At 68.5% G+C, this 110,340-nt stretch carries 108 protein-coding genes and 1 other RNA gene (2 of these 109 cut by a window edge); 70 read left to right on the top strand and 39 right to left on the bottom strand.

Going from position 1 to position 110,340, the window contains the following annotated elements:
• The 16 genes from ACSQ9A_RS24520 to ACSQ9A_RS24445 form a co-directional block, all read left to right on the top strand.
• On the top strand, positions 1–82 hold the end of the coding sequence (locus ACSQ9A_RS24520) for a GntR family transcriptional regulator (protein ID WP_093104163.1). The gene continues 701 nt to the left of window position 1, outside the view; 82 of the gene's 783 nt are visible here — the last part of the coding sequence; its start codon lies off the left edge, out of view; its stop codon occupies positions 80–82.
• A 15-nt stretch (positions 83–97) separates the two neighbouring features.
• Positions 98–1,300 carry an ABC transporter substrate-binding protein gene (locus tag ACSQ9A_RS24515; protein WP_436293706.1) on the top strand — a complete coding sequence of 401 codons (1,203 nt, stop codon included), beginning with the start codon at positions 98–100 and terminating at the stop codon, positions 1,298–1,300.
• Positions 1,301–1,391: 91 nt separating this feature from the next.
• Positions 1,392–2,264 carry a branched-chain amino acid ABC transporter permease gene (locus ACSQ9A_RS24510; protein WP_436305539.1) on the top strand — a complete coding sequence of 291 codons (873 nt, stop codon included), beginning with the start codon at positions 1,392–1,394 and terminating at the stop codon, positions 2,262–2,264.
• Complete coding sequence (locus ACSQ9A_RS24505; protein ID WP_436305538.1) at positions 2,261–3,241, top strand: branched-chain amino acid ABC transporter permease; 981 nt, start codon at positions 2,261–2,263, stop codon at positions 3,239–3,241. Before ACSQ9A_RS24510 ends, ACSQ9A_RS24505 begins: the two co-directional genes overlap by 4 nt.
• Complete coding sequence (locus ACSQ9A_RS24500) at positions 3,234–3,989, top strand: ABC transporter ATP-binding protein (RefSeq protein ID WP_436305537.1); 756 nt, start codon at positions 3,234–3,236, stop codon at positions 3,987–3,989. Before ACSQ9A_RS24505 ends, ACSQ9A_RS24500 begins: the two co-directional genes overlap by 8 nt.
• Positions 3,986–4,696: an ABC transporter ATP-binding protein gene (locus tag ACSQ9A_RS24495; RefSeq protein WP_436305536.1), complete on the top strand. Its 711-nt coding sequence runs from the start codon at positions 3,986–3,988 to the stop codon at positions 4,694–4,696. The genes ACSQ9A_RS24500 and ACSQ9A_RS24495 overlap by 4 nt, the downstream gene beginning before the upstream one ends.
• Positions 4,697–4,721: 25 nt before the next feature.
• On the top strand, positions 4,722–5,678 hold the full coding sequence (locus ACSQ9A_RS24490) for a tripartite tricarboxylate transporter substrate binding protein (RefSeq protein WP_093103857.1): 957 nt from the start codon (positions 4,722–4,724) through the stop codon (positions 5,676–5,678).
• On the top strand, positions 5,675–6,952 hold the full coding sequence (locus ACSQ9A_RS24485; protein WP_436305535.1) for a 3-isopropylmalate dehydratase large subunit: 1,278 nt from the start codon (positions 5,675–5,677) through the stop codon (positions 6,950–6,952). The genes ACSQ9A_RS24490 and ACSQ9A_RS24485 overlap by 4 nt, the downstream gene beginning before the upstream one ends.
• Positions 6,949–7,446, top strand: a complete 498-nt coding sequence (locus ACSQ9A_RS24480) for a 3-isopropylmalate dehydratase (RefSeq protein WP_436305534.1) — start codon at positions 6,949–6,951, stop codon at positions 7,444–7,446. The genes ACSQ9A_RS24485 and ACSQ9A_RS24480 overlap by 4 nt, the downstream gene beginning before the upstream one ends.
• Positions 7,436–8,809: an MmgE/PrpD family protein gene (locus ACSQ9A_RS24475; protein WP_436305533.1), complete on the top strand. Its 1,374-nt coding sequence runs from the start codon at positions 7,436–7,438 to the stop codon at positions 8,807–8,809. The genes ACSQ9A_RS24480 and ACSQ9A_RS24475 overlap by 11 nt, the downstream gene beginning before the upstream one ends.
• The gene (locus tag ACSQ9A_RS24470; RefSeq protein ID WP_436305532.1) at positions 8,806–9,774 is read left to right on the top strand and encodes a tripartite tricarboxylate transporter substrate binding protein; all 969 of its coding nucleotides are present in this window, start codon (positions 8,806–8,808) and stop codon (positions 9,772–9,774) included. The genes ACSQ9A_RS24475 and ACSQ9A_RS24470 overlap by 4 nt, the downstream gene beginning before the upstream one ends.
• A gap of 2 nt (positions 9,775–9,776) precedes the next feature.
• Positions 9,777–11,462, top strand: a complete 1,686-nt coding sequence (locus tag ACSQ9A_RS24465) for a hydantoinase B/oxoprolinase family protein (RefSeq protein WP_436305531.1) — start codon at positions 9,777–9,779, stop codon at positions 11,460–11,462.
• A complete protein-coding gene (locus ACSQ9A_RS24460) occupies positions 11,459–13,534 on the top strand; it encodes a hydantoinase/oxoprolinase family protein (RefSeq protein WP_436305530.1) in 2,076 nt (691 codons plus the stop codon). Before ACSQ9A_RS24465 ends, ACSQ9A_RS24460 begins: the two co-directional genes overlap by 4 nt.
• Positions 13,524–14,138, top strand: coding sequence for a cysteine hydrolase family protein (locus ACSQ9A_RS24455; protein WP_436305529.1), 615 nt, complete (start codon positions 13,524–13,526; stop codon positions 14,136–14,138). Before ACSQ9A_RS24460 ends, ACSQ9A_RS24455 begins: the two co-directional genes overlap by 11 nt.
• Positions 14,135–15,550: an FAD-dependent oxidoreductase gene (locus ACSQ9A_RS24450; protein WP_436305528.1), complete on the top strand. Its 1,416-nt coding sequence runs from the start codon at positions 14,135–14,137 to the stop codon at positions 15,548–15,550. The genes ACSQ9A_RS24455 and ACSQ9A_RS24450 overlap by 4 nt, the downstream gene beginning before the upstream one ends.
• Complete coding sequence (locus tag ACSQ9A_RS24445; RefSeq protein WP_436305527.1) at positions 15,540–16,406, top strand: isocitrate lyase/PEP mutase family protein; 867 nt, start codon at positions 15,540–15,542, stop codon at positions 16,404–16,406. The genes ACSQ9A_RS24450 and ACSQ9A_RS24445 overlap by 11 nt, the downstream gene beginning before the upstream one ends.
• 29 nt (positions 16,407–16,435) lie before the next feature.
• Here ACSQ9A_RS24445 and ACSQ9A_RS24440 read toward each other — a convergent pair whose 3' ends face one another.
• The gene (locus ACSQ9A_RS24440) at positions 16,436–17,800 is read right to left on the bottom strand and encodes an NAD(P)/FAD-dependent oxidoreductase (RefSeq protein WP_436305526.1); all 1,365 of its coding nucleotides are present in this window, start codon (positions 17,798–17,800) and stop codon (positions 16,436–16,438) included.
• Positions 17,801–17,971: 171 nt separating this feature from the next.
• Here ACSQ9A_RS24440 and ACSQ9A_RS24435 point away from each other — a divergent pair, with 171 nt between their 5' ends.
• Genes ACSQ9A_RS24435 through ACSQ9A_RS24390 form a run of 10 tightly spaced genes read left to right on the top strand, consistent with a single transcriptional unit; the run spans position 17,972 to position 28,545 of the window.
• Positions 17,972–18,655 (top strand): TetR/AcrR family transcriptional regulator, encoded by a 684-nt coding sequence (locus tag ACSQ9A_RS24435; RefSeq protein ID WP_436305525.1) that lies wholly within the window; start codon positions 17,972–17,974, stop codon positions 18,653–18,655.
• A 52-nt stretch (positions 18,656–18,707) separates the two neighbouring features.
• The gene (locus ACSQ9A_RS24430) at positions 18,708–20,504 is read left to right on the top strand and encodes an acyl-CoA dehydrogenase C-terminal domain-containing protein (RefSeq protein ID WP_436293693.1); all 1,797 of its coding nucleotides are present in this window, start codon (positions 18,708–18,710) and stop codon (positions 20,502–20,504) included.
• 5 nt (positions 20,505–20,509) lie between these two features.
• Positions 20,510–20,941, top strand: coding sequence for a DUF2147 domain-containing protein (locus ACSQ9A_RS24425; protein ID WP_436305524.1), 432 nt, complete (start codon positions 20,510–20,512; stop codon positions 20,939–20,941).
• A 23-nt stretch (positions 20,942–20,964) separates the two neighbouring features.
• Complete coding sequence (locus ACSQ9A_RS24420) at positions 20,965–23,364, top strand: 3-hydroxyacyl-CoA dehydrogenase/enoyl-CoA hydratase family protein (RefSeq protein ID WP_436305523.1); 2,400 nt, start codon at positions 20,965–20,967, stop codon at positions 23,362–23,364.
• A gap of 25 nt (positions 23,365–23,389) precedes the next feature.
• The gene (locus tag ACSQ9A_RS24415; RefSeq protein ID WP_436305522.1) at positions 23,390–24,586 is read left to right on the top strand and encodes an acetyl-CoA C-acyltransferase; all 1,197 of its coding nucleotides are present in this window, start codon (positions 23,390–23,392) and stop codon (positions 24,584–24,586) included.
• Between the two features lie 44 nt (positions 24,587–24,630).
• Positions 24,631–25,536: an alpha/beta hydrolase family protein gene (locus ACSQ9A_RS24410; RefSeq protein WP_436305521.1), complete on the top strand. Its 906-nt coding sequence runs from the start codon at positions 24,631–24,633 to the stop codon at positions 25,534–25,536.
• A 31-nt stretch (positions 25,537–25,567) separates the two neighbouring features.
• The gene (locus ACSQ9A_RS24405; protein WP_170855526.1) at positions 25,568–26,398 is read left to right on the top strand and encodes an acyl-CoA thioesterase; all 831 of its coding nucleotides are present in this window, start codon (positions 25,568–25,570) and stop codon (positions 26,396–26,398) included.
• Between the two features lie 4 nt (positions 26,399–26,402).
• Positions 26,403–27,131: an SDR family oxidoreductase gene (locus ACSQ9A_RS24400; RefSeq protein ID WP_436305520.1), complete on the top strand. Its 729-nt coding sequence runs from the start codon at positions 26,403–26,405 to the stop codon at positions 27,129–27,131.
• Between the two features lie 10 nt (positions 27,132–27,141).
• Positions 27,142–27,741 (top strand): 2-hydroxychromene-2-carboxylate isomerase, encoded by a 600-nt coding sequence (locus ACSQ9A_RS24395; RefSeq protein ID WP_436305519.1) that lies wholly within the window; start codon positions 27,142–27,144, stop codon positions 27,739–27,741.
• A gap of 39 nt (positions 27,742–27,780) precedes the next feature.
• Positions 27,781–28,545, top strand: coding sequence for an enoyl-CoA hydratase (locus tag ACSQ9A_RS24390; RefSeq protein WP_436305518.1), 765 nt, complete (start codon positions 27,781–27,783; stop codon positions 28,543–28,545).
• 74 nt (positions 28,546–28,619) lie between these two features.
• On the opposite strand, the gene ACSQ9A_RS24385 is transcribed toward ACSQ9A_RS24390, so the two are convergent.
• The gene (locus ACSQ9A_RS24385) at positions 28,620–29,042 is read right to left on the bottom strand and encodes an acyl-CoA thioesterase (RefSeq protein ID WP_436305517.1); all 423 of its coding nucleotides are present in this window, start codon (positions 29,040–29,042) and stop codon (positions 28,620–28,622) included.
• A gap of 41 nt (positions 29,043–29,083) precedes the next feature.
• On the opposite strand from ACSQ9A_RS24385, the gene ACSQ9A_RS24380 reads away from it, so the two are divergent.
• From ACSQ9A_RS24380 to ACSQ9A_RS24345, 8 genes are all read left to right on the top strand, one after another.
• Positions 29,084–30,916, top strand: coding sequence for an ABCB family ABC transporter ATP-binding protein/permease (locus ACSQ9A_RS24380; RefSeq protein WP_436306355.1), 1,833 nt, complete (start codon positions 29,084–29,086; stop codon positions 30,914–30,916).
• Positions 30,917–30,948: 32 nt separating this feature from the next.
• A complete protein-coding gene (locus ACSQ9A_RS24375; RefSeq protein ID WP_436305516.1) occupies positions 30,949–31,887 on the top strand; it encodes a 2-hydroxyacid dehydrogenase in 939 nt (312 codons plus the stop codon).
• Positions 31,888–31,898: 11 nt separating this feature from the next.
• A complete protein-coding gene (locus ACSQ9A_RS24370) occupies positions 31,899–32,879 on the top strand; it encodes a LysR substrate-binding domain-containing protein (protein ID WP_093103894.1) in 981 nt (326 codons plus the stop codon).
• A gap of 360 nt (positions 32,880–33,239) precedes the next feature.
• Positions 33,240–34,139, top strand: coding sequence for an amino acid ABC transporter substrate-binding protein (locus ACSQ9A_RS24365; RefSeq protein ID WP_436305515.1), 900 nt, complete (start codon positions 33,240–33,242; stop codon positions 34,137–34,139).
• Positions 34,140–34,232: 93 nt separating this feature from the next.
• Positions 34,233–34,967, top strand: a complete 735-nt coding sequence (locus ACSQ9A_RS24360) for an amino acid ABC transporter permease (RefSeq protein ID WP_436293686.1) — start codon at positions 34,233–34,235, stop codon at positions 34,965–34,967.
• A 1-nt stretch (position 34,968) separates the two neighbouring features.
• Positions 34,969–35,658 carry an amino acid ABC transporter permease gene (locus ACSQ9A_RS24355; protein ID WP_436305514.1) on the top strand — a complete coding sequence of 230 codons (690 nt, stop codon included), beginning with the start codon at positions 34,969–34,971 and terminating at the stop codon, positions 35,656–35,658.
• A gap of 24 nt (positions 35,659–35,682) precedes the next feature.
• Positions 35,683–36,420 (top strand): amino acid ABC transporter ATP-binding protein, encoded by a 738-nt coding sequence (locus ACSQ9A_RS24350; protein WP_093104165.1) that lies wholly within the window; start codon positions 35,683–35,685, stop codon positions 36,418–36,420.
• A 484-nt stretch (positions 36,421–36,904) separates the two neighbouring features.
• Positions 36,905–37,282, top strand: a complete 378-nt coding sequence (locus ACSQ9A_RS24345; RefSeq protein WP_436306354.1) for an IS1/IS1595 family N-terminal zinc-binding domain-containing protein — start codon at positions 36,905–36,907, stop codon at positions 37,280–37,282.
• A 90-nt stretch (positions 37,283–37,372) separates the two neighbouring features.
• Here the strand turns inward: ACSQ9A_RS24345 and ACSQ9A_RS24340 are convergent, their stop codons facing one another.
• Together ACSQ9A_RS24340 and ACSQ9A_RS24335 are read right to left on the bottom strand one after the other, a co-directional pair.
• Positions 37,373–38,932, bottom strand: coding sequence for a Fic family protein (locus ACSQ9A_RS24340; RefSeq protein WP_436305513.1), 1,560 nt, complete (start codon positions 38,930–38,932; stop codon positions 37,373–37,375).
• Positions 38,933–39,451: 519 nt separating this feature from the next.
• A complete protein-coding gene (locus ACSQ9A_RS24335; RefSeq protein WP_436305512.1) occupies positions 39,452–40,441 on the bottom strand; it encodes a helix-turn-helix domain-containing protein in 990 nt (329 codons plus the stop codon).
• Positions 40,442–40,689: 248 nt separating this feature from the next.
• Here ACSQ9A_RS24335 and ACSQ9A_RS24330 point away from each other — a divergent pair, with 248 nt between their 5' ends.
• Entirely contained in the window at positions 40,690–41,256 is a 567-nt protein-coding gene (locus tag ACSQ9A_RS24330; RefSeq protein WP_436305511.1) for a hypothetical protein, read from the top strand.
• A 15-nt stretch (positions 41,257–41,271) separates the two neighbouring features.
• On the top strand, positions 41,272–41,673 hold the full coding sequence (locus ACSQ9A_RS24325; RefSeq protein WP_436297252.1) for a nuclear transport factor 2 family protein: 402 nt from the start codon (positions 41,272–41,274) through the stop codon (positions 41,671–41,673).
• Between the two features lie 263 nt (positions 41,674–41,936).
• Here ACSQ9A_RS24325 and ACSQ9A_RS24320 read toward each other — a convergent pair whose 3' ends face one another.
• From ACSQ9A_RS24320 to ACSQ9A_RS24280, 9 genes are all read right to left on the bottom strand, one after another.
• Entirely contained in the window at positions 41,937–42,971 is a 1,035-nt protein-coding gene (locus ACSQ9A_RS24320) for a DctP family TRAP transporter solute-binding subunit (RefSeq protein ID WP_093103901.1), read from the bottom strand.
• 23 nt (positions 42,972–42,994) lie between these two features.
• Entirely contained in the window at positions 42,995–44,293 is a 1,299-nt protein-coding gene (locus ACSQ9A_RS24315; protein ID WP_093103903.1) for a TRAP transporter large permease, read from the bottom strand.
• Positions 44,290–44,850: a TRAP transporter small permease gene (locus ACSQ9A_RS24310; protein ID WP_093103904.1), complete on the bottom strand. Its 561-nt coding sequence runs from the start codon at positions 44,848–44,850 to the stop codon at positions 44,290–44,292. The genes ACSQ9A_RS24315 and ACSQ9A_RS24310 overlap by 4 nt, the downstream gene beginning before the upstream one ends.
• Before the next feature lie 101 nt (positions 44,851–44,951).
• A complete protein-coding gene (locus ACSQ9A_RS24305; protein WP_436305510.1) occupies positions 44,952–45,947 on the bottom strand; it encodes a Bug family tripartite tricarboxylate transporter substrate binding protein in 996 nt (331 codons plus the stop codon).
• A gap of 39 nt (positions 45,948–45,986) precedes the next feature.
• Positions 45,987–47,900: an acyl-CoA synthetase gene (locus ACSQ9A_RS24300; RefSeq protein WP_436305509.1), complete on the bottom strand. Its 1,914-nt coding sequence runs from the start codon at positions 47,898–47,900 to the stop codon at positions 45,987–45,989.
• Positions 47,897–49,036, bottom strand: a complete 1,140-nt coding sequence (locus ACSQ9A_RS24295; protein WP_436305508.1) for an acyl-CoA dehydrogenase family protein — start codon at positions 49,034–49,036, stop codon at positions 47,897–47,899. Before ACSQ9A_RS24295 ends, ACSQ9A_RS24300 begins: the two co-directional genes overlap by 4 nt.
• Before the next feature lie 10 nt (positions 49,037–49,046).
• The gene (locus ACSQ9A_RS24290) at positions 49,047–50,255 is read right to left on the bottom strand and encodes an acyl-CoA dehydrogenase family protein (protein WP_436305506.1); all 1,209 of its coding nucleotides are present in this window, start codon (positions 50,253–50,255) and stop codon (positions 49,047–49,049) included.
• Positions 50,256–50,266: 11 nt separating this feature from the next.
• Complete coding sequence (locus ACSQ9A_RS24285) at positions 50,267–51,457, bottom strand: acetyl-CoA C-acyltransferase (RefSeq protein ID WP_436305505.1); 1,191 nt, start codon at positions 51,455–51,457, stop codon at positions 50,267–50,269.
• A gap of 22 nt (positions 51,458–51,479) precedes the next feature.
• Entirely contained in the window at positions 51,480–53,609 is a 2,130-nt protein-coding gene (locus ACSQ9A_RS24280) for a 3-hydroxyacyl-CoA dehydrogenase NAD-binding domain-containing protein (protein WP_436305504.1), read from the bottom strand.
• A gap of 111 nt (positions 53,610–53,720) precedes the next feature.
• Between ACSQ9A_RS24280 and ACSQ9A_RS24275 the strand changes: the two genes are divergently transcribed.
• The gene (locus ACSQ9A_RS24275; protein ID WP_093103915.1) at positions 53,721–54,629 is read left to right on the top strand and encodes a LysR family transcriptional regulator; all 909 of its coding nucleotides are present in this window, start codon (positions 53,721–53,723) and stop codon (positions 54,627–54,629) included.
• 12 nt (positions 54,630–54,641) lie between these two features.
• On the opposite strand, the gene ACSQ9A_RS24270 is transcribed toward ACSQ9A_RS24275, so the two are convergent.
• The 3 genes from ACSQ9A_RS24270 to ACSQ9A_RS24260 are packed head-to-tail and all read right to left on the bottom strand — an operon-like array spanning position 54,642 to position 58,017.
• A complete protein-coding gene (locus tag ACSQ9A_RS24270) occupies positions 54,642–55,661 on the bottom strand; it encodes an alpha/beta fold hydrolase (protein ID WP_093103916.1) in 1,020 nt (339 codons plus the stop codon).
• Complete coding sequence (locus ACSQ9A_RS24265; protein ID WP_436305503.1) at positions 55,658–57,100, bottom strand: amidohydrolase; 1,443 nt, start codon at positions 57,098–57,100, stop codon at positions 55,658–55,660. The genes ACSQ9A_RS24270 and ACSQ9A_RS24265 overlap by 4 nt, the downstream gene beginning before the upstream one ends.
• Positions 57,097–58,017: a Bug family tripartite tricarboxylate transporter substrate binding protein gene (locus ACSQ9A_RS24260; protein WP_436305502.1), complete on the bottom strand. Its 921-nt coding sequence runs from the start codon at positions 58,015–58,017 to the stop codon at positions 57,097–57,099. The genes ACSQ9A_RS24265 and ACSQ9A_RS24260 overlap by 4 nt, the downstream gene beginning before the upstream one ends.
• A 213-nt stretch (positions 58,018–58,230) precedes the next feature.
• Between ACSQ9A_RS24260 and ACSQ9A_RS24255 the strand changes: the two genes are divergently transcribed.
• Positions 58,231–59,298, top strand: a complete 1,068-nt coding sequence (locus ACSQ9A_RS24255; RefSeq protein WP_436305501.1) for a LysR substrate-binding domain-containing protein — start codon at positions 58,231–58,233, stop codon at positions 59,296–59,298.
• Between the two features lie 17 nt (positions 59,299–59,315).
• Here ACSQ9A_RS24255 and ACSQ9A_RS24250 read toward each other — a convergent pair whose 3' ends face one another.
• The 3 genes from ACSQ9A_RS24250 to ACSQ9A_RS24240 form a co-directional block, all read right to left on the bottom strand.
• Complete coding sequence (locus ACSQ9A_RS24250; RefSeq protein ID WP_436305500.1) at positions 59,316–59,963, bottom strand: dihydrofolate reductase family protein; 648 nt, start codon at positions 59,961–59,963, stop codon at positions 59,316–59,318.
• A gap of 81 nt (positions 59,964–60,044) precedes the next feature.
• On the bottom strand, positions 60,045–61,016 hold the full coding sequence (locus ACSQ9A_RS24245; RefSeq protein WP_436305499.1) for an intradiol ring-cleavage dioxygenase: 972 nt from the start codon (positions 61,014–61,016) through the stop codon (positions 60,045–60,047).
• 94 nt (positions 61,017–61,110) lie between these two features.
• Positions 61,111–61,842: a response regulator gene (locus ACSQ9A_RS24240; protein WP_436305498.1), complete on the bottom strand. Its 732-nt coding sequence runs from the start codon at positions 61,840–61,842 to the stop codon at positions 61,111–61,113.
• A gap of 165 nt (positions 61,843–62,007) precedes the next feature.
• Here ACSQ9A_RS24240 and ACSQ9A_RS24235 point away from each other — a divergent pair, with 165 nt between their 5' ends.
• From ACSQ9A_RS24235 to ACSQ9A_RS24225, 3 genes are all read left to right on the top strand, one after another.
• Positions 62,008–64,140 carry an ATP-binding protein gene (locus ACSQ9A_RS24235; RefSeq protein WP_436305497.1) on the top strand — a complete coding sequence of 711 codons (2,133 nt, stop codon included), beginning with the start codon at positions 62,008–62,010 and terminating at the stop codon, positions 64,138–64,140.
• A gap of 137 nt (positions 64,141–64,277) precedes the next feature.
• A complete protein-coding gene (locus ACSQ9A_RS24230) occupies positions 64,278–65,483 on the top strand; it encodes a Zn-dependent hydrolase (protein WP_436306353.1) in 1,206 nt (401 codons plus the stop codon).
• On the top strand, positions 65,483–65,974 hold the full coding sequence (locus ACSQ9A_RS24225) for an ureidoglycolate lyase (RefSeq protein ID WP_436305496.1): 492 nt from the start codon (positions 65,483–65,485) through the stop codon (positions 65,972–65,974). The genes ACSQ9A_RS24230 and ACSQ9A_RS24225 overlap by 1 nt, the downstream gene beginning before the upstream one ends.
• On the opposite strand, the gene ACSQ9A_RS24220 is transcribed toward ACSQ9A_RS24225, so the two are convergent.
• A complete protein-coding gene (locus ACSQ9A_RS24220; RefSeq protein WP_436305495.1) occupies positions 65,961–66,389 on the bottom strand; it encodes an SRPBCC family protein in 429 nt (142 codons plus the stop codon). The two genes, ACSQ9A_RS24225 and ACSQ9A_RS24220, sit on opposite strands and share 14 nt — an antisense overlap.
• Before the next feature lie 47 nt (positions 66,390–66,436).
• Positions 66,437–66,874, bottom strand: a complete 438-nt coding sequence (locus ACSQ9A_RS24215; RefSeq protein WP_436305494.1) for a GFA family protein — start codon at positions 66,872–66,874, stop codon at positions 66,437–66,439.
• Positions 66,875–66,934: 60 nt separating this feature from the next.
• Between ACSQ9A_RS24215 and ACSQ9A_RS24210 the strand changes: the two genes are divergently transcribed.
• Entirely contained in the window at positions 66,935–67,759 is an 825-nt protein-coding gene (locus tag ACSQ9A_RS24210) for an isocitrate lyase/PEP mutase family protein (protein WP_436305493.1), read from the top strand.
• Here ACSQ9A_RS24210 and ACSQ9A_RS24205 read toward each other — a convergent pair.
• The 9 genes from ACSQ9A_RS24205 to ACSQ9A_RS24165 all read right to left on the bottom strand — a co-directional run bounded on the left by ACSQ9A_RS24205 (position 67,756) and on the right by ACSQ9A_RS24165 (position 76,847).
• Positions 67,756–67,965, bottom strand: a complete 210-nt coding sequence (locus ACSQ9A_RS24205) for a hypothetical protein (protein ID WP_093103933.1) — start codon at positions 67,963–67,965, stop codon at positions 67,756–67,758. The genes ACSQ9A_RS24210 and ACSQ9A_RS24205 overlap by 4 nt on opposite strands.
• A gap of 123 nt (positions 67,966–68,088) precedes the next feature.
• Positions 68,089–69,267, bottom strand: coding sequence for an amidase (locus ACSQ9A_RS24200; protein ID WP_436305492.1), 1,179 nt, complete (start codon positions 69,265–69,267; stop codon positions 68,089–68,091).
• Between the two features lie 20 nt (positions 69,268–69,287).
• Complete coding sequence (locus ACSQ9A_RS24195) at positions 69,288–70,277, bottom strand: ABC transporter ATP-binding protein (RefSeq protein WP_436293716.1); 990 nt, start codon at positions 70,275–70,277, stop codon at positions 69,288–69,290.
• 47 nt (positions 70,278–70,324) lie between these two features.
• On the bottom strand, positions 70,325–71,362 hold the full coding sequence (locus ACSQ9A_RS24190; RefSeq protein WP_093103938.1) for an ABC transporter ATP-binding protein: 1,038 nt from the start codon (positions 71,360–71,362) through the stop codon (positions 70,325–70,327).
• Between the two features lie 4 nt (positions 71,363–71,366).
• On the bottom strand, positions 71,367–72,266 hold the full coding sequence (locus ACSQ9A_RS24185; RefSeq protein ID WP_436305491.1) for an ABC transporter permease: 900 nt from the start codon (positions 72,264–72,266) through the stop codon (positions 71,367–71,369).
• A 13-nt stretch (positions 72,267–72,279) separates the two neighbouring features.
• The gene (locus ACSQ9A_RS24180; RefSeq protein ID WP_436293667.1) at positions 72,280–73,233 is read right to left on the bottom strand and encodes an ABC transporter permease; all 954 of its coding nucleotides are present in this window, start codon (positions 73,231–73,233) and stop codon (positions 72,280–72,282) included.
• A 99-nt stretch (positions 73,234–73,332) separates the two neighbouring features.
• Positions 73,333–75,000, bottom strand: coding sequence for an ABC transporter substrate-binding protein (locus tag ACSQ9A_RS24175; protein ID WP_436305490.1), 1,668 nt, complete (start codon positions 74,998–75,000; stop codon positions 73,333–73,335).
• 73 nt (positions 75,001–75,073) lie between these two features.
• The gene (cnbZ, locus tag ACSQ9A_RS24170) at positions 75,074–75,847 is read right to left on the bottom strand and encodes a 2-amino-5-chloromuconate deaminase CnbZ (RefSeq protein ID WP_436305489.1); all 774 of its coding nucleotides are present in this window, start codon (positions 75,845–75,847) and stop codon (positions 75,074–75,076) included.
• Entirely contained in the window at positions 75,831–76,847 is a 1,017-nt protein-coding gene (locus tag ACSQ9A_RS24165; protein WP_436305488.1) for a LysR family transcriptional regulator, read from the bottom strand. Before ACSQ9A_RS24165 ends, cnbZ begins: the two co-directional genes overlap by 17 nt.
• Positions 76,848–76,927: 80 nt before the next feature.
• On the opposite strand from ACSQ9A_RS24165, the gene pyrC reads away from it, so the two are divergent.
• The 4 genes from pyrC to htpX all read left to right on the top strand — a co-directional run bounded on the left by pyrC (position 76,928) and on the right by htpX (position 80,537).
• Positions 76,928–77,968 carry a dihydroorotase gene (gene pyrC / locus ACSQ9A_RS24160; protein ID WP_436305487.1) on the top strand — a complete coding sequence of 347 codons (1,041 nt, stop codon included), beginning with the start codon at positions 76,928–76,930 and terminating at the stop codon, positions 77,966–77,968.
• A complete protein-coding gene (locus ACSQ9A_RS24155) occupies positions 77,965–78,708 on the top strand; it encodes an NYN domain-containing protein (protein WP_436293663.1) in 744 nt (247 codons plus the stop codon). The genes pyrC and ACSQ9A_RS24155 overlap by 4 nt, the downstream gene beginning before the upstream one ends.
• The gene (locus ACSQ9A_RS24150; RefSeq protein WP_436305486.1) at positions 78,705–79,481 is read left to right on the top strand and encodes a DUF3025 domain-containing protein; all 777 of its coding nucleotides are present in this window, start codon (positions 78,705–78,707) and stop codon (positions 79,479–79,481) included. The genes ACSQ9A_RS24155 and ACSQ9A_RS24150 overlap by 4 nt, the downstream gene beginning before the upstream one ends.
• 183 nt (positions 79,482–79,664) lie before the next feature.
• Positions 79,665–80,537 (top strand): protease HtpX, encoded by an 873-nt coding sequence (htpX, locus tag ACSQ9A_RS24145; RefSeq protein ID WP_436305485.1) that lies wholly within the window; start codon positions 79,665–79,667, stop codon positions 80,535–80,537.
• A 131-nt stretch (positions 80,538–80,668) separates the two neighbouring features.
• On the opposite strand, the gene ACSQ9A_RS24140 is transcribed toward htpX, so the two are convergent.
• Positions 80,669–82,294 (bottom strand): NAD(P)/FAD-dependent oxidoreductase, encoded by a 1,626-nt coding sequence (locus ACSQ9A_RS24140; RefSeq protein WP_436305484.1) that lies wholly within the window; start codon positions 82,292–82,294, stop codon positions 80,669–80,671.
• On the opposite strand from ACSQ9A_RS24140, the gene ACSQ9A_RS24135 reads away from it, so the two are divergent.
• The 3 genes from ACSQ9A_RS24135 to ACSQ9A_RS24125 all read left to right on the top strand — a co-directional run bounded on the left by ACSQ9A_RS24135 (position 82,256) and on the right by ACSQ9A_RS24125 (position 83,419).
• Positions 82,256–82,645 carry a ribbon-helix-helix protein, CopG family gene (locus tag ACSQ9A_RS24135; protein WP_436305483.1) on the top strand — a complete coding sequence of 130 codons (390 nt, stop codon included), beginning with the start codon at positions 82,256–82,258 and terminating at the stop codon, positions 82,643–82,645. The genes ACSQ9A_RS24140 and ACSQ9A_RS24135 overlap by 39 nt on opposite strands.
• A complete protein-coding gene (locus ACSQ9A_RS24130; protein ID WP_436305482.1) occupies positions 82,620–83,042 on the top strand; it encodes a type II toxin-antitoxin system VapC family toxin in 423 nt (140 codons plus the stop codon). Before ACSQ9A_RS24135 ends, ACSQ9A_RS24130 begins: the two co-directional genes overlap by 26 nt.
• Positions 83,043–83,161: 119 nt before the next feature.
• On the top strand, positions 83,162–83,419 hold the full coding sequence (locus tag ACSQ9A_RS24125) for a hypothetical protein (protein WP_436305481.1): 258 nt from the start codon (positions 83,162–83,164) through the stop codon (positions 83,417–83,419).
• Between the two features lie 18 nt (positions 83,420–83,437).
• On the opposite strand, the gene cysK is transcribed toward ACSQ9A_RS24125, so the two are convergent.
• The gene (gene cysK / locus ACSQ9A_RS24120) at positions 83,438–84,358 is read right to left on the bottom strand and encodes a cysteine synthase A (RefSeq protein ID WP_436305480.1); all 921 of its coding nucleotides are present in this window, start codon (positions 84,356–84,358) and stop codon (positions 83,438–83,440) included.
• A gap of 58 nt (positions 84,359–84,416) precedes the next feature.
• Between cysK and rnpB the strand changes: the two genes are divergently transcribed.
• Positions 84,417–84,745: RNase P RNA component class A (gene rnpB, locus ACSQ9A_RS24115), an RNA gene on the top strand.
• Here the strand turns inward: rnpB and ACSQ9A_RS24110 are convergent.
• From ACSQ9A_RS24110 to ACSQ9A_RS24100, 3 genes are read right to left on the bottom strand one after another with little or no spacing between them, the layout of a single operon-like run.
• Positions 84,740–85,381 (bottom strand): Pr6Pr family membrane protein, encoded by a 642-nt coding sequence (locus tag ACSQ9A_RS24110; protein WP_436305479.1) that lies wholly within the window; start codon positions 85,379–85,381, stop codon positions 84,740–84,742. The two genes, rnpB and ACSQ9A_RS24110, sit on opposite strands and share 6 nt — an antisense overlap.
• Positions 85,381–86,091, bottom strand: a complete 711-nt coding sequence (locus tag ACSQ9A_RS24105; protein WP_436305478.1) for an RNA pseudouridine synthase — start codon at positions 86,089–86,091, stop codon at positions 85,381–85,383. Before ACSQ9A_RS24105 ends, ACSQ9A_RS24110 begins: the two co-directional genes overlap by 1 nt.
• Positions 86,088–87,755 carry an MBL fold metallo-hydrolase gene (locus tag ACSQ9A_RS24100; RefSeq protein ID WP_436305477.1) on the bottom strand — a complete coding sequence of 556 codons (1,668 nt, stop codon included), beginning with the start codon at positions 87,753–87,755 and terminating at the stop codon, positions 86,088–86,090. Before ACSQ9A_RS24100 ends, ACSQ9A_RS24105 begins: the two co-directional genes overlap by 4 nt.
• Before the next feature lie 114 nt (positions 87,756–87,869).
• Here ACSQ9A_RS24100 and ACSQ9A_RS24095 point away from each other — a divergent pair, with 114 nt between their 5' ends.
• Positions 87,870–88,877 carry a Bug family tripartite tricarboxylate transporter substrate binding protein gene (locus tag ACSQ9A_RS24095; protein WP_436305476.1) on the top strand — a complete coding sequence of 336 codons (1,008 nt, stop codon included), beginning with the start codon at positions 87,870–87,872 and terminating at the stop codon, positions 88,875–88,877.
• A gap of 272 nt (positions 88,878–89,149) precedes the next feature.
• Here the strand turns inward: ACSQ9A_RS24095 and ACSQ9A_RS24090 are convergent, their stop codons facing one another.
• Positions 89,150–89,641 (bottom strand): tetratricopeptide repeat protein, encoded by a 492-nt coding sequence (locus ACSQ9A_RS24090; protein WP_436305475.1) that lies wholly within the window; start codon positions 89,639–89,641, stop codon positions 89,150–89,152.
• 164 nt (positions 89,642–89,805) lie between these two features.
• On the opposite strand from ACSQ9A_RS24090, the gene ACSQ9A_RS24085 reads away from it, so the two are divergent.
• The 9 genes from ACSQ9A_RS24085 (at position 89,806) to ACSQ9A_RS24045 (ending at position 99,454) form a co-directional block, all read left to right on the top strand.
• Positions 89,806–91,053 (top strand): 3-methyl-2-oxobutanoate dehydrogenase (2-methylpropanoyl-transferring) subunit alpha, encoded by a 1,248-nt coding sequence (locus ACSQ9A_RS24085; RefSeq protein WP_436305474.1) that lies wholly within the window; start codon positions 89,806–89,808, stop codon positions 91,051–91,053.
• Positions 91,050–92,063, top strand: coding sequence for an alpha-ketoacid dehydrogenase subunit beta (locus tag ACSQ9A_RS24080; RefSeq protein ID WP_436305473.1), 1,014 nt, complete (start codon positions 91,050–91,052; stop codon positions 92,061–92,063). Before ACSQ9A_RS24085 ends, ACSQ9A_RS24080 begins: the two co-directional genes overlap by 4 nt.
• Positions 92,064–93,305, top strand: a complete 1,242-nt coding sequence (locus ACSQ9A_RS24075) for a dihydrolipoamide acetyltransferase family protein (RefSeq protein ID WP_436305472.1) — start codon at positions 92,064–92,066, stop codon at positions 93,303–93,305.
• Positions 93,306–93,379: 74 nt separating this feature from the next.
• Complete coding sequence (locus ACSQ9A_RS24070; protein WP_436293649.1) at positions 93,380–94,726, top strand: NfeD family protein; 1,347 nt, start codon at positions 93,380–93,382, stop codon at positions 94,724–94,726.
• A gap of 2 nt (positions 94,727–94,728) precedes the next feature.
• On the top strand, positions 94,729–95,508 hold the full coding sequence (locus ACSQ9A_RS24065) for a slipin family protein (RefSeq protein WP_093104171.1): 780 nt from the start codon (positions 94,729–94,731) through the stop codon (positions 95,506–95,508).
• A gap of 134 nt (positions 95,509–95,642) precedes the next feature.
• On the top strand, positions 95,643–96,617 hold the full coding sequence (corA, locus tag ACSQ9A_RS24060) for a magnesium/cobalt transporter CorA (protein ID WP_436305470.1): 975 nt from the start codon (positions 95,643–95,645) through the stop codon (positions 96,615–96,617).
• Entirely contained in the window at positions 96,614–97,816 is a 1,203-nt protein-coding gene (locus tag ACSQ9A_RS24055; RefSeq protein WP_436305469.1) for an amidohydrolase family protein, read from the top strand. The genes corA and ACSQ9A_RS24055 overlap by 4 nt, the downstream gene beginning before the upstream one ends.
• A 14-nt stretch (positions 97,817–97,830) precedes the next feature.
• Entirely contained in the window at positions 97,831–98,322 is a 492-nt protein-coding gene (locus ACSQ9A_RS24050) for a nucleoside deaminase (RefSeq protein ID WP_093103976.1), read from the top strand.
• A 103-nt stretch (positions 98,323–98,425) separates the two neighbouring features.
• Positions 98,426–99,454: a Bug family tripartite tricarboxylate transporter substrate binding protein gene (locus tag ACSQ9A_RS24045; RefSeq protein ID WP_093103977.1), complete on the top strand. Its 1,029-nt coding sequence runs from the start codon at positions 98,426–98,428 to the stop codon at positions 99,452–99,454.
• Between the two features lie 161 nt (positions 99,455–99,615).
• On the opposite strand, the gene ACSQ9A_RS24040 is transcribed toward ACSQ9A_RS24045, so the two are convergent.
• Positions 99,616–100,470: a class I SAM-dependent methyltransferase gene (locus tag ACSQ9A_RS24040; RefSeq protein WP_436305468.1), complete on the bottom strand. Its 855-nt coding sequence runs from the start codon at positions 100,468–100,470 to the stop codon at positions 99,616–99,618.
• 75 nt (positions 100,471–100,545) lie between these two features.
• Between ACSQ9A_RS24040 and ACSQ9A_RS24035 the strand changes: the two genes are divergently transcribed.
• From ACSQ9A_RS24035 to ACSQ9A_RS24015, 5 genes are all read left to right on the top strand, one after another.
• Positions 100,546–100,989, top strand: a complete 444-nt coding sequence (locus ACSQ9A_RS24035) for a helix-turn-helix domain-containing protein (protein ID WP_093103981.1) — start codon at positions 100,546–100,548, stop codon at positions 100,987–100,989.
• Between the two features lie 141 nt (positions 100,990–101,130).
• Complete coding sequence (locus ACSQ9A_RS24030; protein ID WP_093103982.1) at positions 101,131–102,096, top strand: tripartite tricarboxylate transporter substrate binding protein; 966 nt, start codon at positions 101,131–101,133, stop codon at positions 102,094–102,096.
• A gap of 2 nt (positions 102,097–102,098) precedes the next feature.
• A complete protein-coding gene (locus tag ACSQ9A_RS24025; protein ID WP_436305467.1) occupies positions 102,099–102,971 on the top strand; it encodes an isocitrate lyase/PEP mutase family protein in 873 nt (290 codons plus the stop codon).
• Positions 102,946–103,776 carry an amidohydrolase family protein gene (locus ACSQ9A_RS24020; RefSeq protein ID WP_436305466.1) on the top strand — a complete coding sequence of 277 codons (831 nt, stop codon included), beginning with the start codon at positions 102,946–102,948 and terminating at the stop codon, positions 103,774–103,776. The genes ACSQ9A_RS24025 and ACSQ9A_RS24020 overlap by 26 nt, the downstream gene beginning before the upstream one ends.
• 49 nt (positions 103,777–103,825) lie before the next feature.
• Entirely contained in the window at positions 103,826–104,812 is a 987-nt protein-coding gene (locus ACSQ9A_RS24015; protein WP_436305465.1) for a tripartite tricarboxylate transporter substrate binding protein, read from the top strand.
• Here ACSQ9A_RS24015 and ACSQ9A_RS24010 read toward each other — a convergent pair.
• Entirely contained in the window at positions 104,800–105,696 is an 897-nt protein-coding gene (locus ACSQ9A_RS24010; protein ID WP_436305464.1) for a LysR family transcriptional regulator, read from the bottom strand. The two genes, ACSQ9A_RS24015 and ACSQ9A_RS24010, sit on opposite strands and share 13 nt — an antisense overlap.
• Positions 105,696–107,234, bottom strand: a complete 1,539-nt coding sequence (locus ACSQ9A_RS24005; protein WP_436305463.1) for a SidA/IucD/PvdA family monooxygenase — start codon at positions 107,232–107,234, stop codon at positions 105,696–105,698. Before ACSQ9A_RS24005 ends, ACSQ9A_RS24010 begins: the two co-directional genes overlap by 1 nt.
• Before the next feature lie 21 nt (positions 107,235–107,255).
• Between ACSQ9A_RS24005 and ACSQ9A_RS24000 the strand changes: the two genes are divergently transcribed.
• The 5 genes in view from ACSQ9A_RS24000 to ACSQ9A_RS23980 are tightly spaced (at most 7 nt apart) and all read left to right on the top strand, a layout consistent with a single transcriptional unit that may run on beyond the window.
• Entirely contained in the window at positions 107,256–107,891 is a 636-nt protein-coding gene (locus ACSQ9A_RS24000) for a 2-hydroxychromene-2-carboxylate isomerase (protein WP_436305462.1), read from the top strand.
• A 7-nt stretch (positions 107,892–107,898) separates the two neighbouring features.
• Positions 107,899–108,765 (top strand): diaminopimelate epimerase, encoded by an 867-nt coding sequence (gene dapF / locus ACSQ9A_RS23995; protein ID WP_093103990.1) that lies wholly within the window; start codon positions 107,899–107,901, stop codon positions 108,763–108,765.
• The gene (locus tag ACSQ9A_RS23990) at positions 108,762–109,451 is read left to right on the top strand and encodes a DUF484 family protein (RefSeq protein ID WP_093103992.1); all 690 of its coding nucleotides are present in this window, start codon (positions 108,762–108,764) and stop codon (positions 109,449–109,451) included. Before dapF ends, ACSQ9A_RS23990 begins: the two co-directional genes overlap by 4 nt.
• A complete protein-coding gene (locus ACSQ9A_RS23985; protein WP_436305461.1) occupies positions 109,448–110,065 on the top strand; it encodes a YdcF family protein in 618 nt (205 codons plus the stop codon). Before ACSQ9A_RS23990 ends, ACSQ9A_RS23985 begins: the two co-directional genes overlap by 4 nt.
• On the top strand, positions 110,049–110,340 hold the 5' portion of the coding sequence (locus ACSQ9A_RS23980; RefSeq protein ID WP_436305460.1) for a tyrosine recombinase XerC. The gene runs 725 nt beyond the window's last position; 292 of the gene's 1,017 nt are visible here — the first part of the coding sequence; the start codon lies at positions 110,049–110,051; its stop codon lies off the right edge, out of view. Before ACSQ9A_RS23985 ends, ACSQ9A_RS23980 begins: the two co-directional genes overlap by 17 nt.

The following is a 110,340-nucleotide window of genomic DNA, read 5'->3' as shown; positions in this document are numbered from 1 at the left end:
CTACGAGATGCAGTTGTCCCGCGTGGGCAGTATCGACGCCAAGGTGTGGGTCAGCAAGGATGTGTCAGCCCAGTTCAACTGAAAGAGGAAAAGCCCCATGTCGAATCGTCGCCGCTTCATGTCGCAATCCGCCGCCGTGGCTTCCGCCATCGCATTCCCGCTCGTGGCCGGCGCGCAGCCGAAGACCGTCAAGGTCGGCGTGCTGCATCCGGTGACCGGCGCGCTCGCCTATTCGGGCCAGCAATGCCGCCTGGGCGCACAGCTCGCGATCGAGGACATCAACAAGGCCGGCGGCATCAAGTCGCTCGGCGGCGCGCAGATCGAGGCCCTGCTCGGCGATGCGCAGTCGCAGCCGCAGGCCGGCACGGCGGAGGTCGAGAAGATGAACGAGGCAGGCGTCTCGGCCATCGTCGGCGCCTATGCCTCGGCCATCTGCCTCGCGACCACGCAGGCCGCGGCCAAGTACAACCTGCCGCACGTGGTGGATGTGGGCGTGGCCGACCAGATCGTCGAGCGCGGCCTGAAGAACACCTTTCGCTTCGGCCCCGGCTACAAGAAGTCGACCGAGGTCGCGATGGCCAATCTGCTGGTGCTCAACAAGGCCGCGGGCAATCCGGCCAAGACGGTGATGATCATCCACGAGGAGTCGCTGTTCGGCGCCGGCACGGCGGCGCTGCTGTCGCGCGAGCTGCCGGGCTATGGCTTCGACGTGAAGGAAGTGGTGAAGCACGCGAATCCGACGCGCGACTTCAACAACATCGTGCTGCGCATGAAGTCGGTCAACCCGGACATCGTGATCCCGGCCAACTACTACAACGAGTACGCGCTCCTGGTGCGCACCATGCAGCAGCAGAAGGTCAGTCCCAAGGCGATCTTCTCGGTGCTGGGCGGCGCGGCATCGAGCTACAAGTTCGTGAAGGAGTTTCCGGACGCGGCCAACGGCATCATCGACTGCAATCACTGGTTCAACCCGAAGGACAAGCGCTCGCAGGAACTGAAGAAGCGGGTCGAGGCCAAGGGCCAGTTCTTCAGCTACGAGGTGTTCATGACCTACACCGCGATGTGGCTGCTGGCCGATGCGCTGGAGCGTGCCAGGTCGGCCGAGCGCGCTGCCATCATCGATGCGCTGGAGAAGAGCACCTTCTCGAATCACATCATGCCGTATGGCCCGACGAAATTCACGAACGGCCAGAACGAGGGCGCGCAGCCGCTGATGACGCAGGTGGTGAAGAACGACATCAAGGTGATCATTCCGCGCGACTACCGCGAGGTGGATCCCGTGTTCCCGCTCAAGGCATGAGCACCATCTCTTGTTCCCTCCCCTCCCGGGAGAGGGCTAGGTTGGGGGCTGCGGGCCTGTCCATCGGCGTGCATCTTCGAGACGCCTGACCATGCTCGACTTCGGCATTCTCTTTCCCTCCGTCCTCAACGGCCTCACCACCGGCGCGGTCTATGCGCTGATCGCGCTCGGCCTCACGCTGATCTACGGCGTGCTGCACATCATCAACTTCGCGCACGGTGCCTGCCTGATGCTGGCGCTGTACGCGGTGTACTTCCTCAAGGAGCGCTGGGGCGTCGACCCCTACCTGGCGCTGCCGATCGTCGTGCCGGGCATGTTCGCGCTCGGCTACGCGCTGCAGCGCATCGTGATCAACCGCGCGGGCCACGGCAAGGACGAGAACATCCTGCTCGCCACGCTGGGCATCGCGATCGTGATGGAGAACCTCGCGCTGATCTTCTTCAAGTCCGACACGCGCAACATCGACACCGCCTATTCGCTCAGCACGGTGGCCATCGGGCCCGCGATGATCGCGGTGCCCAAGTTGGTGGCCTTCGCGGGCGCGCTGGTGGTGTCGGCACTGCTGTTCTGGATCATGGGCCGTACCGACCTGGGCCGCGCGATCCGCGCGGTGGCCAAGGAAAGGGAAGGCGCCAAGCTCATGGGCATCGACGTCGACCATGTCTACGCGATGAGCTTCGGCATCGGCCTGGCCTGCCTGGGCGCGGCCGCGTGCTTCCTGCTGCCGGCCTACTACGTCAACCCGCAGGTGGGCAGCGGCTTCGTGCTGGTGGCCTTCACCGTCGTCGTGCTCGGCGGCATGGGCAGCTTCGTCGGCGCGCTCGTCGGCGGCTTCCTGGTCGGGGTGGTGGAGTCGCTGGGCGGGCTCTACCTCGGCGAGTCGCTGGGGCAGATCGGCATCTTCGCGATCTTCATCGGCGTCGTGCTGTTCCGGCCCGAAGGCATGTTCGGAGCGAGGGCATGAGCGCAGGCAACCGGCAACTCGCCCTCATTGCGCTGTTCGCGGTGCTCGTGGCCTGCGTGCCGCTGGTCACGGCGTCCGGCACCACGCTCAACTTCGTGATGATGGCGCTCTATGCCACGCTCATTGCGCAGGCCTGGAACATCCTCGGCGGCTTTGGCGGGCAGTTCTCCTTCGGCCATGCGCTCTTCTTCGGCACCGGCGCCTACATCCAGGCCATCGCGCAGCTGCAGGGCGGCATCAACGCCTGGGTCGCGCTGCCGCTCGCGGTGGCGGGCGCGGCGCTGGTGGGACTCTTCGTCGGCGCGCTGAGCTTTCGCTACGGACTCAAGGGTTCCTACTTCGCGCTGGTCACGCTGGCTTTCGCGGAGGCGTTCCGCATCCTCGCGCTGTCGGTGCCTTTCACCGGCGGCGGCGTGGGCTTGATGGTGCCGCTGCGCGAGTCCGCCGCCAACCTGCAGTTCGCCTCGCGCAGCGGCTACCTGTGGCTGGTGCTGGGCTTCGTCACGGCCGCGCTCATCGTCACCTGGTGGCTGCGCAACAGCCGCTTCGGCGCCTGCCTGCAGGCGGTGCGCGACAACGAGGATGCGGCGCGCGCAGTGGGCGTGAACCCCTTCAACGTCAAGCTCGCGGCCATCGGCATCTCGGGCGCCTTCATGGGCGCGGCCGGCGCGTTCTACGTGCAGGTGTTCCAGTACATCGACCCCGGCATCGCCTACGGCCCCGCGACCTCGGTCGAGGCGCTGGTCGCGGCCATCGTCGGCGGCATGGGCACGCTGTGGGGGCCGGTGCTGGGCGCGCTCGTGCTGCACGTGCTGTCGGACCTTACGCGCAACCTGTTCGGCGAGCTCCCGGGCATCAACATGGTGATCTACGGCGTGGTGCTGGTGCTGATCGTGATCTTCGTGCCGCGCGGCATCGCGGGCATCGGCCTGTCGGCACGGCAGCTCTGGGCCGGGAAGGGAGGCCGCCGTGGCTGAAGCGCTGCTGTCCCTCGCCGGCATCTCGCGTTCCTTCGGCGGCCTCGCGGCGGTGCAGGACGTGAGCCTCGCGGTGGAAGAAGGGCGCCTGTGCGCGCTGATCGGCCCCAACGGCGCCGGCAAGACCACGCTGTTCGCGCTGATGTCGGGCTTCCTCAAGCCCGACAGCGGCACGGTGCGCTTCGCGGGTCAGGACATCACGGGCCGCGAGCCGCATCGCAATGCGCTCCTGGGAATGACGCGCACCTTCCAGATCGTCAAGCCTTTCGCGGCCCAGACGGTGCGCGAGAACATCGCGGTCGGCGCGCACCTGCACGAGCGCAGCCGCGGCATCGCGCTGGCGCGCGCGGAGGCGGTGGCGCAGCAAGTGGGCCTTGCGCGACAGATCGACAAACCGGCCTCCGACCTCACCGTGGCCGGCCGCAAGCGGCTGGAGCTGGCACGCGCGCTCGCCACGCAGCCGCGCCTGCTGCTGCTCGACGAGGTGCTGGCCGGCCTCAATCCGCGGGAGATCGCCGAGATGATGCCGGTGGTGCGTGGCATTGCCGCGAGCGGCGTGACGGTGCTGATGATCGAGCACGTGATGCAGGCCGTGATGCACCTGGCCGAGCATGTCTGGGTTCTGGCGCAGGGCCGCCTGATTGCCGAGGGCAGCCCGGCCGAGGTCACGTCGAACGACAAGGTGGTCGAGGCCTACCTGGGCCACGGCACGGCGGCGCGGCTGCGCGCCGCGGGAGCGGCGGCATGACGGTCCTGCTCGACATCAAGGAGTTGCGCGGCGGCTACGGCCGCGTCGAAGTGCTGCGCGGGGTCGACCTGCAGGTAAATGCCGGCGAGATGGTCGCGCTCTTGGGCAGCAACGGCGCCGGCAAGTCCACGCTCAACAAGATGGTCTGCGGCCTCTGCCCGGCCTGGGCCGGCACGGTGCGCTTCGACGGGCAGGACCTGAGCGGCGCCCACTACCGCGAGGTGGTGCGCGCCGGGCTGATCCAGGTGCCCGAGGGTCGCAAGGTGTTCCCCAACCTCAGCGTGCTGGAGAACCTCGAGCTCGGTTCCTTCACGCGCGCCCGCGAACGCCGCGCGCTCAACCTGGAGCGCGTGTTCGCGATCTTCCCGCGCCTGAAGGAGCGCCTGCGCCAGCACGCCGGCACGATGAGCGGCGGCGAGCAGCAGATGCTCGCGATCGGCCGCGGCCTCATGGCCGAGCCGGTGCTGCTGATCCTCGACGAGCCCTCGCTGGGCCTGTCGCCGCTGCTGGTGGAGGAGATGTTCTCGCTCATTCGCCAACTGCGCGACGACGGCCTTGCGGTGCTGCTGGTCGAGCAGAACGTGGGCCAGTCGCTGGAGATCGCGGATCGTGCGTACGTGCTGGAGAACGGCAGCGTGCGCTTCTCGGGCTTGCCGAAGGACTTGCTGGCAAGTGATGACTTGCGGCGCGCTTACCTGGGCCTTTGATCCGGCCGCGCCAGAAGGAGACAACATGAAACGTCGTGACATCCTCATTGCACCCATGGCGGCGGCATTCGCCGGCGGCGTGCGCGCCCAGATCGGCGGCGCGCCGGTGCGCATCCTGGTCGGCGCGCCGGCCGGCGGCTCCACCGACACGCTGGCGCGCACGCTGGCGGCCAGCATGGGGCCGGTGCTCGGCCGCACGGTGATCGTCGAGAACCGGCCGGGTGCCGGCGGCAACATCGCGGCGGACGCGGTGGCCAAGGCGGCGCCGGACGGCAGCACGCTCCTGATGAGCTTCACCAGCCATGCGATCAATGCCACGCTCTACCCGTCGCTGCCCTTCGATCCGGTGAAGGACTTCACGGCGCTGACCTGCGTCGCGACCGCGCCTTCCATCCTGGTCGCGCATCCATCGGTGCCGGCCAACAACGTGCGCGAACTGATCGCGCTGGCCAAGAGCAAGCCGGGGCAGCTCAACTTCGCGATCGGCGGCATTGGCTCCTCGCTGCACATGGCGGGCGACGCCTTCAAGATGCAGTCGGGCGCCTTCATCGTGAACATCCCCTACCGCGGCACCGCGCCGGCCGTGCAGGACGTGCTCGCGGGCCAGGTGCAGCTGATGTTCGCGGCGGTCGGCAACGTGCAGGCGCATATCAAGGCCGGCAAGCTGAAGGCGCTGGGCGTGACGAGCGCGAAGCGCCTGCCCGCCTTCCCCGAGGTGCCTGCGATCGCCGAGGTGCTGCCGGGCTACGAGTCGAGCGCCTGGTTCGGGCTCTTCGGGCCGGGCAACATGCCGGCCGACGTCGCGCGCCGCACCAGCGATGCGGCGCGGCAGGCGATTGCGCAACCCGAGATGCGCAAGCGCCTGGAGACCGAGGGCGCGATCCCGGTCGGCAACGCGCCCGAGCAGTTCTCGGCTTTCGTGCAGAGCGAGATCACGCGCTGGGCCAAGGTGGTCAAGTTCTCCGGAGCGAGGCCGGAATGAGCGCCGCTGCACGCGCGCCGCAGACGCTGGCGCAGAAGCTCATTGCCCGCGCCTGCGGGCGCGCGCAGGTGGCGGTGGGCGAGGTCGTGACCTGCGCGGTCGATCTCGCGATGTTCCACGACTCATCGGGCCCGCGCCGGTTGCAGCCGATGCTCGAGGAACTGGGCGCACAGGTCTGGGACAAGTCGCGCATCGTGCTGGTGATGGACCATTACGTGCCCGAGCGCGACGAGGACTCGCGCCGCATCGTGCGCATCGCGCGCGACTGGGCGCGCGACCAGAAGCTGCCGCATGTCTACGACAGCCAGGGCATCTGCCACGTGGTGGTGCCGCAGCACGGGCACATCCGCCCCGGCATGCTGTGCGTGGGCGGCGATTCGCATTCGCCCACCGGCGGCGCGTTCGGTGCCTACATGTTCGGCGTCGGCAGCACCGAGATGCTCGGCGTGGTGGTCACCGGTGAGATCTGGCTGCGCGTGCCCGAGACCATCCGCATGTGGTGGGATGGCGCGCTGCCTGCCGGCGTGACGGCCAAGGACATGATGCTCTCCATGATCGGCCGCTTCGGCATGAACGGCGGGCGCTACCAGGCGGTCGAGTTCTGCGGCCCGGCCGTGACCGCGCTGTCGATGCAGGAACGCATGACGCTGTCGAACATGAGCGCCGAGCTCGGCGCGCAGGCCGGGCTGATCGCGCCGGACGCGACCACCGCCGCCTACCTCGCCGAGGCCGGCGCGCCGCCGGTGGACATCGCGCCGTGGTTCACTGATGAAGGTGCCACGTTCGAGCAGCACCGCTTCGACGCCGCCGCGCTGGAGCCGCAGGTCGCGGCGCCGCACAGCCCGGCCAATGCCCACGGCGTGAGCCGCGATGCCGGCACGCCGGTCGACGTGGCCTACATCGGCGCCTGCACCGGCGCCAAGCTCGACGACCTGCGCGCCGCCGCGCAGGTGCTGCGCGGTCACAAGGTGGCGGCCGGGGTGCGCCTGATCGTCGCGCCGGCCAGCCTGCAGGACCAGGAGCAGGCGCGCGAAGAGGGCGTGCTGCAGGTGCTGATGGACGCCGGCGCCGAACTCTTCCCGACCGCCTGCGGCGCGTGCTCCGGCTATGGCGATCCGATGGGCGACGACATCACCGTGATCTCGACCACCGCGCGCAACTTCAAGGGGCGCATGGGTTCGGCGACGGCGCAGGTGTACCTCGGTTCGCCCTATACCGTGGCCGCTTCGGCGCTGCGCGGGTGCGTCACGGACCCGCGGGAGATCCTGCAATGACTCACCGCGTGTGGTGCCTGGGCGCTGATATCGACACCGACGCGCTGGCCCCCGGCCATGCGATGAAGCACGGCATCGAGACCATCGCGCAGCATTGCCTCGAAGCCGTGCGCCCCGAGTTCGCGCGCGAGGTGCGGCGCGGCGACGTGATCGTGGCCGGCCCGAACTTCGGCATCGGCTCTTCGCGCGAGCAGGCCGCGGCGGTGCTGGTGCAGCTGGGCGTGGCGGCGGTGATCGCACCCTCGTACAGCGGGCTTTACTTCCGCAACGCCTTCAACGTGGGGCTGCTGCTGCTCACTTGCGCGGAAGCCGAATCGCTGAAGGAAGGCGAGAGGGTAGAGCTCGATGTAGAGACGCCGGCTGTGCGCACCGCCGAGGGCCGCACGCTGGCCTGCGAGCCGGTGCCGGCTTTCCTCATGGACATGGCGCGCGCGGGCGGCTTGTTGAAGCAGCTGCGCCTGCGTCTCGCCACCGGGGACGCGCATGCGCGCTGAAGAAGGCGACCTGCGCCGCTGGGACGCGCATCTCGCGGTGCTGCATGCCACCGTGGCGCGGCACGCGGCGCGCTCGGCAGAGCCCGAAGCCGCGCAGCAGGCGCGGCGCCTGCTCGTCGACACCGTCGGCTGCGCGATCGCAGGCCGCCATGCAAGAGAGGTGCGGCAGCTCGAAGCGGCGGTGGCCGATTGCGAACCCGGCGGCTTCGCGCTGCCCGACGGTCCCTCGATGAGCGTGCACGCCGCGGCCCAGGTGCTGGCCATGGCCGCCACCTGGGACGAAGCCTGCGAAGGCCACGCGCTCGCGCACGGCCGGCCCGGCGTGCCGCTGGTGGCGGCGCTGCTGCCGCTGGCGCTGCAGCGAGATACGACGCTCGACGCCTTCGTCGATGCCTTCGTGCTCGGCTACGAGGTCGGCGCACGCTGCGGCGCCTGGCTGCGCATTCGCCCGGGCATGCATGTCGATGCCAACTGGCCGGCGCTCGGCGTCGCCGCCGGCGTGGCGCGGCTCATCGGATTGCCCGCGGCGGGCATCGTGCAGGCGATCGGCATCGCCGCCTGCCAGCTCGCGACCAGCCTCTACCTGCCCGTGACCCAGGGCCGCACGGCGCGCAACACCTACCTCGGGCACAGCGCCTCGCTCGGCCTGCAAGCGGCCTTCGCGAGCGCGGCCGGCATCGACGCGCCGGCCGATGCGCTGGCCCACTATGCCAACGCGCATGCGGCCGCCGCGCCGCAGGCGCTGCCCGATGCGGAGATCACGCTGTTGCTGGATGCGTATCTCAAGCCCTTCGCGGCGGTGCGCCACGTTCACTACGGCGCGGTGGCTGCGCGGCAGCTTCGCGAACGACTGGCCGGCGATACCCGGGGCATTCAGGGCATCACGCTCAAGGTCTACGAAGAAGCCATCGTCTACTGCGGCAACCGCGCGCCGCGCACGCCGATCCAGGCGCAGTTCAGCCTCAGCTTCGGCATCGCGGCGATGCTGCGCTTCGGCGACATCGACCCCTCGGTCTACACTGAAGCGCGCTTCGACGACGCCGAGCTGCGGCGGCTCGAAGCGCTGGTGGTGCTCAAGCCCGATGCGGAGCTGACGGCGCGCAAGCAGCGCGGCGCCACGCTGGTGGTGGAGCATTCCTCCGGCCGCTTGCAGGAAGCCGTGCACACCATTGCGGGCGATGCCGCCCATCCGCTCGACCGCGCGGCGCTCGTCGCCAAGTTCAGGCGCTACGTCGCGCGCAGCCTCGCCGGCGAGCGGGCCGCGCTCTTCTGCAACACCGCGCTCGACGCGCAGCAGGACATCGACCTGCGCCTGCTCTGGCAGCAACTCGTTCCTCTTCACACCACTTCCATACGACCATGAAACGCCTGCGCCATCTCGCGACCACGCTCCTCCTTAGCCTGCCGCTTCTCGCCGCGGCCCAGGCCGACGACTTCCCGAACAAGTCGATCCGCATCGTCGTGCCCTTCCCGGCTGGCGGCGCCACCGACGCCGCGGCGCGCCTGGTCGCCACCAAGATGAGCGAGAAGTGGAACCAGCCGGTGGTGGTGGACAACCGCGCGGGCGCCGGCGGCAATGTCGGCTCCGACTTCGTCGCCAAGTCCGCGCCCGACGGCTACACGCTGGTGATGGGCGTGACCGGATCGCACGCGATCAACACCTCGCTCTACAGCAAGATGCCCTACGACCCGGTGGCCGACTTCGTCGCCATCAGCCAGGTCGCGGTGGTGCCCAACGTGCTGGTGGTGCACCCCTCCGTGCCGGTCAGCAACCTGGCCGAGCTGGTGGCGCTCGCCAGGCGCGAGCCCGGCAAGCTCAACTACGCATCGCTCGGCAACGGCACGGCCGCGCACCTGGGCATGGAGATGCTCAAGTCCGCCGCCGGCATCGAGATCACGCATGTGCCCTACAAGGGCAGTGCGCCCGCGGTCTCCGACCTGCTGGCCGGTCAGGTGCAGATGATGGTCGATGGCCTGCCTTCGGCGCTGCCGCACGTGAAGGCCGGCAAGCTGCGCGCCATTGCGCTGACCAGCCTGCACCGCGCGCCGGCACTGCCCGAGCTGCCGACCATCGCCGAGAGCTACCCGGGCTTCTACGCTGACGCGTGGTCGGGCCTGTTCGCACCCAAGGGCACGCCGAAGCCGGTGGTGGACAAGCTCTCGGCCGAGGTGCAGCGCATCCTGAAGCTGCCCGAGGTGCGCGAGAAGCTGGCCGCGCTGGGCGCCGAGCCGGTGGGCTCCACGCAGGTCCAGTTTGCGGCGCATGTGAAGCGCGAAATCGACAAGTGGGGCAAGGTCGTGAAGGCAAGCGGAGCGAAAGTGGATTGACCATGAACGACGCACTCGACCCCGTTACCCTCGCCGTGCTGCGCGGCCGCCTCGAACAGGTGGCCGACGAGATGGACGCGACGCTCTACCGCAGCGCCTTCAACCCGATCATCGCGGAGGCCCACGACGCCTGCCACGGCCTCTACGACGCGGTGAGCGGCGACACGCTGGTGCAGGGCAAGTCGGGCCTGCCGGTGTTCGTCGGCGCCATGGCCTTCGCGGTGCGCATGACCGCGGCCGCGGCGGCGCCGCGCGGCGGTATGGTCGACGGCGACATCTGGATCAGCAACGACGCCTACGACGGCGGCACGCACGCCAACGACTTCAAGCTGGTGCGGCCCTTCTTCCGCGGCGGCAAGCTCTATTGCTACATGGCCTCGGCCGCGCACTGGCACGACGTCGGCGGCGCGGTGCCCGGCAACTACAACCCGGCGGCCACCGAGTGCTGGCAGGAGGCGGTGCAGATCCCACCGGTGCGCATCGTGCGCGGCGGCGAGCTCGACGCCGACGTGCTGGCGATCCTGCGCGCCAACACGCGCCTGCCCGAAAGCCTGTGGGGCGACTTGAACGGCCAGCTCGCCGCGCTGGAGCTCGGCACGAAGCGGCTGCACGGACTGCTCGACGAGTACGGCGATGCGCTGGTGCTGCAGGCCATGGGCGAGCTGCGCAGCCGCGCGCTCAAGCTGATGCGCGCGCACATCGCCTCGCTGCCCGACGGCCGCTACAGCTTCGAGGACCTGCTCGACAACGACGGCATCACCAGCGAGCCGCTCACCATCGCGCTCGACATGACGGTGGCCGGCGAGCGGCTCCTGCTCGACTTCTCGCGCAGCTCGCCACAGTGCGCGGGGCCGGTCAACATCTCGCGCGCCACGGCGGTCGCGGCCTGCTACGTCGCGCTCAAGCACCTGTTCCCCGATGTGCCGGCCAATGCCGGTGTGCTCGACGCGGTGGACTTCGAGATCCCCGACCGGCTGGTGATCAGCGCCGAGCGGCCACGTCCGATGGGCGGCTACACCGAGACCATCCTGCGCATGATCGACGTGATCTTCAGCGCCGCGGCGCAGGCCGATCCGGCGCGCGCTGTCGCGCAGGCCTACGGCACCATCAATGCGCTGTCGATCGCGGGCCACCGCAGCGACGCGGGGCGCGAGGGGCAGCGCTGGGTGATGTTCAGCTTCTTCGGCGGCGGGCATGGCGGGCACTCGGGCGGCGACGGCCTCTCGCACGGCAACGCGCCGATCTCCACCGCCACCATCCCGCCGCTGGAGATCCTCGAGGCCGCCTACCCGGTGCGCTTCACCGAATGGTCGCTGCGCGCTGACTCGGGCGGCGACGGGCAGTTCCGCGGCGGCCTCGGCGCGGTCTACGAGATCGAGCTGCTCGAGAAGGATGCCGAGGTCTTCATCTTCGGCGAGCGCGGCAGCTCGCCGCCCAAGGGCATCGCGGGCGGCGGCGCGGGTGCGCTCAATGTCTTTCGCTACGAGAACGAAGGCGCCTGGCACGTGCCGCCGATGGTGTCGAAGATGCGCGGCATCCGGCTCGCGCGCGGCGAACGCGTGCGGCTCGAAACGCCCGGCGGCGGCGGCTGGGGCGATGCGGCGGAACGCCGGCCAGAACAGCGCGCGCAGGACAGGGCGATGGGCTACGTGAGCGTCGAGCCCGCGAAGAAGAAAGATCAGCAATGACAGCAGCAATCAAATCCGCTGAAGGCGGCTCGCTGGTCGTCGGCGTCGACGTCGGCGGCACCTTCACCGACCTCTTCGTGCTCGACGAGTCGGCCGGCACGGCGCGCATCGTCAAGGTGCCTTCCACCCGCGGCGAGGAAGCGCGCGGCTTCATGAACGGCGTGGCGCGCGTGACCGATTCGGCCGCGGCCATCGCCACCATCGTGCACGGCACCACGGTCGGCACCAACGCGCTGCTCGAACGCAAGGTGGCGAAAACCGGCATCCTCACCACGCGCGGCTTCCGCGACGTGCTGGAAATGCGCCGCCGCGACCGGCCGCAGACCTGGGGCCTGCGCGGCAGCTTCACGCCGGTGGTGCCGCGCAACCTGCGACGCGAGGTCGACGAGCGCGTGCTGGCCGACGGCACGCTGCACACGCCGGTCGACCTCGACCAAGTGCGCGTTGAAGCGCGCGCGCTGCTGGCCGAGGGCTGCGAGGCCGTGTGCGTGTTCTTCATCAACACCTATGCGAACCCGGAGAACGAGCGTCTCGCCGTCGCCGCGGTGCGCGAGATCTGGCCCAACGCGCACGTGACCTCGGCGAGCGAGGTGCTGCCCGAGATCCGCGAGTTCGAGCGCTGCTCCACCGCCACGCTCAATGCCGCGCTGCAGCCGGTGGTCGGCAGCTACCTCGAACGGCTCGAATCCGATCTGCGCGGCCAGGGCTTCGCCGGCGAGCTGCTGGTGGTGCAGAGCAACGGCGGCGTGATGTCGCGCGCCACCGCGAGCGAGCTGCCGGTGCGCACTGCGCTCTCGGGCCCGGCGGCCGGCGTGATCGCCTGCGCCGAGATCGCGCGCGCGGCGGGCTTCCCCAACGCGATCACCGGCGACATGGGCGGCACCTCCTTCGACGTCTCGCTGGTGGCGAACGGCGAGGCGGCGCTGGCGGCGCAGACCGCGATCGAGTTTGGCATGGTGATCCGCTCGCCGATGATCCAGATCGAGACCATCGGCGCCGGCGGCGGCTCGATCGCCTCGGTGGATGCGAGCGGCATGCTGCAGGTCGGGCCCGAGTCGGCCGGCAGCGTTCCCGGCCCGGCCTGCTACGGCCGCGGCAACATGCGCCCGACGGTGACCGATGCCAACGTGCTGCTGGGCCGCATTGCGGCCGACCGGCCGCTCGGCGGCGGCCTGCTGGCGGCGCTCGACGCGGAGAAGTCCTATCAGGCCATCGAGGCGCACGTGGCGAAGCCGCTGGGGCTCGACGTCCATGCGGCGGCCGAGGCCATCCTTACGGTCGCGAACGCGCGCATGGCCGGCGCGATCCGGCTGGTGTCGATCGAGCGCGGCCACGACCCGCGCCGCTTCGCCTACATGCCCTTCGGCGGCGGCGGCGCCCTGCACGTGTGCGCGATGATGCGCGAGGTCGGCGTGGCCACCGGCATCGTGCCGCGCTATCCCGGCGTCACTTCGGCGCTGGGCTGCGTGATCGCCGACATGCGGCACGACGCGGTGCAGACCCTCAATCGGCCGCTGGCCGATCTCGACGTCGATGCCATGCGGCAGCGCATCGCGCAGCTGGCCGAGACCTGCCAGCAGCGCCTCGATTCCGCCGGCGTGCGCTTCGACGAGGTGCGCGAGATCGTCGCGCTCGACATGCTCTATGCGGGCCAGACCCATACGCTGCCGGTGCCGTTGCCGCCGGGCAGCGGCGCGACGCTCACGCGAGAGACGATCCGCGCCGCTTTCGAAGCGAGCTACGAGGCCACCTTCGGCCGCGTGCTCGACGGCATCGGCATCCGCGTGATGAACCTGCGCTACGCGCGCATCGGCGTGCGGCCCAAGTTCGACCTGGCCGTGCTGGCGCCGGAAGGCGAGGGCAGCATCGCCCCGCTGGGCACGCAGCGCGTGTTCCACCAAGGGCGCTGGCACGAGGCGCAGCGCTTCGCGCGCCTCGACCTGCCGGTGGGCGCGCGCGTCGAAGGGCCTGCGATCCTGGAGCAGGTCGACACCACCGTGTGGCTCGAGCCCGGCTTCCAGGCTGAGGTCGATGCCTTCGGCAACCTGCTGGTGAGTTCACATGGACGCTGATACACGCATTGCGGCTGCGAAGACCGCGCTGGTCATCATCGACCTGCAGAACGACTTCCTCGACCCGAAGGGTGCCTATGCGCGCGGCGGCGACACCAACCCACCTGCCTTGCTGCTGCCGGCGCGCGTGGCCGGCGTGGTGCGTGCGCTCAAGAGCGCCGGCGGCATGGTGGTCGCGAGCCAGTTCACGCTGTGGCCCGATGCGGCCGGCGAGCCCATGGTGTCGCCGCACCTGAAGGCGCTGCGGCCCTACCTGACGAAGGGCGACTTCGCGCCGGGCAGCTGGGGGCAGGCGAACGTCGACGAACTGGCAGGACTCATCGACGTGACGGTCAGCAAGGTCGCCTACTCGGCCTTCTTCAACACCCAGCTCGACTGGGTGCTGCGTCGCGCCGGCATCGATACCGTGGCCGTCTGCGGCATCGTGACCAACGGCGGCGTCGCCAGCACGGTGCGCGACGCCCACATGCGCGACTACCGCACGCTGGTGCTGGCCGACGGCTGCGCGGCCTTCGGCGAGGAGCGGCACCAGACCTCGCTGGCCGACATGCGCAACGTGGCCGAAGTCACCGACTGCGCGGCCTTCATCCAGTCGCTGGCATGACGCTGCAGCGAAACATCCGTCGCGCATCGGCCATCGATGCGGAGGCGCACACCGGCGTCGCCATCGTCGGCGCCGGCGCCTGCGGCCTCACCGCGGCGCTGATGCTGCACGACGCGGGCATCGACTGCGTGCTGCTCGAACGCGATGCGACGCCCAGTGGATCGACCGCGCTCTCTTCGGGCTTCATCCCCGCGCCGAGCACCCGCGTGCAGCGCGCGCAGGGCGTGCACGATGACAGCGCCGAACGCTTCGCCGCCGACATCCAGGCCAAGGCCCGCGGCCGCGCCGCGCCCGCGCTGGTGCGGGCCTATGCCGAAGCCATCGGTCCCGCGCTCGACGCATTGCAGGCGCGGCACGGGCTCGGTTGGATCCTGCTCGACGGCTTTCTCTATCCGGGCCACAGCGCCCATCGCATGCATGCGCTGCCGCAGAAGACCGGCGCTGCGCTCATGGCCGCGCTGCAGGCGGCGGTAGAGACGGCAGGCATCCCGGTGCTTACCCAGGCAGTGGTCGAAACGCTGTGCTTCGATGAAGAGGACCGTGCGATCGGCATCGGCTACCGCCGGCCCGACGGCCGCGAAGAATTGCTCGGCTGCGATGCGCTGCTGCTGGCTTGCAACGGCTTCGGCGGCAACGCGGAGATGGTGCGCGCGCTGCTGCCCGAGATGGCGGATGCCGCTTTCGGCGGCCACACCGGCAACGATGGCAGCGCCATCCTCTGGGGCCGGGCACTGGGCGCGCGGCTGCGCGACCTCGGCGGTTACCAGGGACACGGCTCCTGGGTCACGCCGCAGGGCGCGCTGATGTCCTGGGCCGTGATGATGGAAGGCGGCGTGCAGATCAACCGCGAAGGGCGGCGCTTCCATGACGAGACCCAGGGCTATTCCGAGGCCGCGGTGAAGGTGCTCGCGCAGCCGGGCGGCGTCGCCTGGAATGTGTTCGATGCGCCGCTGCTCGCGCTGGCGCACGAGTTCCCGGATTTCTGCGAGGCCGAGGCGGCCGGCGCGCTGCGCCGCTGCGACACGGTGGCGCAGCTCGCCGCGTGCATCGGCTGCGACGTGCCCACCTTGCAAGCCACGCTCGATGCCTTGCGCGCCATCGGTCCGCAACCCGACGGCCGCGTGTTCAAGCGCGGGCTGGCCGCGCCGTACTTCGCGGTCAAGGTGTCGGGCGCGCTGTTCCACACTCAGGGCGGCCTCGACATCGGGCCGGACATGCGCGTGCTGCGCGAGGACGGCACGGCGTTGCCCAACCTGATCGCGGCGGGCGGCGCAGCCGGCGGCGTTTCGGGCGATGCGGTGTGGGGCTATCTCTCGGGCAACGGCCTCCTGAGTGCCGTGGCCGGCGGCGCCATCGCGGCGCGCACGGCGGCGGCGCTCGTCAAGGCAGGAAGGAACCAACATGGCGAATGACACTTCAATGAAGGAACGGCTCGCGTCCAGCGAGATCGTGCTCGCACCCGGCGTCTACGACGCCGTGAGCGCGCTGGTGGCCGAGCAGGCCGGCTTCGAGGCGCTCTACCTCTCGGGCGCTTCGATCGCCTACACGCGGCTGGGCCGTTCGGACGTCGGCCTCACCACCTTCACCGAGGTGGCCGACACGCTGGCGCGCATCTGCGAGCGCGTGAACCTGCCGGTGATCGTCGATGCCGACACCGGCTTCGGCAATGCGCTCAACACGCAGCGCACGGTGCGCGGCTTCGAGCGTGCCGGCGCGGCCATGGTGCAGATCGAGGACCAGGGCTTTCCCAAGCGCTGCGGTCACCTGGACGGAAAGACGGTCGTGCCTGCGCGCGAAATGGCGGGCAAGCTCAAGGCTGCGCTGGATGCGCGTGCCTCGGCCGAGACGCTGATCCTCGCGCGCACCGACGCCGTCGCCGTCGAGGGGCTGGACGCGGCGCTCGACCGCGCCGAGGCGTACCTGGAATGCGGCGTCGATGCGCTCTTCATCGAGGCCTTGCGTTCGCCCGCGCAGATGGAGGCCGCCTGCAAGCGTTTCGCCCACCGCGTGCCGCTCCTGGCCAATATGGTCGAAGGCGGCAAGACGCCGATCCAGGATGCCGATGCGCTGCAGGCCCACGGCTTTCGCATCGCGATCTTTCCCGGCGGCACGGCGCGCGCGGTGGTCCACACGCTGCAGGGCTACTACGCGAGCCTCGCGCAGCACCGCACGACCGAGCCATGGCGCGACCGCATGCTGGACTTCGACGGCCTCAACGAAGTGATCGGCACGCCGGAGCTGATGGCGCTGGGCAAGCGCTACGAATAGGCGCGCATGCACACCGCCCTCGCGCGGCCTCATTCCGGCTTGAGAATGGTCTCGCCCTTGAGCTGCCCCATGTCGCGAATGTTGTAGCGATGGCGCCGCCAGCCGCGCCAGGTGCGGCGCAGGTAGCGCAGCGAGACGAGGTAGTAGACGAACTTGAACATGCGCAGCGCGCCCCACATCGGCGTGCTGCCGTAGATGTCGCCGGCCAGGAGCGACATCAGCGCCTCCTTGATGCGCAAGGGGTTGGCCGGATGCATGAACATGTCGCGGATGGTCGGGTTGGTCACGCGGTAGATGAACCACGAATACTCGCGCGGCCCCTTGCGCATCATGGCCTCGAAGGCCTTGCGTTCGGCTGCCAGCGCGTCCGGCCGGTCGAGCGCGGTGGAGACCAGCTCGGCGCCGTCGAAGGCGCTGTGCATGGCCAGGTAGACGCCCGAGGAGAACATCGGATCGATGAAGGTGAAGGCATCGCCGAGCATCAGGTAGCGCTCGCCCGTGGCATGGGTGCTGCTGTAGGAGAAATTGCCGGTGGCATGCACCGCGCCGTCGACCAGCATGGCCTCTTTCAGGCGGTCGGCCAGCTCGGGGCACAGCGCGATGGTGTCGCGGAAGAATTCCGCCAGCGGCTTGTCGCGCGACTTCAGGTAGTAGGGCCAGCAGACCGCGCCCACACTGGTGGTGCCGTCGGCCAGCGGAATGAACCAGAACCAGCCGTGGGGAAACCAGCAGATGCTGATGTTGCCCTCGCGCTTGCCTTCGAGCCGCCGCACGTTGCGGAAATGCCCGAACAGCGCGGTGCTGTTGTGCGCCGGGTTCTTCTCCTTGCTGCGGAACTTGTTCGCGAGCAGGGTGTCGCGGCCGGTGGCGTCGACCACGAAGCGCGCGCGCCAGCTGCGCTGCGAGCCGTCTTCCAGCTGCGCCTGCGCGGTCGCGCCCGCGTTGTCGAAGCGCACGTCGCGCACCTTGCAGCCTTCGAGCGTGCGCGCGCCGCGCGCGGCGGCATTGCGGAACAGCAGCTCGTCGAGCTCGGAGCGGCGCACCTGCCAGGCGGAGGGCATGGTCTTGTCCCAGGCTTCGGCGAACTCGACGTAGCTGCAGTGGTCGTGCTCGGGCGAAACGAACTCGATGCCCCACTTGGTCATGCCGATCCTGTCGACCTGCTCGCGCACGCCGAGGCGCTCGAACAGGGCGACGTTGGCCGGCAGCAGCGACTCGCCGATGTGGAAGCGCGGGTGGTGTTCCTTCTCGAGCAGCACGACATCGCGGCCCTGCTGCGCCAGCAGCGCCGCGATGGTGGAGCCGGCCGGGCCGCCGCCGATGACGAGCACGTCGCAGTTTTCTTCGTTCGACGCTGTTTCATGCGCGGTGGGGGAGGGGCTTGGCAGGGGCACGGCGAATCAGTCCAGGAAAGTCGGGATGCGCAGGATAGCGCCGTCCGCGAGCAGGCCTGCAAGCCCTGCCGAACCGTCGATAACCTTCCTCCGCCGTGGGTCTTTGCACGGGCCGGGCGCCAAAGGACTGCAAAATAGAACGACCGTTCGTTTTATTCGAAGCCCTTCCCCATGCCCGCCACCGACCTTCCCCCCAAGGCCACCCGTGCGCCCCAGAAAGGCCAGCAGACCAAGGCCGTCATCGTCGATGCGGCGCTGAACCTGGCCGCGCAGATCGGGCTGGAGGGCCTGTCGATCGGCGCGCTGGCCGAGGTCACGCAGATGAGCAAGTCGGGCGTGTTCGCCCACTTCGGCTCGCGCGAGGAACTGCAGATCTCGGTGGTGCGCGAGTACCACGCGCGCTTCGAGCAGGAAGTCTTCTATACCGCCCTGCAGGCGCCGCGCGGCCTGCCGCGGCTGCGCGCGCTGTTCGCCAACTGGATGAAGCGCACCTCGGCCGAGATCGACTCGGGCTGCATCTACATCAGCGGCGCGGTCGAATTCGACGACCGGCCCGGCCCGGTGCGCGACGCGCTGGCCGAGTCGGTGAACATCTGGCTCGCGGCCATGCTGCGCGCCGTGATGCAGGCCCAGGAAGAAGGCCACCTGCACGCCGATGCCGATGCGAAGCAGATCTCCTTCGAGATCCACGCGCTGATCCTGGCCCTGCACTACGAAGCGCGCTTCCTGCGCTCGCCCGATTCGCTCTCGCGCGCCAACGTGGGCTTCGACAACATCCTGGCGCGCTGCGCCACGCCGGAGGCCCTGGCCGGCGACACCGCGCCGTCTACGCGCCGGCTCAAGACCGTGCGCTGAAGCAGCCGCTCACCCTCTCCCCTTTTTCTTTCTATTCCCTGGAGACCTTTCCATGCCCGCCTACACCCCGCCCCTTCGCGACATGCAGTTCGTGATGCACGAAGTGCTCAAGGTCACCGAAGAACTCAAGGTTCTCCCGAAGCACGCTGACGTCGATGCCGAGACCATCAACGCGGTGCTCGAAGAGGGCGGCAAGTTCGCCGCCGAAGTGACTTTCCCGCTCAACATCAACGGCGACGAGGAGGGCTGCGTGCTCGACAAGAGCACGCATGAAGTGAAGACGCCCAAGGGCTTCAAGGAGGCCTACGCCAAGTACGTCGAAGGCGGCTGGGCGGCGCTGTCGTGCGATCCGCAATACGGCGGCCAGGGCCTGCCTTTCGTGGTGAACCAGTGCTTCTACGAAATGCTCAACTCGGCCAACCAGGCCTGGACCATGTACCCGGGCCTCTCGCACGGCGCGTACGAGGCGCTGGTGGCGCACGGCACCGACGAGCAGAAGAAGACCTACCTGCCCAAGCTCACCAGCGGCGAATGGACCGGCACCATGTGCCTGACCGAGCCGCATTGCGGCACCGACCTCGGCCTGCTTCGCACCAAGGCCGAACCGCAGGCCGACGGCACCTACAAGCTGACCGGCAACAAGATCTTCATCTCGGCCGGCGAGCACGACATGGCCGGCAACATCATCCACCTGGTGCTGGGCCGCCTGCCGGACGCGCCCAAGGGCAGCAAGGGCATCAGCCTGTTCGTCGTGCCGAAGTTCAACGTCAAAGCCGACGGTTCGCTCGGCAGCCGCAACGGCATCTATTGCGGCGGCCTCGAGCACAAGATGGGCATCCACGGCAACGCCACCGCGCAGATCGTGCTCGAAGGTGCCACCGGCACGCTGGTCGGCGAGCCCAACAAGGGCCTGGCCGCGATGTTCGTGATGATGAACGCGGCTCGACTGGGCGTCGGCAACCAGTCGCTGGGCCTGACCGAAGTGGCTTTCCAGAACGCGCTGGCTTACGCGAAGGACCGCATCCAGATGCGCTCGCTCTCGGGCGTGAAGGCCAAGGACAAGGAAGCCGATCCGATCATCTTCCATCCCGACGTGCGCAAGATGCTGATGACCGCCAAGGCCTATGCCGAAGGCGGCCGCGCGCTGGCCATCTACTGCACGCTCTTGCTCGACAAGGAGCACCACCATCCCGACGAGAAGGTGCGCAAGGACTCGGGCGAGATCGTCGCCCTGCTCACGCCGATCGTGAAGGCCTTCATCACCGACAACGGCCACATCTCGACCAACGCCTGCATGCAGGTCTTCGGCGGCCACGGTTTCATCAAGGAATGGGGCATGGAGCAGTTCGTGCGCGACAACCGCATCAACATGATCTACGAGGGCACCAACACCGTTCAGTCGCTGGACCTGCTGGGGCGCAAGGTGCTGGGCAACAACGGCGCCACGCTGAAGAAGTTCGGCAAGCTGGTCGCCAAGCTGGTGGAGGAAGAAGGCGTCAACGAGAAGATGAGCGAGTTCATCACGCCGATCGCGGTGCTGGGCGAGCAACTCACCAAGTTCACCACCGAGATCGGCTTCAAGGGTTTCCAGAATCCCGACGAGGTGGGCGCTGCGGCCGTGGACTACCTGCGCGTGGCGGGCCACTTCGTGTTCGGCTACTTCTTCGCGCTGATGGCGCGCGTGGCGCTCGCCGAGATCGCGGCCGGCAACACCGATCCGTTCTACCAGGCCAAGCTGCAGACCGCGCGCTTCTACTTCGCCAAGCTCTTCCCCGAGACCGCGACGCTGATGCGCACCGCGCGCACCGGCAGCGCGCCGCTGATGAACACCGACGCCGCCCTGGCCTAAGCATCATGAAGCGCCTTCTTGCAGCCATCGCACTCGCGTCGGCCGGCTCGGCTTTCGCGCAGATGTCGCCCGTCGGCGTCTGGCAGAGCATCGACGACAAGACGAACGAAGCCAAGTCGCAGATCCGCGTCGCGGAGTCGGGCGGCGCGCTCTACGGCCGCATCGAGAAGCTGCTGCGCAAGGATGCGAAGCAGGATGCGGTGTGCGACGAGTGCACCGACGACCGCAAGGGCAAGCCGCTGCTTGGTCTCGAGATCATCCGCGGCGCGAAGAAGGCCGAGGGCAGGGAGGTCTGGGAGGACGGCAAGATCCTCGACCCCGAAAACGGCAAGACCTACACGCTGCGGCTCACGCCGATCGACGGCGGCAAGAAGCTCGAAGTGCGCGGCTCGGTGTTCGGCATCGGCCGCACGCAGACCTGGGTTCGCGTTCAGTAAGACACCTATTTGTTGGAAATTCCATGTCCCGATTTCAAGTGAAAAAGGTCGCCGTGCTCGGCGCCGGCGTGATGGGCGCGCAGATCGCGGCCCATCTCGTCAATGTGCGCGTGCCGGTCGTCTTGTTCGACCTGCCTGCAAAAGAGGGTCCGAAGAACGGCATCGTGAGCCGCGCTATCGACAACCTCAAGAAGCTCAAGCCCGCACCCCTGGGCGATGCGGCCGATGCGACGCTGATCGAGCAGGCCAACTACGAAGACGACCTCGCCAAGCTCGGCGAGTGCGACCTGGTGATCGAAGCCATTGCCGAGCGCATGGACTGGAAGCTCGATCTCTACAAGAAGATCGCGCCGCATGTCGCCAAGCACGCGATCCTGGCCTCGAACACCTCGGGCCTCTCGGTCACCAAGCTCAGCGAGGCGCTGCCCGAGGCGCTGAAGCCGCGCTTCTGCGGCATCCACTTCTTCAACCCGCCGCGCTACATGTTCCTGGTCGAGCTGATCAACACGCCGACCACCGAGCCCGGGGTGCTGGACCAGTTGGAAGCCTTCGTCACCAGCACGCTCGGCAAGGGCGTGGTGCGCGCGCACGACACGCCCAACTTCATCGCGAACCGCGTCGGCATCGCCGGCATGCTCGCGACCCTGAAGGAAGTCGAGAAGTTCGACCTCACGCCCGACGTGGTGGACGACCTCACCGGCAAGAAGCTGGGCCGCGCGAGCTCGGGCACCTTCCGCACCGCCGACGTGGTGGGCCTGGACACCATGGCCCACGTGGTCAAGACGCTGCAGGACAACCTGAGTGCGGAGACCGATCCCTTCTACGGCAACTTCGCGACGCCGCCGGTGCTGGCCAAGCTGCTGGAACTCGGCAACCTGGGGCAGAAGACCAAGGCCGGCTTCTACAAGAAGGCCGGTCGGGACATCCTGCGCTTCGACCTCGCCAAGGGCGAGTACGTGCCTTCGGGCGACAAGGCCGACGAGGTCTACGGCCGCATGCTCAAGAAGCCGGCGCCGGAGCGCCTGAAGCTGCTGCGCGAAAGCGAAGGCGCGCAGGGCCGCTTCCTCTGGGCCATCCTGCGCGACAGCTTCCACTACGCGGCCGTGCACCTCGCGCCCATCGCCGAGAGTGCGCGCGACGTCGACTTCGCGATGCGCTGGGGCTTCGGCATGAAGCAGGGCCCCTTCGAGCTGTGGCAGGAGGCCGGCTGGGCGCAGGTCGCCAAGTGGATCCAGGAAGACATCGATGCCGGCGAGGCGCTCTCCACTGCGCCGCTGCCCTCCTGGGTGTTCGAAGGTCCGGTCGCACAAGCGGGTGGCGTGCATACGCCCGAAGGTTCGTGGAGCGCATCGCAGAGCAAGTTCATCGCGCCGCGCCGCCTGCCCGTGCATGAACGCCAGCTGTTCCCCGAGAGCGTGCTGGGCAGCAATGCGCCGGACGCCAACAAGGCCGGCACCACGATCCAGGACGAAGGCGACGTGCGCCTCTGGACGCTCGACGGCGAGGTGCTGATCGCGAGCATCCATTCGAAGATGCACGCCATCAGCCCCGACGTCGCCGATGCGCTGGCCGCGGGCGTCGATCTCGCCGAGCGCGAATACAAGGCGATGGTGATCTGGTCCCCCGACGAGATGTTCTCGGTCGGCGCCGACCTGCAGGCGATGCTGCCGGCCTTCGTGGTCGCGGGCATCGGCGCGGTCGAGGGGGCGGAAGAAGAGCTGCAGAACGTGATGCTCAAGATCCGCTATGCCGGCGTGCCGGTCGTCTCGGCCGTGCGCGGCATGGCGCTGGGCGGCGGCTGCGAGCTGGCCATCCACTCGGCCAAGCGCGTCGCGGCGATGGAAAGCTACATCGGCCTGGTCGAAGTCGGCGTGGGCCTGGTGCCCGGCGCCGGCGGCCTGACCTACATCGCGCGCCGTGCGGCCGAGAACGCCGAAGCCTCCACCGGCACCGACCTGCTGCCCTTCCTGACCGAAGGCTTCACCGCCGCGGCCATGGCCAAGGTCGGCACCAGTGCGCTGGAATCGAAGAAGCTGGGCTATCTGCTCGAGAGCGACGTGATCGTGCCCAACAAGGACGAGCTGCTCTACGTCGCATTGCAGCAGGCCAAGGCCATGGCCGACGCCGGCTGGCGCGCGCCGCTGCGCCGTCAATTCAAGGTCGCGGGCCGCAGCGGCGCCGCCACCATCAAGGGGCAACTGGTCAACATGCGCGACGGCGGCTTCATCAGCGAGCACGACTTCCACATCGCGGGCCTGATCGCAGGCGTGGTGACCGGTGGCGACGTCGATGCCGGCAGCCTGGTCACGGAGGAATACCTGATGGCGCTGGAGCGCAAGGCCTTCTGCTCGCTGATCCTGCATCCGAAGACGCAGGAGCGAATCATGGGGATGCTTTCGACGGGCAAGCCGCTACGCAACTAAGTAATACCCAGAAGGAGCATCCTCCATGAAACAACTTCAAGACGCCTACATCGTCTCCGCCACCCGCACCCCCATCGGCCGCTCGCACCGCGGCTTCTTCCGCAACATGCGTCCCGACGATCTGCTCGCGACCACCCTGAAGGCGGCGCTCGCGGCGGTGCCCGGGCTCGATCCGAAGGCGATCGAGGACATCATCTGCGGCTGTGCGATTCCCGAGGCGCAGCAGGGCCTCAACGTCGCGCGCATCGGCGCCGTGCTCGCGGGCCTGCCGACCAGCATCGGCGGCATCACGGTCAACCGTTTCTGCGCCTCCGGCCTGTCGGCGGTGCAGATGGCGGCCGACCGCATCCGCGTCGGCGAGGCCGAGGTGATGATCGCGGCCGGCGTCGAGAGCATGAGCATGGTGCCGATGATGGGCAACTCGCCCTCGCTGTCGCCATCGATCTTCGAGCGCGACGGCGACGTCGGAATCGCCTACGGCATGGGCCTCACGGCCGAGAAGGTGGCGCAGCAGTGGAAGGTGAGCCGCGAGGCGCAGGATGCCTTCGCGCTGCAGTCGCACCAGCGTGCGCTGGCCGCGCAGCAGGCCGGCGAGTTCGCCGCCGAGATCACGCCCATTGAGGTGACGGACCGCGCGCCGAACCTCGAGACCGGCGAGGCCACGCCCAAGACCCGCACCGTGAACCTCGACGAAGGCGCGCGCCCCGACACCAGCCTCGAAGGCCTGGCCAAACTGCGCACCGTGTTCGCCGCGCGCGGCTCGGTCACGGCGGGCAACAGCTCGCAGACTTCCGACGGCGCGGGCGCGCTGATCCTCGCGAGCGAGAAGGCCTGCAAGCAGTTCGACCTCAAGCCGCTCGCGCGCTTCGTGAGCTTCGCGAGCAAGGGCGTGCCGCCGCACATCATGGGCATCGGCCCGATCGAGGCGATTCCGGCGGCGCTGCGCTATGCCGGACTCACGCAGGACGCGATCGACTGGATCGAGCTCAACGAAGCCTTCGCCGCGCAGTCGCTGGCGGTGATCAACACGCTGGGCCTGGACCCGGCCAAGGTCAATCCGATGGGCGGCGCGATCGCGCTGGGCCATCCGTTGGGCGCGACCGGCGCCATCCGGTCGGCGACCGTGGTCCATGCGCTGCAGCGCAAGAAACTCAAGTACGGCATGGTCACGATGTGCGTGGGCATGGGGCAGGGCGCTGCCGGGATTTTTGAACGCGTCTGACGTCCGGGCCGGTGCTTGCTCGAAAAGAAAACAAGGAGACAAGCGTGAGACAAGAGACATTGCAGCTTGACGACGGCACGCAGCTCGCGCTGCGGATCTACGAGCCCATCGGCCCGCAGCGCGCCAGCGTCGTGATCGGCGGCGCGATGGGCGTGCGCCAGGCCTTCTATGAACCTTTTGCCCGCTGGCTGACGCAGGAGGGCCTCGGCGTCTGGACCTTCGACTACCGCGGCTCGGGCGATTCGCGGCCGGCGACGGCCGGCGGCTCGTTGCGCGGTTTCGAGGCCGACCTGTTCGATTGGGCGCGCGACTACGAGGCCGTGATCGACGCCGCCAAGGCCGCGCGCTCCGACCGGCCGCTCTACCTGCTGGGCCACAGCCTGGGCGCGCAGCTGCCGGGTTTTCTCGAGCGGCCGCAGCAGGTCGACGGCCTCATCAGCATCGCGGCGGGCAGCGGCTACTGGCGCGAGAACGCGCCGCGCCTCAAGCGCAGCATCCTCTACTTCTGGTTCTTCCTGGTGCCGCTGGCCACGCGGCTCTGGGGCTACTTTCCCGGTCGCAAGCTCAAGAAGGTGGGCGACCTGCCGCGCGGCGTGATCCTGCAATGGCGGCGCTGGTGCCTGAACCCGCGCTACAGCGTCGGCGCCGAAGGCGCTGCGGCCGCCCGCAGCTACGAGCGCGTGCGCTTCCCGGTGCTGGCCCTGTCGATGACCGACGATGAACTCATGACGCTCGAAGGCACCGAGAGCCTGCTGAGCTTCTACGCTGGCGCGCCGCGCGCGATGCAGCGCATCGCGCCGGCCGACGTGCAGGCCCGCCACATCGGGCATTTCGGCTTCTTCCGCGAGCAGTTCAGCCTGAGCCTGTGGCCGCGCCTGGCCGACAGCCTGCACCGGCTCGCGGCGCTGACTTCTACAGCGCCATCGGGCGTCCCGCACACGACTGCATAAGCCAAGGTCACGGAGGCACACTGCGACGATCATGAGCACACATCCTCTGGACAAGGCCCTCGCGCTCGCGCACAGCGACATCCGCGCCGGGCTTTTCACCGGTGCCACGAGCCCGGACTACTGGAACATGGTCGGGCCCTTCGGCGGCACGACCGCTGCGGTGATGCTGCAGTCGGTGCTGAAGCATCCCGAACTGCTGGGCGCGCCGGTGGCGCTCACGGTGAACTACGCCGCGGCGCTGGAGGCAGGCGCTTTCGAGGTGCTGGCGATACCGGTGCGCACCAACCGCTCGACGCAGCACTGGACCATGCAGATGTCGCAGGCCGGCGCCGACGGCCAGCCGCATGTCACGACCACCGCGACCGCGGTCACGGCACTGCGCCGCGAGACCTGGGGCGCCAACGATCTGCCGATGCCCGAGGTGCCGTCGCCCGAAGAGGTCGAGCGCCTGAGCATCGGCCCCGCGCGCGTGGCCTGGATCTCGCAGTACGAAATGCGTCCGATCAGCGGCGCGATTCCAGCCAAGTGGGACGGCAGCGGCGATCACAGCGAAACGCGCATGTGGCTGCGGGATGCAGAGCCGCGTCCGCTCGACTTCGCCTCGCTCGCAGCCTTGAGCGACACCTTCTACCCGCGCGTCTGGCTGCGCCGCGCCAAGCCGGTGCCGATCGGCACGGTGTCGATCACGACCTACTTCCATGCCGACGCGAGGCACCTGGCGGAGGTAGGCCACGGCTACCTGCTGGGCCGCGCGACGGGGCAACAGTTCCAGAACGGCTATTTCGACCAGTCGGCGCAGCTGTGGAGCGAAGCGGGCGCGCTGCTCGCCACCAGCAATCAGATCGTCTACTTCAAGGAATGACTGAATGACGGCCAGCAGAGCAGCCTTGATCGTCGGCGCCGGCGATGCCACCGGCGGCGCGATCGCCCGCCGCTTCGCGCGCGCGGGCTATGCAGCCTGCGTCACGCGCCGCAGCCTCGACAAACTGCAGCCGCTGGTCGCGCAGATCGAAGCCGAAGGCGGCACCGTGCACGCCTTTGCCAGCGATGCGCGCAAGGAAGAGGAAGTCGTCGCGCTGGTCGAGCAGATCGAGTCGAGCATCGGGCCGATCGAGGTGCTGGTGTTCAACATCGGCGCCAACGTGCCCGAGAGCATCCTGACCGAGACCGCGCGCAAGTACTTCAAGGTCTGGGAGATGGCCTGCTTCTCCGGCTTCCTGAACGGGCGCGAAGTCGCCAAGCGCATGGTGGCGCGCGGGCGCGGCACCATCCTCTTCACCGGCGCCACGGCCTCGCTGCGCGGCAGCGCCAACTTCGCCGCCTTCTCCGGTGCCAAGATGGCGCTGCGCGCGCTGGCCCAGAGCATGGCGCGCGAGCTCGGGCCGCGCGGCATCCACGTTGCGCACACGGTGATCGACGGCGCCATCGACACCGAGTTCATCCGCAGCAATTTCCCCGAGCGCTATGCGTTGAAGACGGAAGACGGCATCCTCAACCCCGAGCACATCGCCGATGCCTACTGGATGCTGCACGCGCAGCCGCGCGATGCCTGGACCCACGAGCTCGACCTGCGCCCGTGGTCCGAGAAGTTCTGAGGAGACCGGCATGACGACCACGCGATCGGTTGAGTTCTATTTCGACTTCGGCAGCCCCGCCTCGTACCTGGCCGCCACCCAGCTGCCGCACCTGTGCGCCGACACCGGCGCCGAACTGGTGTGGAAGCCGATGCTGCTGGGCGGCGTGTTCCAGGCCACCGGCAACCAGTCGCCGGCCGCCATTCCGGCCAAGGGCCCCTACGTGTTCGAGGACCTGGCACGTTTCGCTCGGCGCTACGGCGTGCCGCTGCAGCAGAACCCTTATTTCCCGATCAACACGCTGCTGCTGATGCGCGGCGCCACCGGCATGCAGATGCGCGAGCCGGAGCGCTTTCGCGCGTACGTCGATGCCGTGTACCACGCGATGTGGGTCGAGCCGCGCAATCTCAACGACCCGGCCACGCTCGCTGCCGCCCTGGCCGAGGCCGGCTTCGACCCGGCAACGATGATCGCGCTGGCCAATGCACAGGAGGTCAAGGACCGCCTCAAGGCCCAGACCGAAGAAGCTGTGCGGCGCGGCGTCTTCGGTGCCCCCACCATGTTCGTCGGCGACCAGATGTTCTGGGGCCAGGACCGGCTCGATTTCGTCCGTGAAGCACTCGGCGCCTGATCGCCCGATACTTTCATTTCTTTGCAGCAAGGAACTCCCATGAGCGACATCCTCGTCCACACCGAAGCCGGTGTGATGACCCTTACCTTCAACCGTCTCGACAAGAAGAATTCCATCACCCGCGCGATGTACGCCGAGCTCGCCGATGCGCTGGCCAAGGCTGAGCAAGACGGCGCGGTGCGCGCCGTGCTGATCCAGGGCGATGCCACCATCTTCAGCGCCGGCAACGACATCGGCGATTTCCTGGACGCCCCGCCCTCGACGCCGGATTCGCCCGTGTTTCGCTTCCTGCACGGCATCGCAACCTTCCCGAAGCCGATCGTGGCCGCGGTCTGCGGTCCGGCCGTGGGCATCGGCACCACGATGCTGTTCCATTGCGACTTGGTCTACGCGGGCGACAACGCGGCCTTCTCGATGCCCTTCGTCAACCTGGGCCTGTGCCCCGAGGCGGCCTCCAGCCTGCTGGTGCCGCAGATGCTGGGCTACCACCGCGCGGCCGAGGCGCTGCTCCTGGGCGAGCCCTTCATGGCCGAGGCGGCGCTCGAAGTCGGCCTGATCAACCGCGTGGTGCCGCCCACCGAGGCCAACGCCATCGCCCAGGCGCAGGCGCGCAAGCTGGCGGCCAAGCCGCTCACGGCGCTGATCGAAACCAAGCGCCTGATGAAGAAGTCGCAGCAGTCGGCCGTGCTCGAACGCATGGGCGAAGAAGGCCAGAGCTTCGGCCGCATGCTGCGCGAGCCGGCGGCGCGAGAGGCCTTCACGGCCTTCATGGAAAAGCGGCGGCCGGATTTCTCGAAGATCTGAGGTCAGGCGACCTCTGGTGCGCTGTCGTGTCTGTGAGGTGGTCACAATCCGTGACCACCTCGTAGCGTTGCCGATCAGTCCTTGACGATCGGCCTCGGCCGCCCGTTGTCGTCGATCGCGACGTAAGTGAAGGTGGCCTCGGTCACCTTGATGTACTCGCCCTGCGCCTTGAAGCGCTCGGCGAACACCTCGACCGTGACGGTGACCGAGGTGCGCCCGATGCGCACCAGCTTCGAATAGAAGGACAGGATGTCGCCCAGCCGCACCGGCTGCTTGAAGATGAACTCGTTGACCGCGACGGTGGCCATCCGGCCCTTGGCGTAGCGGGCCGGGATGACCGAGCCGGCCAGGTCGCACTGGGCCATGACCCAGCCGCCGAAGATGTCGCCGTTGGCGTTGACGTCGGCCGGCAGCGGAATCACCTTGAGCACCAGCTCCATGTCGGCGGGCAGGCTCTTGAGGGTGGCGGCCACATTGGCACTTGGAGATTCGGACATGGGCACAATCTGAGAACAACAAACAGCCACGATTGTCTCCGATGCGCCGCAGCGGCGAAGCCCTTTCCTCTCCCCACCCCGTCTCTGCGGGCCAGCCCGCGCGCGGCGACCGCTCCGACTGGGCCACGCTGCGCCGCCTGTTCCCCTACCTCTGGCGCTACAAGTGGCGCGTGATGGCCGCGCTCGCCTTCATGGTGGGCGCCAAGGTGGCCAACGTCGGCGTGCCGGTGCTGCTCAAGAACCTGGTCGACACCATGACGCCCAAGCCCGACATGGCGCAGGCGCTGCTGGTGGTGCCGATCGCGCTGCTGGTGGCCTACGGATTGCTGCGCCTCTCGACCTCGCTGTTCGGCGAGCTGCGCGAGCTGGTCTTCGCCAAGGCGACCGAGGGCGCGGCGCGCAGCATCTCGCTGGAGGTGTTCCGCCACCTGCATGCGCTGTCGCTGCGCTTCCACCTCGAGCGGCAGACCGGCGGCATGACGCGCGACATCGAGCGCGGCACGCGCGGCGTGCATTCGCTGATCTCGATGTCGCTCTACAGCATCGTGCCGACCATCATCGAGCTGACGCTGGTGCTGACCATCCTGGGCGTCAAGTTCGACGCGCTCTTCGTCTGGATCACCGCGGTCGCGCTGGTGATCTACATCGTCTTCACCGTCACGGTGACGGAATGGCGCACGCAGTTCCGCAAGACCATGAACGAGCTCGACTCGGTGGCGCAGAGCCGTGCCGTTGATTCGCTCTTGAACTACGAGACCGTCAAGTACTTCAACAACGAGGAGTTCGAGGCCGGACGTTACGACGCCAGCCTGGACCGCTATCGGAAGGCGGCCATCAAGAGCCAGCGCACGCTCTCCATGCTCAACACCGGCCAGCAGCTGCTGATCGCGGTCAGCCTCGTGCTGATGCTGTGGCGCGCGACGGCCGGTGTGGTCGACGGGCGCATGACCTTGGGCGACCTGGTGATGGTCAACGCCTTCATGATCCAGCTCTACATCCCGCTCAACTTCCTGGGCGTGATCTACCGCGAGATCAAGCAGAGCCTGACCGACCTCGACAAGATGTTCGTGCTGATGGAAAAGGAGCGCGAGGTGCGCGATGCGCCCGACGCGAAGCCCCTGGCCGGCACCGATTCGACCGTGCGCTTCGAGGACGTGAGTTTCGCCTACGAAGCCGCGCGGCCGATCTTGAAGCATGTGAGCTTCGAGATCCCGGCGGGCAAGACTGTGGCCGTGGTCGGTCCCTCGGGCTCGGGCAAGTCGACGCTGGCTCGACTCCTCTACCGCTTCTACGACGTACAGCAGGGGCGAATTTGCATCGGCGGCGAAGACATCCGCCAGGTCACGCAGGCCAGCGTGCGGCAGGCCATCGGCATCGTGCCGCAGGACACCGTGCTCTTCAACGACACCGTCGAATACAACATCGCCTACGGCCGGCCGGGCGCAAGCCGCGTCGAGGTCGAGGAGGCCGCCCGCGCGGCGCGTATCCACGACTTCATCGCCGCCACGCCCAAGGGCTACGAAACCACCGTCGGCGAGCGCGGCCTCAAGCTCTCGGGCGGCGAGAAGCAGCGCGTGGCGATCGCGCGCACGCTGCTGAAGAACCCGCCGATCGTGATCTTCGACGAGGCCACCTCGGCGCTCGATTCGGCCAACGAGCGCGCGATCCAGTCCGAGCTCAAGAGCGCGGCGCAGAACAAGACCACGCTGGTGATCGCGCACCGTCTTTCGACGGTGGTCGATGCGCACGAGATCCTCGTGCTCGAGGGCGGCGTGATCGTCGAGCGCGGCACGCATGCGGCCTTGCTCGCGCAGCAGGGCAAGTACGCGCAGATGTGGACCTTGCAGAAGATCGAGGCCCAGCCCGTTCTTTGAACTCTTTTTACTGACCCAGGAGCGATTCGAGAATGTCCGAGAAGATTCCCCTGCTGGTGCTCAACAGCCTTTCGAGCGCCCACCAGGCCCAGATTGCCGCGGTCTACGACATGAGCTACGCGCCCACCAAGGCCGAGCGCGCGGCCGCCATCGCCGCGCAGGGCGCGGAGTTCCGCGCCGTGCTGACCATCGGCGTGATCGGCCTCACGCCCCAGGAGCTGGCGGCGATGCCGAAGGTCGAGCTCATCTGCGCGATGGGCGCCGGCTACGAGGGCCTCCCGCTCGGGGCGGCCCGTGCGCGCGGCATTGCGCTCGCCAACGGCGCCGGCACCAACGACGACTGCGTGGCCGACCACGCCTTCGGCCTCTTGATCGGTGCGGTGCGCGGCATCCGCACGCTCGACCGGCAATGCCGCGAGGGCATATGGCGCGAAGAGATTCCGCAGCCGCCCAATGTCTCGGGCAAGCGTCTCGGCATCCTGGGCCTGGGCACCATCGGCCAGAAGATCGCCAGGCGCGCCGCGGGCTTCGACATGGAGATCGGCTACCACAACCGCAAGCCGCGCGAGGGTGCGGCGCACCGTTACTTCGAAAGCCTGAAGGCGCTGGCCGCCTGGGCCGACGTGCTGGTGGTCGCGACGCCGGGCGGGCCGGGCACGCGGCACATGGTCGATGCCGAAATCCTCGACGTGCTCGGGCCTCAGGGCTTCCTGGTCAACATCTCGCGCGGCAGCGTGGTCGACACCGAGGCGCTCGCCAAGGCGCTGCGCGAAAAACGCATCGCGGGCGCCGGCCTCGATGTCTACGAAAGCGAGCCGAAGCGTCCCGAGCCGCTGATCGGGCTCGACAACGTGCTGCTCACGCCGCACATGGCGGGCTGGTCGCCCGAGGCGACGCAGGCCTCGGTGAACCGCTTTATGGCGAACGCCGAAGGGCACTTCGCGCGGCGCGGCGTGGTGTCGCCTATTTAGAATCAGCCTTCATGGAAACCAAGTGGCTTGAAGACTTCGTCAGCCTTGCCGAGACCCGCAGCTTCAGCCGCTCGGCCCAATTGCGCCACGTGACCCAGCCCGCCTTCTCGCGCCGCATCCAGGCGCTCGAAGGCTGGGCCGGCACCGACCTGGTCGACCGCAGCTCCTACCCCACGCGCCTCACGCCCGCCGGCCAGACCTTGTACGGCCAGGCCATCGAGATGCTGCAGGCGCTGCAAAGCACGCGCGCCATGCTGCGCGGCCACTCGGCCGCGGCGCAGGACGTGATCGAGTTCGCGGTGCCGCACACGCTGGCCTTCACCTTCTTTCCGGCCTGGGTCACGAGTCTGCGCGAACAGTTCGGGCCGATGAAGAGCCGGCTCATTGCGCTCAACGTGCACGATGCGGTGTTGCGGCTGGTCGAAGGCAGCTGCGATCTGCTGATCGCCTACAACCATCCCTCGCAGCCGCTGCCGCTGGACGCCACCCGCTACGAGATGGTGAGCCTTGGCCAGGAGGTGGTCGCGCCCTGGGTCAAGCCCGATGCCGACGGCGCGCCGCGCTACCGCCTGCCGGGCCGGCCCGGCCAGCCGCTGCCTTACCTGGGCTATGCGCCCGGCGCCTACCTGGGCCGCGTGGTCGACCAGCTGCTCAAGGAATCCGACACCGCCATCCACCTCGATCGCGTCTACGAGACCGACATGGCCGAGGGTCTCAAGGTGATGGCGCTCGAAGGCCACGGCATCGCCTTCCTGCCGCAGAGCGCGGTGCGAAGGGAAGTGCGCGCCCGCACGCTGGTGAGTGCCTTGCCGCCGGAGATCGAGAGCCTGGAGGCGACGATGGAGATCCGCGCCTATCGCGAGCGGCCCGCCGCATCGGCGCCGGCCAAGGCTGGTGCGCGCAGCGCCAAGAGCGAGGCCGCCGGCCCGCGGGCCAAGGGCACGGTCGAAGCGCTGTGGGCCTATCTGGTCGGGACCCAGCCGGCGCCTTGAACGAGGCCCGGGTTATTTGTGCACTGCACAATCTATGACGCTGCGGCATGCCGATCTCCGCATTGCGCATTTGCCTGCGCGCGATGCCGGCCCTACAGTCTGGCCCCAAGTTTTGCTGTCGCACACGGTTTTGACGCACGCCCACGCGCGTGCTTTTTTTTAGCCGTGCCTTCGGGCACAAAGGCTGCTTAGTCGAATGCGCTCAAGACGAATGCGATGCGGCGCACCAGTGCGGTACTCCTGCCACACTCGGCGTGTCCGTCATCGGTGCAGGGCGCACCGGGTTGGCCCGGGTACCCCGCAGAATGCGAGTGTCTAGAATTTCGGCGTATCTCTCTCAGTCACACAGGAGTTTTCCAAATGAAGAAGCAAGTATTGGCAATGGCAGTGATGGCGTTGGCCGCCGGCGGCGCTTTCGCGCAAGCCAATGACACCCTGGCGAAGATCAAGGCCGCCGGCAGCATCACCGAAGGGGTGCGCGAATCTTCCGGACTTTCCTACACGCTGGGCGGCGGCCAGTACACCGGCTTCCACTACGACATCTGCGCCAACATCATCAAGGACCTCGAGAAGGCTGTCGGCAAGAAGCTGGAAACCAAGTACCAGCCCGTGACCTCGCAGAACCGCATTCCCCTGGTGCAGAACGGCACCGTCGACCTCGAGTGCGGCTCCACTACCAACAATGCCACGCGCCAGAAGGACGTCGCTTTCGCCGTCACCACCTACGTCGAGGAAGTGCGCATCGCCGTCAAGGCCACCTCGGGCATCACCAAGATCGCCGACCTGAACGGCAAGACCGTCGCCACCACCACCGGCACCACCTCGGTCCAGACGCTGCGCAAGAACGAGCGCGCCACCGGCGTCGACTTCAAGGAGCTCTACGGCAAGGACCACTCCGACAGCTTCCTTCTGCTCGAATCGGGCCGCGCCGATGCCTTCGTGATGGATGGCTCGATCCTCGCCTCCAACATCGCCAAGGCGAAGACGCCGGCCGACTTCAAGATCGTCGGCGAAGTGCTGAGCGTCGAGCCGATCGCGATCATGATCCGCAAGGACGACCCGGCATTCAAGAAGGCGGTCGACGACAGCATCAAGGCGCAGATCAAGTCGGGCGAGCTCAACAAGCTCTGGGACAAGTGGTTCCTGCAGCCGATTCCGCCATCGAACGTCAAGATCGGCCTGGCCTTGTCGGACGCCACCAAGAACGCGTGGGCGAATCCGAACGACAAGCCGATGGAAGACTACGCGGTGAAGAAGTAAATCCCGCGCCCGTCGCCGCGCAACGCCCGCCGCACCCGGCGGGCGTTTGTTTTAACGCCCAACATAACAATCAGGTAGAGAAGGAGAGTCCCGATGGGATCGAACTGGGATTGGCAGGTCTTCTTGCAAGACCCCGGGGGGAAGTACCCGACGTACTGGGAATGGATGCTGTCGGCCTGGGGCTGGACCGTGTCCGTGGCCCTCTTGGCATTGATCGTCGCGCTCGTGCTGGGCTCGCTGATCGGCATCATCCGCACTTTGCCCGACAGCCCCTGGCTGATCCGCTTCGGCAACGCGTGGGTCGAGCTCTTTCGCAACATTCCGCTCCTGGTGCAGATCTTCCTCTGGTACCACGTCATACCGGCCATGATTCCGGTCTTGAAGGATGTGCCCAGCTTCATCCTGGTGGTGCTCGCGCTGGGCTTCTTCACCTCGGCGCGGATCGCCGAGCAGGTGCGCTCCGGCATCCAGGCGCTGCCCAAGGGCCAGCGCTACGCGGGCATGGCGGTGGGCTTCACCACGCCACAGTACTACCGCTACGTGATCCTGCCGATGGCCTACCGCATCATCATTCCGCCGCTCACGAGCGAGACGATGAACATCTTCAAGAACTCGTCGGTGGCTTTCGCGGTGTCGGTGGCCGAACTCACCATGTTCGCGATGCAGGCGCAGGAAGAAACCTCGCGCGGCATCGAGGTCTACCTGGCCGTCACGGGGCTGTATGTGATCTCGGCCTTCGCGATCAACCGGCTGATGGCGTACATCGAGAAGAAGACCCGCGTGCCGGGCTTCATCGTCTCGGCCAACGCCGGCGGCGGAGGACACTGACATGATGAATCTCGACCTGTCCTTCTACAACTGGGACGTCATCAGCAACTTCGTCGTCAAGGGCTTCTACTTCAGCATCATGCTGACCATCATCGCCACCATCGGCGGCGTGATCTTCGGCACCATCCTGGCGTTGATGCGGCTGTCGGGCAAGAAGTGGCTCGATGCGCCCGCCGCCGTCTACGTCAACGGCATGCGCAGCATTCCGCTGGTGATGGTGATCCTGTGGTTCTTCCTGCTGGTGCCGGGCTCGTTCTACGCCTCCTTCGGCTCGGTGGGCAGCAACTACCGCTCCGAGATCTCGGCCGTGATCACCTTCATCGCGTTCGAGGCCGCCTACTTCAGCGAGATCATGCGCGCGGGCATCCAGTCGATCCCGCGCGGCCAGGTCTACGCGGGCCAGGCGGTGGGCATGACCTACGGCCAAAACATGAAGCTGGTGGTGCTGCCGCAGGCCTTCCGCAACATGCTGCCGGTGCTGCTCACGCAGACCATCATCCTGTTCCAGGACACCTCGCTGGTCTACGCCATCGGCGCCTACGACATGCTCAAGGGCTTCGAGACCGCGGGCAAGAACTTCGGCCGTCCGATCGAGGCTTACCTGCTCGCGGCGGTCGTGTACTTCATCATGTGTTATGCCTTGTCCTGGCTCGTCAAACGCCTGCACAAGAAAATCGCCATCATCCGCTGAAGGAGAAAAAAGATGTCCGACAAAATGATCGAAATCAAGAACGTTTCCAAGTGGTATGGCCCGGTGCAGGTGCTCCAGGACTGCTCGGTCGACATCGCCAAGGGCGACGTGGTGGTGGTGTGCGGGCCCTCGGGTTCCGGCAAGTCCACGCTCATCAAGACGGTGAATGCGCTCGAGCCCTTCCAGAAGGGCGAGATCACGGTCAATGGCATCCCGCTGCATGACCCGAAGACCAACCTGCCGAAGCTGCGCTCCAAGGTCGGCATGGTGTTCCAGCACTTCGAGCTGTTCCCGCATCTTTCGGTGACTGAGAACCTCACGATCGCGCAGATCAAGGTGCTGGGCCGCAGCGCCGACGAGGCCAAGACCCGCGGCTTGAAGATGCTCGACCGCGTGGGCCTGATGGCGCACAAGGACAAGTACCCTGGCCAGCTCTCCGGCGGCCAGCAGCAGCGCGTGGCGATCGCCCGCGCGCTGAGCATGGACCCGATGGTGATGCTGTTCGACGAGCCGACCTCGGCGCTCGACCCCGAGATGGTCGGCGAAGTGCTGGACGTGATGGTGGCGCTGGCCAAGGAAGGCATGACCATGATGGTGGTCACCCACGAGATGGGCTTTGCGCGCAAGGTGGCCAACCGGGTGATCTTCATCGACGTCGGCGGCCGCATCCTCGAGGACTGCTCGAAGGACGAGTTCTTCAGCCATCCGGAGAACCGTCAACCGCGGACCAAGGACTTCCTGAACAAGATCCTGGCGCATTAGGCTCGCCCCCAGGCTTCGCGCACTTCGTGTCGCGCGCGCCAACCCCTTACCAGGGGCGGCGCCAGCCGACCGGCGAAGCCGGATCGGCGGCACCCCACGAACAAAAAAGCCCCGCATCGGTTTAGCCGTTGGCTTAAAGTGTTGATCCCGACGGCTTGGTTTCGTTGACTGCCCTCCCTGCCCATTCGGGCTCGGAGGGTTTTTTCTGGACAAGATTTCTCCGTCAGGTTTTCGGTTTCCCGATGCCGTTGATGGCATCCAAGTCAACTTCTGCAAGACGATCAGGTGTGGCTCCTTTGGCGTCGCCGAGTCGCCCGATCAAAGGCGACGCGCACCTGAGGCCGATCCGAACCCTGGCGACTACGCGCGCCACGGTGCCAACGACTCCACTTTGATGAAATGCGCTCTGCAAGGCGCACATGCCAATTCGTAGCAACCAAGCTGTGGTCGAGGAGCTACATCGCTACATCGGCTCAGCTCGCACATTCTTGGTCGTACCGCTGCGTCGTGCCCGAATGAGAAGTGCGAGAACGACGGCAAAGCCATTGGTGAACCCGGTCACTACGCCCGCTTCGGAAAGACTCGCTTTGGCACGGCCAGATGGCGTTGCAATTCCTGCGGAAAGACGTTCACAGACGGAGGCAACCCGCTCCTAATAAGGCAGCGAAAGACTCACAAGAACCGCGACGTGTTCATGATGTTGATGGGCCTATTCAGCTTGAGGAGGTGCTGTACTTTCAAGGAAGGCCTCACTCTGAAAGCAGCCCCGCGCGGCGCCATCAAGCTTAGAGCCACCTGTGGCCGGTGGTCGGCGGCTCGCATGGCTGGACTGTGGGTGCCGAGCTACACCAGCGGTGCATAACGCGCGGGCAGACAGCTTTGAAAGGCTACAGTCGCCGCCAACACCGGTCGTTCGACGCCCGAGCCCAATCGAGGCAATATCGTTGCCCGCTCAGGGCGCGTGCCGTTCGAAGTACTCTGCAAAGCGGCTGTTGACGGTCGCCTCCATGCGTTCGACCTCGGCATCGCTCAGTCCTTCAGCCAGCTTGCGCTTGTTCGTGGACAACTTGCCGTGTCCTTGGACGATAACGTCGATGAGTGTGTTGAGCTGCGACTGGCGCATGTCGAGCCAGTTTCCCAACTCGCGCACGGTAAGGTCATGGGCGCGAAGGTAGGCCACCTCGTCCAGCAGGTCCTCTTCGACGCATAGCTTCACACACTCGAGGATGAACTCGCACATCTCGGTGGCGTCGAAGTAGGCGTACAGCCATGCTGGTTGCGGAGACCGTACCAAGATGGTGGCGCTTTCTGCATCCAGCAGGTAGTCGAGAAGCTCCGTGCGCGGCCGCGAGTAGCTCTTGAGCAGGGCGGAGTAGCGAGGCAAGTCCTTGAGCATGCGCGCAGACAGTGGCAGTACCACACCGGCAGGCGTGAAGCCGGCCTGTCGCAGCACATGGTGCAGCAAGAAACGATGTAGCCGCCCATTGCCATCTAGAAACGGATGCACGTAGACCAGGCCGAACGAGGAACAAGCAGCAGCCAGTACCGGATGAAGGCCCCGCCCCGCGGCCAACGCAGCGACCTCGGCCACTGAGTCCATCATCGAGTCCACGAGCGTCGGCGGCGGAGGTATGAAGTCAGCGATGTTCCGCAGGCGTCCTCCGGGGCGCGAAAGCCAGTTCTGACTATTGCGATAAGACGCTTCAATGGACAAGGGGCCAACAATCTGTGACTGCCATTGCACCAGCTGCTCTTCGCTGAGCGCGCCGGGCTCGCCGGCCTGTTCCAGCAGGCGTCGGAACTTGGCCGAGCGATTGTTGTCGGGAATTTCGTCCTCGATGTTGTAGGTCGAGCGCGTCTCCGATAGGTACAGGAAGTCCACGGCTCGTGCCAACATTTCCGGCTCGAGGTTGCTCAGGGCGTTCGCCACCTTTGCGCCGAGGTCCTCAGCGAGTAGCGCGTCGAGCCTTTCAGTACGCCGAATCAGAGGGCTGAAGAAGCGGCCTCCCACCAGGTTGTGCGTCACGCCAAACTTGGTGTCCGGCACGGCTGGGCCGGTGATGTACTCCTTTGGGTCGAGCACAGGCACGCGTGGGGTGCCCGGCGGCAACTTGTATGCAAATTCGTGTCCCGTCAACCACTGGGCCAAATGTCCCGCCATTCGGGCGTACTTCGACGAGGGCTTGTCCTCTAGCCAAGCCTGCACACCCTCTAAAGTCTCCCTGTGCTCGAAGAGGGCGCCCAACACGGTGAGGTTCAGTCGCTCGCGCTTGAGTGCGAAGGTCAGTTGGCCCACCAAGCTGTTGGTGTCGGTCAGTCGTGGAAGAGGCAATTCGACGCGCTCGTCTCCGTCTGCTGCGATGATATGGCGCTCGACAGCACGGTCCACGCCTACGCTCACCGTGCGTAGCGGCGGCACCTGCAGTTGATAGCGCCGAATGAGGGCTTCGTAGCCCAGGTAGACCGGCGCGACGCGCGGGCTACTAGTGGCGGGTTCGGCAAGCGAATTCATCTACTCGAGCAGCGTCTAGGTCCGGATTTGTCTAGGTGGGTTGAAAAACCATCTACTTCACGGGCCATTCTACCAAATTCGTCTACATTTGTTGGTGTGATATCTACTTTTTGGCCATCAACCAGAAAACAATCTACAAGGCCAGCGTTCCAGAAATGACAGACACTTCCCCCTTCGGCCTTCTGAGCGGCGCCGCCCTGCAAGCGGCCCTGAAACCCCTCCGCGTAGTTCGCCACGTTCAGCGCTGGCGAGCGAGCAACCGAAGTCCGCACGGGAACCTCTGCCGGATGCCTGAAGGCGGCGATGAACGGTCGGCCGCGACTGTCAGCTTGCAAGCGAACCAGGCGAATCAAACGAACGTGGTGCCCGTTTGGATCGGAATCGGGTGCGGGTGTGAATGGGAATGACGTGGCGGTTTGAGCGGACTGCCCACCCTGGATTCACCGCTCCATCGAGGTCGACGGTGAGCCGTACTGGGATGGCGGTACGCAGCCAACCCCGCCGTCCGGTGCAGGCCGCTCACGCCTTGTAGCTTTGCCCGCCGCCGTCCTGCGAGCTGGCGCAGGTGCGGCCTCGCATCGTCTGTGACGGCAATTCTCCGAACAGCGCCTTGTACCGTTGAGCAAAGTGGCTCAGATGGTTGAATCCTCTGTCTGCGGCCGCCTGCGCAATGTTCAGGTCCACCGCTCGTGTCGACATCAACTGCCGACGCACGGCGTTCAGCCTCACGCAGCGCAGATAGTGCACAGGCGTCGCGTCGGCGACCTGCCTGAAGCTGTTCTGCAAGGTGCGCCGGCTCGTGCGAAGGCGCAGGCACAGTTCCTCTACGCTAGGTGGGGAATCCCCGCTGCCTGCCACCATCCAATGGCATTGCGCGACGATGAAACTGGCCGAAGCGCTCCCGACGGGCTGCCTCGCGTCGGCGGCACCATCGAACAGTTCGCAAAGCGCTTCGAACACGCCTCGGGACACTGACTGGTCGTTGATCGCTTCCGACTTGCATGGATCGGTTGTCGACGTCTCATCGAACAACGAAAGAAGGTCGTACCGCAATCGCTGCATCGCGCGACCCGGGGCTCGCAGCACGGAGCGGGACAGTAGAGCCCGGGCGCCCGGTGCCCACGGCCGTTCGTCAGACAGGCGACGAAATTCGTCGAGCTCGAACGTCACCGCCATCAGCTCCATCCCTTTCGGCCGTTGTAGCGTGAACTCGTCGCCGCCGCGAAGAACGACGACGCTGTCCTCGTGCATTTCGTGCCCTTGCATTCGGGGCGTTCCAGCGAACTTCCCAAGTGGGATCGCGAAGCAGATCTTGCCGTTGGGTAGACAGCCCTGTTGAATCACCCGCTCACTCATCCACTTGCGAAAGACATGGATGCTGTCCGTCGTCACCTCGGCGAGCGAACTGTGCATGGCCCCCGGCGATACCTGCAGATAGCGTTGATTCCACTCCGGCGCCGAGGCGCCATGCACGTGGAAGTCGTCGAATACGTCCAGTTTGAGTGTCATGCGGTGTTCGGTGGCGGCGCTGCAATCGAAGAATAGCCTAGGCTGGCACGCTGTGTCGCTTTGCCGATTTGGGCTAACGGAGCAGGGCGCTCGCGCTTCATAATTTGCGCACCTTCTCAGGCGAGGACTCTTTCCAGATGTGGACACGACGCATTTCGCGCCTCTTGGCGCTCGTGCTGGCGTTGACTCTCGCAGCCTGTGCGTCATCGACCGAATCGCCCTCCCGCAAACCCGAAGGACAGACCGTCATGAACGTGGAACAGATCAAGGAGGCCCTCGTCGGTGATTGGGCCAGCATCGCCCCGGAGGTCCGCCCGAGCGCCAGCAAGAATCCCGACGGCACGCTGAAGCCGTTCTATCTGAAGCGTGAATTCAAGTACTTGGCCGGGGATCGATTCGAGCTGAACATCGTCAATTCGGCAGACCCGAACGGTGCGGTGCCCATCGCCCGAATCGCCATCCGGGGTCACATGATCTGGCGCGGCCCTCACTCGATCGCTCCAGGGGCGCAAAAGGTGGACTTCGTCGCTGACGAGGGATACGAGGTCGCGCCGCTGATCCAGGGGTTTGCCGATCTGCTGAATCAGGTGGCCGCCACTGGCTACGGAAAGTGGCAAGTCAACGACACGCAAAGTGTGTTCGGCAAGGCGTTTCCCCCGTTCGGGTTGACCGAAGGGAAGAACTTCATGGAATTCGATCTGGTCTACCTGAGCCACGACATGCTGTTCTGGGGCGCGCGCAACGTGGACGGTCGTGGGTTCGACAAGGAAGAGAACCGGCCGACGAACCTGCAGATCCCGCTTGCGCGCAAGTAGGTCTGGAGAACGAAAGTGAGTCTGTCCATCGAAGCGAGAAACAAAGCTCTGGTCCTCGAGGCCTTCGACGCATTGTTCAACCAGCGCGACTACGCGAAGGCCGAACGCTACTGGTCGCCGAACTACATCCAGCACAGTGCTCACATTTCGCCGGGCCGCGACGGGCTTTTCAACCTGATCAAGAGCCTGCCGGCGTCGCTGCGCTACGAGCCGGGCCTGATCATGGCCGAGGGCGACCACGTGATGATCCACGGCCGTTTCTGGGGTGAACACCGTCCGGTGAACTGGATCGGGGTGGACATCCTGCGCATCGCCGACGGAGTTCTGGCCGAGCACTGGGATGTGCTGCAGGACGAGGCGACTCGGGCCGAATCGAAGAGCGGGCTGCCGATGTTCGGCGACGAGTTCCTTGCGTGAGAACCGGAAGCACTGACGCCGCGCCGACAACCCACCCGGCGCGGGCGACGGCTTTCTGGCCACGAATCCAGCGATGCGACCTGCCGGTTTGGGCCCTAACCGGCTGTTCGCCCTTGCTTCATTGCGGACCTACGGGTCGCGCACAAAAGAAACGATCCCCGGGCAGCAAGTGACTCGGAGATCGTTGGCGTTTAGGGCTTCAGCGTCAACACTTTAAGCCAACCCCTAGCCGCATCGCGGGGCTTTTTTATTGCATGTGAGCCCTACTTCTTCCGACTGGCAATCGCCTGCTCTGCCTTCGCCACCAGATCGTTGCCGATCGTCGGCTTCCACTTCGCATACACCGGCCGTGTCGCCTTCACAAAGGCTTCGCGCTCGGCCGGGGATAGCTTGGTGACCGTCACGCCGAGCGCGGCGATGTCCTTGAGCAGGGGCTGGTCGGCCTCGGCGAGTCCCTTGCGCGCGATGACGATCTCTTGCTTGCCGGCGTCGATCGCCGCCTGGCGCACGATCGCCTGGTCGGCCGGCGTCCACGAATTCCAGATCTCCTTGTTGACCACGAAGACCAGCGGATCGGCCACGTAGCCCCACATCGTCACGTTCTTCTGGCCCACGGTGTGCAGCTTGGCCGCGGTGAAGATCGACATCGGGTTTTCCTGCCCGTCGACCGCGCCGCTGGCGAAGGCGGGCTGCGCGTCGGCCCAGCTCATCTGCGTGGGATTGGCGCCCAGCGCGGTGAAGGTGTCGACGAAGAGCGGCGAGCCCACCACGCGGATCTTCAGGCCCTTCAGATCTTCCGGCGTCTTGATGGGCCGCTTGGAGTTCGTGATCTCGCGGTAGCCGTTCTCGCCCCAGGCCAGCGGCACCACGCCGGCCTTCTCGAGTGTCGCGAAGATCTCCTTGCCCACCTGGCCCTGAGTCAGCGCATCCACCGCCGCGTAGTCGGGCATCAGGAAGGGCAGCGAGAACAGGTTGAGCTGCTTGACCTGCGGCGACCAATTGATGGTCGAGCCGATGGCCATGTCGATCACGCCCTGTCGCAGCGCGCTGAATTCGCGCGTCTGGTCGCCCTGGATCAGCGAGACGCCGGGATAGAGCTTGATGTTGATGCGCCCCTGGGTCCGCTCGCGAACCAGATTGGCCCAGATCTCTCCGCCCTTGCCCCAAGGGAAGGCGGTGCCGACCACGAGCGACATCTTGTATTCGGGCTTGTAGGTCTGCGCGGGCGCGGCCGCCGAGAAGCCGCCGAGCGCGGCGGCGACGGCCATCAGGCCGAGCAGGGAACGACGGAATTTCATGGGTCAGTCTCCTTTGGAAAAATCTAATAACCTAGTTTTCGGGGCAACCACAGCGCCAATTCGGGCCAGGCAATCACCGCCACCATCACGAGGAACATCGCAACGAGCATCCAGCCGACCCAGCGCACGGTCTCTTCCATGCGCACGCCGGCGATGCGGCACGAGACCATCAGGTTCACCGCCAGCGGCGGCGTGAACTGACCCAGCGCCACCTTGAGCGTGAGGATGACGCCGAACCACACCGGGTCCCACTTGTAGTACTGCACGATCGGCCACAAGAGCGGCACGAAAATCAGGAAGATCGACACGCCGTCGAGGAACATGCCGACTGTGATCAAGAGCAGGATCAGCAGCGAGAGCACGCCGTACTCGCCCAGCCCCGAATTCACGATCGCGCGCGTGACCGGATCGATCACGCCCAGCGTCGAGAGCGAGTAGGCGAAGATGCCCGCGAGCGACACCACCAGCAGGATCACGGCCGAGAGCTCGCCCGATTCACGCAGGATCACGAACAGGTCGCGGACCTTGATCGTGCGGTGGATCGCCATGCCGACGAAGAGCCCGTAGAACACCGCGACCACGGCCGCCTCGGTGGGCGTGAACCAGCCGGCGCGCATGCCGCCCAGGATGAGCACCGGCGCCGCCAGGCCCCAGACCGCATCGCGCAGGCTCTTCCAGAAAGGTGGGCGCGGCAGGGTGGATTCGAGCGCGCCCATCTTGTGCTTGCGCGCCAGCCACACGGCCGGGACGATCAGCGCGATGCCGGCCAGCACGCCCGGCACCATGCCGGCGGCGAACAGCGCCGGCACCGAGGCGCCCGGCACCAGCACCGAGTAGACGATGAAGGCCACCGAGGGCGGGATCAGGATGTCGGTGGCCGCAGCCGCGCCGACCACGCTGGCCGAGTACGCATTGGGGTAGCCCGCGCGCGACATCGCGCCGATCATCACCGCGCCCACGGCCGCCGCGTTGGCCGGGCCCGAGCCCGAGATGCCGCCGAGAAACATCGCCACCACGATCGCCACCAGCGGCAGCATGCCGGGCCCGCGCCCGACGATCGCGATCGCGAAATTGACGAGCCTGAGCGCCACGCCCGAGCGGTCGAAGATCGAGCCCACCAGCACGAACATCGGGATCGCGAGCAGCGGGTATTTGCCCAGGCCGGCATAGAAGTTCTGCGGCACGGCGAGCAGGCCGAACCACTGCGCGTCGGCATTGGCGAGCCCGATGGCGACCGCGCCCGCGAGGCCGAGCGCCGCGCCGATCGGCACGCCGACCAGCATCATCAGGATGAAGGCGACGAAGAGCAGCGTCGGGATCATTCGCCCGAGCCCCCGGCGCGCATCTCGCGGCCGCGCCGGACGAACAGGCCTACCGCGCGCAGCGCGATCGCGGAGCACACGATCGGCAGCCAGATCGAGTACCACCACTGCGGCACGCCGATGCCGGGCGAGGTTTCCTCGAAACGGTAGTTGTCCCAGACCACGCGCACGCTGAGCGCGGCGATCAGGAAGAACAAGAGCGCCACCATCAGCGCGCCGAACTGCGCGAGCCGCTTACGCCTTGCCATCGACCCGCCCTCGGCGAAGTACTCTATGCGGATGTGGCGGTCGCGCGCGACGGCGGCCGAGCCCGCGACCATGGCCAGCAGGATCATGAGGAAGACCGAGAACTCCTCGGTCCATGCGAAGGAGGAGTCGGTGAAGTAGCGCACCAGCACGTTGGCGAAGGTGATGCAGGCCAGGAGGCCCATGATGATCACCGTGGCCCAGTCCTCGATGGCGAGCGGCACGCGCGTGGGCTCGTCGGCGGCTTCGATTTCGGGGGGTAGGGGACTGGCGGCGTCCAGCAAAGGGCCGGACTCAGGGGGAGAGGACATCGGGGGAACGGGTCAGCGGCCGGAATTCGGCCAGCGCAGATCGTAACGATCCATAACCGCTCGCCCCATCGGGGCTTTCCTTGAGCCCCGGTCCTCGTCGTTCACTCGAGCTTGGCGCCCGACTGCTTGATCAGCCGCTCCCACACCGGGCGCTCGGCCTTGTAGGCCGCGGCAAAAGCTTCGGGCGAGCTGTCCTTGAGCTCGAAGCCCATGGCCGCGACCTTCTGCTGCACGTCCGGCTGCTGCGTGGCCTTGCGGATCTCGTCGGCGAGCCGCTGCACGATCGGCTTGGGCGTTCCGGCGGGCGCTGCGACGGCCAGCCAGCCGGTCAGGCGATAGGCCTCGTCCTTCAGGCCCTGCTCGGCCAGCGTGGGCACGTTGGGCAGGGTGCTCAAGCGGCGTTCGCCGGTCACGCCGATGGCCTTGAGCTTGCCGGCCTCGATGTGCGGCTTGGCCTGCAGCGCGCTCGCGTAGGCCATCTGGATCTGGCCGCCGATCAGGTCCTGCACCATCGGCGCCTCGCCCTTGTAGGCCACGTGGTTCATGTCGGCGTCTTGCGTGAGGCTCATGTGCGCGCCGGCCAGGTGCGGGTAGGCGCCCAGGCCGTAGGAGCCGTAGGCCAGCTTGCCCTTGTTGGCGGCCACGTACTTCAGCAGCTCGGGCGCGGTCCTGACCGGCACGCCGGGATGCACCACCAGCACCAGCGGGCCCATCGCGACCTGGTAGACCAGCGTCAGGTCGCGCTCCGGGTGGTAGGGCAGCTTCTCGTAGAGGAACTGGTTGGTGAGCAGCGCGTTGGAGAGCGACATCACGATGGTGTAGCCGTCGGGCGCCGCCTTGGCGACCGCGTCGGTGCCGATGATGCCGGCCGCGCCGGGCTTGTTGTCGATGACGACCGGCTGGCCCAGGCCGGCCGCCAGCTTCTCGCCGATCACGCGCGCCAGCACGTCGGTGCCGCCACCGGCGGCGAAGGGCACCACCATCTTGATCGGCTTGTTCGGGTAGGCCTGGGCGTGCGCAACGCTGCCCGCGCCCAGCGCGAGGGCCGAGGCCGCGGCGCAGAGCCAGGCGCGGCGGTTCAGGGAGTGGGTGTTCATGTGTGTCTCCTGTACGGTTTTTTTTTTGGAATGGGGGGCTTATCGCAGGACGACCTGCGTCTTGAAGGGCAGGCGTCCGAGCGCCTCCGTAAGCCGCGCCTGCAGCGGCGCGGCCTGCGCCCCGGCCGCGGCCGCATCGATCACGACCTTGAGCGCGCTCTCGCCATCGGCCTGCACCTCGGGCCGTGCCGCCAGGCCGAGCGCGGCGCAGGCCTCGCCGACCAGCGCCTCCGCCACTTTGCGCGCGGCCAGGGCACGCAGCTCGGGCTTGTAGATCTTGCCGACGTTGGTCATCGGCATGTGCTCGATCACGACCACCGACTTCGGCTTGGCCGGCGCTTCGTCGACGCGCGCGGCGGCGAAGGCCAGCAGTTCGGCTTCGCTGGCCGTCATGCCGGGCACCAGCGTGGCGAAGGCCACCGGCAGCTCGCCCGCGTAGGCATCGGGCGCGCCGACCGCGGCGCACAGTTGCACCGCCGGGTGTGCGCCCAGCGCGTCCTCGATGGTCTTGGGGTCGATGTTGTGGCCGCTGCGGATGATCAGGTCCTTGGAGCGGCCGCTCAGGTTGAGCCGCTCCTCGCCGTCGAGCCAGCCCAGGTCGCCGGTGGCGAGCCAGCCGTCGTCGGTGAAGGCCTTGGCCGTGTCGGCTGGATCGACGAAGCCCGAGAACAGGTTGGGCGACTTGAAGAGCACCATGCCCTGCTCGCCCGCCGGCAGTTCGCGATCGCTCGGGTTGCCGTGCTCGTCGAGCGCGACGATGCGCAGTTGCGAATAAGGCAGCCGGAAACCCACGCAGCCCGCCGGCCCGATCACGCCCGGGGGCGTGATGGTCGAGATGCCGGCCATCTCGGTCATGCCCAGGCTTTCATGCACGTGCAGGCCGAACAGGCGCTCGAAGCGCGCCGCGAGTTCGGGCGCCAGCACGGCGGCGCCGGTGCGGCAGTAGTGGATGGAGGAAATGTCGGCGCCGTCCAGCGGCACGTTGGCGAGTGCCGCCAGCACCGTGGGCACAGCCGACAGCGAAGTCGGCCGGTACTTCTCCACCAGCCGCCAGTAGTTGGCCAGTACCTGCTTGTTGCGCAGCAGCGCCGTGGTCGGAATGATCACCTCCACGCCGGCCGACAGCGCCGACAGCGAAGCCGGCAGCACGCCCGCCACGTGGAACAGCGGATAGCCGTTGATGGTGACGTCGCTGCTCTTCAGGCCTTGCAGCTTCACGCTGGCCCAGGCGGTGAAGACCTGCGCGCCATGGCTGTGGCGCGCGAGCTTGGGCGCGCCGGTGGTGCCGCCGGTGTGGAAGTAGGCGGCGATGTCGGCAGGCGCGATGTCGCGGCCGCTCGCGAGGTGGTCGGCCGGCACGTGCGCGCACATCGCGTTGAAGTCCGCCACGCCCTCGGGCAGCTCGCCGGCGCTGCCCACGGGCTCGTCGTGCGGCGCCACGCGCAGCACGGTGGTGAGCGTGGGCACCTGGCCGCGCAGGCGCATCGCCTTCGACCACATGCCCGATTCCTCGTCCGAACCGTAGGCGATCAGCACCTTGGCGCGGCCGGCCGTCATCAGCGAGACCAGCTTCTCGTCGGCGAGCAGCGGGTTGAGCGGCTGCACGATGCCGGCCGCTTCTCCGCCCCACAGGGCCAGGTGGTACTCGAGGCAGCCCGGCAGCAGCACGGCCACCGCATCCTCCGGCCCGACGCCAAGCGCGTGCAGCACGTTCGCGGCCTGGTGGATGCCGGCCAAGAGTTCGGCGTAGGACCAGCGGATCGGCTCGTCGGCCGGATCGGCCGTGCGCAGGAAGGTCAGCGCCGTCTTGTCGCCGAAGGCCGCGGCGGCATTGCGGAAGATCTCGTAGGTGCTGCGCACGGTCAGCGCCTCGGAAAGCGGCGTCTCCTCGAGCCTTCGCACGTCCTCGATGCTGCGGACGGGGAACGTCGGGCTGAAGGGCGCGGTGCTCATCTTGCCTGCCTGCCGAAGGCGATGAAGCGCTGCAGGTGATGGTCCTCGTCGCCCAGCTGGTGGTCGATCATCACGAGGCGCTTGGCATAGTGGGCCAGCGGCAGCTCCCAGGTCATGCCGATGCCGCCGTGCATCTGGATGCTTTCCTCGGCCACCAGCGCGCCGATGCGGCCGATGCTGGCTTTGGCCGCCGACAGCGCGCGCTCGCGCGTGGCGCGGTCGGTGTCGTCGATGGCGGCGGCCGCATTGATCACGGCCGAGCGGGCCTGCTCGATCTCGAGCAGCAGGTCCGCCATGCGGTGCTGCAGCGCCTGGAAGCTGCCGATGAGCGTGCCGAACTGCTTGCGCGTGCGCAGGTACTCCAGCGTCGCCGTCTTGGCGGCTTCCATCGCGCCCAGGCTTTCGGCGCACAGGGCCAGCACGCCACGCCCGACGGCGCGTTCCAGCACGGCATGGCCCTGGCCTTCGGCGCCGAGCAACGCATCGGCGGGGAGCGTCACGCCGTCCAGCACGACCTCGGCCACGCGGCCGCCGTCGATGGCCGGGGCGCCGCGCACGTAGACGCCTTTTGTCTTCGCGGGCACCAGGAACAGCGAGATGCCGGCCTCGTCGTCCGGCGCGCCCGAGCTGCGGGCCGAGACCAGGAACAGATCCGCCTGCTCGCCCTGCGGCACCACGGCCTTGGCGCCGTTCAGCAGCCAGCGGTCGCCGCTGCGGTCGGCGCGGGTCTGCACGTGCGCCAGTTCGTAGTGCGTGCCGGGTTCGTCGTGCGCGAGCGCCGCGATGGTGCCGCCGCCGATGATCTCGGCCAGCGTTTCCTTCTGCGCCTCGCTACCGGCGGCTGCGATGGCGTCGCCGACCATGACCGCGCCGAGCAGGGGCTCGACCACCAGGCCGCGGCCCAGCGCCTCGAAGACCACGGCCAGGTCGAAGCCGCCGCCGCCGAAGCCGCCGTCTTCTTCGCGAAACAGTGCGCCGATCACGCCGAGCTCGGCGAACTGCTGCCAGATCTCGGTGCTGAAGCCCTGGGCCGACTTCGCGATCCGGTCGCGCGTCTCGAAGGCGTACTGCTCGGCGATGAAGCGGTTCAGGCTGTCGGCGAGCATGCGCCGGTCTTCGGTGTGTTCGAAGTTCATGGCAGTTTCCTCACAGGCCCAGGATCATCTTGGAGATGATGTTTTTCTGAATCTCGTTCGAGCCGCCGAAGATCGACAGCTTGCGGTTGTTGAAGTACTTGGCCGCTGCGGGTGCGGCATAGTCCGGGCCGATCGGTACGCCGTCGAAGCCCTCTTCGAGCGCCTCGGCGACGAAGGGCCGCGCGTAGGGCCCCATCGCGCGCCGGATCAGCGACGAGATCTCCTGCCGGATCTCGGTGCCGCGGATCTTGAGCATCGAGCTCTCGGCGCCCGGCACGCCGCCGCCGGCCACGGCCGCGATCACGCGCAGGTTGGTGGTCAACATGTTCTCGAGGTCGATCTCCACCCGCGCCATGCGCGCGGCGAAGGCCGAGTCTTCGGCGAGCGGCTTGCCGTTCTTCGTCTGCTTCGCGGCGATGGCCTTGAGCTGCTCCAGCGCAGCCACCGAGAAGCCCACGCCCGCGATGTTGGTGCGCTCGTAGGTCAAGAGGTACTTGGCGCAGGTCCAGCCCTTGTTCTCCTCGCCCACCAGGTTCTCGGCCGGCACGCGCACGTCGGAGAAGAAGACTTCGTTGACCTCGTGCTCGCCCTCGAGCGTGATGATCGGCCGCACTTCGACGCCGGGCGTCTTCATGTCGATCAGGAGGAAGCTGATGCCTTCCTGCTTCTTGGCCTCGCGGTTGGTGCGCACCAGGCAGAAGATCATGTTGGCGTGCTGGCCCAGCGTGGTCCAGGTCTTCTGGCCGTTGACGATGTAGTGATCGCCCTGGGCATCGGTGCCGCGCACCGCGGAGGTCTTGACCGAGGCGAGGTCGGAGCCCGCGCCGGGTTCCGAATAACCCTGGCACCACCAGTCGGAGCCGTCGAGGATGCGCGGCAGCCAGCGGCGCTTCTGTGCCTCGCTGCCGTACTTGATCAGCACCGGCCCGAGCATGTTCACGCCGAAGGGCACGATGCGCGGCGCATGGGCCAGCGCGCATTCGTTCTCGAAGATGAATTTTTCCACTGCGGTCCAGCCGGGGCCGCCGTACTGCTCGGGCCAGTGGTTGGCGAGCCAGCCGCGCGCATGGAGGATGGCATGCCATTCCTCCATGTCGGCCTTGCCCAAGTGCTTGCCGCTCGCGACCTTGTCGGAGAGGCGCTTGGGCAGCTTCTCGGCCAGGAAGCTGCACACCTCGTCGCGGAAGGCTTGCTCTTCGGTGGTGAAGTTCAGGTCCATGTCCGTGCTCCTCAGTAGATTTCGAACAGCCCGGCAGCGCCCATGCCGCCCGCGATGCACATCGTGACCACGGCGTACTTGGCGCCGCGCCGCTTGCCTTCGATCAGCACATGGCCCGTGAGCCGCGCGCCCGTCATGCCGAAGGGGTGGCCGATGGAGATCGCGCCGCCGTCGACATTGAGCCGCTCGGCCGGAATCCCCAGCTTCTGCTGGCAGTAGATGGACTGCGAAGCAAAGGCCTCGTTGAGTTCCCAGAGATCGATATCGTCGACCTTCAGGCCGTTGCGCGCCAGCAGTTTCGGCACCGCGAACACCGGGCCGATGCCCATCTCGTCGGGCTCGCAGCCCGCGATCGCGAGGCCGCGGAAGGCGCCCAGCGGCTTGAGGTTGGCGCGCTCGGCGTCCTTGGCCTCCATCAGCACGCAGGCCGAGGCGCCGTCGGACAGCTGCGAGGCGTTGCCGGCGGTGACGAACTTGTCCGCGCCCATCACCGGCTGCAGCTTGGCCAGCGCCTCGTAGGTGGTGCCGCGGCGGTTGCAGGTGTCGACGTCGATCGTCACCTCGCGATGGCTCACTTCCTTGGTGTCCTTGTCGGTCACGGCCATGGTGGTGGTGCAGGCCACGATTTCCTCGCGGTAGCGGCCGGCGAGCTGCGCTTCCTCGGTCTTGCGCTGGCTCTCTGCCGAGAAGCGGTCCTGCGCCTCGCGGCCGATGCCGTAGCGTTGGGCGACGATGTCGGCGGTCTCGATCATCGCCATGTAGAGCGCGGGCTTGTGCTCGACGATCCACGGGTCCATGCCGCTGTCACCGCTGTCGGTGGCGCTGCGGGTGCGTATCTGCGAGATGCTCTCCACGCCGCCCGCGATCATGGCCGGCGCGCCCTCGACGACGATGCGGCCCGCGGCCATCGCGATGGCCTGCAGGCCCGAGGCGCAGAAGCGGTTGACCGTGGTGCCGGCGATGCTGATGGGCAGCCCCGCGCGCACGATGCTCTGGCGCGCCACGTTGCGGCCGGTGGTGCCCTCGGGGTAGCCGCAGCCGAGGATGGCGTCCTCGATCAGCGCCGGGTCCAGGCCCGAGCGTTCCACCGCGGCGCGCACGGCGAAGGCGGCCAGCGTGGGGCCGGGCGTGATGTTGAACTCGCCGCGGTGCGCCTTGGTGAGCGGCGTGCGGGCGGTGGAAACGATGACGGCTTCGCGCATGGTGTTTGTCTCCTGGTTCGGCTTACTCGGATTGATTGAGGCTCGCGAAATCGGCGCCGCGCTCGACCAGCTCCACCAAGAGCGGCGAAGGCTGCCAGAACAGCGGGTCTTCCTTGGCGAACTCGCGGATGTCGGCCAGCACCTTGGCGAGGCCCACCGTGTCGGCGTACTTCATCGGCCCGCCGCGATGGCGCGGAAAGCCGTAGCCGTAGAGAAAGGTCACGTCGACGTCCAGCGGGCGCAGCGCGATGCGCTGGTGCACGACGTTGGCACCCTCGTTGACCATCGCGGCCATGTAGCGGCGCATGATTTCTTCGTCGCTGAACTTGCGCGGCGCGACGCCTGCGCGCTGGCGCTCGGCATCGATGATGGCCTCGACCTCGGGGTCCGGCGTGCCGGTGCGCGCGCCCTCGGGGTAGAGGTAGTAGCCGCGGCCGGTCTTCTGGCCGAACCAGCCGCGCTCGCAGATGCGGTCGGCGATCTGCACGTAGCGCGCCTTCGGGTCGCGGGTGGCGGCCTTGCGCTTGCGCGTGGCCCAGCCGATGTCGCCGCCGGCCAGGTCCGACACCTGGAACGGGCCCATCGGATAGCCGAAGTCGCGCACCGCCTTGTCGATCTGGTAGGGCGAGGCGCCGTCCTCCATCATGTGGTCGGCCGCCTGGCGATAGACCGCAAGGATGCGGTTGCCGATGAAGCCGTCGCAGACGCCCGCGCGCACCGGCGTCTTCTTCAGCTTCTTCGCCAGCTCGAAGCCGGTCGCCACCACGTCGGCGCTGACCTGGGCCGGCACCACGATCTCCAGCAGCTTCATGATGTTGGCCGGCGAGAAGAAATGCAGGCCCAGCACGTCGGCCGGGCGCGAGATGCCGGACGCGATCTCGTCGATGTCGAGGTAGGAGGTGTTGGTGGCGAGCACCGCCCCCTTCTTGCACACGCGGTCGAGTTCGGCGAAGACGGCCTTCTTGACCGCCATGTCTTCGAACACGGCTTCGACCACGAGGTCGACGTTGGCCAGCGCGTCGTAGGCCGTCGAGCCCGAGAAGCGCGCCATCACCGCGGTCTTGGCCTCGGCCGTCATGCGGCCCTTCTGGATCAGGCCGTCGTAGACCTTTTCGACATGGGCCCGGCCGCGCGCGAGGCTCTGCTCATCGCGCTCGATCATGGTCACCGGCAGCCCGGCGTCGAGCATCGCGACCGCGATGCCGGCGCCCATGGTGCCGCCGCCGACGATGCCGCAGGATTCGATGGGCCGCGGCTTGGCGGCCTTGGTCTCGGGCGCCTTCAGCACTTCGCGTTCGGCGAAGAAGGCATGGATCAGGCCGGCGCGCTGCGGGCTCTCGATGCACTGCAGGAAGAGCTTGCGCTCCAGCGCCATGCCTTCGTCGAAGGGCAGCGTGAGTGCGGCCTCGGTGGCCTCGACGATCTTCATCGGCGAGAAGAGGCCGCGGCTTTTCTTGGCGGTGTAGTCGCGCGCGGCTTCGAGTGCGGCGCGTTGCGCCTCTAGCTCGGCCAGCGCGTTCGCGTCACGCGTGCGGCGCACCGGCGCCTTGGCCGCGACCAGTTCCTTTGCATAGGCCAGGCCTTCGGCCAGCGCGTCGGCACCTTCGCCCAGTCGATCGACCAGGCCCAGGGCCAACGCTTCCTTGGCACCCGCATGGCGGCCGCTCAACATCAGATCGAGTGCGGCTTTCACGCCGATCAGGCGCGGCGCACGCTGCGTGCCGCCGGAGCCGGGCATCAGCCCGAGCTGCACCTCCGGCAGGCCCAGCTTGGCGGAAGGCACGGCCAGGCGGTAGTGCGCCGCCAGTGCGATCTCCAGCCCGCCGCCGAGCGCGGCGCCATGGATCGCGGCCAGCACCGGCTTGCTGCAGTTCTCGATGCGGCTGCACACCTCGGGCAGCGAGGGCGGCAGCGGTGGCTTGCCGAATTCGCGGATGTCGGCGCCGGCGATGAAGTTGCGGCCGGCGCCGACGACCAGCACCGCGGCCACGGCGCCGTCGGCCTCGGCGGCGTCGATGGCCTCGACCAAGCCGCGGCGCACATCCACGCCCAGGGCGTTGACCGGCGGGTTGTCGATGGTGACGACCAGCACATCGGCCTGGCGCTGGAAGGTGACGGGATCGGACGCAGGAAGGGTGTCAGTCGTGGCCATGGTCTTTGTCTCCGGGTGAACCCAGCATTCTTGGCCCGGCTCGTCGCTTTGACAATTGCATTGGCGATTGACAGACTGTCAAAGAATTTTTGACACAATGCCCGCCTCATCATGGATTTGCAATCGCTGACCCTGCTGGTCGAGATCCTCGATGCCGGCAACCTGAGCGAGGCCGCGCGCCGGCTCAAGATGAGCCGCGCCAACGTGAGCTACCACCTGAACCAGCTCGAGCGCTCGGTCGGCGCGCAGCTCGTGCGGCGCACCACGCGGCGCGCCGAAGCCACCGAGATCGGCCAGCGCCTCTACCAGCACGGCCTCGCCATCCAGAGCGAGCTCCAGGCCGCGCGCGAGTCGGCGTCGGCGCTGGGCCAGGGCCTGGTCGGGCGCGTGCGGCTCAGCGTGCCCAGCGGCTACGGGCAGCTGGTCATGTCCGACTGGCTGATCGATTTCAAGCGCCAGTACCCGGGCATCGTGCTCGACGTGCTGTTCGAGAACCGCATCGAGGACCTGCTGCGCGACGAGGTCGACATCGCGATCCGCGTGATCCCCGAGCCGCCGCTCAATCTGGTGGCGCGAGCGCTGGGCCCGGTGCGCTATGTCGCCTGCGCTTCGCGTGCCTACGCGCAGGAGCACGGCCTGCCCACCCAGCTCGACCAGCTGACGGCCGCGCCCGTGGTCACCGCGGCGGTCATCGGCCGGCAACTGCGCATCTCGGCCTACCAGGGCGAGGAGCGGCGCGAGGTGCTGCTGGAGCCGACGCTGATCTCCGAGAACTTCCTGTTCCTGCGCCAGGCCATCCTGGCCGGCCTCGGCATCGGGCTGGTGCCCGACTACGTGGTGCAGGAGGACGTGCGGCGCGGCGAAGTCCTGACCACGCTGGACGACTGGCGGCTCAGCATCTTCGGCACGCAGATGTTCATGCTCTACATGCCGAACCGGCAGCACACGCGCGCGACGCGGACCTTCATCGATTTCATCCTCGAGCGGGCGCGGGGCACACCGGACGAGGGATCGCGCTGAGGCAGGGCCGCCTCAGGGCGCACGCTGGCCGATCCAGCGGTCGACGATCTGCGCGATCTGGTCGCTGTTCCTGTCCATCATCAGCATGTGCGAATTGCCGTGCAGGCCGGTTGCCGGCAGGTCGATCCAGTCCGAGACGCCGCCCGCGGCCCGGTGCGCATCCCGGAAGCGCCGGACGGCAGGCAGGACCTGCTGGTTCCAGTACACGCTGGTGTCCAGGCGATCGCCCCAGACGTAGAGGATCGGCGTGTGCTTCAGCGCGGTCATGTCCTGGGTCGCCGCCTCGGGCGCCCCGCTGGGCTCGACCAGCACCAGCGCCCGGACCTTGGCCGGCGCCCGCAGCGCGGCCTGGAAAGCGAAGTTGGCGCCCTGGCTGTGCGCCAGGATCACGCAGGGACACGCCTTGTCGACCAGGGCGTCATAGGCCTGTTGGGTGACCGCGTCCGTGGTCGTCCAGCGCGGGACGCTCTGCTTCATGAACTGATCGAAGGCGCCGACCGGAAACTGGGTGCCGGGGAAGGCGGTACGTCCCTGCGGGCCGCCGTCGAACGCAGGCCCGATGCGGAACACCTCCCATGCCTCCTTCTTGGTCCTGAACAGCGGCTCGCCGGCAAAGATCTCCGGATAGCGGGACCAGGACGCCCGGCCGCGCTCCATCGCGTCGCTGACATAGGTGTCGTAGCCGGCGCGCATGAAGAAGTCCTGCCAGCCGCGCTGGCCGTCGGGCTTGGTCTCCCAGGTCACGCCGCTCAGGCCGCCGCCATGCCACAGGAGCAGAGGCAGGCTGCGCGCCGGCGAGGCCAGCCGCACGTATTGCACATACATCTGGCCCGACTCGAAGTCCCCGTTCGGATCGCGACGAACGGGCGGCGTGGATGGTGTGAAGCGGATCTCGCGTGCAGGCAGGCCGGACAGCGTCACCTGTTGGCCACCGACGTGGAAGCTGCCGATCTCGCGCACCCGGATGGCGTCTGTGCTCGTACAGCCCATCGAGGTCAGCGCGACCAGGATCGCGGCCGGGATTCCTTTCATGGCTTGGCTTCGCGCGCCGGCGGCGGCAGTACCTCCTCGGGAATCGGACAGCGGTAGGCTGCGCCACCGCGCTTGGCGCGCAGCTCGTTCTCCGCCTCGCACAGCAGCTCGGGACGCCCGGCCAGCGCGACGCCGGTCGCGGCCAGGCACTTGGCGGCCAGCAGCATGCCCTTGTGCGCCAGCGAGGTCTTGCCCTGCGCGACCATCTGCCACGAATGGAAGGCTGTGCCCCACGCGAAGCAGGCGGTCAGGCACTGGGTGGTCGGCGCGGCCCAGCTCACGTCGCCCATGTCGGTGGAGCCGGTCACCGGGCGCGCGGCGTCGGGCCGGTAGGGCTGGATGCCGGTGGCGATGGGCTGCGGGTCGCGCAGCGCGGCGGCGAAATGCTTGGCGCTGCTGGCCAGCTCCTCGCCCGAGATCGTGGCCTGCATCTTGGCGGCGAAGCGGCGCTCGTCTTCGCTGACCTCGAGCGCGCCCACGGCCTCCATCTGCTCGGCCATGACGCGGTCGAGCGTGTCGTTGTGCAGCACATTGGAGACTGCCTTGTCGAACACCATCTCGACCGTGGTGCCGGTCATCATCGCCGCGCCGCGCGCCACCTGCTCGACGCGCTCGAACAGCGCCAGCGCCTCGTCGATGCGTGTCGCCCGCACGGTGTAGAGCAGCTCGGCATGGGCCGGAATCACGTTGGTCGACGGACCGCCCGAGTCGATGTAGGCGAAGTGCACGCGCGCCTGCTCGGGCATGTGCTCGCGCAGGTAGTTGACGCCGACGTTCATCAGCTCAGCCGCGTCGAGCGCGCTGCGTCCCAGGTGCGGCGCGAGTGCGGCATGCGCCGACTTGCCGCGGAAGCGGAAGTAGGCCTGCACGTTGGCCAGCGTGGCGTTCATGAACACCGAATTGGCCACCGACGGGTGCCAGGACAGCGCGGCATCGAGATCGTCGAAGAGCCCGGCGCGCGCCATGAAGGTCTTGCCGGCGGCAGCCTCCTCGGCCGGACAGCCGTAGAAGCGCACCGTGCCGGGCAGGTCATGGCGCCTCAGGTGGTCGCGCGCGACCACCGCCGCCAAGTGCGCTGCCGTGCCCAGCAGATGGTGGCCGCAGCCATGGCCCTGGTTGAGCGCGCGTTCCGGATCGGGCCGGCACTCGAGCGCGCCGCTGGCCTGGTTCAGGCCCGCGAGCGCGTCGTACTCGCCGAGAAAGCCGATCACCGGGCCGCCGCTGCCGGCCTCGGCGACGAAGGCGGTGGGCATCCCGGCCACGCCGCGCGTGACGCGGAAGCCCTCGGCCTCGAGGGCCGCCGCGTGCAGCTCGGCCGACTCGAACTCGCGGTAGCGCATTTCGGCCAGGCCCCAGATGCGGTCGGCGATCTCGATGTAGGGGCGGCGCCGCGCCTCGACGGCGGCGGCGATCTCGGCGACGGCGGAGGCGGGCTTCACTTCTGCGTCTCCAGCTGGGCGGTCGCCACGAACTTCCGATAGCGTGCGTCCTCCGCGCGCATCAGCGCCGGCAGGTCCTCGTCCTCGACCATCGGCAGCCCGCCCAGGTCGTTGAAGGTCTGGCGCAGGCGGGCATCCTTCAGTGTTTCCTTCAGCGCCGCCTTGAGCTTCGCGATGACCGGCTCCGGCACCGCCTTCGGCGCCATCAGCGCGAACCAGCCGGTGAGCTCGTAGCCCTTGAGCTCCGGATGCTCGGCCAGCGCAGGCACGTTGGGATAGATCGGCGCCCGCGTGCCGCTGGTGACGGCGATCGGCACCACCACGCCGGCGTCGATCAGCGGCTTGGCCGGCCCGGTGCCCATGTAGCCGAACTCCACCGCGCCGCCGGCCAGGTCGTTGCCCAGCGCCGGGACGCCGCGATAGGCCACGTGCGTGATCCGGGTGCCGGTGCGTTCGCGCACCAGCTCGCCGGCGAAGTGGAACATCGAGCCGGTGCCCGAGCTGCCGTAGTTGTACTTGTCCGGGTTCTTGCGCAGCAGCTGGATGAACTGGTCGGTAGTCTTGACGCCCGACTGGCGCGACGCCAGCAGCATGCCGCCCTGGTGGTTGACCACGCCGATCGGCGCCAGGTCCTTCTGGCCGTCGTAGGGCTGCTTCGGATTGATCAGCTTGGTCGCGATCAGCTCGCTGTTGCCGCCCATCAGGAGCGTGTAGCCGTCCGGCTTTGCGGTGACCACCTTCAGCGCCCCCAGCGCGCCGCCGGCGCCGCTGAAGTTTTCGACGATCACGCGGGTCTTCAGCACGCGGCCGAACACCTCGGCGAAGGGCCGCGCGACGCTGTCGGTCGAGCCGCCGGCGGAATAGCCGACGACCAGCGTGATCGGCCGCGAGGGGTAGTCGTCCTGGGCGGGGGCCACGGTCGCGACCGTGCCTGCGAACACGGCCGCGAAGAGGCGCGGGAGAGGGGATCGGCAATGGGCCATCATGGTCGGGAAGGGCGTGGGGATGAATCTGGCCCGATCCTAGGATTTGCCGCCCGTGTGCAACAGTCCTGCAACGGTGGCGCTGTTGAGCGCCGGTTGCCGGGTACGCATCTTGCGGCCCGCGCCTCACATTTTTCGGAGACGCGCATGAAGGTTCACCAGTTGAAGGCCCTCGTCGCCGTCGGCGACCACGGCAGCATTCGCGCTGCGTCGCGCGCCGCCGGGCTGTCGCCGGCGGCGGTGACCAAGGCGGTGCGCGAGCTCGAGGAAGATGTCAGGACGCTGCTCATCACGCGCGAGGCCAAGGGCGTGACCTTCACCGATGCCGGCCGGGCGCTGCTGGTGCACGCGCGGCTGGTCGTGGGCCAGCTGGCGCGTGCCGAGGAAGAGATGGCGCAGCTATCGGGCCGCGGGCGGGCGCCGCTGCGCATCGGCGTGAATTCGTGGCTCGCCCTGACCTGCCTGGGCGACGTCGTCAAGCTGTTCCAGCAGCGCATGCCGACGGTGCGCCTGGAGTTGATGGAAAGCGTGCTGACGGTCTCGATCCCGAAGCTGCGCGACGGCACGCTGGACTTCTGCATAGGCCGCGCCGGCCCGGCGTCCACCCATGAGGACATGGCTCACGTGCCGCTGTTCCGCACCAGCTCGGCGGTGGTGGGGCGCGAAGGCCATCCGCTCGCGCACAGCCGATCGCTGGCGGAGCTGCGCGATGCGCAGTGGCTCTTGAACTGGACGCCCGGCGACGACCCGGCAGACCCGCATGAGGACGTGTTCGCCCGCTACCTGCGCGAATGCGCGCCGACTGTCCACGTGGCGCATTCGACGGTGATCGTCACCAGCCTGATCCGCAGCACCGACATGCTGACGCTGATGCCCTGGCCCCTGGTGGAGGCGATCGCCGGCCGCGAGCAGCTCTGCGTGCTGCCGCTGGCCGAGCGCCTCAACGAGACGACGGTGAGCCTGATCTCGCGCCGCGGCGACCCGATGAGCGCGGCCGCGCGCTGCTTCATCGAATGCTTCAACGCGGTGGTCTACCGCGCGCTCGGCTCCGACGATCCTGCGCGCCGTCGCTTGTTCCATTCGATCGACGGACTGGCGCTGAACGACCAGGCCTTGAGCGAGATGGCGCGCGCGCAGGGCTGGGACAGCCGGGTGCTGCTCGGCCCCGGTGCGACGATGCTGCCGCCCGACCCGGGCAGCGCGGCGGCGCACTGAGATCTCACGCCTGCCGATCAGCCGCGCTTGGCGAACTTGAGGTGCGTGACGCCCGGCGCGGCCACCGTCCGCACGAGCTCGAGGCCATGGAGCTGGTCGCCGACGTTCTCGAACAGCCTTTCGCCGCTGCCGAGCAGCGTCGGCACCAGGCTGATCTCCATCTCGTCGACGAGACCGGCTGCCAGATAGTGCTGCGCGGCCCTGGCGCCGCCGGCGAGCGATACGTCCTTGCCTCCGGCGGCGCGCTTCGCCATCTCCAGCGCGTCCTCGATGCCGGTGGTGACGAAGGTGAAGCGCGTTCCGCCCTCGCATTCGAGCGGCTCGCGCGCGTGATGCGTGAGAACGAAGACGGGATGATGGAAGGGCGGGCTGTCTCCCCACCAGCCCTTCCACGGCGTGTTCGCATCCCAGGAGCCGGGATGCCCACCGAACATGTTGCGTCCCATGATCGTCGCGCCGATGTTGGCCAGCGATTCCTCGACGACCGCCGTGCTTGCATTGACTTCCCCGCCTGCCTGGCCATGGAGCCTGCGAAACACCTCGAGCTGGAAGGCCCATTCGTGCAGGCGCGTGCCGCCGATGCCGAGCGGGTTCTGCACGCTCTGATCGGGACCGGCCACGAAGCCGTCGAGTGACATGGCAATCTTGAAGCGCAGTTTGGGCATGTCGCGTCTCCTGGTGATCCTGCATTGTCAGCCCACCAACATCACGCTGGAGGCGATGGGGGGCTAACCCGGCGCTAGCAGCTAGCGCGCGATGCCGATGGTCGCGGTCGCGGTGTAGCCGGCCGTGATACTGCCGGTCATGGCGGGCGTCATGGCGGCGATCTGCGCCGCGGTGTCGTCGCTGAACACGTTGTCGGTCGTGAGCGAGACGGCGGCGAAGTTGTTCACGCTCGTGGTGTAGCCGGTGGCGTAGGGGTAGACCGCGCTGCACGCCGCGCTCGGCATCGCCAGCTGCGAGGTCAGCACCGCGTTGCGGCCGGTGGTGGCCGTGGCGAGGCTCGCGAACACCTCGAAGTGCATGTGCGGCCAGCGGCCGGCGTAGCAGCCGGGGAAGATCGTCGTGAAAGTGACCTGGCCGTTGGCATCGGTGACCTGCACGCCGCGCAGGTAGCTTTCGGCCGCGGCCGTGTACAGCGAGTAGTTGCCGTCGCGGTCGCAGTGCCAGAGGTAGATCGCGTAGCCGGCCAGCGGAGCACAGCTCGAATTGGTGTTGACCAGCGTCAGCGTGAGCGTGGTCAGCACGCCGGGTGCCTGCGTCGTCGTGCTGATGAAGCTGCTGCGGATGTCGCTGCGGACGATGCCGCTGGCGGTGAGCACGTCGGAGGTCGCGCCGGAGGAGCTGTTGGTGCCGTCGGCCGGGTAGGGGCCCGCCGTCTCGCCGGGCAGCGCGGTGCAACTGCTGCTGCTGCTGGACGTGCTTGTCGTCGTGGAGCCGCTCGAGCTCGAGGTGGAGGAAGTCGTCGTTCCGCTCGACGACGCCGTGGTGCTCGTCAGGCCCGCGAGGCTGCTCCCGTCGGAGCCGCCGCCACCGCAGCCGGCCAGCAGGAGTGCCGAGCCGGCGGTGGTGGAGCCCAGCCATGCCAGCGCTCTGCGGCGCTGAAGGAGCTGCGCCGAGATCAGCGGAAGATCGTCGGCCAGATGGTGGCCATGCGACGGTTCGGTGAAAGCGTGGCTGTTGTTGTTCCGCGTGGGGTGTGAATCGTGGACTGACACTGTGGCTCCGTGGGTGGGTGGAGCCCCGAGCTTCGAGCCACGATGTTGCCGGCGGATTTCGCCGCCTTGCGGCTTTGTTGCGAAGCCGGCGGAACTAGCCGCGCGTCACGGCAGGCACGAACATGTAGCCCTCGTTGCGCACCGTGCGGATCAGGTCGGCGCGTGCATCGCCGAAGCTGAGCTTGCGCCGCAGGCGGCTGACCTGAACGTCGATCGCCCGGTCGTAGGAGTCGCTGTCCGAGCCCAGCGCGTAGTCCACCAGCTGTTCGCGCTGCAGCACGCGCCGCGGATGCTGCGTGAAGGCGCGCAGCAGGCGGAATTCGCCGTCCGACAGGCTGACGACCGCGTTCGCCGGGTCGTACAGCACCCGCTCGGTCAGGTCGATGCGCCAGCCGGCGAAGCAAAGCGTGTCGCTGGATTCGGGCCCGGGCGCGGGCGGGGCTGCGGCCGGCGGTGCCGACGCGCGGCGCAGCACGGTGCGGATGCGCGCCAGCAGCTCCCGCGGATTGCAAGGCTTGGCCAGGTAGTCCTCGGCGCCGATCTCAAGGCCCACGATGCGGTCGATGTCGGTGCCGACGGCCGACAGCATGATGACCGGCGGCCCGCTGCTTCTCTGCAGCTCGCGCAGCGCCGTGAGCCCGTCTTCGCCCGGCATCATCACGTCGAGCACGATCAGCGCATAGGCGTTCTGCGCCAGCTTGCCGCGCATTTCCGGGACGTCGGCGGCCGTGTCGACCTGGAAGCCGTGCTTCTCGAGGAAGGAGGACACCAGGCCGCGGATGCCGGCGTCGTCGTCGACGATGAGGATGCGGGTGCAGAGATTCACGGTCTGGCAGGGGATGGAGGGCAGGCGCTATTGTCGATGCTGGGGCGGGCCAAAGCCCGGCCGGTGCAATGGAGCGACACACGCTGAAATCTTTCAGCAAGCTCGCGCTTCCAAACTGCGAGGCCCATGCGTGACATCGTCCTGCGTCCATGCCAGCATCGGCGCATGAACATGACAGGTGCAGCGCGCCGCTGGTCCGGTCCCCCGCTCGCCCTGCAGATGATGGGCCTGCTGCTGGGCGGGCTGGTGGTGGCGCAACTCGTGACGCTGGGGCTGACGATGCTGTTGCCGCCCGAGCCGCAACGCCAATGGGAGCTGGAAGACATCGCCCGTGTGCTGGCCGGTGCCGGCGCGGAGATCCGGGGCCCGCGAAGCTTGCAGCGCGAGCTGCAGGCCGGCCCGCCGGAGCCGAGCGGCCCCGGCTGGCTGACCTCCGAGCGCTCCCGCCGCGAGCTGGCGCAGCTGCTGGGGCGCAACGAATCCGAGGTGCGGCTTTATTTCTATACGCCGCTGCCTTTTGCCGGCACGACGCGTGCGTCGCCTCGCGCCGACCTTCGCGGGGGTTTCGTGCTGGCGGACTTCCAGGTCGCTCAGGCCGGCCGCGGTCCCGGCGGACCTGGAGGGCCGGGCGGCGGAGGTTTCGGTCCGGGCTTCCCCGGCATGCCGCCGGGCGGTGGACCGTTCGGTGGTCCGTTCGGCGGCCCGGCAGGGGGCGGCGGTGCGCCCATGCCGGCGCCTGCCGCACCTTCGCGCGCCCCAGGCGATGCGAGCCCGCCTGCCGCACCGGCAGAGATGGCGCGTGGCGGGCCTGCACCCGCCGCGCCCGCAGCCGGACCGCCTGCCGACGCGCCGTCGGCAGGACGAGCGCCCGATGCGCCGGCCGCGGGGCCCCAGCCGCAGGGCGCAACCGCGCCGGGGCCGGGGCCGGCACCGGGAGGCGCTGCGCCCTCGGCGGGCGCGCCGCCGCCGCTGCCTCCGGGCGGCACTCGGGCCGCCGCCGCGCCCTTGGGCGAGCCGTCGCCGATGCCGTTCCTGCCGTCGCCTGCGCCTTCGGCACTGGACGGCGTGTCGCCAAGAACGCCTGCCGTGCTGCCTCCCACGGCGGCACCGGCACCGGTACCCTCACGCAAGGCCCGCCCCCTTCCTGCCGACACGCCGCAACCGGCGCCCGCCGAGCCAGCGGCGCTCGTCCCACCCGCTGCATCCGTTCCGTCCGTCCCGGCGGCGCCTTCCGCGCTGCAGCGCGTGCCGGCGGCGCGGCCCGCCCAGCGGCCGGTGCCCGAGGAAAAGAGCGTGTCCGTCAGCCCGCCGGCGCGCGGCCTGTTCGGCCTGGCGCCGGCGCCCTTCGTCGAGGGCGACTTCATTGCCGCGATGCGGGTCGGCGATGGCAACTGGGCCGCGGTGCAGCCCGTGCCCGAGCCCTTTCCGAACGCCTGGCAGCGCCGCGTGCTGCTGTGGTTCCTGATTGCCGCGGCCGTGGTCGCGCCCGCGGGCTGGATGTTCTCGCGCCGGCTGGTGCGGCCGATCGCCGGCTTCGCCCATGCCGCCGAGCGGCTCGGCCGCGACCCGGCGGCGCCGGTCCTCGCGCTCGAGGGGCCGGCGGAGCTCGGCCGCGCGGCGCAGGCCTTCAACCTCATGCAGAGCCGGCTGCGCAGCTTCGTCGATGACCGCACCGCGATGATCGGCGCCATCAGCCACGACCTGCGCACGCCGCTCACGCGCATGCGCTTCCGCATCGAGGACGTGCCGGACGACATGCGCAGCGGCATGCTGCAGGACGTGGAGGAGATGGAGCGGATGATCAGCTCGGTGCTGGCCTTCATCCGCGACGCCTCGGAGCCGGGTTCGCGCGAGCGGCTGGACCTGTCGAGCCTGCTCAAGGACGTGGTGGACGACGCGGCCTTCGTCGGCAAGGACGTGCGCCTGGAGCGCAGCGAGCAGGCCGCGGTCGAGGTCGACGCGATCGGCGTTCGCCGGCTGCTCGACAACCTGATCGAGAACGCGGTGAAGTACGGCGAGCAGGCGCGGGTTCGACTCTTCATCGACGAGGACAACGCGGTGGCCGAGGTCAGCGACAGCGGACCGGGGCTGCCGGACGATGAGCTGCAGCGGGTCTTCCAGCCCTTCTACCGCGCGCCCGCCGCGCGTGCGTCCGGCAAGCAGGGCAGCGGCCTGGGCCTGGCTGTCTGCCGCTCCATCGCACGCGCGCATGGCGGCGAAGTGCAGCTCAAGCGCGGGCCGCGCGGGCTGGTGGCGCAGCTGCGGCTTCCGCTGGCCTATCGCGAGGCTCTGGTCTAGCGACATGCTTGGACGCTGGGCACGCTTTCTGCTGTACTCGCGGCATGAACGATGTCGCCTTGAGCACCCCCACACCTGCGGCCGGCCGCGCCGCCGCTCCACTTTCGATCGACCCAGAGCGCCTCTGGGATTCGCTGATGCAGCTCGCGAAGCTCGGTGCTACCGAGAAGGGCGGCGTCTGCCGCCTCGCGTTGACCGATCTTGACCGCCAGGGCCGCGAGCTCTTCGTGCGCTGGATGAAGGAAGCCGGCTGCAGCGTGCGCGTCGATGCGATCGGCAACCTGTTCGCGCGCCGCGAAGGGCAGGACGCGAGCCTGCCGGCCGTGGCCACCGGCAGCCACATCGACACGCAGCCGACCGGCGGCAAGTTCGACGGCAACTACGGCGTGCTTGCGGGCCTGGAAGTGCTGCGCACCCTGAACGATGCCGGCATCCGCACTCTGGCGCCGCTCGAGGTCTGTGTCTGGACCAATGAAGAAGGCTCGCGCTTCGTGCCGGTGATGATGGGCTCGGGCGTCTATGCGGGCGCCTTCACGCTCGCGCATGCGCTCGCCGTTACCGACCGCGAAGGCGTGACGGTCGCTGATGCGCTCCAAGCCATCGGCTTCGCGGGCGACACGCCGGCCGCCGTGGACGACGGCGCACCGCGCTTCGGCGCCTACTTCGAGGCCCACATCGAGCAGGGCCCGGTGCTGGAAGATGCCGACATTCCGCTCGGCGTGGTCACCGGCGCGCTGGGCCAGCGCTGGTACGACGTGGTCGTGACGGGCCAGGAAGCGCATGCCGGCCCCACGCCGATGCAGTTGCGCCGCGACGCGCTGCAGGGCGCCACCAGCCTCATGCAGACCGTGCATCAGATTGCGATGGGCGAGCAGCCCAACGCCCGCGGCACCGTCGGCTATGTGCAGGTGCATCCCAATTCGCGCAACGTGATTCCCGGCCGCGTGACCTTCACGGTCGATTTGCGGCACACAAACGACGAGGGTCTCGACCGCATGGACGCGCAGCTGCGCGCGGCCTGCGCGGCCCTGCAGGCACAGGGCGGGCTCACGGTCGAGGTCGAGCAGACCGTCTACTTCCCGCCGGCCCACTTCGCGGAGCCGCTGGTGCGCGCGGTGCGCGAAGGTGCCGAGCGTGCCGGTCTTGCGCATCTCGACATCGTGAGCGGCGCCGGGCACGACGCGGTGTACGTCGCGCGCACGGCGCCCACAGCGATGATCTTCGTGCCCTGCAAGGACGGCATCTCGCACAACGAGATCGAGGATGCCAAGCCCGAGCACCTCGCGGCCGGCGCCAACGTGCTGCTGCACGCGATGCTGGACCGCGCGGGGATCGCGCAGTGATGCTGCTTGCGCAGCCGCTCACTGCAGAAGCCTTTGCGCCTTACGGCACCGTGCTCGCGGCCCCCGCGGGCGAGGGGCGTCTCATCAACGGCGGCAATGCCGAACGCTTCGATCTGGTCGACGACCTGCAGCTCGGCGCCGAGGGCGGCCGGCCGATGCTCGCGCTGTTTCGCGCGCAGGCGCGCCGCTTTCCACATGCAGTGACCGAGATGGAACGACACGCGCTGGGCAGCCAGAGCTTCGTGCCGCTCGGCGAGCGCCGCTTCGTGATCGTGGTCGCGCCCGCGGGCCCTGCGCCCGCCGGCGAGGCGCTCGCCGCCTTCGTCACCGACGGCCGCCAGGGCGTGACGCTCGCGCCCGGCACCTGGCATCACGCGCTGCTGGCGGTGGATGCGGGCGACTTCGTGGTGGTGGAGCGGGTGGGCGCCGCGGTCGACTGCGACACCGTGGCCTTGGCAGTGCCGGCAGACGTCGGGTTCATTCCACGTTGAGTACCTCGGTGGCGAGGCGATCGAGGTTCTGTTCGTTCGCCTCGACCACGACCTTGGCAATGCGCTGCCGTTCAGCCTCGGTGTCGAACACTTGGTGCCATCCGACCAGCGTCTTGGCTCCTCGCGCCTCAAATGTGATGGTCAATTGGAAGTGATGCTGAGACATGTGCTCGAAGACGATGCGCTCCGGCGCAACGACTTCGGCGAAGACGCTCTCGTTGGGGTAGTTCGCACCGTCAGGCCCGTGCATGACGAAGCGCCAATTGCCACCGGGGCGCAGATCGAACTCGTGAAACGTGCTGGTGAATCCGTTCGGACCCCACCAGCGCGCCAGGTGGGCGGGATCGCTGAAGGCCTTGAAGACCCGCTCGCGTGGCGCGTCGATCAAGCGCGAGTGGACGAACGCGCGGTCCACGGTGGATTCGGCATGGGCAGGGGGCTTTTCGTTCATGTGCAGCGTCCTCAATTGGAGCCGTTTGTCTTGGTGGCTACGGCGGAACTGCTCGTTGGAAAGCGCGGCAACGCGTCGTCGATTCGAAACCATGGGACCTGCTGCTGGGTCCACACATGATCGTCGATACGCACGCGCTGCGGTTCGTCCAGGCTGCCGACAGTGATCTGAACACGGTCCGCCAGCACTTCCTCGTGCATGCTGAGGGTGCTTCCGCATACCGGGCAGAAGCCGCGTTCCGCGAATGCCGAAGATCGATAGCGGGCGGGCTCGCCATGTAGCCAGCTGAAGTCCTGCGTGCGGAAATGAACGAAGGCCAATGCCGGCGCGCCGGAGTGCTTGCGGCACATGGCGCAGTGGCAGATGACGCCACGGATAGGCGCCGAGATGGCGCGATACCGGATCGCGCCGCAGAGGCAGCCGCCTTCGAAGACCGTCGCTTCGCTCATGGTTGCCCCCTTGTGCGTCGTTGCGTTCAAAATCCAGCCCATCCCCAAACCGAGGTTCCCATGACCCGCACTGTCGCCGAAAAACGCGCCGCCTTTCGCGCCCTCCATGCCGAAGGCTGCTTCGTGCTGCCGAATCCCTGGGATGTGGGCAGCGCCCGTTTCCTGCAAGGCCTGGGCTTCAAGGCGCTGGCCACGACGAGCTCGGGCTTCGCCTGGTCGCGGGGCCAGGCCGATGGCGCGCTTTCGCGGGAGACCATCCTCGCCCATCTGCGCGAGATCGTCGCTGCAACCGATCTGCCGGTGAACGCGGATTTCGAGAGCGGCTTCGCCCCTGATCCGCAAGGCGTTGCCGAAAGCGTGCGGATGGCCATCGAGACCGGCGTGGCCGGGCTGTCGATCGAGGATTCGACAGGTGACGCGGCGCATCCTCTGCATGACATCGACGTCGCGGTCGCCAGACTCCGCGCTGCACGCGGGGCGATCGACGAGGCGGGCGGCGACACCTTGCTGGTGGGACGCGCGGAGAACTTCTTTCAAGGCCGGCTGGACCTCGACGACACGATCGCCAGGCTCAAGGCCTATGCGGAGGCGGGCGCCGATTGCCTCTACGCGCCGGGCATCCGCACGCGCGAGCAGATCGCCGCCGTGGTGGCTGCCGTCGCACCCAAGCCGGTCAATCTGCTCGTCGGATCGACCAGCGAGCTCACCCTGCAGGACATTGCCGAACTCGGCGTGCGGCGCGTCAGCGTCGGCGGTGCGCTGGCGCGAGCGGCATGGGGTGGATTCATGCGCGCGGCCCGCACGCTTTCGGAAGAGGGGCGTTTCGACGGCTTCGCGGACGCCGCCTCGGGCAACGAGCTCGATGCGTTTTTCAGTGGGCGCTAGCCCGCCTGCTGCGCCCGCGTCAGCACCGTTCGTACGGCGTAGCCGTCGCGGTACACGCCCTCGATCGTTCCCATGACGGGATCGTTCATGGCCGCCGTCACGAACTTTTCGTCATCGGTCCTGTAGACGACGATGGTTCGCGCCGAACGCGCGCTGAGCGTGCGAGCGACTCCGGTGGCCTGATTCAGCGTGCGATAGGTGTTCATGCAAGTCCCCTTTGGCGCGCGAATGCTAACGCGAAGGTACTCAATGCGGCACGGTGTCGAGCGTGGGATCTGGCCTCAATACGGCAAAAGACCACATTTTCCGAAGGTATCTGAGCCGGGCGGCTATCCCGCGATGCGCTCCGCCAACGCGATCAAGGAACGATCCGACCCCGCCGGCCCGAGCAGCGACATGCCCAGCGGCGCGCCCTCGCGCTGCGCCAGCGGCATCGAGAGTTGCGGAAAACCGCTGAGTCCGGCCACGCACAGCATGCGGATCGCGCGGTTGCGGTAATCCTCGAGGCTGCTGTCGGCGGCATCGCGCCGCGGCGCGATGTCGGGCATGGTGGGCATCAGCAGGACGCCGTCGGTGCCGAGCAATTCTGCGAGTTGAGTGCGGAAGGCGATGCGGAAGGCGCGCGCGGCGTTGACCTGCGCGTCCGTCACATCGCGCGACCAGGCGAAGCGCTCGGCGACGCCGGGGCCGAGCGGCGGCGCATAGCGTTCGATCAGCGGGCCGTCGGTGAGCCAGGACTCACGTCCCTGCACGTAGCGGAAGTTCCAGTACATCGCGTCCCAGGATTCGAGTGCGACCTCGACCGGCGACGCCTTGCCGAGCAGCGACTGCACGCGCTGGGCGGCGCCGTCGAGCGCGTCCTTGACCGGCGCCTCCAGCATCGCCCACAGGTCCGTCGGCCACAGCAGCCGAAGCCTGGCCGGCAGCGGGTTGGCATCGGCCTCGAGCAGCACGTCGGCCACGCGCGCGAAGGTGCCGATGTCGCGCGCAAACCAGCCGCAGGTGTCGAGGCTGGGCGCAAGGTCGAGCGCGCTTTCGAGGCTGACGCGGCCGTGCGTGGGGCGCAGGCCGTACAGGCCGCAATGGTTGGCCGGCGCGCGTACCGAGCCGCCGGTGTCGGTGCCGAGCGCGAAGTCGCACAGGCCCGAGGACACGGCCGAGGCCGAGCCCGAGGACGATCCGCCCGTGATGCGGTCCTTGGCCGCGCCGTTGATCGGCGCGCCGAAATGCGCGTTGTTGCCGTTCATCGAGAACGCGAGCTCATCGGTCACGGTCTTGCCCGCGAAACGGGCGCCGGCGTCGAGCAGCTTCTGCACGGTCGGCGCGGTGCGCGTCTTGATGCCCGACATCGCGAGCACCGTGGGGCTGCCGCCGCCCGTGGGGTAGCCCGCGACGTCGAACAGGTCCTTGACGCCGAAGCTCAGGTCGGCCAGCGGGCCGGTCGGCGCGCCGCGGACGGGCACGTCGGGGTAGGGGACGAAGGCGTGGGCAGGGTCGTGCAATGGCATGGTGGCGTGTTGAGTGAGGTTCAGGCGACGACCACCGGCGCGATGGCCGCGGCGGCGCCGGTATGGATGCAGCGCGCGCGATGGCCCGGTGCGAGTTCGACCACCGGCGGCTGCGCCGCGCGGCAGGCTTCGCTCGCGAGCGCGCAGCGTTCGGCAAAGGCGCAGCCCGGCGGTAGCGCCGACAGGTCGGGCGGCGCACCGCCGATGGTTTCGAGCCGGCTGCCGCGCGCCAGCGCGCCGTGGGCGCGGCTCTTCAGCAGCGCGATCGTGTACGGGTGGCGCGGCGAGCGGATCAGCTCGCGCGCCGTACCCTCCTCGACGATGCGCCCGGCATACATTACGGCGATGCGATCGGCCACCTCGACGGCGGCGCCGATGTCGTGCGTGACGAACACCACCGAGAGGCCCAGGTCGCGCTGCAGTTCGCGCAGGAGCAGCAGGATCTGGATCTGCACCGTGGCGTCGAGCGCGGTGGTGGGCTCGTCGGCCAAGAGCAGCTGCGGCCGGCAGGCCAGGGCCAGCGCGATCATCGCGCGCTGCCGCATGCCGCCCGACATCTCGTGCGGATAGGCCGCAAGCCGGCGCTCCGGGCTCGGGATGCGCACGCGCTCGAACAGTTCCAGCGCGCGCCGGCGCGCCTCGGCGGCGGACACCGGCTCGTGCCGGCGGATCGATTCGACGATCTGCGCGCCGACCGAGTAGACCGGGTCCAGCGCCAGGAGCGGCTCCTGGAAGATCATCGAGGCCACCTTGCCGCGGAAATCCATGAGTTCGGCCTGCGTCATCGCCAGCACGTCGCGCCCGGCCACGCGGACCTGGCCGCCCATGCGCGTGCGGCGCTCGGGGTGCAGGCGCAGCAGGGTGCGCATGGTCACGCTCTTGCCCGAGCCCGATTCGCCGATCAGCGCGACCACTTCGCCGCGCTGCACCTCGAGGCTCACGCCGCTCACCGCATGCACGGGCTTGCGGCCACCAGAGAAGGTGACACTGAGCTCGCGCAGGCTCACCATGGGTTCGGGCGCGCAGGAGGGTGTCGATGAGGTGTCGGACATGGAAGTCATGCGGCCTGCGCCAGCGCTTGAGCCATCGGATGCCCGCTGCCCGGCTCGTGGATCAGGCAGCTCACGGCCTGCTGGGCGCCGGCGATCACGCGCGCCGGTACCTGCTGGCTGCACACCGGCGCGGCCAGCGCACAGCGCGGGTGGAAGCGGCAGCCCGAGGGCGGGTTGATCGGGTTCGGCGGGTCGCCGGCCAGCGCCGCCTCCTCGGTGCGGTGGTCGGGGTCCATCGAGGGCATCGACGAGAGCAGGGCGCGCGTGTAGGGATGCGCCGGCGCTTCGTAGAGCGCGTTCGAGGGGCCGATCTCGGCCACCTGGCCCAGGTACATCACCATCACGCGGTCGCTCATGTAGCGCACCACGTTCAGGTCGTGGCTGATGAAGACGTAGGTCAAGCCGAACTCGGCCTTCAGGTCCAAGAGCAGGTTGATCACTTGCGCCTCGACCGACTTGTCGAGCGCGGACACGGCCTCGTCGAGGATCACCATGCGCGGCTGCAGGGCCAGTGCGCGCGCGATGTTGACGCGCTGGCGCTGGCCGCCGGAGAGCTCGTGCGGATAGCGCTCGGCAAAGCGCTGCGGCTCCAGGCCCACACGCGCGAGCAGGTCGCGCGCGCGATGCACCGCCTCGTTGCGCGCCACGCCGTGCACCTGCGGGCCGAAGGCGACCGAGTCCTCGATCGTGAGGCGCGGGTTCAGCGAGGCATAGCTGTCCTGGAACACCATCTGCACCTGGCGGCGGAATTCCTTCAGTGGCAGGTCGCGGCTGCCCACGGCGCGGCCGTCGAAGATCACCTCGCCGGCCGTCGGCGCGATGAGCTGCATCAAGAGCCGCGCGGTGGTCGACTTGCCGCAGCCCGATTCGCCGACCACGCCGAGCGTTTCGCCCTTGAGTACCTCGAAGTCCACGCCGTCGACCGCGCGCACCACGCCGCCGCCGCGGCCCAGCGGGTCTTTCTTGAGGGGGAAGTGCTTCTGCAGTCCGCGGATCGCGAGCAGGGGCTGCGCGGGGCCGCCGATGTCGTTGATTGCTTCCATCGGATCAGCCCTTGTTGTCCATCGCCGAGCGCAGGCCGTCGGAGAGCAGGTTGAAGGAGATCGAGGTGATGAAGATCATCACGCCCGGCAGCGCCGCCACCCAAGGCTGCACGTAGATCGCGGTGCGCAGGGTGTTGAGCATCAGGCCCCACTCGGGCTCCGGCGGCTTCACGCCCAGGCCCAGGAAGGAGAGGCCCGAGGCCAGGATCATCGAGACCGCGATCAGGCTGGTCGCGTAGACGAAGATCGGCCCCAGCACATTGCCCAGCACGTGCACGCGCACGATGGTGAAGGCGTTGGCGCCCGAAGCCCGCGCGGCCTCCACGTAGTCGCGCCCGCGCACCTGCGTGGTCACGCTCTCGGCCACGCGCGCGATCTGCGGGATGAACACGATGGTCAGCGAGATCAGCGAATTGACCACGCCCGCACCCAGCACGCCCGACAGCGCGATCGCCAGCAGCACCGAGGGGAAGGCATAGAACACGTCGATGGTGCGCATGATCGCGGTGTTGACGATGCCGCCCGCATAGCCCGCGAGGATGCCGATCGCCGCGCCGAGGACGAAGGCGCAGATGACGGGCGTGATGCCGATGAAGAGCGACAGCCGCGCGCCGACGATCAGGCGCGAGAGCATGTCGCGCCCCAGCTCGTCGCTGCCCAGCGGCAGGCCTTCGGTGCCGATCGGCTTGAGCCGCTTCAGCATCGACGACTGGTACGGGTCCGCCGGCGCAACCCACGGGCCGAAGACGGCCAGCGCGATCAAGAGCAGCACGACCAGCGCCGCGCCCATCGCGACCGGGTCGCGCGTGAAGCGCAGCATGGCCGAAGTCCAGTAGCCGCGCGAGCGCTGCATGGGCAGCGACGAAACAGTCGAAGCAGAGAGGGGAGCTGGCAGAGCCGACATGGTCGTCCTCGTTTCAGGCGCGAGCTATTCGGGGGTCGAGCAGCGTCTGCAGCACGTCGACCACCAGGTTGAGCAGCACGAAGAACAGCGCGAGCACGAGGATCGTGCCTTGCAGCAGCGGCAGATCGCGCTGGAAGATCGCGGAGTTCAGCAGGAAGCCGGTGCCGGGCCAGGAGAACACGGTCTCGATCAGGATCGAGCCGCCCAGCAGGTAGCCCAGCTGCAGGCCCATCACGGCCAGCGCGGTGGGCGCCGCGTTCTTCACCATGTGGCGGAACACGCCGAAGTGCGTGAGCCCCTTGGCGCGCAGGCCGACGATGAACTCCTGCTCGAGGATCTCGGCCACCAGCGCGCGCACGGTGCGCGCGATGATGCCCATCGGGATCACCGACATCGTGAGCGCGGGCAGCACGAGGAACTGCAGGTGCTCCCAGTCCCAGGCCCAGTCGTTCGAGCCGCCCGGGCCGGCGCCGGTGGCGGGCAGCCACATGAGCTGCGAGGAGAACACGATCACCATCACCATGCCCAGCCAATAGTGCGGCACGCTCACGCCCAGCACCGACAGCATGGAGGCCGCGCGGTCGAGCCAGGAGTTGCGGAAGTAGCCGGCGACGAAGCCGAACAGGCAGCCCAGCACGAAGCCGATCGCGGTCGCGACCACCGCCAGGCGCAGCGTGTTGCCGACCGCAGTCAGCACCTCGCCGGCCACCGCGCGGTTGCTCGCGATCGAGACGCCCAGGTCGCCGTGCATCGCGCGCCACACCCACAGCACGAACTGCTCGGGCAGCGAGCGGTTGAAGCCGTAGAGCTCGCGCAGCTGCGCCTGCAGGTCGGCCGAGGCATCGGGCGGCAGGATCGACACCAGCGGATCGCCCGGCGCCAGGTGCACGAGCGCAAAGCACACGAAGGCCACGCCGATCATGATCGGGATGGCATAGAAGACGCGGCGCAGGAGGTAGGCGAGCATTGAATGGGTTCTCCAAACCCCGTTCGCCCTGAGCTTGTCGAAGGGCTCGCCCCAGCGGGGTCCGGCTTCGACAGGCTCAGCCCGAACGGTTGGGCGGTCTCAGTCCATGCTCATGGTTGCAATATCGATGAACCAGCTCTTGGGCTGCACCACGTTCTTGACCTTGGCCGACAGCGCGCGCGGGCCGACGTCATGCGCGATCCAGACGAAGGGCGCGTCGTCCACGATGTACGCATGCAGCTTGGCGAGCGCGGCGTCGCGCGCCTTGTCGTCGAAGCTGGTGCGGGCGTCGGCCACCAGCTTGTCGACCTCGGGGCTGCCGTAGTAGCCCCAGTTGTTCGACACCGGCGGGAAGGCCTTGGTGCTCACGAAGCGCACCATCGCGAAGAAGGGGTCCATCGCCGCGAAGCTCACGTTGGTGGCATTGGCGCCGTTGGCCGATGCGTCCTTGGCGCCCTTGCGCCAGTTGGTGAACAGCGTGTTCCATTCGATCACGTCGAACTGCACGTCGAAGAAGCATTGCTTCAGCGACTGCTGCACGAACTCGTTCATCGGCAGCGGCTGCATCTGGCCCGAGCCCGAGGCCGAGATCTGGACCTTGACCTTCACCGGCTTGGCGGCCGAGAAGCCGGCTTGCGTCATGAGCGCCTGCGCGGCCTTCACGTCGTACTTCATGTCGAACTTGGGGTTGCCCCACCACGGGTGGCCCGGCGCCACCGTGCCCTTGGGCTCGGCCATCATGCCGCCCAGCAGCTGCTTCAGGCCGCCGCGGTCGACGCAGAGGTTGGCCGCCTGGCGCACGCGCTTGTCGAGCCAGGGCGAGCCTTCGACGAAGGAGAGCTGCCAGGGCCAGACGTGCGGCTGCGCGTTCGAGTAGATCTTGAAGCCGCGCTGCGTGATCTGCGGCATCGCATCGGGCGCGGGCGCCTCGATCCAGTCGACCTGGCCGCCCAGCAGCGCAGCCGTGCGTGCATTGGCCTCGGGCATCGGCAGCATCACGACCTTGTCGATCTTGGGCACGCGCTTGGCATCCCAGTAGCTCTTGTTGGCGGCCAGCTCCAGGCGCTCGCGCGCGACGAAGCGCGTGACCTTGAAGGGACCCGAGCCCGCGGGGTCGGCCGCGAAGGCGGTCCATGCGGCCTTCGAGCGCTCGGCCGGCACCGTCACGCTGGCCGGCACGGCCTTCAGCTTGGCATCCCACTGGGCCGACGAGGCCATGAACAGGTTGGTGAGGTTGATCGGCAGGAAGGCGTCGGGCTCGCTGGTCGTGAGCTCGATCGTCAGGTCGTCGATCTTGCGGGCGCTCTTGAGCGTCGGCATGCGCGAGGCCGTCACGCCGACCTGGCTGGGGTCGAACTGCGGCGCTTCCTTGTCGAGCACCTTGGCCACGTTCCATACCACCGCGTCGGCATTGAAGGCCGAGCCGTCATGGAACTTGACGCCGGGACGCAGCTTGAAGACCCACTTGGTCTTGTCCTTCGCGTCCACCGCCCAGGAAGTCGCGAGCGCGGGAATCACCACGCTGGGCGAATCCGCCTTCGAGAGGTCCCACTGCGTGAGCGAGTCGTAGATCGGGATGCCGGTGAAGCGGTTGCCCTCGAAGCCCTGGTCGGGCTGGCCCAGCGTGCGCGGAATGTCGGCGGCGGTCATCGCGATGCGCAGCGTTTTCTCCTGCGCGAAGGCGGCGGGTTGCGCCAGCGCCAGCGTCAGCAGCGCCGCGCAGGCGGCCAGGGGTTTCAGGGGCAGAGACGGAACGACACGCTTCACGGAGAACTCCTGTTCAGGACAACAAAAATGGATTCGATGAGAAGTCATGCACGAGCCGTGCCAGTGCGGCTTTTCACGGGCGCGACCACAGCCGTTCGCAGCGCACGCGGCGCAGGTCCATCTCGACTTCCATGTCGACGATCGGCGGGCGCGTGAGCTGCCAGGTCAGCCCGCAGCCCAGCTCGCCGCGCCGGACGATCTCGTCGAACGCCAGCGCGCCGATGTCGTGCACGGTGTAGGCCTGCACGGCGCTGGCGTCGGCCCAGCCGAAGCCGAGCGCGGCGCTGCGCCGTTCCATCTCGCCCATGACGTAGCGCAGCTTCTCGCGCAGGCCTTCCCGGCTGGTGTCGCCGAGCCGCACCATGCCTTCGCGGTAGCTGGCCTGGCCGTCGCGCGCCTCGCCGCCGCCCGAGACCACGAAGCCGGCCTGGCCGGGCGCGTCGCCGGTCTCGACGGTGTAGGAGAAGGCATGGAAGGCCGGCGCGGCGGGCACCCTCACGAGCGGGCAGACGTTGGTGCGCGCGACCGGATTGCGCTCTCCGCGCGCCAGCCCCCAGCGTTCGAGCGTGCCCGCGTAGTGGCGGTTGAAAGCCTCGAAACCCGCTTCGGAGAACGGCGCGGGCGAACGCAGCTCGCAGGCGCACAGGGCCGCGAGCGGGCGTCCCAGCGCGGCCAGGTGGGCTGCGATCGCCTCGAAGCCCTCGGCCAGCGGCAGCGCCTCGGGAAACACCATGCGCTCGATCGCGTAGTCGGGCAGCGCAGTCACGCCGCCCGAGTACTGGAACACGCCCTTCAAATAGCGATAGCCCCCTTCGGGGAAGTCCTCCAGCTCAGCTGCTGCTGCCATTCGGTTCCTCCAGATCAGCAGCCACTCTAGGCAAGGGCTGCGCCGGAGAGAAGGCCGATTCAGGCATGCGCATGTTGCCGAAATCAGAACGCCCGCCGGCCTTGCCGCCGTAGCGGCCCATGGCGGTGGCCAGCAGTTCCAGCAGCGAGCGCGCGGCCGGCGAGAGGCGCTGCGTCGGCAGGGTGACGAGGCTGGTCGCGGTCTGCGCGAAGTCGCGCTCCTTGAGCGGCACGGCGCAGAGGTCGCCGTTCGACACCTCGTGCAGCGCGGCATAGCGCGGCATCAGCGTGACCAGGTCGCCGTTGCGCACCACGCCGCGCGCCATCTCGAGCGTGTTGGTCTCGACCGCGAGCTCGAGTTCCACGCCCAGCTTGACCGCGATGCGGTCGACCAGGTGGCGGATCTGGAAGCTGCGGTCGGGCAGCGCCACGCGCTGCCCGGCGAGTTCGAGAAAAGACACCGAGCGCCGCTGCGCCAGCGGATGCGTGGGCGCGACCAGCGCGCAGAGCGGTTGTTCCAGCCGCGCATGCTCGCGAAACGGATGGCGCTCGGCCAGGTTGAAGGCCAGCGCCATGTCGATGCGGCATTCCTGCAGCGCTTCGAGCACCGCCCGCGAGCCCACCACCGAGACCTGTACTTTCACTTCCGGGTGGCGCTTCTGGTAGCGCGCCAGGTTGCAGGACAGGAAGTGCCCGACCATGCCCTCGATGCTGCCGATGCGCACCGTGCCCGAGGGCTTGCCGACCAACTCCTGCAAGGCGGCGCGCAGGGCCGTGCTTTCCTGCAGGGCCGATTCGGCATGCGCGAGCACCAGTTCGCCGGCCGGCGTCAGGGTCGTGCGGTTGGCGCGCCGGTCGAGCAGCAGGATCTTGAGCTCGGTCTCGAGGTTGGCGATCTGCCGGCTGACCGCGCTGGGTGCGATGCCGAGGATTTCGGCCGCGCGGCGCAACGATCCGGCGCGCGCCGTTTCGCGAAAGTAGAGCATCGAAGTGGACAGCATCGTGGGGGTCTTCCTGTGGGTCCTCGCGGGCAAGCAATTGGCATGCCCTCAGGCCTGCGGCGCAATGGGACAATCCCGCCATGACAAGACCTGCAGACACCCTCACCATCACCCGCCCGGACGACTGGCATCTGCACGTGCGCGACGGCGCCGCGCTCGGGGCCGTGGTGCCGCATTCGGCGCGCCAGTTCGGCCGCGCGCTGATCATGCCCAACCTGCGCCCGCCGGTGACGAGCGCCGACCAGGCCATCGCCTACCGCGATCGCATCCGCGCTGTCGTGCCTGAGGGCTTGAGCTTCGAGCCGGTCATGTCGCTCTATCTCACCGACAAGCTGCCGCCCGAGGAAATCGCACGCGCCGCCGCGGCCAGCGTGTGCGCCCTCAAGCTCTACCCTGCCGGCGCCACCACCAACAGCGATGCCGGCGTGACCGACATCCGCAAGACCTACAAGACGCTGGAAGCGATGCAGAAGCACGGCCTGCTGCTGCTGGTGCACGGCGAGGTGACGGACCCCGCGGTCGACCTCTTCGACCGCGAGGCCGTGTTCATCGATCGCGTGATGATCCCGCTGCGCCGAGACTTCCCCGAGCTCAAGGTGGTGTTCGAGCACCTGACGACGAAGGAGGGCGCCCACTACGTGCGCGATGCCGGCCGCTTCACCGCCGCCACCATCACCGCCCACCACCTGCTCTACAACCGCAACGCCATCTTCACCGGCGGCATCCGGCCGCACTACTACTGCCTGCCGGTGCTCAAGCGCGAGACGCACCGCGTGGCGCTGGTCGAGGCTGCCACCAGCGGCAGCGACCGCTTTTTCCTCGGCACCGACAGCGCGCCGCATCCGGCGCACCTCAAGGAGCATGCACTGGGCTGCGCAGGCTGCTACACCGCGCTGACCGCGCTCGAGCTCTACGTCGAAGCCTTCGACAATGCCGGCGCGCTCGACAAGCTCGAAGGCTTTGCGAGCTTCCACGGCGCCGACTTCTATGGCCTGCCGCGCAACACCGACACCGTGACCCTGAAGCGCGAAAGCTGGACCGTGCCGGAAACGGTGCCTTACGGCGATGCAACCTTGAAACCCTTGCGCGGCGGCGAAACCGTGGCGTGGAGACTGACATGATCCCCACCCCGTGTGTGATGCTGCTGATCGACGCCGACAACGTCTCGTCCGACGTGATCGAGCAGGCCGTGCAGCGCACGATGGCCGAGCACGGCGCGATCCACGTGCGGCGCGCGTATTGCAATGCCGAGACCGCGTTTAAGCAGCAGGCGCTCTTCAAGCGGCTCTCGGTGCGGCCCATGGTCAACCTGTCGGCCGGCAAGAACAGCACCGACATCGCGCTCGCAGTCGATGCCATGGATCTCGCGGTGGCCGAGCGTCCCGACATCGTGGTGCTGGTGTCCTCCGATTCCGACTTCGCGCCGCTGGTGATCCGGCTGCGCGAAAAAGGCTGCCGCGTCTGCGGCATCGGGCAGCAGGGCAAGACCGGCGACGAGACCGTCGCGGTCTACGACAGCTTCATCGACCTCCAGCATCATCAATCCGAGCGGCCGGCCGTCGCCAAGCCGGCGGCCAAGCGGGCGGCGCGCGCACCGCGCCGCACCAAGGCCCCGGCACCCCCGGTGGCGCGCATGCCGGCGCTGCCCGAGGACGTGCTGCGCATCCTCGACGCCGTTCCCGAACTGGGTGCGGGCGGCAAGATCGAGCTCAACCACGCGGCCGAGCGGCTGCGCGGCGCCAAGCTGCTGGGCAAGAGCGCGAGCTCGCCCAAGCTGTTCAAGAAATACCCCGAGCTGTTCGCGCTGACGCCGGAGAAGACGCCCAACAAGGTGCAATACGTCGGCCCGCTGCCGTCGTGAACCCCGCCTGGCCCGTCGATACGGCGCGGCCATGGCTGGCGCCCTATGCGCCGCGGGCGGCCGCCGCGGGTGCGATGCTTGCCCAAGGCCTCGGCGTGGCAGAGGCGCTGTCGAACCAACCCGTGCCCATCGGGCTGCCGGCCGGCCCCTTGCGCTTCGTGCCCGCGCACACGGCGCCGGCCGATGAGGCCTACGAAGCCTTCATCTTCCGGACCGCGCAGGTGCCCACGCGCGACAACCTGCACGACTTCTTCAACGGCCTCGTGTGGCTGCATTTCCCCGCGACCAAGCGGCGCCTCAACGAACTGCAGGCGGCCGAGATCGCGCGCGCCGGCATCGGCGCCGAGCGCGGGCCGCTGCGCGATGCGCTCACGCTCTTCGACGAGAACGGAGCCGTGCTCGATGCGCCGCCTGCCTTGTGGGAAGCCTTGCTCGCGCGCGACTGGCAGCGGCTGTTCGTGGCCGAGCGGGCCTTGTGGCGGCAGGCGCGTCTCCTGGTCTTCGGCCATGCGCTGCTCGAAAAGCTGAGTTCGCCACGCAAGCCGATGACCGCGCATGTGCTCTGTGCGCCGGGCGCCAGCCGATCGGTCGCGATCGACGATGCGGCGATCGCAGCAGCGCTGGACGCTGCCCATCTCGCGAGCAAGCCTTTCGCCCCGCTGCCCGTGCTCGGCGTGCCCGGCTGGTGGGCGCCGAACGAGGCGCCCGGTTTCTATGACGATACCGAAGTCTTCAGGCCATCGCGGCCGGCGGGCCGGCTTTACCCGGGGTGAGCGTGGTGGCGTGCACTTGACGCAGAACTTTTGCTCCTATCATCACTCTGTACGCCTGAGCCACGCGGGGCTCCACAACCAAGAACAACTGCCTGCCCCGACCGTCCACCGCTTGAAACCAGGGTGGCGGCCCTCATTTGCTCGCCACGGCGAGCCATCGTCTGTACCCACGGAGAAATCAACTTGAAACGCATCCTTCTGTTCGTCCTGACCAACGTCCTGGTGGTCGCGGTGCTCGGCGTCGTCGCCAGCCTGCTTGGCGTCAACCGCTACCTCACGGCCAACGGTCTCAACCTCACAGCGTTGTTGGGCTTTGCGCTGGTCATGGGCTTCGGCGGCGCGATCATCTCGCTGCTGATCAGCAAGCCGATGGCCAAGTGGAGCGCCGGCGTGCGCATCATCAACGAGCCGCAGTCGCCCGACGAGGCCTGGATCGTGCAGACCGTGCGCAAGTTCGCCGACAAGGCCGGCATCGGCATGCCCGAGGTCGGCATCTTCGAGGGCGATCCCAATGCCTTCGCCACCGGCGCGTTCAAGAACTCCTCGCTGGTCGCGGTGTCGACGGGCCTCTTGGCCAACATGACGCGCGAAGAAGTCGAGGCCGTGATCGGCCACGAAGTGGCGCACGTGGCCAACGGCGACATGGTCACCATGACGCTGATCCAGGGCGTGATGAACACCTTCGTCGTGTTCCTTTCGCGCGTGATCGGCTATGTGGTCGACGGCTTCCTGCGCCGCGGCAGCGACAGCACCGGCCCGGGGATTGGCTACATGATCACCACGCTGGTGCTCGACATCGTGCTCGGCTTCGCCGCCGCGATCGTGGTGGCCTGGTTCTCGCGCCAGCGCGAGTTCCGCGCCGACGCCGGCGCGGCCCAGCTGATGGGCCGCAAGCAGCCGATGATGAATGCGCTCGCGCGCCTGGGCGGCCTGTCGCCCGGCGAACTGCCGAAGGCGGTCGAGGCCATGGGCATCACGGGCAGCATCGGCAAGCTCTTTGCAACGCACCCGCCGATCGAAGAGCGCATTGCTGCGCTCCAAAACGCACCGGCCTGAGCTTCAGTGCCTGCATCAAAGCCGCCTTCGGGCGGTTTTTTTGAGCCGATCAAACAGCCCCGTTCGCCCTGAGCTTGTCGAAGGGCCGGCCCCGGCTTCGACAAGCTCAGCCCGAACGGTGGTGAGGGGGCTCAGGCCCGCGCAAGCACGCTGCGCGCGACCGCTTCCGCCACCTTGATCCCGTCGACGCCGGCCGAAAGAATGCCGCCCGCATAGCTCGCGCCCTCGCCGGCCGGGTAGAGGCCGCGCACGTTGAGGCTCTGGAAATCGTCGCCGCGCGTGATCCTGATCGGCGAGGAGGTGCGCGTCTCGACGCCGGTCAGCACTGCGTCGTGCAGATCGAAGCCCTTGATCTTTCGGCCGAAAGCGGGGAAGGCCTCGCGCATCGCCTCGATCGCGTAGCCGGGCAGGGCGGCGTGCAGGTCGGTCGGCGTCACGCCCGGCTTGTACGAAGGCTCGACGCTGCCGAGCGCGGTCGAGGGCTTGCCGGCGACGAAATCGCCGACCAACTGGCCGGGCGCGCGGTAGTCGCCGCCGCCGAGCACGAAGGCATTGGATTCGAGTTCGCGCTGCAGCGCGATGCCGGCAAGCGCGTCACCAGGGAAGTCGCGCGGATCGATGCCCACCACGATGCCCGCGTTCGCATTGCGCTCGTTGCGCGAGTACTGGCTCATGCCGTTGGTCACCACGCGGCCCGGCTCACTGGTGGCGGCTACCACCGTGCCGCCCGGGCACATGCAGAAGCTGTAGACCGAGCGGCCGTTGCTCGCGTGGTGCACCAGCTTGTAGTCGGCCGCGCCCAGCAGCGGATGGCCGGCATGCCGGCCCCAGCGCGCGCGGTCGATCAGACCCTGCGGATGCTCGACGCGAAAGCCGATCGAGAAGGGCTTGGCTTCGATGTGCACGCCGCGCGCATGCAGCATCTCGAAGGTGTCGCGCGAGCTGTGGCCGAGCGCCATCACCACGTGGTCGGCGCGCAGCTCGCTGCTCTCGCCTGTGCGCTGGTCGAGCACGGTCAGGCCGCGCAGCTGCCCGTCCTCGATCAGCACATCGGTCGCGCGCTGCTCGAAGCGGATCTCGCCGCCCAACGCAGTGATCTGCTCGCGCATGTTCTCGACCACCTTCACCAGCTTGAAGGTGCCGATGTGCGGATGCGCGACGTAAAGAATCTCGGGCGGCGCGCCGGCCTTGACGAACTCCTCCATCACCTTGCGGCCGAGGAAGCGCGGGTCCTTGATCTGGCTGTAGAGCTTGCCGTCCGAAAAAGTGCCGGCGCCGCCCTCGCCGAACTGCACGTTCGACTCGGGGTTCAGCACGCTCTTGCGCCACAGGCCCCAGGTGTCCTTGGTGCGCTGGCGCACGGTCTTGCCGCGCTCCAGCACGATCGGCTTGAAGCCCATCTGCGCAAGCATCAGCGCGCAGAAGATGCCGCAGGGGCCGAAGCCGACCACCACGGGGCGCAGCGGCAACCCAGCCGGCGCCTGGACCGGGGCGCGCCACACCATGTCGGGCGCAGCGCCGATGTGCGGATGTCCGGCGAACTTCGCGAGCAGCGCGGCTTCGAGCGCCGGGTCCGCGATCGTCGCGTCGACGATGTAGACCTGCAGGAGTTGCGGCTTGCGCGCATCGAAACTGCGCTTGAAGACCTTGAAGCCGGCGATCGCCGCGGCAGGCGTGCCGAGGGCCGTTGCGATGGCTTCAGGGAGTGCCGCATCGCCGTGGTCGAGCGGCAGCTTGATTTCGGAGATTCGGAGCATGGCTTTGAGGCCCGTGTCGATCGGGCAAAGGCTGTGGCCGGAACCTTGGATTGTAATACAATTCTGTATTACAGGAGCCTGATCATGACACTGTCGATTCGATTGCCTGCGGAAGACGAGACCCTGCTGGAGCGCGCGGCGGCTGCGTTGCACATCAGCAAGTCGGAGTTCATCCGCCGCAGCATCGCTGCCTACGCGGGCAAAGTGATGCCGGTCGAGCGCGCGGCGGCAGAGATCGATGCGCTCTATATCGGCAAGGGTGGTGGCCTGCGCCGTCCTGAAAGCGTTGCCAACCTGGCCAAGCGAGCGATCCTGGAGCGGCTGCGTGAAAAGCACGGATACGCTCGCTGACACGGGTTTCCTGGTCGCGCTGTTCAACGACGGCGATACGCACCACGCGGGCGCCGTCGGCATGTTGCAGCAACTCGCCGGCCAGCGTCTCTACACGGTCTGGGAGGTGCTCACCGAGGCCGGCCACCTGCTCGACGACACGGCTTGGCTCAATCTGCTGCGCTGGGCTGCCGCCGGTCGGCTGACGGTGCTGTCGAGCGACCCTGCCGATCTTTCGGAGATCGCCGACTTCACCGAGCGCTATGCCGACGGCGGTGCGGACCTCGCCGATGTCGCGCTGGTCTTCGCGGCCGATCGCACCGGCATCTACAACGTGCTGACTGTGGATCGCAAAGACTTCGATCGCTATCGCAGCCCGAGCGGAAAGCGGCTCAAGCGGCTCTGGCTGAAGGACTGAATCAGACTTCGACATCCCGCGAATTTCGGCGACCTTCCTTTGAACGATTGCACAAGTTGCGGAACCGACTACCGATAGCCGACCAGACAATCGCGTCGCTTCAACAAAGGGAGGATGGCATGCGCCATCGACGCACGGCGCTTTGCGCCACCTTGATCCTGGCCCATGCGATGGTGTTCGCGCAACCGGCCGACACCCTGCCGGCCGATGCAAGCTCGGCGATGCCCGAGGTCGTGGCGCCACTGCCGGCAGCCGGCGAAGGCGCCTCCGCTCCGAGCGCCGACCCCATTCAGGCGACACCCCCGAAGGTCGAGTTCTCGCGCGGCAGCTACCCAAGGCGCTCGCTGCCTGCGATCGGCCGCTCGACGAGGGGTTGAAAGACATGCTCTGAGGCTTCAAGCCGGCAGGAAGCCGTCGACCGACAGATAGCGCTCGCCGGTGTCGTAGTTGAAGCCCAGCACCACCGCGTTGGGTGCCAGTTCGGGCAGCTTCTGCGCAATCGCGGTGAGCGTGGCACCCGAGGAAATGCCCACCAGCATGCCTTCTTCAGCCGCGCAGCGGCGCGCCATCTCGCGCGCCGGTTCGGCATCGACCTGGATCACGCCGTCGAGCAGTTCGGTGTCGAGATTCTTCGGAATGAAGCCGGCGCCGATGCCCTGGATCGGGTGCGGCGACGGCGCGCCGCCCGAGATCACGGGCGAGGCGACCGGCTCCACCGCGAACACCTTGAGCTTCGGCCATTTCTTCTTGAGCACCCGCGCGCAGCCCGTGATGTGACCGCCGGTACCCACTCCGGTGATGAGCACGTCCAGCCCATCGGGAAAGTCGGCCGCGATCTCCTCGGCCGTGGTGCGCACATGCACCTCGACGTTGGCCGGGTTGTTGAACTGCTGCGGCATCCAGGCGCCGGGCGTGCCGGCGACGATCTCCTCGGCGCGCGCGATCGAGCCCTTCATGCCCTTCTCGCGCGGCGTGAGGTCGAAGCTTGCGCCGTAGGCGAGCATGAGGCGGCGGCGTTCGAGCGACATGCTGTCGGGCATCACGAGGATCAGCTTGTAGCCCTTGACGGCCGCGACCATCGCGAGCCCGATGCCGGTGTTGCCCGAGGTGGGCTCGACGATGGTGCCGCCGGGCTTCAGCGCGCCGGACTTCTCGGCGTCCTCGACCATCGAGAGCGCAATGCGGTCCTTGATCGAGCCGCCGGGATTGGCGCGCTCGGACTTGATCCACACCTGCTGCGTCGCTCGGCCGAACAGGCGCTGGATGCGGATATGCGGCGTGTTGCCGATGGTCTGCAGGATGCTCTGAGCTTTCATGGGTGATTCTTTCGTGGCGCGCGAAGCGGGCTGCCATTGTCGCGATAATCCATGGTGTGAAGCGCGCCAGACCGCCGCTGGTGCAAGTCTCGAAAGAGCGCACTGGAGGAAGGTCCGGACTGCACAGGACAGCGCAGGAGCTAACGGCTCTCCACCGCGAGGTGAGGATCAGAGCAACAGAGACGAGTCGGCCGGGGGCAACCCCGGTCGGGTGAAACGGGCAATCTCTGCGCGCAGCAACACCAAGTAGGCCAGCGTCGATGTGGTTCCGCAGAGCTGGCGGGTAGGTGGCACCGAGCCGTTTGGCGACAAACGGCCCAGAGTAATGGCGGTCACGTTGGGGGCAACCTCAACGCACAGAATCCGGCCTACAGGCGCGCTTCACACTTTTTTCGGGGTCGGCTTCTTGCGGCCGATCGCCACCAGCAGCGCGGCGACCAGCGAGAAGCCGATCAGCACGCCCACCGCATTGAGCGCGGTGCGGCCATAGCCCAGCGCACCCACGTCGATGAAGGGGTACGGATAGACCCCGGCGATCGCGCCGCGCACCAGTGCATAGACAAGATAGCCCAGCGGATAGGTCCACCAGTACGGGATGTCGCCCCCGCGCAGGCCGTGCGCGGGCACCGCGATCCACCAGTAGACGAGAAAGAGCACTGGCATCAGGTAGTGCAGCAGCACGTCGGCCAGCCACAGCAGGCCCTGCGGATTCCAGATGTGGCGCAGCACGAAAAAGTAGACCAGGCCCACCACCGCGATGTTGGCGCCGATCGCGCTCGCCACGCCGGGCCTTCGGAAGAAGCGCCACAACGCGCCTTGCGCAACGGTTGCCGCGGCCGTCAGTGCCAGCGCGGCGAGCAGGTTGGTCAGGATGGTGAAGTAACCGAGGTACATGAAGACGCCCCAGCCGGCCGGCCTCCCGCCGGCCGTGGCTAGCCCGATCGACAGCACCAGCTGCAGCGCGAGTGCGGCCCAGCCGATGAGTGCGGCTGCGGCGGCGAACCGGCGCACGGGCGTGGGCATCAGAAGCGCTCGTTCGGCAGCAGATAGCGCCACTGGCCGGGCAGCAGGCCCGCGAGCGGCACGCGGCCGATGCGGATGCGCTTCATCGCGAGGATGCGCAGGCCCGCCTCGTCGCACAGGTGAGCGATCTGCCCCGGCCGCGGACCTTTGATCGCAAAGCGCAGGCCGGTGTGGCCTTCGGCCTGCTGGCCGATGCTGACGCGCGCCGCAGCGGCGCGTTCGAGCCGCGCCAGCACATCGGGCCCGACCGGCCCGGCCACGTCGACCATCACTTCGTTCTCGAGGATGCCCGCGTCTTCCTGCAGCTTGCGCTCGATGCGCCACTCCTGCGTGAAGACCACGAGCCCGCTGGCGCCGGTTTCGAGCGGCGTCATGCAGCGCTGGGCCGCCACGTGGCGCGGCAGGAAGCGCAGGCCCGCGCGTTCGGGCTCGTGGTGGTTGGCGGGCACCAGCAGACGGTGCGCGTTGTCGGTCGGCGTGCCGGCCGGCTTGTGCAGGAGCAGCGTGACCGGCACCACCGGCTCGGGCCGCGCACCGCGCTCGATCTCGACCTGCTGGTGCGCGTGCACGCGCGTCTGCGGCAGCAGTGCCGGTTCGCCGTCGATGCGCACCGCGCCGTTCTCGATCAGCAGCTCTGCTTCGCGCCGCGAGCAACCGGCCATCGCGGCCACGCGCTTGGCCAGGCGGATGCCTTCGTCGCTATCGGTCATCGAGCTTGCGCCAGTTGCCGGATGCGTTCCACATGCGCGGCCAGGGAACGCGCGGCCACCGGCCACATGCGTTCGGGCACGTCGTCGTAGGCGAGCGGCAGCCAGTCCTCGGGTGTGCCCTGCGGCAGGCGCTGCATCGCGGCGGCGATCTTGGCCTCGCGCTTCAGGCGGTGCGCCTTCAGATACGCGATGGCGGCACGCGCCTCGCCGAGCACGTAGCCGTGCGCCGGCAGGATGAAGCGCACCTCGCCCTCGGCGCAGAGCGCATCCAGCCTGTCGAGCGAATCGAGGTACGCGTTCATGTTGCCGTCCGGCGGATCGACCACCGTGGTGCTGCCGTTGAGCACGTGGTCGCCGGAGAACAGGAGTCCGTCCTCCTCCAGCACCAGGCACAGGTGGTTGGCCGCGTGGCCGGGGGTGTGGACGGCGCGCAGCGTGTGCGTGGTGCCGTCCGGGCCGTGCAGCACCAGGCGTTCCTGGTCCTGCAGCGTGCGGTCCGGTGCGAAGCGCGCCGAGGCGCGTGCCGTCGGCGCCGAGGGCAGGCCGAGGATGGCCGGCTTCGATGCTGCGCACAACGCCTGCAGCGGCGCCGCGCCCGGCGAGTGGTCGGCATGCGAATGGGTGCAGACGATCATGCGGATGTCGCCGCCGGTCGCGCGGTGCAGCCGCTCGATGTGGCCCGCGTCGTTCGGTCCCGGGTCGATCACGATGTAGCCGCTGGCCGCATCGCCCACGATGTAGCTGTTGGTGCCGGGCCCGGTCATCGCGCCGGGGTTCGGCGCGGTCAGGCGCTGCACGTTCTTCAAGAGCGGCACCGGCGCCTCGCTTTGCCAGTCGAGCGCATGCACGATCTGGCCGTCGGGGCAGACCAGCGCCAGTTCCCCGTAGGGCGAGTCGCGCTCCATATAGCGCGCCTCCTGGCCGCGCAGCAGGCCGGCGCGCGGACAGCTGGTGAACAGCGGGCCTTCGCCGTCTGCACGGTGGGCGCAGGCGTCGAGCAGGGCGTCGACCGAGTCGTAGGCGGCCATGCGCTCCAGCGTGCGCACGGTCGGGAAGATCATGAGGAAGCCGCCCGCCTTGTGGCGCGCGAGCGCATCGGCCGGCCGCACCCAGCAGGGCTCGAACTGTTCGGTCTCGTCGGCCGTCGGCGTCTGGCCCTCGGGCATGCGCGCCACCAGGAAGGGCACGTCGAAGCGCTTGGGCAGGTCGCGGTCGGTGATCCAGTGCGCGAAGGTGAAGAGCTCGTCGGTCGCCAGCCGCAGTCCGCGCGCCGTGCACTGGTCGGCCAGGGCGATGGCGCTCGCGGCCGTGCTGCGGTCCATCGCCGCCACCTCTTCGGTACTCACGGGGCGGCCATCCTCGTGGTGCGCGAGCAGCACGCCGAGCTCCTCGAAGCTCTCGCGGACCGCGGCCACGGCCTGCGTGAGCTGCTGTTCGCTTTGCGTGGGCCGGCGCAAAGCGATGCGGTGCGCGGCGCGGTCGCCTTCGTCGATGCGGCCGCCGGGGAACACATAGGCGCCGGGCGCGAAGCTCGCGCTGGCGGAGCGCCGCGTCATCAGGACCTCGATGCCTTCGGGCGTGTCGCGCAGGAGCAGCACGGTGGCGGCGGCGAGCGGCGGCGCCGGTTCGCGCGGGGGATGGAGCTGTTGGGTGGGGCGGACCATGGGGCGCAATTATCGAGAGGCGATCAGAGAGCTGTGCTGCATAAGCTTCGACAGGGTTTCGCATGAGCCTCGCGCCACAATCGGCGCTTGCTCCATCCGCTTCGAAGGACAGTCATGCCCCATTCTCTCTCCAGCCGTTCGCGCCGTCTGTTCGCTGCCGCCGGCCTCGCCCTCGGCGCCTGCGCTGCGCCCGCTGCTCTTGCCCAGGCCGAGTGGCCGCAGCAACCCGTCACGCTGATCATGGGCTTCCCGGCCGGCTCGGGCGTCGACGTGGTGGCGCGCACGATCCAGGAGCCCTTGCAGCAGAAGCTCGGCCAGCCGGTGGTGATCGACTACAAGTCCGGCGCCGCCGGCAACATCGCGAGCGAGTACGTGGCGCGCGCCAGGCCCGACGGCTACACGCTTGCCTTCGGCACCGCCGCCACGCACGGCAGCAATGCGGCGCTCTACAAGAAGCTGCCCTTCGACGTCGAGGCCGACTTCGTGCCCGTGGCACCGGTGCTCGACGTCTCCAACGTGCTCACGATCAATCCCGAGGTGATCAACGTCAAGACGCTCAAAGAGTTCGTCGAACTCGTGAAGGCCAACCCCGGCAAGTACAACTATGCCTCCACCGGCAACGGCGCCGGCACCCACATGGCTTTTGCCGAACTCAACTCGCGCCTCGGCCTGCAGATGGTGCACGTGCCCTACAAGGGCGGGCCTGAGGCCATCGCTTCGGTGGTGCGCGGCGAGACCTGCTGCATCATGAACCAGGTGCAGACCGTGCTGCCGCAGTACAAGGCGGGCAAGGTGCGGCTGCTGGGCGTCACCACCGCCAAGCCGGTGGCGGCGGTGAAGGAAGTGCCGACCATTGCCGCGAGCGGCATCGCCGGCACCCAGGGCTTCGACAGCTCGATCTGGTTCGGCGTCTTCGCGCCCAAGGGCACGGATGCGCGCATCGTCGACAAGCTCAATGCCGCGATCAAGGCCGTGCTCGAACAGCCCGAGATCCGCGAGAAGTTCGAGGGCCAGGGCAACACGGTGCGCATCGAAACGCCCGCGCAGTTCAAGGCCACCGTTCACGCCAACCGGGTGAAGTGGGCCGAGGTGGCGAAGGCGGCGAACGTGAGTATCGACTGAGGAGGCGCCAGCCCCTTAGACGCATGCCGGGCTTCGGGGGTTGGATGCGACCCAGGCTCCTCCACGGCTGCGGGCGGTGTGCCCTGGGCCGGCCGTTGAGGCACTGCCGAGCGGCACAGCGGCAGGCGGAAAAAGGGCCGCGCGTGTTTGAGCGAAGCGAGTTTGCGCGGACCCCGCCTGTCGCGAGCAGCGCAGGGAAGCCCGAAGGGCCGGTGACGTCGGCCGGCACAGGGCACACCGCCCGCCTCCGCGCCCCCACATGTCAACAGAACCTATTCCCCGGCGCGCGAGCGCTTGAACTTCGCGATCTTCTCCTTCAGCTCCGTGTACTGCTCGCAGGGGAACCAGCAGAGCTTGTCGAGCGCCTTCAGGTGCTTCTCCGCGCCTTCGAGCTGGCCGACCTGCAGATAGGCCTCGCCCACGTACTCGTGTGCGTCGCGGTGGCCGGGGTTGAGCTGCAGGGCGCGCTCGTAGTGCTTGAAGGAGTTGTCCATGTCGCCCAGGTGGCGATAGGCGAAGCCCAGCAGGTTCCATGCGTCGGCATTTCTGGGATCGGTCCGGATGGCCGCCTGGAGCGGGGGCAGGGCTTCGGCCCATTGCTCGGCCTTGACGGCGGCCTGGCCGGCGCGGTAGTCGGGGTCCAGCTCTTGCTGCGACGGGCCGCCACCGCCCCCGCCTCCACCTCCACCTCCACCGCCCGCGGGCCATGCGGGCAGGCTCAGGCAAGCGAGACAGGCCATCGTCGCCAGGATCTTCTTGCGCATGATGTGCTCCTGATGAGTGCTCCGCCGCTCGCTCCCTATCGAATTCGAGTCCTGTCGGCCGCAGGTGTCAAGCGAGACTTCTCGCAGTTCGCCGGCTGCGCCGGTGCCTGAAATTCGCTAGGCTTTGTCTTGCGAGCGATCCCATCGAGCGCGGAGACAACGCGATGAGCCAGGGCGCACCTCTTCGTCTGCATGTGCCGGAGCCCACCGGGCGGCCGGGTCATGAGACCGATTTTTCCTACCTGCATATTTCGCGCGCCGGCCAGGTGCGGCGGCCGCCGCTGGACGCATCGCCGGCCGACACCAGCGACCTCGCCTACACACTGGTGCGCGTGCTCGACGACGAGGGCCGTGCCGTCGGCCCGTGGGTGCCGGAGGCGGATGCAGCCTTGCTGCGCCGCGGCCTCGTCGCGATGCTGAAGACGCGCATCTTCGACGCCCGCATGCTGATCGCGCAGCGCCAGAAGAAGATCTCCTTCTACATGCAGTGCCTCGGCGAGGAGGCCATCGCCATTGGCCATGCGCTGGCGCTGCAGCAGGGCGACATGTGCTTTCCCACCTACCGCCAGCAGGGCCTGCTGCTGGCGCGCGAGGACGTGTCGATGGTGGACATGATCTGCGAACTGATGTCCAACGAGCGCGACCCGCTCAAGGGGCGGCAGTTGCCGGTGTGCTATTCGATGAAGCGCGTCGGCTTCTTCTCGATCTCGGGCAACCTGGCCACGCAGTTCATCCAGGCGGTGGGCTGGGGCATGGCCTCGGCGATCAAGGGCGACACCCGGATCGCCTCGGGATGGATCGGCGACGGCGCCACCGCCGAGTCCGACTTCCACACGGCGCTGACCTTCGCCCACGTCTACCGAGCGCCGGTGATCCTCAACGTGGTCAACAACCAGTGGGCGATCTCGACCTTCCAGGCCATCGCCGGCGGCGAGGCCACCACCTTCGCGGCGCGCGGCGTGGGTTGCGGCATCGCCTCGCTGCGCGTCGACGGCAACGACTTCCTCGCCGTGCTGGCCGCCTCGCGCTGGGCCGCGCAGCGCGCCCGCAGCAACCTCGGGCCGACGCTGATCGAGTGGGTCACCTACCGCGCCGGGGCGCATTCGACCTCGGACGATCCCTCGCGCTACCGGCCGGCCGACGACTGGGCGCACTTCCCGCTCGGCGATCCGATCGCGCGGCTGGCGCAGCACCTGACGGGCATCGGCGCCTGGTCGCAGCAGGAGCACGAGGAGACGCAGGCGAAACTGGAGGCCGAGGTCAACGCCGCGCTGAAGGAAGCCGAGCGCTACGGATCGCTGGCCGATGGGCACCTGTTCAGCGCCGCGGCGATGTTCGAGGATGTCTACAAGGACATGCCGGAGCACCTGAAGCGGCAGCGCGAGCAGATGCAGTCCGGAGCAGCGTCATGACCGCCATGACCATGATCCAGGCCTTGCGTTCGGCGATGGACGTGATGCTCGAGCGCGACGACAACGTCGTCATCTATGGCCAGGACGTGGGCTACTTCGGCGGCGTTTTCCGCTGCACCGAGGGCCTGCAGGCCAAGTACGGCCGCTCGCGCGTGTTCGATGCGCCGATCTCCGAAGGCGGCATCGTCGGCTCGGCCATCGGCATGGGCGCCTACGGCTTGCGCCCGGTGGTCGAGGTGCAGTTCGCCGACTACTTCTATCCGGCCTACGACCAGATCGTTTCCGAAGCGGCGCGGCTGCGCTACCGCTCGGCCGGCGACTTCAGCGCGCCGATCACCATCCGCATGCCCTGCGGCGGCGGCATCTACGGCGGCCAGACGCACAGCCAGAGCCCGGAGGCGCTGTTCACGCACGTCTGCGGCGTGCGCACGGTGATGCCCTCGAATCCGCGCGATGCCAAGGGCCTGCTGATCGCCTCGATCGAAAACGACGACCCGGTGATCTTCCTGGAGCCCAAGCGCCTCTACAACGGCCCCTTCGACGGCCACCACGACCGGCCGCTGGTGTCCTGGTCGGCCCATCCGCTGGGCGAGGTGCCCGAGGGCTACTACACGGTGCCGCTCGAATCGGCCACCGTGTTCCGCCCCGGCGCCGACCTGACGGTGATCAGCTACGGCACCATGGTCTTCGTCTCGGAGGCGGCCGCGCGCGAAGCCGGCATCGATGCCGAGATCATCGACCTGCGCAGCCTGTGGCCGCTGGACCTGGAGGCCCTCGTCGCCTCGGTCAAGAAGACCGGCCGTTGCGTGATCGTGCACGAGGCCACGCGCACCAGCGGCTTCGGCGCCGAGCTGACGGCGCTGGTGCAGGAGCACTGCTTTCATCACCTCGAGGCGCCGATCGAGCGCGTGACCGGCTGGGACACGCCCTATCCGCATGCGCAGGAGTGGGCCTACTTCCCGGGCCCGGCACGCGTGGGCGCGGCCTTCCGGCGCGTCATGGAGAACTGAATGGGCACGCATGCGATCAAGGTGCCGGACATCGGCGAAGGCATCGCCGAAGTGGAACTGGTGGCATGGCGGGTCCAGCCCGGCGACACGGTGGCCGAAGACCAGGTGCTGGCCGACGTGATGACCGACAAGGCGACCGTCGAGATCCCGTCGCCGGTCGCGGGCAAGGTGCTTGCGCTCGGCGGCGAAGTGGGGCAGCAGATGGCGGTGGGTGCGGAGCTGATCCGCATCGATGTGGAGGGTGGCGACAACACCGGCGCGGCGCCGCCCACGCCCACGCCCGCGCCCGCGGCCACGCCTGCACCAGCACCAGCACCAGCACCAGCACCTGAGACCGCGCCGGCCGAACGCACGAGCCTGCCATCCACCGGCAAGCCGACTGCCTCGCCCGCGGTGCGCCATCGGGCCGCGGCGCTCGGCATCGATCTGCAGCAGGTGCCGGGCAGCGGCGTGGACGGCCGCATCCTGCACGAGGACCTCGACGCCTGGCTGGTCCGGCGGCCCGGTCCGCAGGCGGCGAGTGCGGCGCGCTATGCGCAGCAGGACGACGAGGAAGCCGTGCCCGTGACCGGCGTGCGCCGCCGCATCGCCCAGCGCATGCAGGATGCGATGCGCCGCATCCCGCACTTCACCTACGTCGAGGAGATCGACGTGACCGAACTGGAGCTGCTGCGCGCGCGGCTCAACGAACGCTGGGGCCGCGAGCGGGCCCACCTGACGCTGCTGCCGCTGATCGTGCGTGCCGTCGTGCTGGCGGTGCCGCGCTTCCCGCAGATCAATGCCCGCTTCGACGACGAGGCGGGCGTGCTCACGCGTCACGGCGCAGTGCACGTCGGCATCGCGACCCAGACCGCGGCCGGCCTCATGGTGCCGGTGCTGCGCCACGCGGAAGCGCGCGACCTGTGGTCCAGCGCGGCCGAGATTGCGCGCCTGGCCGAGGCCGCGCGCGCGGGCCGGGCCACGCGCGACGAACTGAGCGGCTCGACCATCAGCATCACCAGCCTCGGCGCCCTGGGCGGCATCGCCTCCACGCCGATCATCAACGCGCCCGAGGTGGCGATCGTCGGCGTCAACCGCATCGCGCTGCGCCCGGTGATGCAGGACGGCGCGGTGGTCGCGCGCCGGATGATGAACCTGTCTTCCTCCTTCGACCACCGCGTGGTCGACGGCCAGCTTGCGGCCGAGTTCGTGCAGGCCGTGCGGGCCTTGCTCGAATGCCCGGCCTTGCTCTTTGTCGACTAGGGCCTGTTGCAGTGTGTGACAGCGGCGCCCGCGACTCCTAGAATCCAGCTATGAGGTCCGCCAGAACATGGTTGATGGGACTGGTCCTCCTGGCCCAAGCTGCGGCTGTGGCCAGCGCCGAAGCTGTGTCTGCCGCGGCTCCCGAGGCGCCCCGCATCGTGGTCCTGATGCAGGTCGAGGGCGCCATCGGGCCCGCTTCCGCAGACTATGTGCGCCGCGGCCTCGCGCTGGCTGCCAAGGAACAGGCGCAGCTCGCCGTGCTGCAGCTCGACACGCCGGGCGGGCTCGACGCCTCGATGCGCAACATCATCAAGGACATCCTCGCTTCGCCCGTGCCGGTGGCGACCTTCGTGGCGCCCAGCGGCGCCCGCGCCGCGAGTGCCGGCACCTACATCCTCTACGCGAGCCACATCGCAGCCATGGCACCGGCCTCCAACCTCGGCGCGGCGACGCCGGTGGCCATCGGCATGCCGACGCCGGGCCGGCCGGAGCCGAAGCCGCCGTCCTCTTCCGAGAAGGGTGCCGAGCCCGCTCCCGATGCGATGAGCGCCAAGCGGCTGGCCGATGCCTCGGCCTACATCCGCAGCCTGGCGCAGCTGCGCGGGCGCAATGCCGACTGGGCCGAGCAGGCGGTGCGCGAGTCGGTGAGCCTGTCGGCGCAGGAGGCGCTGGAGAAAAAGGTCATCACCCTGGTCGCACGCGACGTGGCCGACCTGCTGATGCAGGTGCATGGGCGCGAAGTGAGCCTGGCGCATGGCACCGTGCGGCTGGCCACCCAGCGCGCGCAGCTGCTCGCCTTCGACGCCGATTGGCGCAGCCGGCTGCTGTCGGTGATCACCGAGCCCAGCCTGGCGCTGATCCTGCTGATGATCGGCATCTACGGCCTCCTGTTCGAGTTCTCCAACCCCGGCTTCGTGCTGCCCGGCGTGGTGGGCGCCATCTGCCTGACGCTGGCGCTGTTCGGCCTGCAGATGCTGCCGGTCAACTACGCGGGACTGGCGCTGATCCTGCTGGGGGTGGCCTTCCTCATCGCCGAGGCCTTTCTGCCGAGCTTCGGCGTGCTGGGGCTGGGCGGCATCGCGGCCTTCGCGATCGGCGCCGTGCTCCTGATCGACAGCGACGCGCCGGGCTTCGGCGTGCCGCTGTGGGTGGTGGCGGTGATCAGCGCGGTCTCGGCCCTGTTCATCCTCGCGGTCGCCGGCATGGCCGCGAAGGCGCGCCGGCGGCCGGTGAAGAGCGGCATCTCGGCCCTCGTGGGCACCACTGGCGAACTGGTCGAGTTCTCGGACGGCGAGGGCTGGGCGCAGATCCAGGGCGACTACTGGCGCGTGACCGGCGCGGGTGACCTGCATACCGGCGGACGAGTCCGGGTCAGCGGCGTGCAAGGTGTCGTGCTGCAGGTGGCCCCGGACGGCCAATGACCATGTTCTTCAATTTCAGCGTCGCGCTCATCGCTCTGCTCCTGGTGCTGGCGGTGATGCTCGCCGCGGCGTCGCTGCGCATCCTGCGCGAGTACGAGCGAGGCGTGGTGTTCCAGCTCGGCCGCTTCTGGAAGGTCAAGGGGCCGGGCCTGGTGATCCTGATCCCCGGCATCCAGCAGATGGTGCGCGTGGGGCTGCGCGTGATGGTGCTCGACATCCCGAGCCAGGACGTGATCACGCGCGACAACGTGTCGGTGAAGGTGAACGCGGTGCTCTACTTCCGCGTGATCGATGCGGAGAAAGCGATCATCCAGGTCGAGAAGTACCTCGAGGCCACCAGCCAGCTGGCGCAGACCACGCTGCGCGCCGTGCTCGGCAAGCACGAACTCGACGACTTGCTGTCCGAGCGCGAGCGCCTCAATCTCGATATCCAGAAGATCCTCGAGGCGCAGACCGACATCTGGGGCATCAAGGTGACCAACGTCGAGATCAAGCATGTCGATCTCAACGAGAACATGGTGCGCGCCATCGCGCGGCAGGCCGAGGCCGAGCGCGAACGGCGCGCCAAGGTGATCCATGCAGAGGGCGAACTGCAGGCCTCGGTCAAGCTGGCCGAAGCGGCCGAGATTCTGGGGCGCCAGCCGCAGGCGCTGCAGTTGCGCTATCTGGAAACCCTGACCGTGATCGCCGCCGACAAGAATTCGACCATCGTGTTTCCCTTGCCGCTGGAGGTCATCGGACCCTTGCTGCAATGGATCAAGAAGAAGGCCGACGCGCCGTAGCGTCGGCGCCGGGCGACCTACAGCGTCTTGGTCAGCGTGACGATCAGCGGTTGCGCGTAAAGACTTGCGCGCCCTTGCGACGCCGCTCGCGCGTGGCAAGATGCCTCGTCTTCCCTATTGCCCCGGCGCCCCGCATGCTCATCAACTGCGTTGTCTACGAAGACGGCACCAAGCTGGCCGACATTCCCGTTTCCGAAATCAGCGAGTACGCGTCGCTGCCGCGTTGCTTCGTCTGGGTGGCGCTGCGCGACGCCACGCCCGAAGAGCTGGCCGAAGTGCAGGCCGAGTTCGGTCTTCATCCGCTGGCCGTGGAAGATGCCCACAACGGCCACCAGCGGCCGAAGGTGGAGGAGTACGCCGATTCGCTCTTCGTCGTCATGCACCTGCTCGAAGCGGGTGCCGGCGAGCCCGCCACGCTCACGGTCGGCGAGCTCGACGTCTTCGTCGGGCGCAACTACGTGGTGTCGGTGCGCAACCGCAGCGATCACGGCTTCACCGAAGTGCGCGAGCGCTGCGAGCGCGAGCCCGAGCTGCTCAAGAACGGTCCGGGCTTCGTGCTCTACGCGCTGATGGATGCCGTGGTCGACCGCTACTTCCCGATCATCGATGCGTTCGAGGACGAACTCGACACCATCGAGCAGCGCATCTTCACCAAGGGCGCCGCGCGCGACAGCATCAAGCGCCTCTACGAACTGAAGCAGCGCCTGACGCTGCTCAAGCACGCGGTCGCGCCGCTGCTTGAAGGCACCGGCAAGCTGCACGGCGGCCGCGTGCCGCAGATCTGCGTTAGCACGCAGGAGTACTTCCGCGACGTGGTCGACCACCTGAGCCGCATCAACAACACCATCGACTCGATCCGCGACACCATCGGCACCGCGATCCACGTCAACCTCTCGATGGTCACCATCGAGGACGGCGAAGTGACCAAGCGCCTCGCGGCCTGGGCCGCCATCTTCGCCGTGTGCACCGCATTCGCCGGCCTCTGGGGCATGAACTTCGAGCACATGCCCGAGCTGAAATGGCGCTACGGCTATGCGGCCGCGCTGGCGCTCATCGCGAGCCTTTGCGCCTACCTGTACTACCGCTTCCGGCGTGCGGGCTGGGTGTGAGCATGCTTCTGATCCGCCATGTGCGCCCCATGGGCGCCGCCCCTGCCGACGTGCTGGTGCAGGACGGCCGCATCGCGGCCCTCGGCCCGGCCTTGCACGCCGCAGCCGGCTGCGCGGTGGAGGAGGGCGGCGGCGCGCTCCTGCTGCCCGGCCTGGTCGAAGGCCACACGCACCTGGACAAGACGCTGTGGGGCATGGACTGGTACCGCAACGAGGTCGGCACCCGGCTCATCGACAGGATCGACAACGAGCGCGCCTTTCGCCAGGCCAGCGGCCATGACGCGGCCGCGCAGTCGCTGGCATTGGCCCGGGCCTTCCTGGCGCGCGGCACGACGCGGCTGCGCACCCACGTGGACATCGACACCCAGGCAGGGCTGCGCCATCTCGAAGGCGTGCTGCAGACGCGCGACACGATGCAGGCGCTGCAGCAGATCCAGATCGTCGCCTTCCCGCAATCGGGCCTCCTGGGCCGGCCCGGCACGGCCGAGCTGCTGGACCAGGCCATCGCCCGCGGCGCCGACGTGCTTGGCGGCCTGGACCCGTGCGCGATCGACGGCGATCCGGTGCGCTCGCTCGACGCGCTCTTCGCCATCGCCGAGCGCCGCGGCTGCCCGCTCGACATCCATCTGCACGAGCCCGGCGCCATGGGCTCCTTCTCGCTCGACCTGATCCTCGCGCGCACGGCAGCGCTCGGCATGCAAGGCAAGGTCGCGATCAGCCACGGCTTCTGCCTGGGCGACCTGCCCGAGCGCGAATGCGAGGCGCTGCTGGCGCGCATGGCCGCGCTCGGCGTGGTGCTGGTCACCAGTGCGCCGCCTTCGCGCAGCGTGCCGCCGCTCATGGCCTGCCGCCGCGCCGGCGTCACCGTGCTCGGCGGCAACGACGGCATCCGCGACACCTGGACGCCCTACGGCAGCCCCGACATGCTGGAGCGCGCGATGCTGATCGGCCTGCGCTACAACCTGCGGCGCGACGACGAGATCGAGGTCGCGCTCGACTGCGTCACCCATGCGGGCGCGCGCGGCTTGCGCTTCGAAGCCTATGGCCTGGCGCCGGACTGCCGGGCCGACCTGGTGCTGGTCGATGCGCAGACCGTCGCCGAGGCGGTGGTGGCGCGGCCGGTGCGGCGGCTCGTGGTGGCGGGCGGCCGCGTCGTGGCGCGCGATGGGGCGCTGCTGTCGGATGCGGTTCCCGTGTGAAGGAGCAGACGACGATGTACCAGGAAGAATTCATGCGGCGCGCCATCGCGCTCTCGGCGCAGGCGCTGCACACACCGGGCACCGAACCCTTCGGCGCCGTCGTCGTGCAGGACGGCCGCGTGGTGGGTGAGGGCTTCAACCACTCGGTGGCCCATTTCGACCCGACCTCGCACGGCGAGGTGGAGGCCATCCGCGATGCCTGCCGCAATCTGCAGCGCGTGGACCTGAGCGGCTGCGAACTCTACACCTCGTGCGAGCCCTGCGCCCTGTGCGTGGCCGCCATGCGCATCGCGGGCATCGCCAGGCTCTACTACGCGGCCTCGCTTGCGCAGTCGGGCCAGGCCTTCGCCGGGCTGCCGACAGAGGCGCGCCACCCGATCGACATCGAAGACCTGCGTGCCGAGGCCGGTGCGCCGATCGAGCGGCGGACGCTGCCCGCGGAGCAGAAGATGGATCGCGAAGCGGTGCAGATCCTGGCGACCTGGGCCGCGTCGAAAAAGGCTTGAGCACCGGTGGGCGTGCGGGCCCGACGAAGCATTTGGTTGTCTTGCGCCGGAAGACGGTGTCGCGTAACGTCGTGTTACTTATTTTTGCAACATCCGCCGCTTCATGATCTCCAAACGCCGCTTGCTCCAAAGCCTCGCCGCCTCGGCCTGTGCCCCGGCCGCGTGGGCCCAACAGGCAACGTCTTCCACCGCGCCGCGCGCCGCGCGCCCCGCCGGTTCCGCCGCCCCCGGCGCCTGGCCGACCCAGCCGGTGCGCATCCTGGTCGGCTTCCCGGCCGGCGCCTCGCCCGACCTCGCGGCGCGTGCCATCGCCGAGCCGCTCTCCAAGCTGCTGGGCCAACCGGTGACGGTGGAGAACAAGCCCGGCGCCAGCGGCAACCTCGCGGCCGACCTGGTGGCCAAGGCGCAGGACGATCACACCATCGGCGCACTGATCAACGGCAACCTGACGATCGCCAAGCTGCTGAATCCCGCCACGCCCTTCGACCCCGAGAAAGACTTCGCGCCCGTGGGCCTGATCGGCACCGCGCCGCTGGTGCTCGCGGTCTCGGGCGACGCCGTGGGCAAGAACGCCACCGAGCTGTTGCTGTGGGCGCGCAACCTCGGCGACAAGGGCAAGTACGGCACGCCCGGCGTCGGGACCGTGGGCCACCTGGGCATGGAACTGCTGAAGACCCGCACCAGCATCTCGCCGCAGCACGCGCCCTTCAACGGCAATCCGCAGGTCATCGCCGCCATGCTGGCGGGACAGATCCAGATGGCGCTGCTGCCGCCGGGCCTCGCGAAGCCTCATGTGGCCTCGGGCAAGTTCAAGGCCCTCGGCGTCACTTCTCCCCTGCGCAGCCCGCTGTTCAGCGAGCTGCCCACGCTGCGCGAAGCCGACGTGCGCGGCGCCGACCTCGAGATCTGGACCGCGCTCGCGGCCCCGGCCAGCCTGCCCAAGCCGGCGGTGGCCAGGCTCAACGCGGCGCTGGGCGAGGTGCTTCGCTCCGCCGAAGTGCAGCAGCAACTGCTGAAGGCGGGCTGGCAAGCGCAGGCCGGCACGCCACAAGCGCTGGCCTACCGGATGCGCTCCGACACCTCGCAGTTGGGCGGCGTGATCCTGATGCGGGGCATTCGCTCGGAGACTTGAACTCCCCCAGGCTTCGCGCACTTCGTGTCGCTACGCCAACCCCCTCACCGGGGGCGACACCGACGGCCCGGCAAAGCCGGTTCCGTGGTGTTTCTGGAACGGGCTTCGATTAAGAGCCGCTGCACTGCCCCTCAGACACTGGCGGCCTCCTCCTGTGCGGCTTACGCAGACGGCGCTCGGGCACTGACCATCCAGCAGGCGGCGGCGAAGCGAACCTCGGTTCCGTGCACATAGGGATCGAAGGCGGCGCGGACGGTGTCGATGACTTGCGCGCGCGTCCGCTCGTCCACCTCCTGAAGGATCAGGCCGACGGGACCGAGCCGGGTGAAGTAGCCGACCAACTCCTTCTCGGGCAGGGTGCAGTCGACATCGATCGGCCGGATGTCGATCCCGGCCCAGCCGCTCTCTTGCAGGATGGCAGCGACCCGATGCCGGTCTGCGAAGGAGAACTGTCCCGGCGCGCCCGGCTGGCGGGCGGGCATGTTCGGCAGCAGCGGTGCCGCCGCGCGCTCGGCCGTCGTCATGAACGGGTTCTCCGCGGCACTCCGCCAGACGATGAAGCGGAGCCTGGCGTCGTCCCGTGCGGCGCGCCGCAGGTTCGCGAAGGCCAGGACCGGGTGGTCGAAGAACATGACGCCGAAGCGCGACATGATCAGGTCGAAGCTTGCGGGCTCGAAGGCGTGGATTTGCGCGTCGGCACGGATGAAGCTTGCCGGCGTGTCTTCCCGTTCGGCGCGTGCCCGGGCGGCGGCGATCAGCGGATCCGAAATGTCGACGCCGATGCAGTGGCCCGTCGCGCCGAGCAGCCGCGCAACGGCGAGCGTCGTGCTGCCGGTACCGCAGCCGACGTCGAGCACCTGCTGCCCGGGGCCGGCGCGGACCGCTTCGACCAGCAGGTCTTCGAAGGGCTCGAGCACCTGGTCGATCACCTCCTGTGCCTCGACCCAGGCACGCCCTGCGCGGCCGTTCCAAAGCGCCGTCTGCTCGTTGTTGTCGGTCTGGAGTGTGGCATCCATGGTCGTTTTCCTTTGCTTGCCCTCGAGAGGCGGAAGCTAGACTGTGCAACTTCAAGTCGACTTGAGGTCAAGAGAATGATGCACCTGGACATCGCCGAGGTGGCGCAGCGATCCGGCGTTCCCGCGTCGACGCTGCGCTTCTATGACGAAAAGGGGCTGATCGCCTCCACCGGCAGGCGCGGCCTGCGCCGCCTGTTCGATCCCGGCGTGCTGGAGCGGCTGGCGCTGATCGCGCTGGGGCGCGCGGCCGGCTTCTCGCTCGACGAGATCGCGCTCCTGTTCACGCGCGAGGCGCAGCCGCGCATCGACCGCCAGATGCTCGCGGCCAAGGCGCAGGAGCTGGACAAGACGATCCGCAAACTGAGCGCCATGCGCGACGGCCTGCTGCACGCCGCTGCCTGCCCCGCACCGAGCCACATGGAATGCCCCACCTTCCGTCGCATCCTGCAGGCCGCCGCGACCGGCGCTGTCGGAGCGCGAAAGAAGAGGGCTCCGCAGCCACCGGCACGCATCGCCTGATCCAGCGCAGCGCCGCGCGCCCATAAGCCGCGCTTATGTAAAAGCAACGCAAAACGGCGTTCCCTTCAGTACGGTGCGTGTCGATACTTGCCGCCAGCCACGCTGCGGCATCCCTCACAACACGTACCTGGAGACATCGCCATGCATCTTTCTTCCCGACTCGTCCTGCTCGCCGGCCTGGCAGCCGCGCTGGCCTGCGGGACTGTGTCCGCCCAGACCTGGCCCGCCAAGCCGATCCGACTGGTCGTGCCCTTCGCGGCCGGCGGCGCCAACGACCTGATGGCGCGCGCCGCGGCCGAAGGCGCATCGAAGGCGCTGGGCCAGCCCATCGTGGTCGACAACAAGCCCGGCGCCGGCGCCACGCTGGGCGCGGACATCGTCGCCAAGAGCGCGCCCGACGGCTACACCTTCCTGGTGAGCGCGGCCGGCGTGATCTCCAACAGCATGATCAAGAAGCACCTGCCCTACAAGGACAGCGACCTGGTGCCGGTCGGCATGATCGGCCTCGCGCCCTCGGTGATCCTGGTGCCGGCCGACGCGCCCTACAAGGACCTGAAGGAATTCATCGCGGCCTCCAAGACGGGCGCCGGCTTCCACTGGGCGACCGCCGGCACCGGCAGCACGCCGCATTTCGTCGAGGGCATGCTGGAGACGAAGTACGGCGCCAAGCTCGACGTGGTGCCCTACAAGAGCGGCTCGGAGTCGATCACCGCGGTGCTCGGCAAGCAGGTCGAGGCGACGTCGGAGGCCAGCATCGTCGCGCTGCCCTACCTCAAGAGCGGCAAGCTGAAGGCGCTGGCCAACACCTGGACCACGCGCATCTCGGCCTATCCGGAGCTCTCCACGGCCTCGGAGCAAGGCTTCCCGGACGTGCGCATCGCCCACTGGGCCGGCGTGCATGCGCCGCACGGCACGCCCGAGGCGGTGCTCGACAAGATGAGCGCCGCCATCGACGCGGCCATGAAGACCCCGGCCATCGCCGACAAGCTCAAGGGGATGGGCATCGAGCCGATCGGCGGCACGCGCGCCTCCTTCGTGCAGTTCGTCGATGCCGAGCGCGCGCGCCTGGGCGCGGTGGTCAAGGCCACGGGCATGAAGGACGAATGACGATGACGAAGGCCATCCATCCCGGCACGCTGTTGCGGCAAAAGGTCGAAGCCAAGCGCGGCCTGCTGGTGCCGGGCGCGGCCAACGCGCTGGCCGCGCGCGTCATCGAGGAGCTCGGTTTCGAGGCCGTCTACCTGAGCGGCGCCGGGCTCACCAACACCTTCTACGGCATCCCCGACCTGGGCTTCGTCCACCTGGGCGATCTCGCGCAGCACACGGCCGCGCTGCGCGATGCGGTGAAGCTGCCCATCATCGTCGACGCCGACACCGGCTTCGGCAATGCGCTCAACGTGCAGCACACGGTGCGCACGCTGGAGCGCGCCGGCGCCAACGCGATCCAGCTGGAAGATCAGGTGAACCCCAAGAAGTGCGGGCACTTCGAGGGCAAGGCGGTGATCGCGCAGGGCGAGATGCTCGGCAAGGTGAAGGCGGCGGTCGATGCCCGGGTGCATGCCGACTTCCTGGTGATCGCGCGCACCGACGCGGCCGCGGTCGAAGGCATCGACGCTGCGATCGCGCGCGCCGCGGCCTATGCCGAGGCCGGGGCCGACATCACCTTCGTGGAGGCGCCCGAGTCGCTGGAAGCGCTGCGCCGCATTCCGCGCGAGCTGGCCTGCCCGCAGGTGGTCAACGTGGTGATCGGTGGCAAGACGCCGACGCTGGACGCGGCCGAGTTCGGCGCCATGGGCTTCGGCCTGGTGCTCTATGCCAACGCGGCGCTGCAGGGCGCGGTGCGCGGCATGACGCTGGCGCTGCAAGGCCTGCGCGAGCGCGGCCGGTTGGACGAGGCGAGCGGCCTGGTCGCGACTTTCGCCGAGCGTCAGGCGCTGGTGCGCAAGAAGGAATTCGATGAGCTCGATGCGCGCTATGCCTGAGGCGATCGCCGCGATCGACAGCCACGCCCACGTGTTCCGGCGCGGCCTGCGGCTGGCGCCGGTGCATCGCCACGCGCCCGACTACGACGCGCTCTTGCCCGACTACTTCGCGCTGCTCGACGCGCATGCGGTCTCGCATGCGGTGCTGGTGCAGCCGAGCTTCCTGGGCACCGACAACAGCTTCCTGCTCGATGCGCTGCGCGCCTGTCCAGAGCGGCTGCGCGGCGTCGTGATCGTCGAGCCGAGCATCGGCGAGAACGAATTGGCGGCGCTGGACCGGCAAGGCGTCTGCGGCATCCGGCTCAACCTCGTCGGGCTGCCCATTCCCGACTTCGCGCTTGCCGAATGGCAGCGCCTGTTCGAGCGTGTGCGTGTGCTCGACTGGCATGTGGAGCTGCATCGCGAATCGCACGACCTGCCGCTGGTCGGGCAGTCCATCCTCGATGCCGGCTGCAAGCTGGTGGTGGACCACTTCGGCCGGCCCGGCCCGGCGCCCGGCGACGACGAAGGCTTCGCCTGGCTGCTGCGCAGCGCTTCGACCGGGCGCGTGTGGGTCAAGCTCTCCGCGGCCTACCGCAACTGGCCCGACCAGCGCGGCAGCGCGGCCCGCGCCGCTGCACAGGCCCTGCTGCAGGCGCTGGGTGCCGGCCGCCTGCTGTGGGGCAGCGACTGGCCGCACACGCAACACCAGGATCTGGCCGATTACGGATCCACCCAGGCGGCGCTGGCCGACTGGGTGCCGGATGCCGAGGCGCGCCGGCGCATCCTGGTCAACACACCCGCCGCGCTGTTCCGTTTCGCCTGAGTCATCAACATAAAAGGGGCGCCGGCATCGGCGCCCGAAGGAGACACCGATGTTCCATCCCTCGCGCCTCGTGCGCGCCATCATCCGTGCCGCGGGCGGCGCGACCTTGCTGCTCGCAGCCCTCGGCGCACAGGCGCAAGCCTGGCCGGCCAAGCCGGTGCGCCTGGTCGTGACCTATCCGCCGGGCGGCACGGTCGATGCGGTGGCGCGCATCATCGGGCCCAAGCTCTCGGCCCGGCTCGGCCAGCCGGTGGTGATCGACAACCGCGGCGGCGCCGGCGGCGCGATCGGCGGCGACATCGTCGCCAAGAGCCCGGCCGACGGCTATACCTTGATGCTCGATGCCTCCAACCATGCGCAGAACCCGGCGCTGCGCAGCAAGATGCCCTTCGACACGCTGCGCGACTTCGCGCCGGTCTCGCTCTTGGTCAAGGTGCCCAACATCCTCGTGGTGCATCCCGGTGCGCCGATCGCGAGCATCAAGGACCTGATCGCCCAAGCCAAGGCGCGGCCGGGGGAGATCAACTACGCCTCCTCGGGCAACGGCTCCTCGCCGCACCTGGCGGCCGAGCTCTTCGATTCGATGGCCAAGACGCGCATGACGCACGTGGCCTACAAGGGCGGCGGCCCGGCGCTCACCGACGTCATGGCGGGCCAGGTGCCGGTGTTCTTCGCCAGCCTGGGTTCGGGCATGCCCTACATCCAGAGCGGCAAGCTGCGGCCGCTCGCAATCGGCGGCAAGACGCGCTCGCCGGTGCTGCCCGAGGTGCCGACCCTCGCGGAGTCGGGCCTGCCGGGCTACGAGATGTACGAGTGGAATGCGGTCTTCGTGCCGGCGGGCACGCCGGCTGCGGTGATCGCGCGGCTTTCGAAGGAGATCGCCGCCACCGTCAAGGACCCGGAGGTGCGCCAGCGGCTGGAGGCCATGGGCGCCGAGGTGATCGGCTCCGATCCGTCAGAGCTCGATGCGTTCCGCCGCGCCGAGCTCGCGAAGTGGAGCCGGCTCGCCAAGGAGAACAAGCTTCAGCTCGATTGAGGTACGGGGCCCAGCAATTCGGCGAACGCATCGGCAAAGGTGGGTCGCGAGCGCGCCAGCCACATCGCCGACAGCTCGAAGGCGGGCAGGTCCGCGCCGTCGCGCACCTCGGCATAGCGCACGCCTTCGTGCCGCAGCGCATGCACCGAGCGCGGCAGCAGCGACCAGCCGAGGCCTGCGGCCACGCAGGCCAGCACGGTCAGCGTGCGGTTGGCGTCCTGCACCACCTGCACCTGATGGCCGGCGCGGCGGATCGCGCCCAGCAGCTGGCTGCGCAAGGCCGGAATCTGCTGCTCGGGAAACCAGACCAGCCCATGCTGCGCGATCTCGGCCAGGGACACGCAACCGTCGGCTGCCACCTCGTAGCCGGCGGGCAGTGCGGCCACCATCGGCTCCTCGCCCAGGCGCAGCTCGTTCACCTTGGCATTGAAGGACACGGGCGGATGCAGCAGCGCGATGTCGATGCGGCCGCCCGCCAGCGCGTCGACCTGCTCGGCATTGCTCATCTCGCGCAGCACCACGTCGAGCTGCGGATGGGCGGCGCGCAGCAGGCGCAGCGCGCGCGGCAACACCTCGTAGATGGCATGGGTCACGAAGCCGATGGTGAGCCGGCCTGCGCGGCCCGCCGCCATGGCCCGTGCGCGCTCGGCCGCCGCGTCGGCGTGGGCCAGGCTGGCGCGAACGTCCTCCACGATCGCGAGGCCGGCCTCGGTCAGCGTGGCGCCGCGCCGCGTGCGCGTGAAGAGCGGCGTGCCGATCTCGCGCTCGAGCCGGTTCAGCGTCTGCGTGAGCGCCGGCTGCGCGAGGCCCAATTGCTCGGCCGCGCGCGTGAGGCTGCCGGCCTCGCTGACCGCGAGGATGCAGCGCATCTGGCGGGTGTCCATCAGCTTCGCTTGTCCGGCGCGTACCAGCGGGTCGCGATCAGTTCCGGCTCATCGTGTGCCAGCAGGCGCGCCCAGTGGCGGTCGGCGTCCTCGACGAACAGGTCGCGCGCGATCGCGTGGGCCAGGCGCGTGGCACCGATCGCGAGGCCGGGGATGTCACCCGCCAGCGCGCCGTGGCTCATGGTGGCGCCCCAGTTGAACAGGCGCATGCGCGAGAGCGCCTCGGCCTCGGTGCTGCCGGCGACGCCCGTGCGGCCGCGCAGTTCGAAGCCCGCACCCAGGTAGGGGAAGCGCGCCGGCTCGGGATAGCGCTGCGCCTCCTCGGGCAGCACGTGCTGGGCCCAGGTGTCGACCAGCGGCGTGTAGCGCGCGATCTCGGGGCGGTCGAGCAGGTCGACGTCGAAGCCGGTGCCGAAGATCACGGCGTCGAAGCGTTCGCTGCCGCCGTTCGGCGTGCTGACCTCCACGCCTTGCGCATCGGGCGCCACGTCCAGCCAGGGCGTGCCGAGCAGCAGCGTGAAGGCCGCATGCGCATCGCAGCGGCGCACGGTTTCCCAGGGCGGCGGCACCTGCTCGTCGAAGATGTAGGTGTAGACGCGCCACTTGCGCGCATCGTCCAGACCTTCGAAGCCGCGCAGGAAGCCGTGGCTTGATGCGGCCTTGCTCTTGTTGACCTGCGGCAATTGCGGCCGGCGCGCGAACAGCACGACCTCCGCGGCACCGGCCTCCAGCGCGCAGGCCGCGTTGTCGAAGGCCGAGGCGCCGGCGCCCAGCACGCCGATGCGCTTGCCGGCGAGCGAGGCGAAGTCGATCGCGTCGGCCGAATGGAACACCCGGCCGGCCGCGTGCGGGTCGTCGCGCCGCAAGGACGGAAAAGACGGCCAGCGCGGCGCGCCGCTGCCGTCGCGGCCCAGCGCCAGCACCAGCTGCCGCGTGCGTACGGTTTCGCGCCGGCCCTGCGGGTCCGTGAGTTCGACCGCGAGCAGCCGCCCATCGTCGCTGTGCGACACGGAGCGCAGCGCGACGCCGTTGTCCACCGGCAGGCCGACGGTGTCGCGCACCCACAGCAGGTAGTCGCGCCAGTCGATGCGGCCGATCTTGTGCAGCGCAGCCCAGCCTTCGATGCCGTGCTGCGCCTCGTACCAGGCGCGGAAAGACAGCGATGGCACGCCGAGCTCGGGGCCGCCGACCTGCTTGGGGCTGCGCAGCGTGAGCATGCGCGCATAGGTGCCCCATGGGCCTTCGTCGCCGCGCGCGGCGCGGTCGATCACGCGGATGTGGGTCACGCCTTCCTTGCGCAATGCGAAGGCGGCGGTCTGGCCGCACATGCCGGCGCCGGCCACCAGCACGTCGAGCACCGGCGTGTCGGCATCGGCCGATTCGGCCGGCAGCACCCAGGCGGGCGGCGGCAGGTTGATGCGCTCGAGATCGGCGCGCACTTGCGCAGCCAGCTTTTCGAGCGCCGCCGCATCGCGCGGGCTCGCGGTGAATTGCACAGGCACCGGCGGCAGGGCGTCGGAAGAGAGGTCGTCAGGCATCGCCTGAAGATAATCCAGAACATGATCGAACTCGACTGCTACTACAGCCTCTCTTCGCCCTGGGCGTATCTCGGCGGTCCGCAACTGCAGGACATCGTGCGCCGCCACCACGTGCGGCTCGTGCTCAAGCCCTACGATTTCCAGGCCGTGGTGCCGCACACCGGCGGCATTCCGCTCAAGACGCGGCCCGAGCCGCGCCGCACCTACCATGCGCTCGAACTCGCGCGCTGGCGCGAGTACCTGGGCATGCCGCTCAACCTGGAGCCGAAGCACTATCCCAAGGGCCCGCCGGCCGATCCGAACTGGAACAAGTGCCCGGGCTGGATGGTGATCGCCGCCCAGCTGCAGGGGCTCGATGCGCAGCCGCTCTCGCATGCGCTCTTGCGCGCGCTGTGGGCCGAGGAACGCGACACCTCGGATGCCGCGGTGCGCATCGCGGTCGCCGACGAGAACGGCTACGACGGCGCCGCGCTGCAGGCGCTGGAGCAGGGGCCCGAAACCCAGGCCCGCTACCGTGCCAACAGCGCCGAGGCGGTGGAGAAGGGCGTGTTCGGCGCGCCGACCTTCATCCTCGAGGGCGAGCGCTTCTGGGGGCAGGACCGGTTGGCCTTCCTCGACCGGGCGCTCGACCGGATCAGGGCTGGCCGCGGCGGATAATCCCCCGATGCGAATCCGCTTCACCAAGATGCAGGGCGCCGGCAACGACTTCGTCGTGCTGGACGAAACCCGTGGCGCGCTGGGCCTGAGTGCGGCGCAGTACCGCTTCCTGGCCGACCGCCACTTCGGCGTCGGCGCCGACCAGATCCTCACCGTGCGGCCTTCGCCGGCGGCGGGCATCGATTTCCAATACGTGATCCACAACGCCGACGGCGGCGAGGTCGAGCAGTGCGGCAACGGCGCGCGCTGCTTCATGCGCTTCGTGCGCGAGCACGGCCTCACGCCGAAGGACACGGTGCGCGTGCAGACGCTCTCGGGCGTGATCGAGCCGCACATGGGCGCCGACGGCCGCGTGACGGTCGACATGGGCGCGCCGATCTTCGAGCCCGCACGCGTGCCCTTCGACACCGCCGGCCTCGACCCGCAGCACGACGGCGCCTGGCACACCTGGCACCTGACCCTGGGCACGCACGCCGAAAGCGCCAAGGTGTCGGTGGCCGTGCTGTCGATGGGCAACCCGCATGCGGTGCAGATCGTGCCGGACGTCGAGACGGCGCCGGTGGCCACCCAGGGTCCGGCGATCGAGCACCATCCGCGCTTCCCGCAGCGCGTCAACGCCGGCTTCATGCAGGTCGTCGACCGCACGCACGTGCGCCTGCGCGTGTTCGAGCGCGGCGCCGGCGAAACGCTGGCCTGCGGCACCGGCGCCTGCGCCGCGGTGGTCGCGGGCATCCGTCTCGGCCGGCTCGACACCGGGGTCGACGTCCAGACCCGCGGCGGACTGCTCACCATCGAATGGGCCGGCGACGGCGCTCCGGTGCTGATGACCGGGCCCGCCGACACCGTGTTCGAAGGCGAAATCGAAGTGCCATGAACAAATTCAACTCCAACGCCATGAACCCGATCACCGAAGACGACATCGCCAACTACCTCTCGAACACGCCGGACTTCTTCGAACGCCATGCGCAGCTGCTGGGCCAGGTGCAGCTCACCAGCCCGCACGGCAACCGCGCGGTGAGCCTGCAGGAACGGCAGGCCGAGATGCTGCGCGAGAAGATCAAGGCGCTGGAGCACCGGGTGATGGACATGGTGCGCCATGGCACCGAGAACGTGGTCACGGCCGACCGGCTGCAGCGCTGGACGCGAGGCCTCCTGACCACGCGCGACCCGCGCGGGCTGCCGACCCAGATCGCGGAGCAGCTGCAGACGCTGTTCCTGGTGCCGCAGACCGCGATCAAGATCTGGGACTGCGACAGCAGCTACCTCAACGAGCCGTACGCGCAGTGGGTCAGCGACGACGTGAAGGCGCTGGCCACCTCGCTGACGGCGCCGTACTGCGGCCTGAATGCTGGCTTCGAAGCCGCCAACTGGCTGGCCGAGCCGCGTGCCGCGGTGTCGATCGCGCTGATTCCGCTGCGGCCCGACGCCGAAGCGCCGGCCTTCGGCCTGCTGGTGCTGGCATCGCCCGACGCGCAGCGCTTCAATGCCGAGATGGGCACCGACTTCCTGGAGCGCATCGCCGAGCTGGCCTCGGGCGCGCTCTCGCGGCTGCGGCCTTGATCCGCGGCTTCAGGCGCGCGGTACTCGGCGCGCTGGGGGTCCTGCTGCTGGGCTATGCAGCCATCGCGATCACGATCTGGCTGCATGCGCTCGACCTGCTGGGCCATCCGCCCCAGCGCGCGGCCGATGCGGCACTGATCCTCGGCAACCGCGCGTATCGCGACGGCAAGCCCAACCCCTGCCTCACCGGCCGTGTCGACACCGGCATCGCGCTGGCGCGGGAGGGGCGTGTGCGCCAGCTCGTGCTGTCCGGCGGCATCGACCGCGAGGACGGGCGCGTCGAGGCCGAGGTGATGCAGCAGCATGCGCGCGACGCCGGGTACACGGGCACGCTGCTGTTGGAGCCCGTGTCGTCGACGACGCGCGAGAACCTCTCGATGTCGCGCGCCGTGCTGCAGGCAGCCGGCGTGAAGAGCGTGATCATCGTGTCCGAGCCCTACCACCTGTGGCGCGTGGAGCGCCTGGCGCGCGCGGCCGGCTTCGACCGGATGTTCGAGCTGCAATACGCCGCGGCGCCGACCTCCTGCTGGCGCCGCTGGGGCATGCTCTTCAAGGGCGCGTTGCGCGAGCCGCTTGCCATCGTGAACAATGCCTCCAATGGATACCTCCACTGAGTCGCAGATCGCGACCCCGGCACTGGTCGAGAAGTACCTCGAGCACGTGCGCGTGGAACGCCGGCTCGCGGCGCGCACCGTCGAGCTCTACGCCATCCATCTGAAGACGCTGGCCGAGAAGACCCAGGCGGGTGGTCTGGCGCTCGACAAGGTCCAGACCGCCCACGTGCGGCGCTGGATGGCGCAGCTGCACAGCGCCGGCCGCGAAGCGCGCGGCATCGCGCTGGTGCTCTCGTGCTGGCGCGGCTTCTACCGCTGGCTCGGCAACGAGGGGT

The sequence above is a fragment of the Variovorax sp. LjRoot290 genome, assembly GCF_964253985.1.
GTDB lineage: Bacteria > Pseudomonadota > Gammaproteobacteria > Burkholderiales > Burkholderiaceae_C > Variovorax.
This window is presented reverse-complemented; position numbering and strand designations above follow the sequence as displayed.

Bases quoted from the DNA above. Each gene is read 5' to 3' on its own strand.
- ACSQ9A_RS24515 (WP_436293706.1), top strand. From the start codon at position 98: ATGTCGAATCGTCGCCGCTTCATGTCGCAATCCGCCGCCGTGGCTTCC.
- ACSQ9A_RS24510 (WP_436305539.1), top strand. From the start codon at position 1,392: ATGCTCGACTTCGGCATTCTCTTTCCCTCCGTCCTCAACGGCCTCACC.
- ACSQ9A_RS24505 (WP_436305538.1), top strand. From the start codon at position 2,261: ATGAGCGCAGGCAACCGGCAACTCGCCCTCATTGCGCTGTTCGCGGTG.
- ACSQ9A_RS24495 (WP_436305536.1), top strand. From the start codon at position 3,986: ATGACGGTCCTGCTCGACATCAAGGAGTTGCGCGGCGGCTACGGCCGC.
- ACSQ9A_RS24490 (WP_093103857.1), top strand. From the start codon at position 4,722: ATGAAACGTCGTGACATCCTCATTGCACCCATGGCGGCGGCATTCGCC.
- ACSQ9A_RS24485 (WP_436305535.1), top strand. From the start codon at position 5,675: ATGAGCGCCGCTGCACGCGCGCCGCAGACGCTGGCGCAGAAGCTCATT.
- ACSQ9A_RS24480 (WP_436305534.1), top strand. From the start codon at position 6,949: ATGACTCACCGCGTGTGGTGCCTGGGCGCTGATATCGACACCGACGCG.
- ACSQ9A_RS24475 (WP_436305533.1), top strand. From the start codon at position 7,436: ATGCGCGCTGAAGAAGGCGACCTGCGCCGCTGGGACGCGCATCTCGCG.
- ACSQ9A_RS24470 (WP_436305532.1), top strand. From the start codon at position 8,806: ATGAAACGCCTGCGCCATCTCGCGACCACGCTCCTCCTTAGCCTGCCG.
- ACSQ9A_RS24465 (WP_436305531.1), top strand. From the start codon at position 9,777: ATGAACGACGCACTCGACCCCGTTACCCTCGCCGTGCTGCGCGGCCGC.
- ACSQ9A_RS24460 (WP_436305530.1), top strand. From the start codon at position 11,459: ATGACAGCAGCAATCAAATCCGCTGAAGGCGGCTCGCTGGTCGTCGGC.
- ACSQ9A_RS24455 (WP_436305529.1), top strand. From the start codon at position 13,524: ATGGACGCTGATACACGCATTGCGGCTGCGAAGACCGCGCTGGTCATC.
- ACSQ9A_RS24450 (WP_436305528.1), top strand. From the start codon at position 14,135: ATGACGCTGCAGCGAAACATCCGTCGCGCATCGGCCATCGATGCGGAG.
- ACSQ9A_RS24445 (WP_436305527.1), top strand. From the start codon at position 15,540: ATGGCGAATGACACTTCAATGAAGGAACGGCTCGCGTCCAGCGAGATC.
- ACSQ9A_RS24435 (WP_436305525.1), top strand. From the start codon at position 17,972: ATGCCCGCCACCGACCTTCCCCCCAAGGCCACCCGTGCGCCCCAGAAA.
- ACSQ9A_RS24430 (WP_436293693.1), top strand. From the start codon at position 18,708: ATGCCCGCCTACACCCCGCCCCTTCGCGACATGCAGTTCGTGATGCAC.
- ACSQ9A_RS24425 (WP_436305524.1), top strand. From the start codon at position 20,510: ATGAAGCGCCTTCTTGCAGCCATCGCACTCGCGTCGGCCGGCTCGGCT.
- ACSQ9A_RS24420 (WP_436305523.1), top strand. From the start codon at position 20,965: ATGTCCCGATTTCAAGTGAAAAAGGTCGCCGTGCTCGGCGCCGGCGTG.
- ACSQ9A_RS24415 (WP_436305522.1), top strand. From the start codon at position 23,390: ATGAAACAACTTCAAGACGCCTACATCGTCTCCGCCACCCGCACCCCC.
- ACSQ9A_RS24405 (WP_170855526.1), top strand. From the start codon at position 25,568: ATGAGCACACATCCTCTGGACAAGGCCCTCGCGCTCGCGCACAGCGAC.
- ACSQ9A_RS24400 (WP_436305520.1), top strand. From the start codon at position 26,403: ATGACGGCCAGCAGAGCAGCCTTGATCGTCGGCGCCGGCGATGCCACC.
- ACSQ9A_RS24395 (WP_436305519.1), top strand. From the start codon at position 27,142: ATGACGACCACGCGATCGGTTGAGTTCTATTTCGACTTCGGCAGCCCC.
- ACSQ9A_RS24390 (WP_436305518.1), top strand. From the start codon at position 27,781: ATGAGCGACATCCTCGTCCACACCGAAGCCGGTGTGATGACCCTTACC.
- ACSQ9A_RS24385 (WP_436305517.1), bottom strand. From the start codon at position 29,042: ATGTCCGAATCTCCAAGTGCCAATGTGGCCGCCACCCTCAAGAGCCTG.
- ACSQ9A_RS24380 (WP_436306355.1), top strand. From the start codon at position 29,084: ATGCGCCGCAGCGGCGAAGCCCTTTCCTCTCCCCACCCCGTCTCTGCG.
- ACSQ9A_RS24375 (WP_436305516.1), top strand. From the start codon at position 30,949: ATGTCCGAGAAGATTCCCCTGCTGGTGCTCAACAGCCTTTCGAGCGCC.
- ACSQ9A_RS24370 (WP_093103894.1), top strand. From the start codon at position 31,899: ATGGAAACCAAGTGGCTTGAAGACTTCGTCAGCCTTGCCGAGACCCGC.
- ACSQ9A_RS24365 (WP_436305515.1), top strand. From the start codon at position 33,240: ATGAAGAAGCAAGTATTGGCAATGGCAGTGATGGCGTTGGCCGCCGGC.
- ACSQ9A_RS24360 (WP_436293686.1), top strand. From the start codon at position 34,233: ATGGGATCGAACTGGGATTGGCAGGTCTTCTTGCAAGACCCCGGGGGG.
- ACSQ9A_RS24355 (WP_436305514.1), top strand. From the start codon at position 34,969: ATGATGAATCTCGACCTGTCCTTCTACAACTGGGACGTCATCAGCAAC.
- ACSQ9A_RS24350 (WP_093104165.1), top strand. From the start codon at position 35,683: ATGATCGAAATCAAGAACGTTTCCAAGTGGTATGGCCCGGTGCAGGTG.
- ACSQ9A_RS24340 (WP_436305513.1), bottom strand. From the start codon at position 38,932: ATGAATTCGCTTGCCGAACCCGCCACTAGTAGCCCGCGCGTCGCGCCG.
- ACSQ9A_RS24335 (WP_436305512.1), bottom strand. From the start codon at position 40,441: ATGACACTCAAACTGGACGTATTCGACGACTTCCACGTGCATGGCGCC.
- ACSQ9A_RS24330 (WP_436305511.1), top strand. From the start codon at position 40,690: ATGAACGTGGAACAGATCAAGGAGGCCCTCGTCGGTGATTGGGCCAGC.
- ACSQ9A_RS24320 (WP_093103901.1), bottom strand. From the start codon at position 42,971: ATGAAATTCCGTCGTTCCCTGCTCGGCCTGATGGCCGTCGCCGCCGCG.
- ACSQ9A_RS24315 (WP_093103903.1), bottom strand. From the start codon at position 44,293: ATGATCCCGACGCTGCTCTTCGTCGCCTTCATCCTGATGATGCTGGTC.
- ACSQ9A_RS24310 (WP_093103904.1), bottom strand. From the start codon at position 44,850: ATGTCCTCTCCCCCTGAGTCCGGCCCTTTGCTGGACGCCGCCAGTCCC.
- ACSQ9A_RS24305 (WP_436305510.1), bottom strand. From the start codon at position 45,947: ATGAACACCCACTCCCTGAACCGCCGCGCCTGGCTCTGCGCCGCGGCC.
- ACSQ9A_RS24300 (WP_436305509.1), bottom strand. From the start codon at position 47,900: ATGAGCACCGCGCCCTTCAGCCCGACGTTCCCCGTCCGCAGCATCGAG.
- ACSQ9A_RS24295 (WP_436305508.1), bottom strand. From the start codon at position 49,036: ATGAACTTCGAACACACCGAAGACCGGCGCATGCTCGCCGACAGCCTG.
- ACSQ9A_RS24290 (WP_436305506.1), bottom strand. From the start codon at position 50,255: ATGGACCTGAACTTCACCACCGAAGAGCAAGCCTTCCGCGACGAGGTG.
- ACSQ9A_RS24285 (WP_436305505.1), bottom strand. From the start codon at position 51,457: ATGCGCGAAGCCGTCATCGTTTCCACCGCCCGCACGCCGCTCACCAAG.
- ACSQ9A_RS24280 (WP_436305504.1), bottom strand. From the start codon at position 53,609: ATGGCCACGACTGACACCCTTCCTGCGTCCGATCCCGTCACCTTCCAG.
- ACSQ9A_RS24275 (WP_093103915.1), top strand. From the start codon at position 53,721: ATGGATTTGCAATCGCTGACCCTGCTGGTCGAGATCCTCGATGCCGGC.
- ACSQ9A_RS24270 (WP_093103916.1), bottom strand. From the start codon at position 55,661: ATGAAAGGAATCCCGGCCGCGATCCTGGTCGCGCTGACCTCGATGGGC.
- ACSQ9A_RS24255 (WP_436305501.1), top strand. From the start codon at position 58,231: ATGAAGGTTCACCAGTTGAAGGCCCTCGTCGCCGTCGGCGACCACGGC.
- ACSQ9A_RS24250 (WP_436305500.1), bottom strand. From the start codon at position 59,963: ATGCCCAAACTGCGCTTCAAGATTGCCATGTCACTCGACGGCTTCGTG.
- ACSQ9A_RS24235 (WP_436305497.1), top strand. From the start codon at position 62,008: ATGAACATGACAGGTGCAGCGCGCCGCTGGTCCGGTCCCCCGCTCGCC.
- ACSQ9A_RS24230 (WP_436306353.1), top strand. From the start codon at position 64,278: ATGCAGCTCGCGAAGCTCGGTGCTACCGAGAAGGGCGGCGTCTGCCGC.
- ACSQ9A_RS24225 (WP_436305496.1), top strand. From the start codon at position 65,483: ATGCTGCTTGCGCAGCCGCTCACTGCAGAAGCCTTTGCGCCTTACGGC.
- ACSQ9A_RS24215 (WP_436305494.1), bottom strand. From the start codon at position 66,874: ATGAGCGAAGCGACGGTCTTCGAAGGCGGCTGCCTCTGCGGCGCGATC.
- ACSQ9A_RS24210 (WP_436305493.1), top strand. From the start codon at position 66,935: ATGACCCGCACTGTCGCCGAAAAACGCGCCGCCTTTCGCGCCCTCCAT.
- ACSQ9A_RS24205 (WP_093103933.1), bottom strand. From the start codon at position 67,965: ATGAACACCTATCGCACGCTGAATCAGGCCACCGGAGTCGCTCGCACG.
- ACSQ9A_RS24200 (WP_436305492.1), bottom strand. From the start codon at position 69,267: ATGCCATTGCACGACCCTGCCCACGCCTTCGTCCCCTACCCCGACGTG.
- ACSQ9A_RS24195 (WP_436293716.1), bottom strand. From the start codon at position 70,277: ATGGTGAGCCTGCGCGAGCTCAGTGTCACCTTCTCTGGTGGCCGCAAG.
- ACSQ9A_RS24190 (WP_093103938.1), bottom strand. From the start codon at position 71,362: ATGGAAGCAATCAACGACATCGGCGGCCCCGCGCAGCCCCTGCTCGCG.
- ACSQ9A_RS24185 (WP_436305491.1), bottom strand. From the start codon at position 72,266: ATGTCGGCTCTGCCAGCTCCCCTCTCTGCTTCGACTGTTTCGTCGCTG.
- ACSQ9A_RS24180 (WP_436293667.1), bottom strand. From the start codon at position 73,233: ATGCTCGCCTACCTCCTGCGCCGCGTCTTCTATGCCATCCCGATCATG.
- cnbZ (WP_436305489.1), bottom strand. From the start codon at position 75,847: ATGGCAGCAGCAGCTGAGCTGGAGGACTTCCCCGAAGGGGGCTATCGC.
- ACSQ9A_RS24165 (WP_436305488.1), bottom strand. From the start codon at position 76,847: ATGCTGTCCACTTCGATGCTCTACTTTCGCGAAACGGCGCGCGCCGGA.
- pyrC (WP_436305487.1), top strand. From the start codon at position 76,928: ATGACAAGACCTGCAGACACCCTCACCATCACCCGCCCGGACGACTGG.
- ACSQ9A_RS24155 (WP_436293663.1), top strand. From the start codon at position 77,965: ATGATCCCCACCCCGTGTGTGATGCTGCTGATCGACGCCGACAACGTC.
- ACSQ9A_RS24140 (WP_436305484.1), bottom strand. From the start codon at position 82,294: ATGCTCCGAATCTCCGAAATCAAGCTGCCGCTCGACCACGGCGATGCG.
- ACSQ9A_RS24125 (WP_436305481.1), top strand. From the start codon at position 83,162: ATGCGCCATCGACGCACGGCGCTTTGCGCCACCTTGATCCTGGCCCAT.
- cysK (WP_436305480.1), bottom strand. From the start codon at position 84,358: ATGAAAGCTCAGAGCATCCTGCAGACCATCGGCAACACGCCGCATATC.
- ACSQ9A_RS24110 (WP_436305479.1), bottom strand. From the start codon at position 85,381: ATGCCCACGCCCGTGCGCCGGTTCGCCGCCGCAGCCGCACTCATCGGC.
- ACSQ9A_RS24105 (WP_436305478.1), bottom strand. From the start codon at position 86,091: ATGACCGATAGCGACGAAGGCATCCGCCTGGCCAAGCGCGTGGCCGCG.
- ACSQ9A_RS24100 (WP_436305477.1), bottom strand. From the start codon at position 87,755: ATGGTCCGCCCCACCCAACAGCTCCATCCCCCGCGCGAACCGGCGCCG.
- ACSQ9A_RS24095 (WP_436305476.1), top strand. From the start codon at position 87,870: ATGCCCCATTCTCTCTCCAGCCGTTCGCGCCGTCTGTTCGCTGCCGCC.
- ACSQ9A_RS24090 (WP_436305475.1), bottom strand. From the start codon at position 89,641: ATGCGCAAGAAGATCCTGGCGACGATGGCCTGTCTCGCTTGCCTGAGC.
- ACSQ9A_RS24085 (WP_436305474.1), top strand. From the start codon at position 89,806: ATGAGCCAGGGCGCACCTCTTCGTCTGCATGTGCCGGAGCCCACCGGG.
- ACSQ9A_RS24080 (WP_436305473.1), top strand. From the start codon at position 91,050: ATGACCGCCATGACCATGATCCAGGCCTTGCGTTCGGCGATGGACGTG.
- ACSQ9A_RS24075 (WP_436305472.1), top strand. From the start codon at position 92,064: ATGGGCACGCATGCGATCAAGGTGCCGGACATCGGCGAAGGCATCGCC.
- ACSQ9A_RS24070 (WP_436293649.1), top strand. From the start codon at position 93,380: ATGGGACTGGTCCTCCTGGCCCAAGCTGCGGCTGTGGCCAGCGCCGAA.
- ACSQ9A_RS24065 (WP_093104171.1), top strand. From the start codon at position 94,729: ATGTTCTTCAATTTCAGCGTCGCGCTCATCGCTCTGCTCCTGGTGCTG.
- corA (WP_436305470.1), top strand. From the start codon at position 95,643: ATGCTCATCAACTGCGTTGTCTACGAAGACGGCACCAAGCTGGCCGAC.
- ACSQ9A_RS24050 (WP_093103976.1), top strand. From the start codon at position 97,831: ATGTACCAGGAAGAATTCATGCGGCGCGCCATCGCGCTCTCGGCGCAG.
- ACSQ9A_RS24045 (WP_093103977.1), top strand. From the start codon at position 98,426: ATGATCTCCAAACGCCGCTTGCTCCAAAGCCTCGCCGCCTCGGCCTGT.
- ACSQ9A_RS24040 (WP_436305468.1), bottom strand. From the start codon at position 100,470: ATGGATGCCACACTCCAGACCGACAACAACGAGCAGACGGCGCTTTGG.
- ACSQ9A_RS24035 (WP_093103981.1), top strand. From the start codon at position 100,546: ATGATGCACCTGGACATCGCCGAGGTGGCGCAGCGATCCGGCGTTCCC.
- ACSQ9A_RS24030 (WP_093103982.1), top strand. From the start codon at position 101,131: ATGCATCTTTCTTCCCGACTCGTCCTGCTCGCCGGCCTGGCAGCCGCG.
- ACSQ9A_RS24025 (WP_436305467.1), top strand. From the start codon at position 102,099: ATGACGAAGGCCATCCATCCCGGCACGCTGTTGCGGCAAAAGGTCGAA.
- ACSQ9A_RS24020 (WP_436305466.1), top strand. From the start codon at position 102,946: ATGAGCTCGATGCGCGCTATGCCTGAGGCGATCGCCGCGATCGACAGC.
- ACSQ9A_RS24015 (WP_436305465.1), top strand. From the start codon at position 103,826: ATGTTCCATCCCTCGCGCCTCGTGCGCGCCATCATCCGTGCCGCGGGC.
- ACSQ9A_RS24010 (WP_436305464.1), bottom strand. From the start codon at position 105,696: ATGGACACCCGCCAGATGCGCTGCATCCTCGCGGTCAGCGAGGCCGGC.
- ACSQ9A_RS24005 (WP_436305463.1), bottom strand. From the start codon at position 107,234: ATGCCTGACGACCTCTCTTCCGACGCCCTGCCGCCGGTGCCTGTGCAA.
- ACSQ9A_RS24000 (WP_436305462.1), top strand. From the start codon at position 107,256: ATGATCGAACTCGACTGCTACTACAGCCTCTCTTCGCCCTGGGCGTAT.
- dapF (WP_093103990.1), top strand. From the start codon at position 107,899: ATGCGAATCCGCTTCACCAAGATGCAGGGCGCCGGCAACGACTTCGTC.
- ACSQ9A_RS23990 (WP_093103992.1), top strand. From the start codon at position 108,762: ATGAACAAATTCAACTCCAACGCCATGAACCCGATCACCGAAGACGAC.